Consider the following 110,231-nt stretch of genomic DNA (forward strand, 5'->3'; position numbering starts at 1 on the left):
GGGATGTTCGCCCCGAGCCGGTACACCGCCACGATCGCCAGCGTGAAGAGGATCTTCTTGCGGAGATCCGGCGTGGTCAGGGCCGCCCGGACTGCGCTGAGCACTCGGTGATCCTCCTACGACGTCGGCGGCCCGACACCGCCTGCGCCGGCCCCTGAGGGGTCGGCCGGGTTGGTCGACGCGCGTTCCGCGCCTCGCGGGACACCCGGGCCGGTGTGTACCGGCGGGGGCTGCGCGCCTCCAGGTGCGCCAGGTAATCGGTGGACACTCGGTCCGGACGTGACTGTAACAGCGGCCCGGAAACGCCTCGGCGCCGCCCACGGGCCGGGTCCACCTGGGGTGGACCCGGCGCCACGGACGGCGCCGGGGGACGTGCGGTGGGGCCTACAGCTCGGAGACGGAGCCGCCCGCGGCCGAGATCTTCTCGCGCGCGGACGCGGAGAACTTGTGGGCCTTCACGGTCAGGGCGACGCCCGAGAGCTCGCCCTCGCCGAGGACCTTCACGAGCTGGTTCTTGCGCACCGCGCCCGCCTCGACCAGCTCGGCCGGGCCGACCTCGCCACCCTGCGGGAACAGGACGGCCAGCTCGCCGACGTTCACGACCTGGTACTCGACCTTGAAGCGGTTCTTGAAGCCCTTGAGCTTCGGGAGCCGCATGTGCAGCGGCATCTGCCCGCCCTCGAAGCGCGGGGACACCGTCTTGCGGGCCTTGGTGCCCTTGGTACCGCGACCGGCGGTCTTGCCCTTGGAGCCCTCACCGCGACCCACACGGGTCCGCGCCTTCTTCGAGCCCGGGGCCGGCCGCAGGTCGTGCAGCTTGATCACGGAGTTCTCGTTCTCGCTCACGGCTGCACCTCCTCCACCGTCACGAGGTGGCGCACGGTGTGGACGTAACCGCGGGTCTGCGGGTCCGCCTCACGCACCACCGACTGCCGGATCTTGCGCAGACCGAGCGAACGCAGCGTGTCGCGCTGGTTCTGCTTGGTCCCGATCCGGCTCTTCACCTGGGTGATCTTCCACGTGGCCATGTCGCTCACACCTTCGCCGCGTCGGCCTCGGCGCGCTGGCGCATCATGCTCGCCGGGGCGACGTCCTCCAGCGGCAGACCGCGGCGGGCCGCGACCTCCTCCGGACGCTGCACCGACTGAAGCGCCGCCACCGTGGCGTGCACGATGTTGATGGCGTTGTCGGAGCCGAGGGACTTGGACAGGATGTCCGAGATCCCCGCGCACTCCAGCACCGCGCGGACCGGGCCGCCGGCGATGACACCGGTACCCGGGGAGGCCGGGCGCAGCATGACGACGCCGGCGGCGGCCTCACCCTGCACACGGTGCACGATCGTGCCGCCGATGCGGGGGACGCGGAAGAAGTTCTTCTTCGCCTCCTCCACGCCCTTGGCGATCGCGGCCGGCACCTCCTTGGCCTTGCCGTAACCGACGCCCACCAGGCCGTCACCGTCGCCGACGATCATCAGCGCGGTGAAGCTGAACCGGCGGCCGCCCTTGACGACCTTGGCCACGCGGTTGATCGTGACCAGCCGCTCGATGTACGGGGTCTTGTCCTGGGCCGCCCCGCCACGGCCACCGTCCCGGCGGTCCCGGTTGTTGCGGTTGTCGTTCCCACCGCTGCCACCCGGGGCTCCGCCGTCACGCCGCGTACGTCCCGGCATCAGACAGTCCCTCCTGTATCACAGCTCTTCTTCGACTGGTCGTTCATCAGAACTCCAGGCCTCCCTCGCGGGCGGCGTCGGCCAGGGCCGCGATCCGGCCGTGGTAGGCCAGCCCGCCGCGGTCGAACACGACCGCGGAGATGCCCGCTTCCTTGGCCCGAGCGGCGATGAGCTCGCCGACCTTGGCAGCCTTGGCCTTCTTGTCGCCCTCGACGCCACGCACCTCGGCGTCCAGCGAGGACGCGAAGGCCAGCGTGTGGCCCGCCAGGTCGTCGATCAGCTGGACGGTGATGTGCCGCGAGGAGCGGTTGACCGCCAGCCGCGGACGCACCGGCGTCCCGGAGATCTTCTTCCGGAGCCGGGCGTGCCGGCGGATGCGCGAGTCGCGGCGCTTGCGCGCCACCTGGGACGCCATCCGGCGGCGGGCGGCACCCGACACCGTCTCGTTCGTCTCGGCCATCACTTACCCGTCTTTCCGACCTTGCGGCGGACCTGCTCGCCGGCGTACCGCACACCCTTGCCCTTGTACGGGTCGGGGCGGCGCAGCTTCCGGATGTTGGCAGCGGTCTCGCCGACCAGCTGCTTGTCGATGCCGGAGACCGAGAACCGGGTCGGCGACTCGACCGCGAAGGTGATGCCCTCCGCCGGCTCGATGACGACCGGGTGCGAGTAGCCCAGGGCGAACTCGAGGTTCTTGCCCTTCAGCTGCACGCGGTAACCCACGCCGTGGATCTCCAGCTTCTTCTCGTAGCCGGCGCTGACGCCGACCACGATGTTGTTGACGAGGGAGCGGGTCAGGCCGTGGTAGGCCCGCACCTCACGCTCCTCGTTCGGGCGCTTCACCAGCACCGTGCCGTCGTCGTCACGCTCGATCGTGATCGGCTCGACAGCGGTGTGCGAGAGGGTGCCCTTGGGGCCCTTCGCGGTGACCGTGCGGCCGTCGATGGTGATCTCCACGCCCGACGGGACGGTGATGGGCAGCTTTCCGATGCGCGACATCGTTCGTTACCCCTCTCTCACCAGACGTAGGCGAGGACTTCCCCGCCCACGCCGCTCCGGTAGGCCTGCTGGTCGGTCATCAGACCCCGAGAGGTCGAGATGATCGCGATGCCGAGGCCACCCAGGACCCGCGGCAGATTCGTCGACTTCGCGTACACACGCAGACCGGGCTTGGAGACCCGGCGCAGACCGGCGATGCTGCGCTCACGGTTGCGGCCGTACTTCAGCTCGACGACCAGGGACTTGCCGACCTCGGCGTCCTCGGTGTGGTGTGCCGTGATGTAGCCCTCCTTCTGAAGGATCTCCGCAATGGCGACCTTCAGCTTCGAGTGGGGCATCACGACGCGGTCGTGGTAGGCCGAGTTCGCGTTCCGCAGACGGGTCAACATGTCTGCGATCGGATCGGTCATCGTCATGGTGTATGTCTCTTTCCCGCCGTGGTTCCTCGTACCGGCGCGGTGCCCCTGTGCGGGGCACCGCGCCGATGCGGGCCTGCGGCGATCGGATCCGCTGCCCCGCGGACGCGGGGCGGTCGGATCACCAGCTGGACTTGCTCACACCCGGCAGCTCGCCGGCGTGCGCCATGTCTCGCAGGCACACGCGGCAGAGGCCGAACTTGCGGAACACGGCACGCGGCCGACCGCACTTGTTGCAACGGGTGTAACCCCGCACGGCGAACTTCGGCTTCGCGTTCGCCTTGTTGATGAGCGCCTTCTTCGCCATTCGCTCAGCTCTCCTTGAACGGGAAGCCCAGGTGGCGCAGCAGCGCCCGGCCCTCGGCGTTCGTGGTCGCGGTGGTCACGACCGTGATGTCCATGCCCCGCGGCCGGTCGATGGAGTCCGGGTCGATCTCGTGGAACATCGACTGCTCGTTCAGGCCGAACGTGTAGTTGCCACGCCCGTCGAACTGGTTGCTCTCGAGGCCGCGGAAGTCGCGGATACGGGGCAGCGCGATGGTCAGCAGCCGGTCGAGGAACTCCCACATCCGGTCGTTGCGAAGGGTCACCTTCGCACCGATCGGCATGCCCTCACGCAGCTTGAACTGCGCGATGGACTTGGTGGCGCGACGCAGCTGGGGCTTCTGGCCGGTGATGGTGGCCAGGTCGCGCAGCGCACCGTCGATCAGCTTCGAGTCGCGGGCGGCGTCACCGACACCCATGTTCACCACGACCTTGGTCAGGCCGGGGATCTGCATGACGTTGGTGTAGCCGAACTCCTCGCGGAGCTTGTCGAGGATCTCGTCGCGGTAACGCTGCTTGAGCCTCGGCAGGGTCTTCTCAGCCGTGGTCATCTCAGATCTCCTTCCCGTTGCGCCTGGAGATCCGGACGCGGCGGGTGGTGCCGTCCTCGCCCTCGACGGTCTTCTTGCCGATGCGGGTCGGCTTGCCGTCGGAGTCGCACACCATCACGTTCGAGACGTGGATGGCGGCCTCCTGGGTGACGATCCCGCCGCTCTCGGCCCCGCGCTGGTTCTGGCTGATCCGGGTGTGCTTCTTGATCCGGTTCACGCCCTCGACCAGCACGCGCTGGCGCTCCGGGTAGGCCGCGATGACCTTGCCCCGTGCACCCTTGTCCTTGCCGGCGATCACCAGAACGGTGTCGCCCTTCTTGACCTTCATCTTCGCCTTCATGTCAGAGCACCTCCGGGGCCAGGGAGATGATCCTCATGAACTTGCGGTCGCGCAGCTCGCGCCCGACCGGGCCGAAGATACGGGTCCCCCGAGGTCCGTTGTCCGCCTTGATCAGGACGGCGGCGTTCTCGTCGAAACGGATGTAGCTGCCGTCGGGACGGCGCTTCTCCTTCTTGGTGCGCACGATGACCGCCTTGACGACGTCACCACGCTTCACGCCGGCGCCGGGGATGGCCTCCTTGACCGTGGCGACGATGACGTCGCCGATCCCGGCGTAGCGCCGCGCGGAGCCGCCCAGCACCCGGATGCACAGGATCTCCTTGGCACCGGTGTTGTCGGCGACGCGCAGCCGCGACTCCTGCTGGATCACTTCGACTCCTACTTGGCCTTCTCGAGGATCTCCACCAGCCGCCAGCGCTTGGTCGCCGACAGCGGGCGGGTCTCCATGAGGCGGACACGGTCGCCGATACCGGCGGTGTTCCCCTCGTCGTGCGCCTTGACCTTGCTGGTCCGGCGGATGACCTTGCCGTACAGGGGGTGCTTCACCCGGTCCTCGAGGGAGACGACGATCGTCTTCTCCATCTTGTCGGACACGACCAGGCCCTCGCGGACCTTGCGCTCCCCGCGCTCCTCGTTCTTCGTCTCAGCCGAGTTATCGCTGCTCACGCCGCGCCCTCACTCTCGGTCGGTGCGGCGGAAAGGCCGAGCTCACGCTCGCGCATGACGGTGTAGCACCGCGCGATGTCGTGACGGACGGCCCGCAGCCGCCGGTTGTTGTCCAGCTGCCCGGTGGCCATCTGGAAGCGGAGGTTGAACAGCTCCTCCTTGGCCTCCCGGACACGCACGACCAGCTCCTCGTCGGAGAGCTCGCGCAGCTCGGCGGCCTTGGTGTTGCCACTGCTCGCCATCAGATGTCACCACCCTCACGGGACACGATCCGGCACTTCATGGGCAGCTTGTGGATCGCACGGGTCAGAGCCTCGTGCGCCACCTCGCGGTTCGGGAAGCTCATCTCGAAGAGCACCCGGCCCGGCTTGACGTTCGTGACCCACTTCTCGGGCGAACCCTTACCGGAACCCATGCGGACCTCGGCCGGCTTCTTGGTCATCGGGATGTCCGGGAAGACGTTGATCCAGATCTTCCCGCCACGACGGATGTGCCGGTTGATCGCGATACGCGCCGACTCGATCTGTCGGTTCGACACGTAGGCCGGCTCCAGCGCCTGGATGCCCCAGTCGCCGAAGGTGACCGCGGTACCACCGCTGGCCATGCCCTTGCGCTTGGGACGGTGCTGCTTGCGGTGCTTGACCTTGCGTGGGATCAGCATCGGTCAGCTCTCCCCACCGTTGCTCTGGTTCTCACCGGAGGCCGGGGCCTCGGCGGTCGCCGTCGCGGCGCCGCCGGCCTGGCCCGCGCTCTGCGCGGCACGCCCGGCCTCGGTGCTGGTCGCAGTGGTGCCCGAGGCACCGGAACGGCGCCGGGCCGGACGCTCGCGGCGCGGACCGCGGCCCGGGGCCTCGGCAGCGGCCGGAACGCCCTCGCGGCGGCCGCCGACGACGTCGCCCTTGTAGATCCAGACCTTCACGCCGATGCGGCCGAAGGAGGTCCGGGCCTCGAACAGGCCGTAGTCGATGTCGGCACGCAGCGTGTGCAGCGGGACCCGACCCTCGCGGTAGAACTCCGACCGCGACATCTCGGCACCGCCGAGGCGGCCCGAGCACTGGACCCGGATGCCCTTGACCTGCGGGCTGCGCATGGCCGACTGGATGGCCTTGCGCATCGCACGCCGGAAGGCGACCCGGTTCGACAGCTGCTCGGCGACGCCCTGGGCGACGAGCTGCGCGTCGGACTCGGAGTTCTTGACCTCGAGGATGTTCAGCTGGACCTGCTTCTTGGTCAGCTTCTCGAGGTTGCCCCGGATCCGGTCGGCCTCCGCGCCGCGGCGGCCGATCACGATGCCCGGACGCGCGGTGTGGATGTCCACCCGCACGCGGTCCCGGGTCCGCTCGATCTCGACCTTGGAGATGCCGGCCCGCTCCATGCCCTTGGAGAGCATGCGGCGGATCTCGACGTCCTCCTTGACGTACTCGGAGTACTGCTTGTCGGCGTACCAGCGCGACTTCCAGTCCGTGGTGATGCCCAGGCGGAAGCCGTGCGGGTTGATCTTCTGCCCCATCAGCGGGCCCTCCCCTTCGCACCACGACGGCCGGCCTTCTGCGGAACCGACTCGACCTCGATGGTGATGTGGCTCGTCCGCTTGCGGATGCGGTACGCACGCCCCTGGGCGCGCGGCCGGATCCGCTTCAGCGTCGGGCCCTCGTCGACCATCGCCACGGCGACCACGAGGGTCTCCGGGTCCAGGTCCAGGTTGTTCTCGGCGTTGGCCGCGGCGCTCGCCACGACCTTCGCGACGGGCTCCGCCGCGGCCTGCGGCGAGAACCGCAGGATCGCCAGCGCCTCGTCGACCGGCAGGCCGCGGACCAGGTCCACGACGCGGCGGGTCTTCATCGGCGAGCTACGGACGAACCGTGCCACGGCGCGCGCACGAGTCGGCTCGAGCGCAGCGCCGGTGGTCTCGGCAGTGTCTGCCATCTTCTCCACCTCTCCTTGTCGCTACTCGGGCCGGCTTCTAGCGCCGACGCGCCTTGCGGTCGTCCTTGATGTGCCCCCGGAACGTGCGGGTCGGGGCGAACTCGCCCAGCTTGTGCCCGACCATCGAGTCGGAGACGAAGACCGGGACGTGCTTGCGGCCGTCGTGCACCGCGATGGTGTGACCGATCATGTCCGGGATGATCGTGGACCGACGGGACCACGTGCGGATCACGGTCTTCTTGCCGGACTCGTTGAGGGCGTCCACCTTCTTGAGCAGGTGGTCGTCCACGAAGGGGCCCTTCTTCAGGCTGCGCGGCATGTCTTACCTCCCTGCTCAGCGCTTCTTGCCGGTACGGCGCCGGCGGACGATCAACTTGTCGGACGGCTTGTTCTTGCGGGTACGGCCCTCGGGCGTGCCCGCGGGGTTCACCGGGTGGCGGCCACCGGAGGTCTTGCCCTCACCACCACCGTGCGGGTGGTCCACCGGGTTCATGACGACACCACGGACGGTCGGGCGCTTGCCCTTCCACCGCATACGGCCGGCCTTGCCCCAGTTGATGTTGGCGTGCTCCGAGTTGCCCACCTCGCCGACGGTGGCGCGGCAGCGCACGTCGACGTAGCGGATCTCGCCGGAGGGCATCCGCAGCTGCGCGTAGGGCCCGTCCTTGGCGACCAGCTGGACGCCGACACCGGCCGAGCGCGCGATCTTCGCGCCGCCACCGGGGCGGAGCTCGATCGCGTGCACCACGGTGCCCGTCGGGATGTTGCGCAGCGGCAGGTTGTTACCCACCTTGATGTCGGCCCGGGGACCGTTCTCGATCTTGTCGCCCTGCTTGAGCTTCGCCGGCGCGATGATGTAGCGCTTCTCGCCGTCGGCGTAGTGCAGCAGTGCGATCCGCGAGGTGCGGTTCGGGTCGTACTCGATGTGCGCGACCTTCGCCGGCACGCCGTCCTTGTCGTGACGACGGAAGTCGATCAGACGGTAGGCGCGCTTGTGCCCGCCACCCTGGTGACGGGTGGTGATCCGCCCGTGCGCGTTGCGGCCGCCCTTGTTGTGCAGCGGACGCAGCAGCGACTTCTCGGGGGTGTCGCGGGTGATCTCGGCGAAGTCCGACACGCTCGAGCCACGACGGCCCGGGGTGGTCGGCTTGTACTTACGAATGGCCATGGGTCAGCTCGCTCCCTCAGCTCGCCGGGCCACCGAAGACGTCGATCGCCTTGCTCTCCTCGGAGAGCGTGACGATCGCGCGCTTGGTGTCCTTGCGCTTGCCGTAGCCGGTGCGGGAGCGCTTGCGCTTGCCCGGGCGGTTCAGCGTGTTCACGCTGGTCACCTTGACCCCGAACACCTTCTCCACGGCGATCTTGATCTGGGTCTTGTTCGCGTCCGGTGCCACGACGAAGGTGTACTGGCGCTCGTCGAGCAGCCCGTAGCTCTTCTCCGAGACGACCGGCGCGAGCAGCACGTCCCGCGGGTCCGTGATCACTTGTCGGCCTCCTCAGCGCGGCGGCCGGCAGCCTTCGGCTTCGCGATCGGGCCGGCCAGGAACTCGTCCAGCGCCGCCTGCGTGAACAGCACGACGTCGTTGACGAGCACGTCGTGGGTGTTCAGCTGGTCGGGCGCGATCAGGTGGACCTGCGGCAGGTTGCGCAGGCTCAGCAGGGCGTTCTCGGCGGAACGCTCGACGACCGCGAGCACCCGGCGGGCGTCGGGCACGACGGCCTCGATCACCTTGCGGGCGGACTTGGTCGACGGCGCGTCACCCTCGGCGAAGGCGGACACGACGTGCACGGCTCCGGCGCGGGCCCGGTCGGAGAGGGCGCCACGCAGGGCGGCGGCCTTCATCTTCTTCGGGGTCCGCTGCGAGTAGTCGCGCGGGGTCGGGCCGTGGACGATGCCACCACCGGCGAACTGCGGCGCGCGGATCGAGCCCTGACGGGCGCGACCGGTGCCCTTCTGCCGGTACGGCTTCTTGCCACCGCCGCGGACCTCGCCGCGGCCCTTCACGTCGTGCGTGCCCTGACGCGCGGCGTTGAGCTGCGCGGTCACCACCTGGTGCATGAGGGCGATGTTCGCCGTCACGTCGAAGACGTGGTCCGGGAGCTCGACGCTGCCGGAGGCGGAACCCTCGGGGGTCTTGATCTGCACGGTGCTCACTTGCCATCACCCTTCGCGGGGGTCTTCACCACGACGAGGCCACCGCGCGGACCGGGGACGGCGCCCTTGACGAGCAGCAGCCCGCGCTTGGCGTCCACCCGGTGGACCTTCAGGTTCTGCGTGGTCTGGCGGTCGGAACCCATCCGGCCGGCCATCCGCACACCCTTGAACACGCGGCCCGGGGTGGCGCAGCCGCCGATGGAGCCCGGCGAACGGTGCTTGCGCTGCGTGCCGTGCGAGGCGCCCAGGCCCTTGAACCCGTGGCGCTTCATGACACCGGCGAAGCCCTTGCCCTTGGTCACGCCCACCACGTCGACCTCGGCCACCTCGGCGAACGCCTCGACGGTGACCTCCTGGCCGGTGGTGTACTCGGCGGCGTCGGAGGTGCGGAGCTCCAGGACGTGGCGACGGGGGGTGACGCCGGCCTTGGCGAAGTGGCCGGACTCCGGCTTGTTCACCTTGCGCGGGTCGATGGCCCCGTAGGCCAGCTGGACGGCGGTGTAGCCGTCGGTCTCCTGCGAGCGCACCTGCGTCACGACGTTCGGTCCGAGCTGGACCACGGTGACCGGCACGATGCGGTTGTTCTCGTCGAACAACTGGGTCATCCCGAGCTTGGTGCCCAGGAGGCCGGTGACCTTCTTCGTCTGCTTGGTGGCAGTCGTCTTCTTGAATGCAGCAGTCATCGTCTCCACCCCGCCGTCACTGAATGTTGACGTCGACGCTCGCCGGCAGGTCGATGCGCATGAGCGCGTCGACCGTCTTGGGCGTCGGGTCGAGGATGTCGATGAGTCGCTTGTGCGTGCGCATCTCGAAGTGCTCGCGCGAGTCCTTGTACTTGTGCGGCGAGCGGATGACGCAGTACACGTTCTTCTCGGTAGGCAGCGGCACGGGGCCGACGACCCGGGCACCGGTACGCGTCACGGTCTCCACGATCTTGCGAGCAGACGCGTCGATTGCCTCGTGGTCATAGGCCTTGAGCCTGATGCGGATCTTCTGTCCCGCCATGGTCGTCGGTCGTCCTCTTCTTCCTGCCGCGGGGGTGTCGCGGTTCGGCCCCGTAAGAACTCGCGCCGTGCTGCCACCGGATGTCCGGCGGGCCGGCTGCGGCCCGTGCTCTGTTCAGGTCTCTGTCGGCCCGGAGTCGCGCGTCCAGTTCCCTGGAGCACTCGTCCTGCCGGGGCTCTCCGGTCCACGAGGTCGGGCGTGTCGCGCCCTACCCGCATGGTTCTGCCCGGGTCACCGCGTCCCACCCCCATCTGGGGCGGGCATGTCGCTCGGAATCTCCCCGGCCTCACGGCGGACCGTGGTACCGGGGCTGACAACGAACATGGCGCGTGGTTCGCGACCTCTGAACTACCGGGAACCGGGAACAGGGGCGGCGCTCCCACGCGCCATGCTCATCGTGCAACCCGTCAAGGATGACACACCGCTGTGCGGCACCCTCGACCGGGGGGTGGGTAACGGGGCCGCCCCTGCTGGGACGACCCCGTCACGTCACGCGTTGATCTTGGTGACCTGGCCGGCGCCCACGGTGCGGCCACCCTCACGGATGGCGAACTGCAGGCCCTCCTCCATGGCGATCGGCTGGATCAGCTGAACGCTCATGGTGGTGTTGTCACCCGGCATGACCATCTCGGTGCCCTGCGGGAGGGTCACGACACCGGTCACGTCGGTCGTCCGGAAGTAGAACTGCGGACGGTAGTTGTTGAAGAACGGGGTGTGACGGCCGCCCTCGTCCTTGCCCAGGATGTACACCTGGCCCTCGAACTCGGTGTGCGGGGTGATCGAACCCGGCTTCACGACGACCTGGCCGCGCTCCACGTCCTCACGCTTGATACCGCGCAGGAGCAGACCGACGTTCTCGCCGGCGCGACCCTCGTCGAGGATCTTGCGGAACATCTCGACACCGGTGACGGTGGTCGAGGTCTTGTTCGGCCGGATCCCGACGATGTCGACGGTCTCGTTGACCTTGACGATGCCGCGCTCGATACGGCCGGTGACGACCGTGCCGCGACCGGTGATCGTGAAGACGTCCTCGACGGGCATGAGGAACGGCTTCTCGACGTCGCGCTCGGGCTCCGGGATGGCCTCGTCGACCGCGTCCATGAGCTCGACGATGGCCTCGGCCCACTTGTCGTCGCCCTCGAGCGCCTTCAGCGCCGAGACGCGCACGATCGGGAGGTCGTCGCCCGGGTAGTCCTGAGCCGACAGCAGCTCGCGGACCTCCATCTCGACGAGCTCCATGATCTCCTCGTCGTCGACCATGTCCGCCTTGTTCAGGGCGACGACGATGTACGGCACGCCGACCTGACGCGCGAGCAGCACGTGCTCACGGGTCTGGGGCATCGGGCCGTCGGTCGCGGCGACCACCAGGATCGCGCCGTCCATCTGGGCGGCACCGGTGATCATGTTCTTCACGTAGTCGGCGTGCCCGGGGCAGTCGACGTGCGCGTAGTGCCGCTTCTCGGTCTGGTACTCGACGTGCGCGATCGAGATCGTGATACCGCGCTGGCGCTCTTCGGGCGCCTTGTCGATCATGTCGAACGCCGACGCCTCGTTGAGGGTCGGGAACTTGTCGTGCAGAACCTTGGTGATGGCCGCCGTCAGCGTGGTCTTGCCGTGGTCGATGTGACCGATGGTGCCGATGTTGACGTGCGGCTTGGTCCGCTCGAACTTCGCCTTCGCCACTGCTGGGTCCTCCTGGACTCGTGTCTGTACTCCGCCGTGCTGACGGCAGGTCTGTCGGTGTCGGGTGTGCGGGCCGCGGACCTTACCGATCCGCGGACCGCACCCTCCGAGCAGGTCGGGCACTGGGGCCCGCCCCGGGGAGCTCTTACTCGCCCGTGGCCTTCGCGATGATCTCCTTCGCCACGTTCGCCGGAACCTCGGCGTAGGAGTCGAAGACCATCGTGTAGTTCGCCCGGCCCTGGGTCCGCGACCGCAGGTCGCCGACGTAGCCGAACATCTCGGACAGCGGCACGGTCGCCTTGACGACACGGGCACCGGCCCGCTCCTCCATGGCCTGGATCTGGCCGCGGCGGGAGTTCAGGTCACCGATGACGTCGCCCATGTAGTCCTCGGGCGTCATCACCTCGACGGCCATCATCGGCTCGAGGATGGCGGGGCTCGCCTTGCGGGCCGCCTCCTTGAACGCCATGGAACCGGCGACCTTGAAGGCCATCTCCGAGGAGTCGACCTCGTGGTACTGACCGTCCAGCAGCGTGAGCTTCACACCGACCACGGGGTAGCCGGCCTGGATGCCGTACTGCATGGCGTCCTGGGCACCGGCGTCGACCGACGGGATGTACTCCCGCGGGACACGGCCACCGGTGACCTTGTTCTCGAACTCGTACAGCGCACCGTCGCCGCTGGTGAGCGGCTCGAGCTTGATGATGACGCGGGCGAACTGGCCCGAACCACCGGTCTGCTTCTTGTGCGTGTACTCGAACTTCTCGACGGCCTTCTTGATGGTCTCCCGGTAGGCCACCTGCGGCTTGCCGATGTTGGCCTCGACCTTGTAGTCGGACTTCATCCGGTTGACCAGCACCTCGAGGTGCAGCTCGCCCATGCCGGCGATGATGGTCTGACCGGTCTCGTCGTCCAGGGAGACCTGGAACGTCGGGTCCTCCTCGGCCAGCTTCTGGATCGCCAGGGAGAGCTTCTCCTGGTCCGCCTTCGACTTGGGCTCGACGGCGACCTGGATGACCGGGTCCGGGAAGGTCATCGACTCGAGGACGATCGGGTTCTGCGGGTCGCAGAGCGTGTCGCCGGTGGTCGTGTCCTTCAGACCGATGACCGCGTAGATGTGGCCGGCCACGGCCTCGTCGACCGGGTTCTCCTTGTTGGAGTGCATCTGGAAGAGCTTCCCGATGCGCTCCTTCCGGTCCTTGGTCGAGTTGATGACCTGGGCGCCGGCGGCGACCTGACCCGAGTAGACCCGGATGTAGGTGAGCTTGCCGAAGAACGGGTGCGCGGCGATCTTGAAGGCCAGCGCCGAGAACGGCTCGTCCTTCGACGGCTTGCGGCTCGCCGGCGTCTCACCGTCGGTGAGGAAACCCTCGACCGGCGGCACGTCGTACGGCGACGGCAGGTAGTCGATCACCGCGTCCAGCATCGGCTGGACACCCTTGTTCTTGAACGCCGAGCCGCAGAGGACCGGGTACGCGGCGCGGTCGTTGACCAGCCGGCGCACGCCGTTCTTGATCTGCTCGACGGTCAGGTCCTCACCACCGAGGTAGAGCTCCATGAGCTCGTCGTCGGTCTCGGCGACCGCCTCGATGAGCTGGGTGCGGTACTCCTCGGCCTTGGCCTGGAGCTCCGCCGGGATCTCCTCGACGGTGTAGTCCTCACCCTTGGCGACCTCGCCGCGCCAGGTGAGGGCACGCATCTCGACCAGGTCGACGACACCGATGAAGTCGTTCTCGGAGCCGATCGGGATCTGCAGCGGGAGCGGCGTCGCGTTCAGCCGGTCCTTGATGGTCTGGATGGTGAAGTAGAAGTCCGCGCCCAGCTTGTCCATCTTGTTGACGAAGCAGATGCGGGGGACGTTGTACTTGGTGGCCTGCCGCCAGACCTGCTCGGACTGCGGCTCGACCCCCTCCTTGCCGTCGAAGACCGCGACCGCACCGTCGAGCACCCGCAGCGACCGCTCCACCTCGACGGTGAAGTCGACGTGCCCGGGGGTGTCGATGATGTTGATCTGGTGGTTCTTCCAGAAGCAGGTCGTCGCGGCGGACGTGATCGTGATGCCGCGCTTCTGCTCCTCCTCCATCCAGTCCATCGTGGCGCCGCCGTCGTGGACCTCACCGATCTTGTAGTTGATCCCGGTGTAGAACAGGATCCGCTCGGTGGTGGTCGTCTTACCGGCGTCGATGTGGGCCATGATGCCGATGTTGCGGACCTTGGTCAGGTCCGTCAGCACGTCCTGTGCTGCCACTAGCTCAGCTCTCCCTCGATCGCGAGATGGCGCCCGACGGTCGGCCGGTCACCAGCGGTAGTGGGCGAAGGCGCGGTTCGACTCCGCCATCTTGTGCATGTCCTCGCGCCGCTTGACGCTGGCGCCGAGGCCGTTGCTGGCGTCGAGCAGCTCGTTCATGAGGCGCTCGACCATGGTCTTCTCGCGGCGCTGACCGGAGTAGGTGACCAGCCAACGCAGCCCCAGGGTGGTCTGCCGGACGGCACGGACCTCGACGGGGACCTGGTAGGTCGCGCCACCGACGCGGCGGCTGCGGACCTCGAGGGCCGGCTTCACGTTGTCGAGAGCGCGCTTCAGCGTGACGACCGGGTCGGTGCCGGTCTTGTCACGGGTGCCCTCGAGGGCGGCGTAGACGATGCGCTCGGCGAGCGACCGCTTTCCGTCCTTGAGGACCTTGTTCACCAGCTGGGTGACCAGCGGCGAGCCGTAGACCGGGTCCGAGACCAGCGGACGCTTCGGGGCGGGGCCCTTGCGGGGCATCAGCTCTTCTCCTTCTTCGCGCCGTAGCGGCTGCGGGACTGCTTGCGGTTCTTCACGCCCTGGGTGTCCAGCGACCCCCGGATGACCTTGTAGCGCACGCCGGGGAGGTCCTTCACACGACCACCACGCACGAGCACGATGCTGTGCTCCTGCAGGTTGTGGCCCTCACCGGGGATGTACGCGGTGACCTCGATGCCGCTGGACAGGCGCACACGGGCGACCTTGCGCAGGGCCGAGTTCGGCTTCTTGGGCGTGGTGGTGTACACGCGGGTGCAGACCCCGCGGCGCTGGGGGCTTCCCTTCAGCGCGGCGGTCTTGGTCTTGGAGACCTTGTCCTCGCGGCCCTTGCGGACCAGCTGCTGGATCGTGGGCATGAACCGTCTACTTCTTCCCGTCGACGTGGCTCGACTGTCTTGCTCGCCGTGACACTGGTGATCGTGGTTCGGTGTCCCGGACTCCGGGCGCCGGCGTGGCTGCCGGCTCTCACCGGACTCCGCCACCGTCGCGCCGGACCCCGAGGTCGGGCGTGTCGTCCCGGGCACGCTCGGGGCCGGAAGGGCCCCGCGGAGGCTGTCGGGACGTCCGGCGTGCCCTGCTCCGGGGCGCAACCACAGACCTGAGGGTCGGAACCATCGGATCGGTGCACACCACGGGACACGCGGACCTGCCCGACCGGAGCCGAGCACAGAACACGAGAGTACCCGGCCCTCTTCAAGGCGGTCAAAGCGGGTCCGTTCCGGGCGTTCGCCTCGGACCTGCCTTCGGGTCCATCGGGGGCTTCGATGGTCCTCGGATCCCCCGGGATGACACTCCGGAGGAGACCTGTGGTGACCCGACGATGCCGTACGACGCCGCCTCTGGCAAGCGGACTCACCCGCTCGTCGCAGATCGACGGCCGCTCGTCGCGGTCGGATCGGTGGTGGGCGATGACTGTGTCCCCACGGGATCCCGCCGTGTCGATCACGGTGTGGATCACCCTGTGGACGATGGCGACGGAGGGACGGTTACGGTCCGGTATGCACCTGCCGACGGCCGTCAACCGCCTCGCCACGCGAGCACTCATCGCGCCCTTGCTCGGTCCCACACTACCCGTCGCCCTCCGGCGGCGTGGACTCGACCTGGTCGGCGCGTCCCTCCCGCTCCCCCGCGGCACCCGCCGGAGCCTCGGGACGCTCGGCGGGGTGCCCACCGCGGTCGTCGCACCGCCCGGGCCGCTCTCCCCGCACCGAGTGCTCTACCTGCACGGCGGCGGGTACCTCGTGGGGTCGTCGTCCTCGCACCGGCCGCTGCTCGCGGGGCTCGCGCACGCCACCGGGAGCGCCGTCCTCGCACCGCACTACCGGCTCGCGCCGGAGCACCCGTTCCCGGCCGCCCTCGACGACGCGTACGCCGCCTGGACCGCCCTGCGCGCCGCGGGGATCCCGGCCCGGCACATCGCGGTGGCCGGTGACTCGGCGGGCGGCGGGCTGACGATGTCGCTGCTGCTGCGGCTCCGCGCCGCCGGTGAGGACCTCCCGGGCTCGATCGGGCTGATCTCGCCGTGGCTGGACCTGTCCTGCACCGCCGACGCGCTCACCCGCAATGTCGCCTCCGACTCTATGCTGGACCCGTCGTGGCTGCCCGACGCCGTCGCCGACTACGCGGGCCCGCACACCGGGGCCCCCGAGCTCCTGCCGCTGGAGGCCGACCTGGCGGGGCTGCCGCCGCTGCACGTCGTCGCCGGCGCCGACGAGATCCTCGTCGACGACGCCGACACCCTCATCGAGCGTGCCCGCGCGGCCGGGACCCCGGTCACCTACGAGCGCGCACCCGGCATGTGGCACGCCTTCCCGACCCTGGCCGGGCTGCTCGCCGAGGCCGACTCCTCGCTGCGCACGCTGGGCTCCGCCCTGCGCGCGGACTGCCTGCGCTGAGGCCCGCACCGGGGCACAGCCCCCGGACGCACGAACGGGGCCGGTCACCGCCACGGGAGAGCGGTGTCCGGCCCCGTCCGGGACCTCCTCGGTCACGGTCCGGACCCACCGTCGCGGGTCCGGACCGAGCGGCTACCTCAGCGCTGATGCGCGCTGCGCGCTAGCGGTAGTCGCGACCGAAGTCGTAGTCGTCCAGCGGCACCGCGGCACCGGTGCCCGTGCCGAAGACGTCCGGGCTGTAGTAGCCGTCGTCGTAGCTCGGCAGCGCGTAGGCGGCCGCGCGGGCCTCCTCGGTCGGCTGGACCTGGATGTTGCGGTACCGGTTGATGCCGGTACCGGCCGGGATCAGCTTACCGATGATCACGTTCTCCTTGAGCCCGACGAGCTTGTCGCGCTTTCCGTTGATCGCGGCATCGGTGAGGATGCGGGTGGTCTCCTGGAACGACGCCGCAGACAGCCACGACTCCGTCGCCAGCGAGGCCTTGGTGATCCCCATCAGGACCGGACGGCCCGACGCCGGCTCCAGCCCCTCGGCGACGACCCGGCGGTTCTCGGACTCGAACTCGCCCCGCTCGGCCAGTGCGCCGGGCAGGAACTCGGTCGCACCCGAGTCGATGATCGTGACCCGGCGCAGCATCTGCCGGACGATGACCTCGATGTGCTTGTCGTGGATGTCCACGCTCTGCGTGCGGTACACCTTCTGCACCTCACGCACGAGGTGCAGCTGCACCTCACGCGGGCCCATGACACGCAGCACCTCGTGCGGGTCCGCCATGCCCTCGAGGAGCAGCTGGCCGACCGTCACGTGGTCGCCGTCCGCGAGCGGACGCTCGGTGCCGTCGACGGTGGTCATCCCGAGCCACTGCCGCTTGGACAGCTTCTCGTAAACGATCTCCTCGCCGCCGTCGTCCGGGATCAGCGTGATCTTCCAGAACCGGTCGCCGTCCTCGATGCGGATGCGGCCGTCGACGTCGGCGATCGGCGCCTTGCCGCGCGGGACCCGGGCCTCGAACAGCTCGGTGACACGCGGCAGACCGGTCGTGATGTCGTCGCCCGCGACGCCACCCTGCTTGAACGTACGCATCGTCAGCTGGGTGCCGGGCTCACCGATGGACTGCGCGGCGACGATGCCGACGGCCTCGCCGACGTCCACCAGCTTGCCGGTGGCCATCGAGCGGCCGTAGCACATCGCGCAGATACCGGTGGCCGAGGCGCAGGTCAGTGCGGACCGGACCCGGACCGTCTTGACACCGGCCGCCACGAGCGCGTCGAGCACGGTGTCGCCGAGGTCGTCGCCCTTGCGGACGAGCACCGTGCCGTCCGGTCCGGTGATCTCCTCGCCGGAGGTCCGGGCGTACACCGAGGTGCGCAGGTAACGGTGCGGGATGAACCGACCGTCGCTCGTCTCCTCGGTGACCGCCATCGGGATGGCGCGCTCGGTGCCGCAGTCGACCTCGCGGACGATGACGTCCTGCGACACGTCGACCAGACGACGGGTCAGGTACCCGGAGTCCGCGGTCCGCAGCGCGGTGTCCGCCAGACCCTTACGGGTGCCGTGCGTGGAAATGAAGTACTCCAGCACCGACAGACCCTCGCGGTACGAGGCCTTGATCGGACGCGGGATGAACTCGCCCTTGGGGTTCGCGACCAGACCCTTCATACCCGCCAGCTGGCGGATCTGGGTCATGTTGCCCGCGGCCCCGGACTGCACGATCGTCGGGATCGGGTTGTCCTCGGGGAAGTTCTGCTCCATCGCCTTGGCGACCTCCTCGGTCGCCCGGCTCCAGATCTTGACCATCTCGTCGTTGCGCTCCTGGTGCGACAGGGCACCACGCTGGTAGCGCTTGTTGATCTGGTCGGCCTTCGCCTCGTACTCCTCGAGGATGCCCGCCTTGGCCGGCGGGACCAGCACGTCCGCGATCGAGATCGTGACGCCGGAGCGCGTGGCCCAGTAGAAGCCCGCGTCCTTCAGCCGGTCCAGGACCTGCGCGACCTCGGTCATCGAGTAGCGCTCGGCCAGCTCGTTGACGATCGTGGCCTGACGCTTCTTCGGCAGCGGCTCGTTGACGAACGGGTAGTCCGCCGGCAGGAGCTCGTTGAACAGCACCCGCCCGAGCGTGGTCTCCGCGGTCCAGACGCCGTCCTCGGTCACGGTCTCGGCCGCGGCACCCGGGGTCGGCGTGACGTTCGGGAGCCGGATCTTGATCGGCGCCTGCAGGTGGAGGACCTTGCGGTCGTAGGCCATGATCGCCTCGGCCGCGGAGCCGTAGTGGTTCCCGGCGCCGTGGGCGTCCTCGCGGAGACGGGTCAGGTGGTACAGACCCGTGACCATGTCCAGACGCGGCATCGCCAGCGGGCGACCCGACGCCGGGGACAGGATGTTGTTCGACGAGAGCATCAGGACCCGGGCCTCGGACTGCGCCTCGGCCGACAGCGGCAGGTGCACCGCCATCTGGTCACCGTCGAAGTCCGCGTTGAACGCCTCGCAGACCAGCGGGTGCAGCTGGATGGCCTTGCCCTCCACCAGCTGCGGCTCGAAGGCCTGGATGCCGAGACGGTGCAGCGTGGGCGCACGGTTCAGTAGCACGGGGTGCTCGGAGATGACCTCCTCGAGCACGTCCCACACCTGCGAGCGGCCGCGCTCGACCATCCGCTTGGCCGACTTGATGTTCTGCGCGTGGTTGAGGTCCACCAGGCGCTTCATCACGAACGGCTTGAACAGCTCCAGCGCCATCTGCTTGGGCAGACCGCACTGGTGCAGCTTCAGCTGCGGGCCGACGACGATGACCGAACGGCCCGAGTAGTCGACGCGCTTGCCGAGCAGGTTCTGGCGGAACCGGCCCTGCTTGCCCTTGAGCAGGTCGGACAGCGACTTGAGCGGGCGGTTGCCCGGCCCGGTCACCGGCCGGCCGCGACGGCCGTTGTCGAACAGCGCGTCGACGGACTCCTGGAGCATCCGCTTCTCGTTGTTGACGATGATCTCGGGCGCGCCGAGGTCGATCAGTCGCTTGAGGCGGTTGTTCCGGTTGATGACCCGGCGGTACAGGTCGTTCAGGTCCGAGGTCGCGAAGCGGCCACCGTCGAGCTGCACCATCGGGCGCAGGTCCGGCGGGATGACCGGGACGCAGTCGAGCACCATGCCCATCGGCGAGTTGCCGGTGGTCTGGAACGCCGCGACGACCTTGAGGCGCTTGAGCGCACGCAGCTTCTTCTGGCCCTTGCCGGACCGGATGATCTCGCGCAGCTTCTCGGCCTCGGCCGGGATGTCGAAGTTCTCCAGCAGCTTCTGGATCGCCTCGGCACCCATGGCACCGGTGAAGTAGTCGCCGTAGCGGTCGTAGAGCTCGCGGTAGATGGACTCGTCCGCGATGAGCTGCTGGACGTCGAGCTTGGTGAACGTCGTCCAGATCTCGTCGAGCCGGTCCAGCTCGCGCTGAGCGCGGTCGCGCAGCTGGCGCATCTCGCGCTCGCCGCCGTCCTTGACCTTGCGGCGGACGTCGCCCTTGGCACCCTCGGCCTCGAGCTCGGCGAGGTCCTGCTCGAGCTTCTGGGCGCGGGCCTCGAGGTCGGCGTCGCGGGTCTGCTCGACCCGGCGGCGCTCCACGCTCATCTCGTTCTCGAGCGTGGACATGTCGTTGTGCCGCAGCTCGGTGTTCACCGAGGTGATCACGTACGCCGCGAAGTAGATGATCTTCTCGAGGTCCTTGGGAGCCAGGTCGAGCAGGTAGCCCAGCCGGCTCGGGACGCCCTTGAAGTACCAGATGTGCGTGACCGGGGCGGCCAGCTCGATGTGGCCCATCCGCTCACGACGCACCTTGGCGCGCGTGACCTCCACGCCGCAGCGCTCGCAGATGATGCCCTTGAACCGGACGCGCTTGTACTTGCCGCAGTAGCACTCCCAGTCCCGGGTCGGACCGAAGATCTTCTCGCAGAAGAGCCCGTCCTTCTCCGGCTTCAGGGTGCGGTAGTTGATGGTCTCGGGCTTCTTGACCTCACCGTGCGACCACTGGCGGATGCCCTCGGCGGTGGCCAGGCCGATGCGCAGTTCGTCGAAGAAGTTGACGTCGAGCACGTATGTCCTCTGTTTCTTCGTTTAAAGGGCGGCTGGTCGGACGGGGGTCAGTTGACGACGTCGTCGACGGTCATCGACTCCGAGCCCGGGCGGCTGGACAGGTTGATGCCCAGATTCGCCGCGGCACGCTCGAGGTCTTCGTCGTCGGCGTCCCGCATCTCGATCGCCGCACCGTCGCTGGAGAGCACCTCGACGTTCAGGCAGAGCGACTGCAGCTCCTTGAGGAGCACCTTGAACGACTCGGGGATCCCCGGCTCCGGGATGTTCTCGCCCTTGACGATCGCCTCGTAGACCTTCACGCGGCCCACGACGTCGTCGGACTTGATCGTCAGCAGCTCCTGCAGGGTGTAGGCCGCGCCGTACGCCTGCATCGCCCAGCACTCCATCTCGCCGAAGCGCTGGCCACCGAACTGCGCCTTACCGCCCAGCGGCTGCTGGGTGATCATCGAGTAGGGGCCGGTCGACCGGGCGTGGATCTTGTCGTCCACCAGGTGGGCCAGCTTCAGGATGTACATGTAGCCGACCGCGACCGGGAACGGGTACGGCTCACCGGAGCGGCCGTCGAGCAGCTGCGCCTTGCCGTCCGGACCGACCATCCGCTCGCCGTCCCGGTTGGGGCGGGTCGAGCCGAGCAGACCCGTGATCTCGTGCTCGCGCGCACCGTCGAACACCGGCGTCGCGGTGTTCGTGTCGGCGGGCACCGAGTAGAGCTCCTCGGGCATCTGCGCCGCCCACTCGGGCTTGCCCTCGATCTCCCAGCCGGACTTGGCGATCCACCCGAGGTGGGTCTCCAGGATCTGGCCGATGTTCATACGACGCGGCACACCGTGGGTGTTCAGGATGATGTCGACCGGCGTGCCGTCCGGGAGGAACGGCATGTCCTCCTGCGGGAGGATCTTGCCGATGACGCCCTTGTTGCCGTGCCGGCCGGCGAGCTTGTCGCCGTCGGAGATCTTGCGCTTCTGGGCCACGTAGACGCGGACCAGCTCGTTGACGCCCGGGGCCAGCTCGTCGTCGTCGTCGCGGGAGAAGACCCGGATGCCGATGACCTTGCCGTTCTCGCCGTGCGGGACCTTCAGCGAGGTGTCGCGGACCTCGCGCGCCTTCTCACCGAAGATCGCGCGGAGCAGGCGCTCCTCCGGGGTCAGCTCGGTCTCGCCCTTGGGCGTGACCTTGCCGACCAGGATGTCGCCGGGCTGGACCTCGGCGCCGATCCGGATGATGCCGCGCTCGTCGAGGTCGGCCAGCACGTCCTCGGAGACGTTCGGGATGTCCCGGGTGATCTCCTCGGCGCCCAGCTTCGTGTCGCGCGCGTCGATCTCGTGCTCCTCGATGTGGATCGAGGTGAGCACGTCGTCCTGCACGAGGCGCTGCGACAGGATGATCGCGTCCTCGTAGTTGTGGCCCTCCCACGGCATGATCGCCACGAGCAGGTTCTTGCCCAGCGCCATCTCACCGTTCTCGGTGCAGGGACCGTCGGCGAGCACCTGGCCCACCTCGACCCGCTGCCCCTCGTCGACGATGGGCTTCTGGTTGTTGCAGGTGCCCTGGTTCGAGCGGCGGAACTTGTTCAGACGGTAGGTCTGACGCTGGCCCTCGTCGTCCATGACGGTGATGTAGTCGGCGCACAGCTCCTCGACGACACCGGCGGACTCGGCGGTGACGACGTCACCGGCGTCGACGGCGGCACGCAGCTCCATGCCGGTACCGACCAGCGGCGACTCCGAGCGCAGCAGCGGCACGGACTGGCGCTGCATGTTCGCGCCCATCAGCGCGCGGTTCGCGTCGTCGTGCTCGAGGAACGGGATCATCGCCGTCGCGACCGACACCATCTGGCGCGGCGAGACGTCGATGTACTCCACGCCCGAGGGCGAGATCAGGTCGACCTCGCCGCCCTTGCGGCGGACCAGCACGCGCTCGTCGGCGAAGGAACCGTCCTCGTTGAGCTGGGCGTTCGCCTGGGCGACGACGAAGCGGTCCTCCTCGTCGGCGGTCAGGTAGTCGATCTGCGAGGTGACGACACCGTCGACGACCTTGCGGTACGGCGTCTCGATGAAGCCGAACGGGTTGACCCGCGCGAAAGAGGCCAGCGAGCCGATCAGACCGATGTTCGGACCCTCGGGGGTCTCGATCGGGCACATGCGGCCGTAGTGCGACGGGTGGACGTCGCGGACCTCCATGCCGGCGCGCTCACGGGACAGACCGCCCGGGCCGAGCGCCGACAGACGACGCTTGTGGGTCAGTCCGGCCAGCGGGTTGTGCTGGTCCATGAACTGCGACAGCTGCGAGGTGCCGAAGAACTCCCGGATCGCGGCCGTGATCGGCCGGGTGTTGATCAGGGTCTGCGGCGTGATGGCCTCGACGTCCTGGGTGGTCATCCGCTCGCGGACGACCCGCTCGGTGCGGGACAGACCGACCCGGACCTGGTTCTGGATCAGCTCGCCGACGGTGCGCAGGCGCCGGTTGCCGAAGTGGTCGATGTCGTCGGTCTCGACCGGGATCTCCCGCGCGGAGTCACCGGAACCCACGGTCATCGTGGTCTCGCCGGCGTGCAGCCGGACGAGGTACTCGATGGTGGTGGCGACATCCTCCTCGGTCAGCGTGCCGACCGAGTTGTCGATGTCGAGACCGAGCTTCTTGTTGGCCTTGTAGCGACCGACCTTGGCCATGTCGTAGCGCTTGTCCTTGAAGAACAGGTTCTCCAGGAGCGCCTGGGCCGACTCGCGCGTCGGCGGCTCGCCGGGGCGCAGCTTGCGGTAGATGTCGAGCAGCGCCTCGTCCTGGCCCGCGGTGTTGTCCTTCTCGAGCGTCGTCATGATCGTCTCGGAGAACCCGAAACGCTCACCGATCTGCTCGGCGGTCCAGCCCAGGGCCTTCAGCAGCACGGTGACCGGCTGGCGGCGCTTGCGGTCGATGCGGACACCGACGGTGTCGCGCTTGTCGACGTCGAACTCCAGCCACGCGCCCCGGCTCGGGATGATCTTGACCGAGTAGACGTCCTTCTCGGTCGTCTTGTCGATCGCGTGGTCGAAGTAGACACCCGGCGAACGGACGAGCTGCGACACGACGACGCGCTCGGTGCCGTTGATGATGAACGTGCCCTTGTCGGTCATCACGGGGAACTCGCCCATGAAGACCGTCTGGGACTTGATCTCACCGGTGGTGTTGTTGGTGAACTCCGCCGTCACGAACAGCGGGGCACCGTAGGTCATGTCCTTGTCCCGGCACTCCTCGACGGAGGCCTTGACCTCGTCGAAGCGAGGGTCGGAGAAGGACAGCGACATCGACCCGGAGAAGTCCTCGATCGGCGAGATCTCGGTGAGGATCTCCTCCAGACCGCTCACCGGAAGCTCGTCACCGGCCTCGATCCGGCGCTGGAACCAGGCCTCGCTGCCGACCAGCCACTCGTAGGACTGGATCTGCAGGTCGAGAAGGTCGGGGACCTCCAACGGCTGGGCGATCTTCGCGAAGGTGACCCGGGTGGGTGCGCCGGGGTAGTTCGGGTTCGCCGAAGCGGAGAGGGTCGAGGTGGTCGCGGCGGCGCGGGAGACAGCCAAGATGCGTCCTTCCGAGAACTGCGCTTCTCGTCTGGCGTGCGCCGGTGGCGGGCGCTACCGTCTCCCTCGATCCGATCGGGGTCCCCCCGGATCGCGAGCCGGTAGCCGGCCACGTCGCACGCCGTCTGTTGTCGGGCACTGACGGACGACCGAACCCCCGTACCCATGTCCGCCGAACCCTCTCCGGCGGCCGACGGATCGGTCCGGAAGTCTTCCCCGGTCATGAGCGCGTGAGCCTGGACGCAGACAGCGCAAAGAATGACTATAGACGCTGCGAGCGCAGCTGTCGAGACAGGTCGCCGATTCCAGCATGCAGGCAACCACCGTTGCCCAAGGGTGACCTGCACGCCGCACCGAGTCAAGTCCCACTTCGTCGACGAGCGGTCATCCTGCCGGGACGACCGGTCCACCGACGACCGTTCAGGTCGATCCGCGTGACGGTTGACACGGTGTCGTCGGGACGCCAACGATCGGTCACAGGTCGGTGACGGCCGACGGCGACGAAAGGACGACGATGTCCGACAGCACTCCTCCCATGCGCGAGGTCCTCGGCGACGACGCCCCCAGCAACTGGGGCAAGTGGGGTCCCGACGACGAGCTCGGCTGCCTGAACTACCTGGACGCGGGCGAGGTCCTCCGCGGCGTGCGGCACGTCCGCTCGGGCGAGGTGTTCACCCTGCAGATCCACATGGGACGCACCGAGTCGCCGGGCGACCCGCTGTGGCCGGGCCGCGAGGGCATCAAGCGGCAGAACGTCATGGACGAGGCCACCTGGGACTCGGCCGACGCGCCGCAGTTCCCCGGCGGGCTGCACTACGCCGACGACACCGCGCTCATCTTCCTGCAGGGCTCCACGCAGTACGACGCGCTCGGCCACGTCTGGTACGACGGCAAGCTCTGGAACGGCTACGACGCGCGCTCCACCGTCGAGGCGATGGACCAGGCGTCGGTGCTGCCCATCGCGGAGAAGGGCGTCGTCGGGCGGGGGGTGCTCATCGACATGGCCCGGCACCGCGGCAAGGAGTGGCTGGACAAGGGCGAGACCTTCGACCACACCGACCTCGAGGCCGCGGCACGGGCGCAGGGCGTCACGATCGAGCCGCACGACGTGCTCGTCATCCGCACCGGATGGATGAAGTACTGGTACGAGCTGAACGACCCGGCGACCTTCTACACCGACTTCACCGAGCCGGGGCTCACCTACTCGCGCGAGCTCGTGGAGTGGTTCCAGCGCAAGGAGATCCCGAACCTCGTCACCGACACCATCGCCAACGAGGTGACCAGCGAGCCACACACCGGCGTCGCGCTCCCGCTGCACTGCGCGCTGATGCGCAACCTCGGCGTCGCCCTCACCGAGATCGCCTGGCTCGACGACCTCGCCGACGCCTGCGCCGCCGACGGCCGGTGGAGCTTCCTCTACGCCGCCGCCCCGCTGAAGGTCGTCAACGGCACGGGGGCACCGGTCAACCCGATCGTGATCCGCTGATGTCCTACGCCGACCGCCCCTGGCTGGCCCGCTACGCCGAGGGCATGCCGCACGACATCACCCCGGACCACACCGACGCGCTGTCGATGTTCGGGGCCGCGGTGGCGCGCAACCCCGACGGCGACGCGCTGCGCTACTTCGACGGCGCGCTCACCTACCGCGAGCTCGACGAGCTCAGCGACGCCTTCGCCGCCGGGCTGCTCGCCGGCGGGTTCACCGCGGGCGAGCGGGTGGCGATGTACCTGCAGAACGTGCCGCAGTTCGTCCTGGGCCTGGTCGGCACCTGGAAGGCGGGCGGGATCGCGGTGTCGATCAACCCGATGAACCGCGAGCGCGAGCTGGAGCTGCTGCTGCGCGACTCCGGGTCGTCGGTGCTGGTCTGCCTGGAGTCGCTCCACGACGGCGTCGCGCGGACCGTGCTGGCCGGGCTGTCCGGCGTGCGCACCGTGCTCACCACCTCCGAGCGCGAGTTCCAGACCCGCGACGACCCGCGTGCCCTCCCCGAGACGGCGCGGCCGGACCTGTCCGGCGACGACGTCACCGACCTCGGCACGTTCCTGGACGCGCACCGGGGCACCGCTCCCCCGCCGGTGTCGTTCGGCGCCGGGGACACCGCGTTCCTCACCTACACCTCGGGGACCACCGGGCCTCCCAAGGGCGCGATGAACACCCACGGCAACGTCGTCTTCACCAGCCAGGCCTACGCCACCTGGTGCGGCCTCGGCGACGACGAGGTCGTCCTCGGCATCGCCCCGCTGTTCCACATCACCGGGCTGATCGCGCACGTCACGGTGGCCCAGTACCTCGCGGCACCGCTCGTGCTGTTCCACCGGTTCGAGCCCTCGCTCGGCATCGACGTGATCCGCGAGCAGCGCCCGACCTTCACCGTCGGGGCGATCACGGTGTTCATCGCACTGATGAACGCCCCGAACGCCGACCGGGAGGCGCTCGCGTCGCTGCGCACGATCTGCTCGGGCGGGGCGCCGATCCCGCCGTCGACGGTCACCGCGTTCCACGAGGCGTTCGGGCTGTGGATCCACAACATCTACGGGCTGACCGAGACCACCTCGCCGTCGCACGCCACACCGATCGGCACCCAGGGGCCGGTGGACTCCGCGTCCGGGGCGCTGTCGGTCGGTGTCCCGATCTACGGCACCGTCGTCCGCATCCTCGACGACGACGGCGCGGAGCTCCCGCCCGGCGAGATCGGGGAGATCTGCACGTCCGGGCCGCAGGTCGTCGCGGGCTACTGGAACAAGCCCGAGGAGACGGCGGGGGCGATCCCGGGTGGAGAGCTCCGTACCGGGGACGTCGGCTACATGGACGCCGACGGCTGGTTCTACATCGTCGACCGGAAGAAGGACCAGATCAACGCGGGCGGCTACAAGGTGTGGCCGCGCGAGGTGGAGGACGTCCTCTACGAGCACCCCGCGGTGCGGGAGGCCGCGGTGGTCGGCGTCGCCGACGAGTACCGGGGCGAGACGGTGAAGGCCTTCGTGTCCCTGCGGGCGGGTGCCTCGGTCACCCCGGAGGAGCTGATCTCCTTCACCAGGGAGCGGATGGCGGCCTACAAGTACCCGCGGCAGGTGGAGCTGCTCGACGAGGTGCCCAAGACCGTCACGGGCAAGGTGCTGCGTCGCGAGCTGCGGGCCCGCGAACGGACCTGACCGCCGGAACGACGACGGGGCGCCGACCCGGTGGGTCGGCGCCCCGTCGTGCGAGCGGTGCTCAGGTCACTTGAGCGAGACCTTGGCGCCGGCCTCCTCGAGCTTCGTCTTGGCGGCCTCGGCGGCCTCCTTGGCGACACCCTCGAGCAGCGGCTTCGGCGCGGACTCGACGAGGTCCTTCGCCTCCTTCAGGCCCAGGCCCGAGACGACCTCGCGGACGACCTTGATGACCTGGATCTTCTTGTCACCGGCGGCCTCGAGGACGACGTCGAACTCGTCCTTCTCCTCCTCGGCGGGGGCGGCACCGGCGGCGGGGGCACCCGCGGCGGCGACGGCGACCGGGGCGGCCGCGGTGACCTCGAAGGTGTCCTCGAACTTCTTCACGAAGTCCAAGAGCTCCAGCAGGGTGAGCTCCTTGAAGGCGTCGAGCAGCTCGTCGGTGGACAGCTTCGCCATGGTGGCGGTCCTTTCTACGAAAGACAGATGGGGGTGGTGGTCAGCTCTCGGCGGAGTCGCCGTCGGCCTCGGCCGGAGCGGCGGACTCGCCGGACTCGGCCTTCTTGTCGGCCAGCGCCTGCGCGAGGCGGGCGACCTGCGAGGCCGGGGCGTTGAACAGCCCGGCGGCCTTCGACAGGTTGGCCTTCATCGCGCCGGCCAGCTTGGCCAGCAGGACCTCACGGGTCTCGAGGTCCGCCAGCTGCTCGACCTCGGCGGTGGACAGGGCGCGCCCGTCCATGTACCCGCCCTTGATCGTCAGACCGGGGTTGTCCTTCGCGAACTGCTTGATCGCCTTCGCGGCCTCGACGGGCTCACCCTTGATGAAGGTGATGGCCGTCGGGCCGGCGAGCAGGTCGTCCAGGCCCTGGACCCCGGCCTCCGCCGCCGCGCGCTTGACCAGGGTGTTCTTCGCGACGCGGAAGTTCGCGTCCGAACCCAGGTCCCGGCGCAGCTGGGTCAGCTTGGCGACGCTGAGCCCGCGGTACTCGGTCACGACCGAGGCGTCCGACTCGCGGAAGCGGTTGGTGATCTCCTCGACCGCTGCGACCTTCTCAGGTGCTGCCATCGCTGCCCTCCTCTCGGGGGTCGGTCTCGTGCACGTGGGACGTGCTTGGGGGTGCCACCGACGCAGTTCCCACTCCGACCCCGGAGACGACGAACGCCCCGTGCGCAGCAGCACGGGGCGTCGGAAGTTCGTGGGGCGCTCGCGCGCCCGCTGTCGCCTCGTCCTCCTGCGCGGGCCGTCCGGCTGTTCCCGGAACCTTCGTGCACCCGGAACCCGGGCGCGGACCTGCGGTCTTCGGTGGATCGTGGACCACCATACGCCGGTGCCCCGCACCCCCGTCGACCGGGGGTACGGGGCACCGTCGCGGGCGCGGGGGCCGGGTCAGGCCGGCGTCATCGCGGAGATCTTCCAGCGGCCGTCGACGAACTGGGCGTCGACCCGCAGCCGGGCCGCGGCGGCCCCCTCCTGCGGGGCACCGCCGTCGGCCTGGCGCCGGATGACCTGGTTGACGAAGGCGTAGACGGTCGCGCGGTCCCCGTCGATGCTGGCCACGGCGAGCTTCGGGATCGTCGCGGTGACCACGGCCTTCTGCTGCGGGGCGAGGTCCTTCACGCTGCCGAAGATCTTGTCGAACTCCGGCTGGAAGCCCGGGGTGATGACGGCGCGGGCATCGTCCTCGGCCTGCTGGAGGCGGGCGTAGTCGAACGAGTAGACCTTCGTGATCGCCTCGCCGACCTGCTCGCTGACCTGCGTGGTGGTGCCGACGTCGCTCAGCGCGGTGTTGGCCGCCGAGCCGGTGAAGGTCGTGCGGTACCACTCGGCGCCGAAGAACGCGGCGGCCGCGACGAGCAGCACCGTGACGGCGAGCAACAGCCCGGTCGCGCGCCGGGTCGTCGGGGCGGACAGCAACGACCGGCGGCGCGGGGCGCCGTCGGCGTCGGCCGCACCGGCATCGTCCGCGTCGCCGGCGTCGGCCGGGTCGGAGGCGTCGGTCGTGCCGGGGGTGTCGGATGCGTCGGTGCGCCCGGCGTCGCCGGAGCGGACCGGTGCGGCGGACGGGACCGCGGCACCGGAGCGCTCGTCGAGGGCGACACCGCCGGTGCCGGTCTCCTCCTCGTCGGGCTCGTCGGTGCGGGTGCGCGGGCGGCCCGCGACCTGGGGCCTGCGGATGCCGCCCGCGGGGCGGCGGCGGGGGGTGGACATGCGGTGACCTCCTGGGGTGGTCGACCTGGGTGCGGGGCGGCGCGGGGCACCGCCGGGGGCCGGGGGTCGGGCCGGAGGGTCAGCCCGTGCCCGGGGTGACAAGCGGCTCCAGGGCGTCGACCTTCCAGCCGTCGTCGGTACGGACCATGCCGAGCTCGATGCGCTGGCGGGTCACGGTGGGCTGACCGCCCTCGGGCGTGACGTTCACGTCGACGCCGGCGAGCACCCGGGCGGTCCCGGCGCGCGGGTCGACCTCGGTCACCGCGGCGTCGGTGACGGTCGCGGTGGTGGTGCGCTTCTGGTCGGTGACCAGCTTGGCGTAGGCGTCGCGGTTGGACACGAACTCGTCGCGGACCGACCCGGCCGAGGACTGGATCCACAGGTCCAGTCCCTTCTGGGCGTCCTTGTGGTCCAGGGTGTTCAGGTTGATCACCGCCTGGCGGGCGTCACGGAGTGCAGCGTCGCGGGCCTGCGCGACCTGGGTGGCGTCGCTGTTCAGCGCGAACAGCCACAGGCAGCCCAGCACGACCGCGAGCACCGCCGCGACGACGGCGGCCACGGGCAGCGCCCTGGCGAGCGGCCCAGGCGGGGTCTGGCCGCCGTCCCGGCCGGTGGCAGGCTCCACGGGCGCGGCACCGTCGGGGGTGTCCGCCGTCGTGTCGGCCTTCGGGTCGGCCTTCGTGTCGGCCTTCGTGTCGGCGTCGGAGCCGGCAACGTCGGTGTTCATCGGGGAGCGTTCCTCCTCCCGGCTGCGGGGGCACAGCCGCTCGGCGACCGCACCGGGCGGCCGTGGGCCGGCCGTGGGGGTCCGCGTCGTCCGGCGGACGGCGGTCCCCCGCGGTCGTCGTGCCGGCCGGGCCCGGGTGTGGCCCGGCCGTCGTGCCGGTCGCGCCCCGGACGGGGCACGACCGTCGTGCTCAACCGCCCAGGATCTGGGCGAAGCTCGTCACCAGGCCCGGCGTCGCGACCCGCTCGGCACGGTCGTCGCCGAGCGACCCGGCATTCGGCCGCGGGGCCGGCCCGTCGGCGGGGTCGCCGCCGCCGTGCTGACCGTCACCGTGGCCGCCGAACCCCGAGTTGCCGGAGTAGTCCGGCACCTCGAGCGGCTGGGGCCTGGGCACATTCTGCATTCCGCGCACGTTGGTGGGGCTGCCGGGGGGCTCGGCGCAGCGGGCGTCCTCGTTCACCGGTCGCTCGGAGACGTCGAGGCCACCGCGGTTGGGCGTGCCCTCGTAGCCCCGGGTGCAGACCGGCGGGTCGGCGATGTTGACGACCAGGCCGAGGTGCGCGGTCCCGTCGCCGGGCACGACCTTCGGCGCGACCGACACCAGGCCGGGGTAGGTGACGAGCAGCTGACGCAGGCCCGCCTGACGCGGGGCCAGCAGCTCGGTCACCGTCCGCAGGTTCGCGATCGACTCGCCGAGCCCGGGGCCGCTCTCCCGGAGGAGGCCGCTGACCTGGTCGCCGAGGCGCGGGCCGTCGTCGATGATCCGACGCAGGTCCGGGTCGGACTGCTTGAGCTGCTCGGTGACCTCGCGCAGGCCCCGGCTGAACTCCTGGAACTGCGGCGCCACCTCGTTCTGCGTGGTGAGCACCGGGCGGGAGTCGCGGATCAGCGCGGTCGTCTGCGGCAGCGCGTCCGTGGCGGCCCTGCTGAACTCCCCGGTGGTGTCGAGCAGCTGCTGCAGCGGCTGCGCGGTGCCCTCGAAGCCCTGGCCGAGCTCGCGGACGACGGTCTGCAACGAGTCCTTCGGCACCGTCGAGACGAGCTGGTCCAGCTCGGTCAGGAAGGTGTTGATCTGGATCGGGGTCCGGGTGCGGTCCTGCGGGATCACCGAGCCGGCGGCGAGCGCCTCACCGCCGTCGGCGACCGGCTGGAGGTCGACGTACTGCTCACCGATCGGCGAGAGGTTCCCGACGACGGCCCGGGCGTCGGCCGGGATGGACGGCGCGGAGTTGTCGATGTCCAGCTGGACGTCGACGCCGCGGGCGGTCAGCGACAGCTGACCGACCCGGCCGACGCTCACGCCGCGGTAGGTGACGTCGGCACCGGTGAAGATCCCGCCGGAGTCGGCGAGCTGCACCGTCACCGGGTAGGTCGTCGCACCGAAGATGCGGTCGAGACCCGCGTAGCGGAAGCCCGCGTAGCCGACCGCCACGACGGTGACGAGCACCAGCGCGATCAGCTGCCAGCGGACGGTCTTGGTGATCACGATCCGCCTCCGAAGAGTCCGCCGAGCAGGCCGCCGCCGCCGGAGCCCCGCTCCGGCGTCGGGCTCGGTGTCGGGGTCGGGGTCGCCGAGGGCGCCGGGGTGGCCGGCGCGGAACCCGATGCGGGCGGCGCCGGCTCGGTGGTGGGCTGCTCGGGCCCCAGCAGCGGCAGCGCGGGCGCACCCGGGACCGCCGGGTCCGGCTGCCGCGGCGTCGCCCCGAGCAGCGGTGTCAGCAGCTGCGCGGTGGGCGGCAGCTGGGCCAGCTGCGTCGGGTCGAGTGGGAGCCCGAGCTGGTTGGAGTTGAGGATGTTGCGCAGGATCGACCCGAGGTCCAGGTCGAGCTTGGCGTACAGGTTGGCGTAGTCGCCGGCGACGGCGTCGGTGGCCGCGTCGGTGAACGGGATCGACAGCAGCAGCTGCAGCGAGTCCGGCAGGTTCTGGCCGGAGTCGGCCAGGTTGCGCAGCACCGGGCGCAGCGCCTCCAGGTCGGCGAGCAGGTCGTCGCGGGACCGGTTGACCACGTTCGTCGCGACGCCGGACAGCCGGTCGAGCGCCTGCAGCATGCCGACCAGCTGGGTGCGCTGGGCCTCGAGCTCGCGCAGGCCGGGGCTGATGTTCTGCAGGGCGTTCTCGATCTGCGGGCGACGCTCGGCGAGCGTGGCGGACAGGCGGTTGAGCCCGTCGAGCGCCCGGTTGATGTCGTCCTTGGAGCTGTCGAGCGAGCCGACGAGCCGGTTCAGGTTGTCCAGCAGACCGCGGATCTGCGGCTCGCGCCCGGACAGCGCGTTGTTGAGCTCGGTGGAGATGGTCCGGATCTGGGCCACGCCGCCGCCGTTGAGCAGCAGCGACAGCGCCCCGAGGACCTCCTCGACCTCGGCCGCGCGCCCGCTGGCCTGCAGCCCGATCTTCCCGCTCTGGGCGAGGTCGCCCTCGGCGGGGACGGTCGGCGGGGAGAGCTCGACGAACTTCTCGCCGAGCAGCGAGGTCGTGCGGACCCGCGCGGTCGCGTTGGCCGGGAGCTTGACGTCGCGGTTCACCGACACGGTGACCAGCGCGTTCCACGACCCCGGCTCGACGGCGACCTTCTCGACCGCCCCGACCGGCACGTCACCGACGCGCACGATCGACTGCGGGACGAGGTCGACGACGTCGGCGAACTCGATCTGCACCGAGTACGGGTCGTCGCCCAGGTTCGCGCCACCGGGCAGCGGGATGCCCCGGAGGCCGCCGTCCACCGCGCCGCAGCCGCCCGCGAACAGCGCCACGGCCGTCAGCAGCGCCGACACCCGGCCGACGCGGCCGCTGGAGCCGATCACGATCCACCTCCGAACAGGCCGAACAGTCCGCCGCCCCCGCGCTCCTCGGTCTCGGGGACCGGGGTGGGAGTGGCCTGCGGGGCCGTCGTGGTCGACGGCGCCGGGGTGGCCGGGGTGCTGGTGGCACCCGGTGCGGGCTGCCCGGCGGGGGCGGGAGCCTGCGGGTCGGCCGGGGCGCGCAGCTGGGAGCCCGGGTCGGTCAACGACAGCGGCGAGCCCCGCATCAGCTGCGGCACGGCCGGGTTGACCCCGGAGCCGCCGGCCTGCAGCTGCTCGAGCACCTGCTGCGGGGTCGGCAGCGGCACGGCGCCGTCGAGGATCGGCGCGAGGCCGTCGCACAGGGCGGCCGTGGGCTGGTCGAGGCCACCCGGGAGCTGGCCAGCGCCGCGGCGGAGGATCTCGCAGATCGCGACCGGCAGCGGGTAGGCCAGCTCGTTGATGTTGGCCCGGGTGTCCAGGGTCTCCGAGGCACCGTTGTAGATGTTGGTGAGGTTGCTCAGTGCCGCCGGGGCGACGTCGGCGATCTCGGACAGCGCCCGCTGGTGGTCGACGACCTCCTGCGACACGCTCGCGAGCTTGTCGACGTTCGACCGCAGGGTCGCCCGGTTGTCCTGCACGAAGTGCGCGACCTCGCCGAGCGCGTAGGACAGCTGGTTCAGCGCGCCGCCGAGCTCGCCGCGCTGGCTCGCGAGGAAGCCGGTCACGTCGGCCAGCTTCCCGTTGAGCTCGCGGATGCCGGGGTCGTTCTCTCGCAGCGTCCCGACGAACTTCTGCAGCTCGGTGACGGTGCCGAACAGGTCACCGCTGGAGCCGTTCAGGGTCGCCGAGAGTCCGCCGAGGTTGCGGATGGTGTCGTTGAGCGCCCGGCCGTTGCCGTCGAGGTTCTTCGCGGTGACGTCCAGGACGTCGTTGAGCGCACCGGTCTTGTTCGCCCCCTGCGGGCCGAGGGCCCGGGAGAGCTCGGTGGCGGTCCGGGTGAGGTCGTCGACGCCGAGCGGGAACGCGGTGCGCTCCAGCGGGATCGGCTCGCCGTTCCACTCGGGGCCGCCGGTCCACACCGGGGTCAGCTGCACGTAGCGGCCGGTGACCAGGCTCGGCGAGACGACGGCGGCCTTGACGTCGGCGGGCAGGCGCACCTCGTCGTCGGTGATGGTCATGTCGACCCGCACCCGGTCGCCCTCGGGCGTGATCCGGTCGACCTTGCCGACCGGGACGCCGAGCACGCGCACGTCGTTGTCCTCGAACAGTGCGGCGGAACTGGTGAAGTAGGCGGTGATCTGGCGGCCCCCGCCGGAGGTGATCAGCCAGATCGCGCTCGCCACCAGGACGGCGACGACGGCGATCAGGGCACCGAGCTGGATCTGGCGCCGGTCGTTGGCCCAGGACCCCATCAGCAGTCACCCCCGAGCGGCACGACCGGCGGCAGCAGGCCGCACAGGTAGTTGTCGAACCAACGGCCGTTGCCGAGGGCGTTGCCGAACACGCGGATGAACACCGCTTCCTTGTCGAGGATCTCGCCGAGGTTGTCGCGGTTCTCCTCGAGCACCGCCTGCACGCGGTCGAGGGTCTCCAGCGCCGGACGCAGCTGCGCCTGGTTGTCGGCGACGAGACCGCGCAGCTGGATCGACAGGCGCTGCACGCCGTCGAGCAGGTTCGCGATCGCGTCCTTGCGGCGCTGCAGCTCACCGAGCAGCAGGTTGCCGTCGTTGACCAGCTTCACGACGTCGCCGCGGCGGTCGGCCAGCGTGGTCGACAGCTGCCGGGTGTTGGCGAGCAGCTTCTTCAGCTCGCCGTCGCGGCTGGAGATGGTGTTCGACAGCCGGGACAGTCCGTCCAGGGCCCCACGGATCTCCGGCGGGGTGTCGCGGAAGGTGTCCGAGAGCGTGGTCAGGCTCGACGCGAGCTGCGTGGTGTCGAGCTGGTCGATTGTGCCGGAGAGGCCGTTGAAGGCGTCCACGACGTCGAACGGGGACTTCGTCCGGTCCCGGCCGATCGGCTCGTCGGGGTTCTGCTCGCCGTCGCCGCGCGGGTCGAGGGCGAGGAACTTGGAGCCGAGCAGCGTCGCGATCTCGATCGACGCCGTGGTCCGGTTGCCGACCCAGGCGTCGTCGACGGTGAACTCGACGTTCACGTGGTCGCCGTCGAGGGAGACCTTCTGCACCCGGCCCGCCTCGACGCCGGCCACGGTGACACGGTCGTTGGCCTGCAGGCCCGCCGCCTCGGGGAACTCCGCGGTGTAGCGGGTGGCCCCGGAGAAGATCGCCTCGTAGTTGAACGCAGCCAGTGTCAGCGCCGCGATCAGCACGATTCCGATCACCGCCGTCAGGACGGGGCGCTTCTGCCCTGCCTGTGCCATCAGTTGCCTCCCGGCTGCAGCGCTGCTGTCGGGTCGCTGCTGGAGTCGACCGGGCCGCGGCCTGCCGCCTGGCCCAGCAGGCCGCCGACCGACTCGGTGGTCGGCTCACGCATCAACGGGTTGTTCTGGGCCCGGTTGTCCGGCTGGTCGCCGGGCTGCGAGCCGTCGGTCGGGGCGGTGTTGCCCGCCCCGATCCCGGACGGGTCCGGGCCACAGCGCCGCTCGGGGTTGCGGATCGGGCCGATGCCCAGGTCCTCCAGTGAGGTCGGCGGCAGGATCGGCGAGATGCCGATCTGGCCGTCGAGGCCGCAGAGGTAGAAGTTGAACCAGCTGCCGTAGGAGCCGACGCGGGCGATCCGGTTCAGCTTGAACGGCGTGTACTGCAGGAACCGCTCGATCGTGGGGCGTCCCTGGTCGAGCTGGGTCGCCAGATCGCCGAGGTTGCGGATGTCGTCGCGCAGCGGCGGGCGGGCGTCCTCCAGGAACGACCCGGTGACCTGGGTCAGCTCGCCGATGGACTGGATCGCGTTGCCGATGGGCTCGCGGTCCTGGGCGAGTCCGGACACCAGCGCCTGCAGCGAGCTGATCAGCTCGTTGAGGCCCTCGTCGTTGCGGTTGACGGTGTCGAGGGTCAGGTTCAGGTTGTCGATGACCTGACCGATGACCTGGTCGCGGTCGGCGATCGAGTTGGTCAGCGACGACGTCGAGGCGAGCAGGCTCTGCACCGTGCCGCCCTCGCCCTGCAGGACCTGGACGATCTCCATCGACAGCTTGTTGATCTGATCCGGGTCGAGGCCCTGGAACAGCGGCTGGAAGCCGTTGAACAGCACGGTCAGGTTGACCGCGGGCCGGGTCCGCTCGATCGGGATCTGGCCGCCCGGGGGGAGGTCCTCCCCGGTCGGGCCCGCGCCCTGGTCCAGCGCCATGTACCGCTGGCCGATGAGGTTCTTGTACTTCAGGGTCGCGCTGACCGTCGCCGGCAGCGGGGTGGACGAGTCGACGTCGAACGCCACCTCGGCGACCCGCTGGTCGACGATGCGGACGTCCTTGATCGACCCGACGACGACGCCGGCGATGCGGACGTCGTCGCCGGCCAGCAGGCCGGTCGCGTCGGTGAACCGGGCGGTGTACTCGGTGACCTGGCCACCGCGGGCGTTCGCGATGGTCAGGCCGAGCATCGTGGTGCCCAGTGCCGTGATCAGCGCGAAGACCAGGAACTTGACCAGCGCCGAGATCGGGAGCCTGCTCACGTCAGCGTCACCTCCGTGCCGCGCAGGAGCGGGCCGACCAAGGTCGCGCTCCAGGCCGGGACGGCCTGCGGGGAACCGCCCTGGTGGGCGGCCAGCAGCTGGGCGACGACCTGCTGCTCACCGGTGGAGTTCGCGACGCCCATGTCGACCGAGCCGCTCTGGTGCGCCCCGTCGTAGGACGACGGCTGGATGCCGGCCTGGCCGAGCGCGCTGGTCAGCGGGGGCAGCACGCCCGCACCGTTCTGCGCGCTCTGGTCCTGGATCAGGCCGAAGCTGTTCGTGCCGTCGTAGGTGCCGAAGGTGTCGGTCCCGAAGTCCTCGGGGTTGCCCATCGGCTGCCCGGCCGGGGCCGGGCCGGGGACGGAGCCGTCGCGGAACGGGCCGTCCGGCGGGTACTGGGTGCCGGCCGGCGACGGGATCGGGTAGCAGCGCGGCCCGCGGTCGTCGCCGTAGCGGGGCTCGTCCTGGTTGGGCAGGTACTTGCCCTTGCTCGAGACGATCTCGAGGGTGATGTTGATGCCCACCCGGTCGGTGCCCGGCCGGATCGCGTTGTTGATCTTCGGGATCAGCTCGACGAGCTGGCGGGTCAGGCAGGGGAACTCGGGCGAGTAGCGCTCGAGCGTCTCCAGCGTCGGCCGGCTGGCCGCCGACAGCCCGATGATGTTCTCGCCGTTGGCGTCGAGGAAGGCCCGCAGGTCGTCCGACGCGCCGGTGATGGAGCGGTAGAGGTTCCGCAGCCCCTCGCGCTTCTCGACGATCGTGCGGCTGGTGACCGTCAGGTTGTCGAGCGCGTCGAGCAGGTCCGGCGCCGCCTGGTTCAGGTTGTCGGAGAACGTCGCCAGCTGGCGGATGTCCTCCTGCAGGTCGGGCACGGCCGGGTTGAGGCCCTCGACCAGCGTGTTGAGCTGGGTGAGGGTCTCGCCGAGCTGGTTGCCGCGGCCCTGCAGCGCCTGGGACAGCGCGCCGAGGGTGGTCGCGAGGTCCTGCGGGCGGACGGTCTGGAGCAGCGGCAGGAGATCGTCGAGCACCCGCTCGACCTCCAGAGCGGCCTGGCTGCGGTCCTCGGGGATGACGTCACCCGCGGCGAGGCGGGTGGTCGAGGGCGCGGCCGGCGGGACGAGCGAGACGAACTTCTCGCCGAACAGCGTCTTCGGCAGCAGCTGCGCGGTGACGTTCTCCGGGATCTCGTCGAGGTACTGCGGGTCCATCGACATGTCGATGCTGGTGGTCGTGCCGTCCGAGACGACCTTGTCGACCTGCCCCACGATCAGACCGTTGATCTTGACGTCGGAGCGCTCCTGCATCTGGGTGCCGACCCGCGCGACGTTGAGCGTGACCGGGACGCCGGAGGAGAACACCCCGGCGTACTGGGCGACGGCGAGGCCGAGCAGGACGACGATGACCGTGACGAAGGCCAGGCCCTGCAGCACGCGCTTGGTGGACCTCATCCGGCCACCCGCACCGAGGTGGAGGTGCCGAACATGACCAGGGTGAGGAAGAAGTCGAGCACCGCGGTGCTGACGATCGACAGCCGCACCGCCCGGCCCACCGCGACGCCGACGCCGGCCGGGCCGCCCTTGGCGGAGTAGCCGTAGTGGCAGTGGATCAGGATGATCACCGTCGCGAACACGATCACTTTGAGATACGACAGCAGTACGTCACTGACCGGCAGGAACAGGTCGAAGTAGTGGTCGTACGTGCCACCCGGCAGACCGTTGAGCAGCGTCACGTTGATCCGCGACGCGGCGTAGCTGGCGAGCAGGCCGAGCGTGTAGATCGGGATGATCGCGACGATGCCGGCGACCACCCGGGTGGTGACCAGGTAGGGCACCGAGGGCACGGCCATGACCTCGAGGGCGTCGATCTCCTCGGAGATCCGCATCGCACCGAGCTGGGCGGTGAACCCCGCGCCGAGGGTCGCGGTCAGTGCCGAGGCGGCGACCAGCGGGGCGATCGAGCGGGTGTTGAAGTAGGCGGTGATGAAGCCGGTCAGCGCCTCGACGCCGAGGGCGTCCAGGGCCCGGAAGCCCTGCAGGCCGACCAGCGAGCCGACGAACAGCGACAGCGACGCCATCACACCGACGGTGCCGAGGATGACGATCAGCGCGCCGGACCCGAAGGAGACCTCGGCGAGCAGCCGGGCGACCTCCTTCTTGTAGCGGGTCAGCGTCTTCGGGATCCAGAGGATGGACCGGATGTAGAGCGAGAGCTGGTCGCCCAGCTCCTCCAGCTGGTTGAGCGGCGCCTGGGCGGCCCGGCGGGTCCGCGCTCCGAGTCGGGTAACCATCAGAAGCCCTTCGGCGGGACGAGCTCGAGGTACAGGGCGGTGAGCACGAGGTTGATGAGGAAGACGAGGACGAAGGAGATGACGACGGCCTGGTTCACCGCGTCACCGACCCCCTTCGCACCGGGCGGCGGGTTCAGCCCGCGGAACGCGGCGACGACGCCGGCGACGATGCCGAACAGGAACGCCTTCAGCTCGGACACGACGATGTCGCTGACCTGCGCGATCGCCGAGAAGCTGGAGATGTAGGCGCCGGGCGAGCCGCCCTGGATGATGACGTTGAAGAAGTACCCGCCCGCGACGCCGACGCAGGTCGCGAGGCCGTTCAGGACGACCGCGGTGATGCCCATGGCGAGCACCCGCGGGACGACGAGGCGCTGGATCGGCGAGATGCCGAGCACCTCCATCGCCGCGATCTCCTCGCGGATGGTCCGCGCACCGAGGTCGGCGCACACGGCGGAGCCGCCGGCACCGGAGATCAGCAGTGCGGTGACGATCGGTGCGGCCTGCTGGACGATCGCGAGGACCGCGCCGGCGCCGGTCTGGGACTGGGCGCCGAACTGGCGGGTCAGCTCACCGAGCAGCAGCGCGATCGTCGCACCGAAGGGGATGGTGAACAGCGCGGTCGGCAGCGCGGAGACCTTGGTGACGAACCAGGTCTGCTCGACGAGCTCACGCCACTGGAACGGCCGGCGCAGTCCCTGGCGGCCGATCTCGGCGAACAGGCCGAAGAACTTGCCGACCGGGGTGAGCGCCCGGGTGACGGGACTGGTCATCGGTCACCGCCGGAGAGCTGGTGCCGGCCACGGGGGTCGGGGGTGTCGTCGGTGATCCGCGGGTGGATGTCGGTCGGGTGCTCGTCGCGGGCCTCGGAGATCGTGCTCCCGTCCTGCGCGGGGCGGGCGAACCGGGAGGTCGCGTCGGTCTCGGCGTGCTGCTCGCGGATCGCCTCCTGCGCCGACTGCGGCAGCTCGTGCAGCATCGCCTCGACCCGCTCCCGGCGACGGTGCACCGCCTTCCGGTCCGGCATCCCCGTCGAAGCCACCAACTGCGGCTTCATCGGCGGACGACCCTCCAGCTCACCCGCCTCCTCCATCTCCCGGGCAGCCTGCGCAGCGTCCTTCTCCTCCGACATCCCGATCGGACCCTCACGACGCCCGTTCAGGAACTGCGCCACCACCGGCTCGTCCGAGGTCAACAACACCTCCCGCGGACCGAACATCGCCAGATGCTTGCGATACAGCAGACCGATGTTGTCCGGCACCGTCTGCGCCGAGTTGATGTCATGGGTCACGATCAGGAACGTCGAATCCGTCATCGCGTTCAAATCGATGATCAACTGGTTCAGATACGCCGTACGCACCGGATCCAGACCCGAGTCCGGCTCATCGAACAAAATGATCTTCGGATCCAACACCAACGCCCGCGCCAACCCCGCACGCTTGCGCATACCACCCGAGATCTCCCCCGGCAGCTTCCCCTCCGCACCCACCAGACCGACCATGTCGATCTTCTCCATGACGATGTCCCGGATCGCCGACTCCGAACTTGCGCGTGTGCTCCCGCAACGGGAACGCGATGTTGTCGAACAAGTTCATCGACCCGAACAACGCACCGTCCTGGAACAACACCCCGAACAGCTTCCGGATCTCGTACAGCTCCGACTCCGAGCACTTGCACAGATCCACACCCTCGATGACGATCGATCCCCGCTCGGGCTTCAGCAGCCCGATCAGCGACTTCAGGAACACCGACTTGCCGGTACCCGACGGCCCGAGCAACACCGACACCTCGCCCGCGGGCAGGGTCAGGCTCACGTCCGACCAGATGTTGGCCCGACCGAAGGACTTCGTCAGTCCCTCGACCTTCACCTCGACACCGGTCACGTGTCGCCTCCTCGCGCAATAGACCGACGAACCGCACCGGGGCCCGGGAACGCTGGGGAGCGGGGGCCAGTCGTCGGTGCTGAACGGCACAACGAGTCTGCGCGTCAGGGGTTACTTGCGGGTCGGCGGGGTCGCCGATCAGTCACCGTACCGTAGTCTACGTTACGGTTACCGAGGGTTACAGATCACCGCAGATTGTTGCGGACCGTGGGTAACAGTGCTCCCGGTCGGGTAGCAGGGCTGGTCCGAACGGCCTGAATGGGCGCGGTCGGCCGGTTCGGCCACCACCGCCCCACCCGCACAGAGGATCACCCGATCGGCGGCGTCACGTGCGGGGCGTACGACAGGATGAGGCGCTGGTAGTCGTCGAACAGGGCACGCAGGAGATCGCGGTCGCGGGGGTCGCAGGTCTGCTGGTACCCGGCCATCAGCGAGATGCCGAAGACGGCGAGCCTGCGGGCGTCGTCCGGGTCGGGCACCACCTCGGCCACCACCTGTTCCAGCGCGATCCTGCGCTGCACGTCCACGCGCGCCTGGGCACGACCGACCTCCGGGTCGATCTGGGCCCACGCCCGGATCGCGGCCTCGGCGTCGTGTCGCAGGGCCACCGTGAGCTGCTTGACCACGTCGATCCGCTCGACCGGGTCCGCGGTCGCCCGGGCCAGCTCGACGATCCGGTCGGTCTGCTCGGCCTCCCAGTAGCGCAGCAGCCCGCGAACGAAGCCCGCCCAGCCGCCGAAGTGGTGGTAGAACGATCCGCTGGTCACGCCGAGGGACCGGCACAGCGGGCCGATCTTCAGCCCGGCCGCGCCCTCGCGCGCGAGGATCGACATCGCGGCGTCGTAGTACTGCTCGGCAGCGATCTGCCGACCCGTCCTCCTGGCCACCCCGCCCCCTCTCCACCACCCGTGCCGGCCCACCAGGGTGCCACGCCGGACGCGCGTCCGATCAGGAGATCCTGCGCGGCGGGCGTCCGGTCCGCGCGTCACGCGTCGGGCGGACGGCACCCGGAGCAGAGCCGGACCGGCCGACCCGGCGCTGCCCGCCGGGGCGGGACGGCGTCGGTCCCGAACGACCGTGGCGGGCGGCGGAGCGGCTGCGCCCCACTCCCCCGGAAGGCCCGCGGGACACCGGCACGGGGACCGTCGGGTCGTCGACCACCGTCGTCGACGCGTCCACGGCCACGTCCGCGTCGACCTCCGCGTCCTCCGAGTCGGAGTACTTCCCCAGTAACGTAATCTACGTTACGTTCCGGTGGCAACGACGCACACTCACGACGACGTGGAGGAACCGTGCCCGGATTCACCGACGAGGACGAGCTGTACCGCTACATCGGCGGCATCTTCGAGACCGCGCTGGCGGACCCCGAGCTGTCGCCGAAGCTCCGCAGCACCGGCCTGGTCCTGCGTCAGCAGTGCACCGACCCGGACTCCGCGCTGATCATCGACCTGCCCGGGGCCAAGGTCTGGAAGGGCTCCGACGCCGGCGCCCCCGAGCCGCAGGCCACGATGACCATGTCCACCGAGACCGCGAACGCCTACTGGCAGGGCACGGTCAACCTGACCTTCGCCATGGCCAAGGGCAAGGTGAAGGTCGAGGGCACGGTCACCAAGCTCCTGCAGCTCGCGCCGTTGTCCAAGCGCCTGTTCCCCACCTACGTCGAACGTCTCAAGGCCGACGGCCGCGAGGACCTCCTGGTCACCAAGTGAGCCGCCGGGTACTGGTGACCGGTGCCGCGTCCGGGATCGGCGCCGAGGTCGCGCGCCGGTTCGTCGATGCCGGCGACGAGGTCGTCTCGCTGGACCTGAAGGACACCCCCGTCGGCGTCGCGCGGCACGTGCACTGCGACCTGTCCGACGTCGCGTCGATCGACTCCGCCGTCGCCGCGCTCGACGGGGAGTTCGACGCCCTGTGCAACGTGGCGGGAGTGCCCGGCACCGCGCCGGCCGAGCTCGTGCTGCGGGTGAACCTGCTCGGGCTCCGTCACCTGACCGAGTCGGCCGTCGAACGGATCCGCCCGGGTGGCGCGATCGTGAACGTCGCCTCCATCGCCGGCTACGGCTGGGCCGACCGGCTGGCGGCGCTGCGTGAGCTGCTCGCCACCGACACCCTCGACGAGGGGCTCGCCTGGTTCGCGGCGCATCCGCAGGCGGGCAACGCCTACAACTTCTCCAAGGAGGCCCTGATCGTCTACACGATGCTCATGGCCCCCGTGTTCGGCGAGAACGGGGTGCGGATGAACGCCGTCTGCCCCGGCCCGGTCGAGACCCCCATCCTCGGCGACTTCGAGGAGTCGATGGGCAAGGAGAACCTCGACGCGCTCGCCGCGTTCCTCGGCAGGCACGCCACCCCCGCCGACATCGCCGGCCCGGTCCTGTTCCTGGCCGGTCCGGAGTCCGCCTGGATCAACGGTCACGCGCTCGTCGCCGACGGCGGCATCAGCGGTGCCGTGTTGACGGGCATGATCCCCCCACCCGAGATCTGATCCGGTTCCGACGACGCAACCGCGAGGAGGCAATCCCGTGACCACCACGGAGAAGCGCCCGTACGACCCGCTCGACATCTCCACCCAGGCGTTCTGGGCCCAGACCCCCGATGCCCGCGAGGAGCGGTTCGCCGAGCTGCGCCGCGAGCGCCCGCTGTCCTGGCACCCGCCGGCCGAGACCGACCTGCTGCCCGACCCCGACGCCCCCGGGTTCTGGGCGCTGGTCACCCACGCCGACATCCAGGCCGTCAGCCGCGACGCCGAGACCTTCGCCTCCGGCCAGCAGTACGGCGGCGTGATGCTGGAGGACGTGCCCGAGGACATGCTGGAGGCCGCGCACTCCATCCTCGCGATGGACGCGCCGCGCCACCACCGCCAGCGCAAGGTCATCAGCTCGGTGTTCACCCCGCGCCGGGTCCGTCAGATCGAGGAGCAGATCGCCGAACAGGCCCGGCTCATCGTCGACGACCTGCTCGCCGGTGACGGCTCGGCGGACTTCGTGACCGCGGTCGCGGCGCGGCTGCCGATGTGGACGATCTCGCAGATGATCGGCATCCCGCCGGAGAGGCGGCAGGAGGTCGCCGACGCCGCCAACGCCATGGTCGGCTGGAACGACCCGGACTACATCGGCGACGGCGACCCGATGGCGGTGCTGCTCAACGGGCTGATGACGCTGCACACCGCGTCGTTCGAGCTGTCGGCGCTGCGCCGCGAGGACCCCGCCGACGACCTGATGACCGCCCTGGTGCAGGCCGAGGTCGACGGCGACGCGCTCACCGACGAGGAGATCGCGGCGTTCTTCGTGCTGCTGTGCGTCGCGGGCAACGACACCACCCGGCAGACCTCCAGCCACGCCATCCTCGCGCTGGACCGCAACCCGGACCAGAAGCGGCTGCTGACCGAGGAGTTCGACGACCGGATCAAGCCCGCCGTCGAGGAGTTCGTCCGCTGGGCCAGCCCGGTGCTGACCTTCCGGCGCACCGCGACCCGCGACACCGAGATCCGCGGGCAGCGGATCGCCGAGGGCGAGCGGGTCGTGCTCTTCTACCACTCCGGCAACCGTGACGAGTCCGTGTTCACCGACCCGCACGTCTTCGACATCACCCGCGCCGAGAACCCGCACGTCGGCTTCGGCGGCGGCGGCCCGCACTTCTGCCTGGGCCACCACCTGGCCAAGACCCAGCTGCGCGCGCTGTTCCACCAGCTCCTCACCCGGGTCCCGGACCTGTCGGTGGGCGAGCCGGAGTTCCTGACCGGGAACTTCATCAACGGCATCAAGCGGCTACCGGTGACGTTCGGGACGGCGTCGTGAAGCTCGGCCTGGCGCTGGGCTACTGGGGCGCCGGGCCGCCGCCCGGAACGGTGGAGAAGGTCGACGCCGCCGAGGACCTCGGCTTCGACTCGATGTGGACGGCCGAGGCGTACGGCTCGGACGCGTTCACCCCGCTGTCCTGGCTCGGCTCCCGCACCACGCGGATGCGCCTGGGCACCTCGGTCGTGCAGATGTCCGCGCGCACCCCGACCGCGACGGCGATGGCCGCCATGACGCTGGACCACCTCTCCGGCGGCCGGATGGTGCTGGGCATCGGCGCGTCCGGGCCACAGGTCGTCGAGGGCTGGTACGGGCAGCCGTACCCGAAGCCGCTCGCGCGCACCCGGGAGTACGTCCGGATCCTGCGCGCCGCGATCGCGCGGGAGAAGGTGCTCTCCGACGGCCCGCACCACCCGATCCCGTACCCGGGCGGCACCGGGCTGGGCAAGCCGCTGCGCTCGACGCTGCACCCGTACCGGACCGACCTGCCGATCCTGCTCGCCGCCGAGGGCCCGAAGAACGTCGCGCTGGCCGCCGAGATCGCCGACGGCTGGCAGCCGCTGTTCTACGCACCCCGGAACGACGCGCACTACCGCGAGTCCCTCGACGCCGGGTTCGCCGCCCGCGGCGGGCGCCCGGACGGCTTCGAGGTCGTCTGCATGGTGCAGGTCGTCGTCGACGACGACCTCGAGGCTGCCGCGGACCGGATCCGCCCGTTCCTCGCGCTCTACGTCGGCGGGATGGGCGCCAGGGGTGCGAACTTCCACTACGAGGTCTTCGCCCGCATGGGCTACGAGCAGGAGTGCGCCCGCATCCAGGAGCTCTACCTCGCCGGCGACAAGGACGCGGCCGCGAAGGCCGTCCCGACCTCGATGGTCGAGCAGGTGGCACTCGTCGGTCCGACGGCGAAGATCGCCGAGGAGCTGCCGGTGTTCCGCGACTCGCTGATCACGACGATGGTCGTGGACGGCGCACCCGACCACCTGCGCACGATCCGCGACCTGGTCGGCTGAGGCCCCGGGGCCGTCCCACCCGCACGGATGCGGTGGGACGGCCCCGGATCACCGTGCCGCGAGGTAGGCGGGCCAGCTGCCGTGCTCGGTGACGTCCCGGGCCCCGGGCGTCGCCGTCGTGCACACGATCCCGGCGACCGGATCGCCGTCGTCGAGCAGGACCCGGCCCGGCGCGAGCGGCGCGGGCAGCACCAGGCCCGCGGCGGCCGCGGCGGGCAGGTCGAACACCTCCACCTCGATCGCCGCGCCGCCCGCGCCGACCCGGAGCAGCCCGCCGCGCGGGACGTCGCCGTCGAGGGCGAGCAGCCGGTACTCCGGCGCGGTCACCCGCACCGCCCGGAACCGGGCCCCGAGGGCGAGCAGCTCGTGGTGCAGCGGCTGGCCCCGCCGGTGCGCGGCGACGACCGCGAATCCCCCGGTCAGCACGGCACCTCCGAGACGTGTGCTGCCACGATCCGCCAGGCGCCGCCGAGCCGCGCCCAGGTCTGGGTCTGCCGGCCCTCCCGCGCGCCGTCCGGGTAGCCGAACCGTGTGCTGACGACGGCCGCGTCGCTCCCGAGGGCGAGGACCGTCGTGCCGGACAGCGTCCGCCCGGCCGGGACCCCGGGGTTCACCCGGCGCCACGCGGCGATCTGGGCGCCGCCCTGCTGGCGGTCGGCGACGCCGAAGCGGACGCAGCGGTCGTCGTCCCAGAACAGCTCGGTGAGGACGGCGACGTCGGCGTCGCGCAGCGCCCGCTCGTACCGGTCGAACGCAGCCCGCACCTGCGCGACGACGTCGGGCCGGTCCAGCTCGTCGGCCGTGGTGACCGTGCCGCGGGTCATGCCGTGGCCGGGCGGGGTCCGCCGACGGCGTCGGGCCCCTCGGTCGTGGCCGGAGCCGCGGCCGGCCGAGCCGGCTGCGGCTCCGCCGGGGCGACCGGCGCGGCGGCGGGCTCCGGCGCGACGGCCTGCCGGGCGGTGGCGCCACGTCGGGTGCCCCACCCGAACGCGGCCAGCACGATCGCGGCGAACAGGTAGCCGAGCGCGATCTGCCCGCCCACGTTCCAGCCGACGGCCTCGGCGTGCATCAGCCCGACGAACCCGAGCACCGCCCCGGCGGCGGAGTACGCGGCCGCGGCGAAGAAGTTCTTGTCGATGACGAACGCGGTGATCGAGCCGAGCACCAGACCGGCGAGGATCGCGCCACCGCCGAGCAGCACGGTGCCGTGGTAGACCAGCCCGGCCCCGGCGAGGGCCTCCTCCCCGACCCGGGCCGCGGTCGTCCCCGCGGCCGACAGCGCGTTGTTCATCAGCCCGGTGGCCCAGGCCGCGATGTTCGGGACGATCGCGATGACGACGGCGACGGCGTGGCGGCGCGGGGTCTCCTGGAACGCCTGGGCCCCGATCAGCAGGCCGATGTAGAGCAGGATCGGCACGATCGCCGGGGTCGGCAGCAACGCTCCGAGCAGCGAGAACAGCCCGAGGAAGCACATCAGGGAGATGAACACCCCGGACGCCAGCGAGTACGTCGTCCGGCCGCCGGCCGCCTTCCAACCCGGGTGTCCGATGTAGACCGCGGGCGGGAACGGGCAGCCCATCGCGGCACCGACGACGGCGCCGGCGCCGTCCGCGGCGAGCACCGCGCGCATGTTGTACTCGTCGCCCGCGACGGCCGCGGACTCGATGTTCGTCATGCCCTCGGTGAAGTTGTAGATGCCCAGCGGGATCGCCGTGGCGAGCAGCGGGGCGACGTCGGCGAGCCCGGCACCGAGCCGGGCGAGGTCGACGGTCGGGAGGCTGATCGCGACGTCGCCGGCGGCGGAGACGACGTCGGGCACCGACATGTACCCGCCGACCCAGCCGATCGCGGTGCCGACGAGCAGCGCTGCCAGCCCCACCGGGATGTTCCCGGGCAGCTTCAGGTCGGTGAAGAACCCGATCAGGATGATCACCATGACCGGCAGCGCGATCCACAGGGCCTCGAACATCTGCGCGGCCGGGCGCATCGAGATGAACGCGATCGAGACGCCCGCGAGCGTGCCGAGCATCGCGGCCTGCGGGGTGAACCGCCGGATCCACGGACCGACGAACGCGCCGAGCAGCACGATCAACCCGATGATGAACGACCAGGCGAGACCGGCCGCCCAGGCGGTGAGCGGGTTCCCCGTGGCCAGCGCGATCGGCAGCATGATCACGAAGACGACGATGAACATGTGCGGCACGGACGGGCCGTAGGGCATGGCGCAGACGTCCGTGCGGCCCTCGCGGTGCGCCAGTCGACGGGCGAGGTAGGTGTAGTAGACGTTGCCGATCAGCAGCTGGACGCCGAGCGCCGGGAGGATCACCCCGAACACCTCGGCGCCGGGGATGTTCACCACCCCGATGCACAGCCCGGTCAGGGTCAACACGTTGACCAGCGTGTTGAACCCGAGCCCGAAGAACGCGTTGGTGTCCCCCGCGACCCACCAGGAGAGCCTCATCGGCTGGGGTGCGGTATCCGTCGTGGTCATGCCACGGCCTCCCTGGTCAGTGCGGTGAGCAGTGCGGACGAGGGCGCGACCCAGCCGAAGATGCCGCCCTGGGCGGCCACCATCTCCAGTGCGACGCGGTGGAACTCGGGGAAGTAGGAGCCGGTGCAGTCCGAGAGCACGAGGCACTCGTAGCCGCGGTCGTTGGCCTCCCGGACGGTCGTGTGCACGCAGACCTCGGTGGTCACGCCGGCCACGATCAGGCTGGTGATGCCGCGGGACCGCAGCTCGGCGCCGAAGGTGGTGCCGTGGAACGAGCCCTTGCCGGGTTTGTCGATCACGAGCTCGCCGGACTCGGGCCTCAGCTCGTCGATGATGTCGTGGCCGTACTCGCCGCGGACCAGGATGCGGCCCTTGGGCCCCGGGTCGCCGATGCGCAGGCTCGGCTCGCCGCGGTTGAGCTTGGCGGGCGGGCAGTCGCTGAGGTCCGGGACGTGGCCCTCGCGGGTGTGGATCACGGTCATGCCCAGCGCGCGGACGGTGCGCAGTACCTCCTGCAGCGGCGGGATGACGCTGCGCAGCAACGACACGTCGTTGCCCAGGGTCTCGCCGAAGCCCCCGGGCTCGCAGAAGTCCCGCTGCATGTCGATGATCAGCAGGGCGGTGGTCGCGGGGTCGAAGGCGAAGGTGCCGGGGTCGGCGTCGACCGAGATCACGAGTCACTCCAGGTGGTCGCCCCGACGACGGCGTCGGACGACCCGACGGCGCCGAACACCCCGCCCTGCATGGTCACCATGTGCAGGGCGGCGTCGTGGTTGGCGGGGTCGGTGGCGCCGGTGCAGTCGGCGAGGATCAGGCACTCGTAGCCGCGGTCGTTCGCCTCGCGCATGGTGGTGTGCACGCAGACGTCGGTGGTGATGCCGGTCAGCAGGATGTGGGTGATCCCGTTGGAGCGGAGGACCAGGTCGAGCTGCGTGGCGTAGAACGCGCCCTTGCCGGGCTTGTCGATCAGCACCTCGCCGGGCACCGGGGCGACCTCCGGCACGATCTCCCAGCCGGGTTCGCCGCGGACGAGGATCCGCCCGGCCGGTCCGGGGCTGCCGATCTCCGCCCCGATCCGCCGCGACCGCCAGCGCTTGTTCGCGGGCAGGTCGGACAGGTCCGCGGCGTGTCCCTCCCGGGTGTGGACGACGAGCATCCCGGTCTCGCGGGCGTGCGCCAGCAGCCGGGCGGTCGGGGCGAGGCCCTGTCGGGTGAGCCCGATGTCGTAGCCCATGCGGTCGACGTAGCCGCCGGGCCCGCAGAAGTCGACCTGCCAGTCGATGCAGATCAGCGCGGTGCGGGCGGCGGGGACGGTGCCGTCGTAGGGCCAGGGGTAGGGACGGGCCGCGACCGGCCCGATGGTGGCGGTGCGGGTCGCGGCGTCGAGTGCGGGGTCGGGTGCGGTGTCGAGTGCGTCGGTCGTCATGGCGCCTCCGGTTCCGGTGGTCGGTGCGGGCAGAGAGGACGGGCACGGTGCGGGCGGTCTCATCGCGGCGGCCCGAGCAGCGCGGCCGCGGCGTGCAGCAGCCGGGCCTCGGAGAAGGCGGGGCCGAGCAGGGTGACCCCGAACGGCCGCCCGTCGTCGGTGGTCCCGGCGGGCACCGCGACGGCGGCGAGGTCCAGCAGGTTGGTGGCCTGGGTGTAGCGGCCCAGGACGAGGTTGCGCACGACCGGCTCGGCCGCCAGCTCCGCCCGGGTGAACGTCGTCGGCACGGTCGGGAGCAGCAGGACGTCCGCGGTCGCGAACAGCCGGGCGACCTCGGCGCGCAGCTCCTGCAGCCGGTACCGGGCGCGGAACGCCTCGACGGCGGAGAACCGGGCACCCGCCTCGATCACCGCGCGGGTCACCGGCAGCACGGCGTCGCGGTGGGTGTCGAGGACGTCGGCGAGGACGGCGAGCCGTTCGGCCACCCACGGCCCGCCGTAGAGCAGGTCCCCGGCCTCGCGCAGGGCCGCGGTGGGTGTGCCGACGGTGCTCGCGGCCCGGGCGGCGACGGTCGCCGCGACCCGGGCGAAGGCGTCGGCGAACCCGGTGTCGACCGTCCCGTCACCGCGGTCGAGATCCAGGTCCTCCGGCAGCGCGACGACGACCGGGCCGGCGCCGGGGGCCTCTGGCGGGGCGGCCCGGGACCACGGGTCGTCCGGGTCCGGCCCGGCCAGCACCGCGAGCACCTCGGCGGCCCCGGCGAGGTCGCGGGTGAACACGCTGACGCAGTCCAGCGACCGGCAGGCGGGCAGCATCCCGGCCGTGCCGATCAGGCCGCGGGTGGGCTTGAGCCCGACGACGCCGTTCAGCGCGGCGGGCACCCGCCCGGACCCGGCGGTGTCGGTGCCCAGCGCGACCGGCACCAGCCCGGCCGCGACGGCGACGGCGCTCCCCGAGCTGGACCCGCCGGAGATCAGGTCGCCGCCGAAGACGCTCTCCGGCGCCCCGTAGGGCGAGCGGCCCCCGTTCAGACCGGTGGCGAACTGGTCCAGGTTGGTCTTCCCGACGACGATCGCGCCCGCCGCGCGCAGCCGCCGGACCGCGGTGGCGTCGGCGTCGGGGGTGCGGGTGAACGCCGGGCAGGCGGCGGTGGTGGGGAGCCCGACGGCGTCGATGTTGTCCTTCACCGCCACCGGCACGCCCCACAGCGGGTGGCCGGCCGGGTCGAGTCCCTCCAGCTCACGGGCCCGCCGGTGCAGCTCGTCGACCGGGGTGCGGGAGATCCAGACGTGGTCGTCGCCGCGGGCGTCGATCCTGGCGGTCAGCTCCGCGACGACGTCCGCGGGTCGGAGGGCGCCGGAGGCGTAGCCGGCACGGAGGCCGGACACCGTCGCCGAGGGGCTGGACAGCAGCTGCATTCCGTCGATTGTCGACAGTTTGGTGTCACCTCAAGGTGTCCGAGGTAACAGCTGCGTGACGTCTGCTACTGCTCGTGCAGCTCGGGGCCGAGGTAGGCGCGGCCCCCGTGGTGGGCCAGCGCGTCGAGCACAGCCGCCCGGTCCCCGGCCACGACCGCCTCGTACAGCCGGCGGTGCCGTCGCGCCCCCTCGGCCGGGGAGCGCTGCTCGGCCTCGCGACGCATGTTGGTCGCCATGTACAGCTGGAGCTGCAGGATGACCGGCTCGAAGACCCGGACGAGGTGCCGGTGCCCGGCCAGCCCGACCAGGGCCAGGTGGAACTCGCGGTGTGCCTCGGCACGGTCGACCGCGGCGCCCTCGCCGTCGTCGGCCGCGGCGCGTTCGATCCGTTCGGTGGCCCGCTGGAGACGGGCGAGCCGGGCCGGGTCCCGGCGCCCGCTCCCGGCGAACATCTCGTCCACGGCGAACCGCTCCAGCGCGTCGCGCAGCCCGAACAGCTCGGTCATGTCCCGGGCCGAGAGTTCGCAGACCCGGACCCCGCGCCGCGGGAGGTGCTCGACGAGGCCCTGCTCACCGAGCTGACGCAGCGCCTCGCGCACCGGCGCCCGGCTGATGCCGAACCGGCGGGTCAGCTGCTCCTCGACCAGGCGCTCCCCCGGCGCGAACACACCCCGCAGGATGTCCCGGCGGATCCGGTCGAGCGCCAGCTCCACCAGGCTCGGGGAACCGAGCTCCTCGAGCGGGGCCTCCGAGCTCACCGGGGCGACTCCTGGGGACGACGGGACGGGAGGGTGACCCCACCAGCCTGTCAGATCCGGGTCGGTGCGAGTCGCCCCGGTCGTGCTCAGTACCGGATGAGCCCGCGGATGTTGCGCCCGGAACGCATGTCCTCGTAGCCCTCGTTGACCTGGTCGAGGGTGTACTCCTTGGTGATCAGCTCACGCAGCTTGAGCTGTCCCAGGTTGTGCATCTCCAGCAGCCGCGGGATGTCGAACTGCGCCGCGGAGCTGCCGAACAGCGCGCCGCGGATCTGCTTCTCGTAGAGCGTGAGGTCGAGCAGCGACAGCGACGCCGTCTCCTCCTCGGCCCGGGCCAGCGCGGTGACGACGACCCGGCCGCGCTTGCCGACCAGCTGCAGCGCGGGCTGCAGGTCCTCACCCATCGCGACGCCGGTGCACAGGATCGCCGCCTCGGCCATCTGCCCGCGGGTCACCTCGCTGACGATCTCCCAGGCCTCGTCGATGCTCGCGGCGACGTGCGTGGCGCCCAGCTCGCGGGACCGTTCCCGCTTGTGCTCGACCGGGTCGACGGCCACGACGTACCGGCACCCGGCCGCGCGGGCGCCCTGCACCGCGTTCGCGCCGATGCCGCCGATGCCGACGACGACGGCGGTGTCCCCGGCCCGCAGGTCCGCGGTGCGGACCGAGGAGCCGAAGCCGGTGGTGACGCCGCAGCCGACCAGCGCCGCCAGGTCGAGCGGGAAGCCCTCGTCGATCTTCACGGCGGACTTCACCGGGACGACGGTGTGCCGGGCGAACGTGCCGAGCAGACACATCTGGCCCAGGTCCTCGCCGCGGGCGTGGAACCGGTAGGTGCCGTCGAGCTGCGGCCCGAGGGTGGCTCCGGCGCCGTCGTTGCAGAGGTTCGGCTGGCCCTTGGAGCAGTACGGGCAGCGCCCGCAGGAGGGCAGGAAGGTCATCACGACCGGGTCTCCGACCTCGAGCTCGGTGACACCCGGGCCGACCTCGATGACCCGGCCGGCGCCCTCGTGGCCGCCGACCATCGGCAGGACCGCGGGCAGGTCACCGGTCACGAGGTGTTCGTCGGAGTGGCACAGCCCCGACGCGGTCAGCTCGACCATCACCTCGCCGGCGTTCGGGGAGTCGAGCTCGACCTCCTCGATCTCCCACTTGCCACCGGGTTCCCACAGCACCGCTGCCGTCGTACGCATGGTGGTGGATCCTGGTCGCGCCGAGACCTCCGGCACACCCGTCGTCCGCGCCAGCGCTGGCCCCCGGGTGCCAGGGGAGGTCCTCAGGCGCCGGCGAGCGGGAGGGTGAGCCGGGCGACGAGGCCGCCGCCCTCGCGCGGGAGCAGGCTCAGCTCACCGTCCATCGCGGACGCGAGCGCCTCGGCGATCCACAGGCCCAGCCCGGCCGTGCCGCGGCGCTCCCCCAGCGCGACGCCCTTGGCCGTCACGACGCCCTCCTGGCCCGCGGGCAGGCCGGGACCGCGGTCCCGGACCTCGGCGGTGAGCACGGCGCCGTCGTGCGACAGGTGCAGCTCCACGACCTCGTCGCCGGAGTGCCGGGCGGCGTTCTCGGCCAGGTTGGTGAGCATCCGGCGCAGCCGCTGCGGGTCGCAGTGGACCGCGGCCCCGGCCGGCTCGACGACCGGGTGTCGCCGGTGGGCGGCGATCCCGGCGGCGTCGAGCACGGCGTCGGCGAGCTCGGCGAGCGCGACGCGCCGGGGCCGGTCGCGCCCGAGCGGGCTGCCGTCGGCGACGGCCAGGTCGGCCAGCCCGTCGAGCATGTCCTGGAGGTGGGCGGCGTGGTCGGCGAGCAGCCGCGACGCACGCCGGGCCGCGTCACCGTCGAGCCTGCCCGCCGCGAGGTCCGACGACAGCGCGGTCAGCGAGGCGACCGGGGTCCGGAACTCGTGCAGCACGACACGGGCACCGTCGAGCCGGGCCCGGCTCTGGGACACGATCCGGTCCCGCAGCGCACGCTCGGACAGGTAGCGCTCGTGTTCGTTCTCCGCGCGGGCCCGGGTGGTCGCGATGTCGGCCAGCTGGTGTTCCAGCAGCCGCACCTGCACCCCGGTGAGCACGGCGGTCGCGAACAGGAAGCCGGTCCACCACAGCCCGGCCAGGAGCGCGTCGGCGAGGGCGACGCGCGGCCCGGACCCGAGCAGTACCGCGACGGTGTAGCCGGCACCGAGCCCGAGCGCGGCGAACCGCGCGACGCGCGGCCCCCCGCGCAACGCGATCGCGATGACGACCAGCGGCAGTGCCCCCACCATCGGACTCGCGACGCCGCCGGTGAAGCCGCAGGCGAGCACGCTGAGCACGCCGTCGAGCCCGGTCAACACGGCCGGGGGCACCGGCAGCCGCCCCCGCACCAGCGAGACGACGCCGAGCACCGCCGCGTACACCGTGCTCAGCCCGACCAGCACCGCGGCGACGACCGGCCGCTCGCCGGTCAGGTCCGGGCGGCTCACGACCAGGCCCACGGCGGCGAGCACCACGCAGAGCCGCAGCACGACGGCCTGGCGTTCCTCCCGGGTGCGTTCGGGGAGCTCACCGGGGTGCGCGGTCACGGTCGGGGCCTCTCGGACGGGGACGCGGGTCGGGGCCACATTAGGCTCGGGGCATGCCGCCCGCGCCGACAGCGCCGCACGTCGTCGTCATCGTCGACGACCACGCCCTGTTCGCGCAGGGGCTCGCCCTGCTGCTGGAGTCCCGCGCCGGGGACACCTTCCGGGTCGCGGGCTCCACCACGGCCGGGGAGGAGGCTGTCGCGCTGGTCGGGCGGCACCGGGCCGGGATCGCGATCGTCGACCTCGCGCTGCCGCCGCTGGGCGGGGTGGAGACGATCCGCCGGATCAAGGCCGCCTACCCCGCCACCCGGGTGCTGGCGCTGTCGGGCACCGAGGACCTGGACCTGGCCGCGGCCGCGATGCGCGCGGGCGCCGACGGCTACCTGGGCAAGTCCGCCGACCCGGAGGTGCTGGTCGCCCCGCTGCTGTCGATCGCTGCCGGGGTGCGGGTGCTGCGCGCGGAGCTGCTCGACGCGCTGCTCGTCGCGGCCGACCGCACCGCCGACGGCCTGCTCGACCGGCTCGGTGAGCGCGACATCGAGCTGTGGACGCTGCTGGCCCGGGGCCTGGAGACCGCCGACATCGCGCGCCCGATGCTGGTCAGCGAGCGCACCGCCAAGCGCATGATCGCCTCGCTGCTGCACAAGCTGGGCGCGGCCAACCGGATCGAGGCGGCCGCGCTCGCCGGGCGCTGCGGGCTGCTCGACGAGCACCCGGCCGGGCGCTGAGGGGCGGCACGGCCCGGGCGGGCCAACCCTGGCCCGGTGATCGGCTGCGCGCCCCGGACCACACCGGACACACTCGCCGCGACGCACCGGGCGACCCCACGTCCGGCCCCCATCCCGCGAGGAGGCGCTGATGGCCGTGTTCGCCGACGAGGCCGAGGTCTACGAGTACCTGGGCGGGGTGTTCCGGATCGGCATGGCCGACCCGGACCTGGTCGCGAAGCTGAAGCCGTCGGGCGTCGTCCTGCGGATCACCTACACGAACCCGGACGCGGTGCTCACCGTGGACATGCCGAACTCCGAGATCCACACCGGCGCCGGGCAGGGCCCCGACCCGAACATCGAGCTGTTCATGTCCGCCGACACCGGCAACCGGTTCTGGCTGGGCAAGGTCATCCTCCCGGTCGCGTTGGCCAAGGGCGACGTCCGCGCCAAGGGCCCGGTCTCGAAGGTCCTCAAGCTGCTGCCGATCGCCAAGCAGCTCTTCGGCCCGTACAAGGCCAAGCTCCAGGCCGAGGGCCGGGAGGACCTGCTCAAGGCCTGACCACGATCGGGTGAAGACCCCCCGGCCGTCCGGCCCGCCGCGACGGCGCCCGGCGAGACTGGGGGCCGACCCACCCGACGGAGGCGCCGGCGATGGACGACATCTGGCTGGACGTGCAGGCCTGGCAGCCGCTGCGGGGTGTGCTGCACCGGATGACCGAGATCCAGTGCGACGCACCCGACCCGCTGCCCGACGGCTTCGACGAGTGGCACGACTGGGCCGAGGCCTGCCTGCTGGAGGTCGCGCTGCGCGACGGCTGGCAGCACGGGCGCTACGCGTACACGATCCAGGAGCGGGACACGACCGGCCATCCCGTCCGTGAGATCGGCAAGGACATCTGGGACTACGAGGAGCCGGCTCGCGAGCCGACCGGCTGACCACCGGCGCCGGGCCGCTACCGTCGCCGGGAACCATTCGCGTGACGAGGAGGTCCACGGTGACACGGGGCAGGGGTCCGCTGGCCGGACTGAAGGTGATCGAGCTGGCCGGGATCGGGCCGGGGCCGCACGCGGCGATGATCCTGGGCGACCTCGGGGCGGACGTCGTCCGCATCGACCGGCCGTCGGGCGGGCTGAAGCTCGGGTCCGACTCGGTACCCGACCCGACGGCACGCGGCCGCCGTTCGGTCACCGCGGACCTGAAGGACCCGGCGGGCAGGGAGACCGTGCTCCGGCTGGTCGAGTCCGCCGACGTCCTGCTGGAGGGCTACCGGCCGGGCGTCACCGAGCGCCTCGGCGTCGGCCCGGAGGACTGCCACGCCCGCAACCCGCGCCTGGTCTACGGCCGGATGACCGGCTGGGGCCAGGACGGCCCGATGGCGCCGCGCGCCGGGCACGACCTGAACTACATCTCGCTGACCGGTGCGCTGCACGCCATCGGCCGCGCCGGGGAACGCCCGGTCCCACCGCTGAACCTGGTCGGTGACTTCGGCGGCGGCTCCATGCTGCTCGTCGTCGGCGTGCTGGCCGCGCTCTGGGAGGCGAAGGCCTCCGGGCAGGGGCAGGTCGTCGACGCCGCCATGGTCGACGGCGTCAGCGTCCTCAACCAGATGTTCTGGGGCTTCCTGGCCCAGGACGCCTGGGTCGACGAGCGCGGCTCGAACCTGCTCGACGGGCACGCCCCGTTCTACGACACCTACACCTGCGCCGACGGCGGCCACATGGCCGTCGGGGCCCTGGAGCCGCAGTTCTACGCCCAGCTCATCGCCGGGCTCGGGCTCACCGAGGACGAGCTGGGCCCGCAGTACGACCGCGCCGGCTGGCCCGCCATGCGGGCCCGGTTCACCGAGGTGTTCGCCTCCAAGCCCCGCGACGAGTGGGCCGCGGTCTTCGAGGGCACCGACGCGTGCACCACCCCGGTGCTGTCGTTCGCCGAGGCCCGCGAGAACGCGCACCTGGCCGCGCGCGGAACCATCGTCACCTCCGACGGCGTGCCCCAGGCCGCACCGGCGCCGCGGTTCTCCCGCACGGTCACCGAGACCGCCGGTCGCGGTACCGGCCCGGAGGACGTCGAGGACGTCCTGCGCGACTGGGCCTGACCCCGCAGACGACGACGCCCCCGGTTCCGCAGGGAACCGGGGGCGTCGTCGTGTCAGGCGCTGATCAGGCGATCAGTCGGTCTCCTCGTCCGCGACCAGCAGGTTGCGGGTGCGGTTCGGGTCCACCGGGATGCCCGGCCCGGTGGTGGTGGAGACGGTGATCTTCTTGACGTAGCGGCCCTTGGCGGCCGACGGCTTGAGCCGCAGGATCTCGTCGTAGGCGGCGCCGTAGTTCTCCACCAGCTTCTCGGTGTCGAACGAGGCCTTGCCGATGACGAGGTGCAGGTTGGCCTGCTTGTCGACCCGGAAGTTGACCTTGCCGCCCTTGATCTCGTTGATGGCCTTCGTGACGTCCGGCGTCACGGTGCCCGTCTTCGGGTTCGGCATCAGGCCACGCGGGCCGAGGATGCGGGCGATGCGGCCGACCTTGGCCATCTGGTCCGGGGTCGCGATGGCGGCGTCGAAGTCGAGCCACCCGCCCTGGATCCGCTCGATGAGGTCCTCGGCGCCCACGGCGTCGGCGCCGGCGGCCTCGGCCTCGGCGGCCTTGTCGCCGGTGGCGAACACGATGACCCGGGCGGTCTTGCCGGTACCGTGCGGCAGGTTCACGGTGCCGCGGACCATCTGGTCCGCCTTACGGGGGTCGACGCCCAGCCGCATCGCGACCTCGACGGTCGCGTCGGTGTTCTTGCTGGACGTGTCCTGGGCCAGCTTCGCCGCGGCGAGCGGCGAGTAGAGGCGGTCCGCGTCGATCTTCGCGGCGGCCTCACGATAGGCCTTGCTGCGCTGTGCCATCTGTCCTCGTCTCCTCTGAGGTCAGGTCGTGGTAGGAGCCGCGCCCGGCTCTCCCACGCGTACGGGTGGTGTGGGGGCTCGCTCAGCCGTCGACCGTGATGCCCATCGACCGGGCGGTGCCGGCGATGATCTTGGCGGCCTGGTCGAGGTCGTTCGCGTTCAGGTCGTTCATCTTGACCTGGGCGATCTCCCGGACCTGGGCCATGGTCACGCTGGCGACCTTGGTCTTGTGCGGCTCGCCGGAGCCCTTCTCGACACCGGCCGCCTTGAGCAGGAGCCGCGCCGCGGGCGGGGTCTTCAGCTCGAAGGTGAACGACCGGTCCTCGAAGACCGAGATCTCGACCGGCACGATGTTGCCGCGCTGGGCCTCGGTCGCCGCGTTGTAGGCCTTGCAGAACTCCATGATGTTGACGCCGTGCTGGCCCAGTGCGGGGCCGACCGGCGGGGCCGGCGTCGCTGCGCCTGCCTGGATCTGGAGCTTGATGATCGCGGAGAGCTTCCGCTTCTTGGGGGGCATGTCCGTTCCTCAGTGATCGATGTGCACGCCACGCGGCCCTGCCATGCCGCGGACGTTCCTCACGGGTGCGATCAGATCTTGGAGACCTGGTTGAACCCGAGCTCGACCGGGGTCTCCCGGCCGAAGATCGAGACCAGCACCTTGAGCTTCTGGGCGTCGACGTTGACCTCGGAGATGCTCGCGGGGAGCGTGGCGAACGGGCCGTCCATGACGGTGACCGACTCGCCGACCTCGAAGTCGACCTCGACGGTGGGGGCGCCGCCGGAGGAGGCGGAACCGCCGGACGCGGACCTGCCGGCCTCGGCGTCCTTCTTGGGGGCCTCGACCTTGGGCAGCAGGAACTTCACGACCTCGTTGATCGTCAGCGGCGACGGCTTGGACGTCGCGCCGACGAACCCGGTGACGCCCGGCGTGTTCCGCACCGCGCCCCAGGACTGGTCGTTGAGCTCCATCCGCACCAGGATGTAGCCGGGCAACACCTTGCGCTGGACCTTCTTGCGCTGCCCGTTCTTGATCTCGGTGACCTCTTCGGTGGGCACCTCGACCTGGAAGATGTAGTCCTCGACGTCCAGGGTCTGCGCCCGGGTCTCGAGGTTCGACTTCACCTTGTTCTCGTAGCCCGCGTAGGAGTGGACGACATACCAGTCGCCGGGCGCGCGACGCAGTGCGGCGCGCAGCTCCTCCTCCGGATCCACGTCCTCGTCCGGCTCCTCCGCGACGGCCTCGGCCTCGTCGGCCTCACCGGCCTCGTCGGTGCCGTCGGCGGTCGGGACCGTCTCGCCCTCGCCGTCCAGCGTCTCCGCCTCGGCGCCGGGGGTGCTGTCGTCCTCGGCCTCGGTGTAGTCGCCGGAGACGGCGTCCTCACCGTGCGCCGCCTCGACGTCGGCGTCCTGGACGGACTGCTCGGGCAGCGTCTCGTCGGCCGCGTTCTCGGCGACGGCGTCGATCGCGGCCTCGTCGGCCGCCTCGTCGTACGCCTTGCTGTCGGAGGTCACGTCCTACTCGCTTCCATTGTTCGGTGTCGGTCGGAGCCGGTCGGCGTTCGTACTCGCGTCAGTTGCCGAACAGCAGGGCGACGCCCTCGGCGAACGCCGAGTCCAGCACGAACACCAGCGCCACCATGATCGACACGAAGATCAGGACCGCGATGCTGTACTTCACCATCTGGCTGCGGTCGGGCCAGATGACCTTGCGGAGCTCCGCGACGACCTCGCGCAGGAACCGGGCGAGCCGGGCGAAGAGCGACGGCTTCTTCTCCTTCGTCGCCGCGGCGGCGCGACCTGGGGTGGCGCGACCCTTGCCGGGGGTGCTCGCGGGCCCGGAGGCCCGCCGTCCACGACGGTCGGCGGCGTTGCTCGGGCGCTCCCGCCCGGGCCGCTCCGACTCGTGCTCGTCGCTCACGCGTGTCGCCCTCCGCAGGTGGCGGGCGTCCGCCCGCCCTCGGTCACGTCCTCCGCTTCGGGAGAACCCTCGTCGCTTCGTCCGTGCCGTCTGCCGCGCCGCCGTGATCTCCGGTGGCCTGCGGCGTCGTGGCAGGGGTGACAGGACTTGAACCTGCAACCTGCGGTTTTGGAGACCGCTGCTCTGCCAATTGAGCTACACCCCTTTGCCCCGGTCCACCAGGTGGCCGCGGGGCGGACGCAACGGATCATCCGGTGCGCCCGGCTGGAACGAGTGTACGCACCCGCTCCCGCGGGCCCGCACGCCGGGTCGTCTCACCCGGGGAGGACGACCTCGGCGCGGGCGCGGCCGAGCACCGTCTTCCCCTCGAAGGTCGCCTTGAGATCGACGACGGCGATCCGCTCGCCGTCCTGTTCGCGCACCTCGGCGACGGTGCCGGAGAGCTCGACGGTCGCACCGGTGTCGTCGTCCGGGACGACGACGGGCCGGGTGAAGCGGGTGCCGTAGCTGCGGATCGCGGCCGGGTCCCCGGTCCACGCGGTCAGCACGCGCCCGGCGAGCGCCATCGAGAGCATCCCGTGCGCGATCACACCCGGCAGCCCGGCGACCGCGGCGACGCGGTCGCTCCAGTGGATCGGGTTCAGGTCGCCGGAGGCACCGGCGTAGCGCACCAGGTCGGCGCGGGTGACCTGGACGGTCAGCGACGGCAGTGCGTCGCCCTTGGCGCAGTCCGCGGCGGTCCGCGAGGTCAGCGGTGCACTCACGCGTCCCCCTCGGTGCCCGTGTCCTCGCCGGCGGGGCTGACCAGCATCGAGTGCGTGGTCGCGACCGGCTCGCCCGCCGCGTCGGTGATCTCGCACCGCAGCGTCAGCATGTGGTTGCCGGCCCGGGTGCGCAGCTCGTCGACGTGCAGCACCGTGGTGAGCTCGTCGCCGGCGACGAGCGGCCTGCGGAACGTGACCCGCTGGTCGCCGTGGACCATGCGGGTGTAGTCCCACCCGAAGGCGGGGTCCCGGAGGAAGTCCTCGATGACCGGCATCGTGAAGCAGGTCGAGAACGTCGGCGGGGCCACCAGGTCGGCATGGCCCGCGGCACGCGCCGCGTCCACCTCACGGAAGAGCGGGTCGTCGTCACCGATGGCGACGGCGAACTCGCGGATCTTCTCGCGGCCGACCTGGTACGGCCCGACCGGGTCCGAGCTGTGCCCGACCCAGGACTGGTCGACCACCGTCAGCTCCGGGAGTCGCTACGCACTCAGCGGGTCTCGCGGTGCGCCCGGTGGGTGCCGCAGTTCGGGCAGAACTTCTTGATCTCGAGCCGGTCGGGGTCGTTCCGCCGGTTCTTCTTGGTGATGTAGTTGCGGTGCTTGCACTCCTCGCAGGCCAGAGTGATCTTCGGCCGCACGTCCGTGGCCTTGGCCATCGCGGGTGCCTCCCAGCATGTCTCGTGAATGATGCGCCAACGTGGTGACGATGGCCGGACTTGAACCGGCGACACAGCGATTATGAGCCGCTTGCTCTACCAGCTGAGCTACACCGTCATGCAAGAAGCCTCGCCGCATGCGGCGAGGCCCCTTGTCGAGCCCCCTTACGGAATCGAACCGTAGACCTTCTCCTTACCATGGAGACGCTCTGCCGACTGAGCTAAGGGGGCGGCAGCACCGGTGTCCCGCGGGCCCCGAGGGGCTCGCTCTCACCGACGGGAAGAACTTTACACCGAGGTTCCAGGGCCCCGAACGGGGGGCCCCGGAACCCGGTCACCGCACGTCAACCACGGTTCGTCACCAGCTCGACTTGCGGACACCCGGCAGTGCGCCGTCGTGCGCGAGCTCGCGCAGGCGGACCCGGGACACCCCGAACTTGCGGAGGTGTCCGCGCGGACGGCCGTCGACCGAGTCGCGGTTGCGGACCCGGGTCGCGCTGGCGTCGCGCGGCTGGCGGCGCAGCTCGGCGACCGCGGCGGCCCGCTCGGACTCCGGCGTCGTCGGGCGGGCGATGATCGCCTTCAGCTCGGCGCGGCGCTCGGCGTAGCGGGCGACGATCGCCTTCCGCCGCTCGTTCTTCGCGATCTGTCCGGTCGTGGCCATCAGACCTTCACCCCGTTCGCCCGGACCTTCGCCACCGCGGCGGAGACGCCGATCCGGTCCACCGTCCTGATCCCCTTGACCGAGAGCGTGAGCTTCACCCAGCGGTTCTCCTCGGCCAGCCAGTAGCGGCGGGTCTGCACGTTGGGGTCCCAGCGCCGGCTGGTCCGCCGGTGGGAGTGCGAGACCGACTTGCCGAAGCCCGGCTCACGGCCGGTCAGGTCACAGCGCTTGGCCATCGCTCACCGTCCCGCGTGCGGGTAGGGCAGCAGGGCCATCTCCCGCGCGTTGCGGATCGCGGTGGCCACCTGCCGCTGCTGCTGGCCGGTGAGTCCGGTCACCCGGCGGGCGCGGATCTTGCCGCGGTCGGAGATGAACGTGCGCAGCAGCGCGGCGTCCTTCCAGTCCACGTGCTCGATCCCCCGCTGCTTCAACGGGTTGGCCTTGCGGCGCGGCGCGCGCACCGGCTTGGCGCGTGCGGGCATCAGCGCTCCTCCTTGAACTCGACGTGCCTGCGCACCTTCGGGTCGTACTTGCGCAGGACCAGGCGGTCGGGGTCGTTGCGGCGGTTCTTGCGGGTCACGTACGTCGTGCCCGTCCCCGCCGTCGAGCGCAGCTTCACGATCGGCCGGACGTCGGTCGACTTCGCCATCGCGCCCCTCCTCTCAACATGGGAATCGTTTTCGTTTACGATACACCGGACCGCGACCACGTCCGACTCCGGGAGGAAGACATGACCGAGCTGGTGGTCCTGTGCGGGACCGAGGCCGACGGGGTGGAGCGGACGATCACGCGGATGCGCGAGCTGGACCCGGGTGTCGTCGTGCTCCACCACGACCTGCGCGACCTGGGCCGCGGTGTGGTGCACCGGCGGCTGCGCGACGCGGACCGCGACGAGCGCACCGTCCTGGAGCTCGCCCACGGCTGTGTCAGCTGCACCATCCGCGAGGACGTGCTGCCGACCCTGGCCGCGCTGTCCGGGACGGTGGACCGGGTGGTGCTGCACCTGGACCCGCGTCTGGAGCCCGAGCCGGTGTGCTGGGCCCTGGGGGCGGTGGTGTTCGAGCCGCCGGGGCGCGAGGCCTGTACCGCGACCGACCTCGTCGACCTGCGCGGCGTGGTGGCCGTGCTCGACCCGGACAGCTGGCTGGACGACGCCACCGGGGACGCGACGCTGCCCGAGCGCGGGCTGTCCACGCTGCCCGACGACGAGCGGACCGTCGCCCAGCTCGCCGTCGGCCAGGCCGAGTTCGCCGACGTCCTGGTGCTGACCCGCGCGGTCGGGCCCGGGGGTGCGGACCGGACCGCCGCCGTCCTGGACCGGCTGTGCCCGACCGCACCCCGGCTGCTCGCCGGACGTGCCGACCACCGGGTCTTCTGCGACGGGCTCGGCCCCGAGTCCCGCCGCGGCGTCCCCGGCGGGGTGCACGACCCGCTGCTGCGCGGCGCACCCCCGCTGGACGCCGCCAGTGGCGTCCGCACCCTGCTGTTCTCCGCCCGTCGCCCGTTCCACCCGGACCGGCTGCACGAGGCCATCGACAGCCTGCTCGACGGCGTCGTCCGGGCCCGCGGCCGGATCTGGCTGGCCACCCGGCCGGACGCCGTGCTGTGGCTGGAGAGCGCGGGCGGCGGCATGCGGATCGGGCACGCCGGCGACTGGCTCGCCGGTGCCGACGAGCAGGCCTGGACCGAGGCGGGCGACCAGCGCCGGGCGATGGCCGCGCTGGCCTGGCACCCGCGCTGGGGTGACCGTGCCCAGGACGTCGTCGCGATCTGCCACGACGCCGACCCCGACGAGATCGACGCGGCCCTGCGCGCCGCGCTGCTCACCGACGCCGAGATCGCGGCCGGCGAGGACGCCTGGTCCGCGCTGCCCGACCCGTTCGGCTGGGCCCACGACGAGCCCTGCGCCGAGTCCGAGCCCGTGGGGCCCGCCGCCCTGGACGACCCCACCGTCCGTTCCGACCGAGAAGGAGACCTCTGATGGCCGTTCCCAAGCGACGGACGTCGCGATCGAACACCCGGCACCGCCGGTCGCAGTGGAAGGCGACCACGCCCGACCTCGTGCCGGTCACCCTGGAGGGACGCCGACACCTGGTGCCGCGCGCGCTCGTCCCGGCCTACCGACGGGGTCTGCTGCCGCCGCCCACCGGGCGGGACTGAGGAGACCCCTTACCCGCGGGCCCCGCGCGGCCCGCGGGACGGCGTGATCGCCCGATGCCCGGGCGGTCCCCTCAGCCGCAGTGTCGTCACCATGCTGATGACACACATCCCGATGGACTCCCTCGTCGCCCTCGCCGAACAGCGGCAGGCCCGGCTGCGGGAGGAGGCGGACCGGTACCGCGCGGCGCGGCTGCTGCGCGGCGCGACCGGCCCGTCGGCGGTGGGACGGCTGTGGCTGCGGCTACGTGCTCGACTCACCGCCGCCCGGCGGCCGGGACGGGCCCCCGGGCCGGCCGGGCCAGCGACGCTCCCGCCCGGAGCCACCGCGGCCGCACCGGAACCGGGCCGTGCGCCGCACCCGGTGCGGGCCGGGTCGCGTGGCTGAGCCGCGCGTCCGGGCCGGGCCCGCCGTCGTGGGCCCGGGAGTGTCGGTGTCCCGTGCCACGATGCGCTCCATGACGGCGGCAGCGACCCACGGGGGCGGCCCCACCGGCCCGGACACGGACGAGCTGGTCGGCCGTGCGGAGGAGCTCTCCGGACTGCTCCGCGACCTCGACGCGGCCCGGGCCGGGCGGGCCCGCGCCGTGCTGCTCGCCGGGGAGGCGGGGATCGGAAAGTCCCGGCTCGCCGCCGCGCTCGGCCGGGCCGCCGCGGAGGCGGGCGTGCAGGTCGTCGTCGGGCGGTGCCTGGACGAGGGCGGCGCCGCACTCCCCTACCTGCCCTTCTCCGAGGTACTCGGCGCGCTGGACCGGGCGGGCACCGCGCTGCGGCCGGTGCTGCACGGGTTGCTGCCCGGTGCGGCGGAGGCACCCCGCCCCGCCGCGGGCGACGGGGACTCAGGGCGCCTGCAGGTGTTCGACGCGGTGGCCGGTGCCGTGCGCGACGCGGCCGCGGCGGCCCCGCTGCTCGTCGTACTGGAGGACCTGCACTGGGCGGACCGCTCCACCCGGGAGCTGCTCGCCTTCCTGCTCGCCCGGCTGGGCTCGCAGCGGCTGCTGGTGCTGGGCACCTACCGCTCCGACGACCTGCACCGCAGGCATCCGCTGCGCGCGTCGCTGGCGGAGCTCGTCCGACTGCCCGCCGTCCGTCGGGTCGAGCTCGGGCCGCTCGCGCCCGACGCCGTGCTGGCGCTGGTCCGGGCCCGGGCGGCCACCGGGGGCGTCGACGAGGTCACCCTGCGCCGGATCGCCGCCCGCAGCGAGGGCAACGCCTTCTACGCCGAGGAGCTCGTCGCGGCGGGGTCCGACGGGCTGCCGGGCGGACTGGCCGACGTGCTGCTGACCCGGCTGGACCGGCTCGGCCCACCGGCGCGGGAGGTGCTGCGGGTGGCCTCGCTGGCCGAGCGGAGCATCTCCCACGACCTGCTGCGCGACGCGTCCGGGCTCTCCGCGGCCGATCTGGATGCGGGCCTGCGGGAGGCGGTGTCGCACCACCTGCTCGTCGCGGATCCGGCGCCCGGCGCGGAGTCCTACGCCTTCCGGCACGCACTGCTCCGCGAGGCCGTGCACGACGACCTGCTCCCGGGCGAACGGGTACGGCTGCACTCCCGGCTCGCCGCGCTGCTCGCCCGCCGGGACGACGCCCCCGGGGTGGCCGCCGCGCTCGCCCGGCATTCGCTGGCCGCCCACGACCTGCCGCGGGCGCTCGCGGCGTCGGTACGAGCCGCCGAGGAGGCCCGCCGGCGGCACGGCCCGGCCGAGATGCTGGCCCACGCCGAGCGGGCACTGGAGCTGTGGTCCGCCGTCGAGGACCCCGAGCGGCTCACCGGGGTCACCGAGAGCGCGCTGACCCGGGAGGCGGCCTGGGCGGCGAGCGCCTCGGGCGACCCGGAACGGGGCACCACCCTCGGGGCCCGGGCGGTCCGGGTCGCCGACCTCGGCGGGGATCCGCGGGTCAGGGCCGAGGCGCGCCGGCACTACGCGATGCGGCTGCTCGACAGCGGGTCCCGGGTGGACGCGGCGGTGGCCGCGGCCACGGAGGCCGTCGAGCTGCACTCCGGGGGCCCGCCCGACACGGAGCTGGCCTGGTCGCACGCCGTGCTCGCGCGGGCGCACCTGAACGCCGACCACGCCGAGCCCGCCTGGTCGCACGCCCGCGCGTCGCTGGCGGTGGCCCGGGCGGTGCACGACACCGCGCCCCCCGCGGACGGGTCGGCCGGGTACCGCGACCTCAGCGCGGTCTGCGCGGACGCACTGATCACCCTGGCCTTCTGCGCCCGGCTGGAGGGGGACCCGCAGGCCGCCCGGGACCGGCTCGCCGGGGCTGCCTCGCTGGCCGCCGCCTCCGGGAACCAGGTCGTCGAGCTGCGGACCGTGTGGAACCGCGGGGTGTCGTTCGTCGAGGACGGCCTGCTCGACGCCGCCGCCGAGGAGTTCGCCGAGGGGGCCCGCCGGGCGGCCGCGTACGGGCTGCTCTGGGGCGGGTACGGCCTGGAGTTCCGGATCGCGCAGGTCCGCGTCGACGTGCAGCGCGGGGAGTGGGACGCCGCCGTCCGCACCGCGGCGGACGTCGACCCCACGCTGCCGCTGCGCGTCACCGGGATGCTGGCGGTGGCGGGCGCGGTGGTCGGTGTGGCCCGCGGAGACCTCGACGACGCCGAAGAGCTGCTCGCCGCGCTGGCCGCCGAGCCGCCGGCGCACGACCAGGCCGCGTTGTTGCAGGGCGTCGTCGGGGCCGAGTCGGCGCGCTGGCGCGGGGATCCCGCCCTGGCCGTGGACCGGGTCGCCGGCGCGCTCGGGGTGCTGCGGGCGGAGTACCCGCACCACCTCGGCGAGCTGGCGCTGTGTGCGCTGGGCGCGGCGGCCCGGGCCGACCTCGCGGAGGCGGCCCGTACAGCGGGCGACACGGCGGGGGCCGACGCGCACGCCGGGGCGGCGACCGGGCTCGTCGACGAGGCGGCACGCACCGCCGAACGCGGCCTGCCCCGCGGCACCTCGGTCGGGCCGGAGGGCCGGGCGTGGCTGGCCCGGGCCAGCGCCGAGGCCGCCCGGGCCCGCGGCGACACGGCGCCGCAGGTCTGGGACCCCGTCGTGGAGACCTTCGCCGGGTACGGCGACCTCTACCGCGCCGCGGAGGCCCGGTGGCGGCGGGCCGAGGCCCTGCTCGGACGGGCGCACCGCGGTGGCCCCGGCACCGACGGCGAGGCCGACCGCCGCGCCGCCGCCGAGGACCTGGCGGTCGCCGCGTCCGAGGCCGACCGGCTCGGCGCCCGCCCGCTCGCCGAGGCCGTCGCCGCGCTGCGGGTGCGGGCCGGCGACGGTGGTCCCCGGCCCGGTCCGGCGGCCGGCGCCGGTGGTTCCCCGCTCACCCCGCGCGAGCACGCGGTGCTGGAGCTGGTCGCGCACGGGCTGACCAACCGGGCCGTCGGCGAGCGGCTGTTCATCTCCGAGAAGACCGTGAGCGTGCACCTGTCCCGGGCGATGGCGAAGCTCGGCGCCTCCGGCCGCGCCGAGGCGGTCGCGCTCGCACACTCCCGGGGTCTGCTCTCCCCACGGGAGTGAACCCGTGCCCACCGGCTGTCCCCTCCGGACCGGACCGGGCCCGTGCGGGCCGTGACGTGCGCCACCGGTCGTACCTAGGGTCGGTCGCACCGCACGTCACCGGCAGACCGATGGAGGTCGCATGGTCGCCCACGGGGTCGTCCCGCCGTCCCGGACCGGCAACGGAGCGGGGGTGACCGCATGATCGCCCGCTCGCCCGCCCCGGACCTGGACGTGCCCGCGCTGCCGGCCTCGGCGACGATCCGCGGCGCCGCCGAGCGGTTCGGCGACACCACGGTGCTGCACCAGGCCGGGCACGAGCTCTCGTTCCGCGGGCTGCTGGAGCGTGCCTCGGCGTTCGCGCACGCGCTGCACGCCGACGGGGTCGGCCGCGGCGACGTCGTCGCGCTGCACCTGCCGAACTGCCCGCAGTACGCGATCGCCTACTGGGGGACGCTGCTGGCCGGGGCCACCGTGACCCCGGCGAACCCGCTGCTCGCCCCGGACGACCTGGGGGCACAGCTCGCCGACGCGGGAGCCGTCGTCGTCCTCAGCTGGGAGGCGGCGCTGCCCGCGGCGCTCGCCGCACGGCCGGCGACCTCGCTGAAGCGCGTGCTCGTCACCGGCGCCCACGGGGACCCGGAGCAGCCGGGGCCGGAGGTGACCGGGCTCGGTGCGTACCTCGACGGCAGGCCGTCGACACCGCCGGGCACCGACCTGGAGGTGGACCCGGACCGCGACCTCGCCCACCTGGCCTACACCGGTGGCACCACCGGCCGGTCCAAGGGCGTGCGGGTCACCCACCGGCACGTGCTCACCAACGCCCTGCAGGCCGCCTGCTGGGGCACCGGCGCCCGGCCGGACGTGACCGCCACCGGGTACGGGCCCGGCGTCGTCCTGGCCCACCCCGGCCCCGTCTCGGAGTTCCCGACCCCGATCGGCACCGGACGGGCGATCGGCATCGCCCCCTGGTTCCACGCGATGGGGACGATCGGCGGGCTCAACGTCCCGCTGCTCACCGGGACGACGACCATCGTGCACGCCCGCTTCGACCCGCGCGCCTACCTGGCCGACGCCACCCGGTTCGCCGTCACCACGCTGTCCGGGGCGCCACCGGTGTACGCCGCGCTCCTCGCCCACCGCGAGACGGCCGGGGACCTGTCGTCGGTGCGGTCGCTGACCTCGGGCGCGGCGCCGTTGCCGGCCGAGATCATCCGGGCGCTGCGCGACTGGCTCGGCGAGGACCTCGTCATCTCCGAGGGCTACGGCCTGACCGAGGTGACGATGGCCGCCACCCTCGGCCCCGCCGCCCGTTCGGCGGACCGGCGACCGGGCACCGTCGGGCTGCCGGTCGCGGGCACCGAGATCCGCATCTCCGGACCGGACGGTGAGGAGCTCGACGCCGGGGCCGAGGGCGAGGTGTGGATCCGCGGGCCGCAGGTCACCGGCGGCTACCACCGGCGCCCGGCCGAGACCGCGGCCGCCTTCGACGGCGACGGGTGGCTGCACACCGGCGACGTCGGCGTCCTCGACGAGGACGGCTACCTGCGCATCGTGGACCGGCTCAAGGACATGCTGCTCCACAAGGGCTACAACGTGTACCCGCGCGACCTGGAGGAGCGGCTGCTGGCGCTGCCCGGCGTGACCGGTGCGGCCGTCGTCGGGCGCCCGGTCGGGGTCGACGGCGAGCACCCGGTCGCGTTCCTGACCACCGCGCCCGATGTCGACGAGGACACGGTCCGCGCCGGCGTCGACGGGCTGAACGAGCGTCTGCTGCCCTACCAACGTCTGCGGGAGGTGCACCTGGTCGGGGCGATCCCGGTCTCGGCGGCGGGCAAGGTGCTCAAGCGGGACCTCCGCGAGCAGCTGCCGACGCCGCCCCCGCGCGCAGCAAAGGAGTGATGCACAGCCACGCTACGTGAGTGAAAGACCGCTACACGGGTGGGCGTGTACCCCCAACGAGTGGAGTAGTCACTCCGACGGTTGGCGCAGGGGGTGACCGGATAACAGGGTGGTCGTACGACACGACAGACGGGTGGAAGCAGGAGCCGGCGGCGCGCACCGGGTCCCGAAGAACCCCGTATCGACTCCCCCGAGATCGTGGTGATCGTCATGTCCGCGCCAGCCGTCCGCATCCCCAGCCCGCGCCGCCCCCTGGGCGCTGTCCCCGCCACCCCGTCGGTCCCCGCACCGCGGGTCGGTGGGGCCGTGCCGACGGACCGGGTCGAGGGGCGGCACCGTCGTCGCGAGGACCACGTCGACCTGCCCGCGCCCCGCCGGGAGCGTCCGCGGTCGACCTCCCCGCAGGCACCGGGCGTCCCCGCACCGCGGCCGGCGTCGCCGGGTTCGTCGGCGGGGCGTGCGGGTGCGGCGCAGCAGCACCGAACCACGCAGCAGCAGCGTGCCACGCAGCAGTACCGCACCACTTCGGCTCCGGCTCAGCGTCCGGCCCCGGCTCCGGCCCCGCGTCCGGCCGGCACGCCCACGCTGCCCACGGGCAGTCCCGTCCCGGCACCCCGTACCGGCACTCCCGACCGGCCGCACGGCGTCGTCGCGGCTCAGGCCGCCGCCGGGGACGGACGCGCCGACGGGCCGTCACCCGTCGCCCGCACCCTGGACGTCCTGGGCCGGGTCGGCAGCATCACCACGATCGCGGCCATGCTGGTCCTGTCCGCCGCGCTGGCCGGGCTCGCCGACGACACCCCGCCGACCGGAGCCGCAGCCGAGGTCGCCGTGACGACCCTGCGCTGAGCAGGGGTCAGGCCGCGTCGGAGCGCGTCGCCCGCTCCGGCGGTACCGCCTTCATGACATGGTCCACCAGGTTCAGGACCATCCGGTTGCCGCCGAGACGGTATCCGAAGTCCTCCCAGCCGAGCAGCTCGCGCGAGATCAGCTCGCCGACCGGTCCGGGGTAGATCCGGGTCGCACGGAACGCGGCCGCGCGGATCCGCATCTTCTCGTGGTGATCCATGGGCTGCGGGTCGGTCATACCCTCACCTCCACGTCAGGGGGACTGGACGTGGCGCGTCCTCCACACTGAGTGGCTCGCCTGCCCTCCATGGTGACACCCCCACGCCCGAGCAGCAGACGACGTGCGCAGGATCTCAGGCCCCGCGTCACCGCGGTGTTCCTCCCCGGTCACGCCGACGTTGCACGGGCGATCACCCGACCGGCCGGGCCCCGGTGGCTACCGTGACCGCATGGCCGACCGCACCCGGGACCTGCTCTGGTCCGACGTCGACACCCTGTACCAGGCGATCCTCGCCCACCCGTTCGTCACCGGGCTGACCGACGGCTCGCTGCCGCACGAGACGTTCCGGCACTACATCGTCCAGGACGCGCACTACCTGCGCGGCTACGCCACGGCGCTCACCGTGTGCGCGGCGAAGGCCCCGAGCGACGACGACACCCTGATGTTCGCCGAGCACGCCGCCGGCGCCATCGCCGCCGAGCGCGAGCTGCACGCCGACCTGCTCGGCGCGCTCGGACTCACCGCGGAGCAGGCCCGCGAGATCCCGGTCGCCCCGGCCACCCGCGCCTACGTCAGCTACCTGCTCGCGACCGCGTACGGCGGGTCCTACGCCGAGGGCGTCGCCGCGGTGCTGCCCTGCTACTGGATCTACGGCCGGGTCGGCGAGCACCTGGTCGGCGCCGGCTCCCCGGACCCGGTCTACCAGCGCTGGATCGACATGTACGCGGGCGAGGAGTACCACGCAGTCGTCGAGGCCGTGCTGGACGCGACCGACCGGGTCGGCGCCGCCGCGTCGCCGACCGAGCTCGGTCGCATGCGTGAGCACTTCACGACGACCTCGCGCTACGAGTGGATGTTCTGGGACGGCGCGTACCGCCGCGAGACCTGGCCGGTCTGACCGCCTCAGCGGTCGTCGAACCGGTCCGGGATCACCAGGTGCAGGAAGAACGACACGATCCCGACGACGATCGCGCCCCAGAACGCCGTCCAGAAGCCGTCGACGGCGAACGGCAGGTTCAGCACGGACGACAGCCATCCCGTCAGCAGGAACATGAGCGCGTTCACCACGAGCGCGAACAGTCCCAGCGTGAGGAGGTAGAGCGGGCAGCCCAACGTCGCCACGATCGGCTTCACCACGGCGTTGACCAGGCCGAACACCAGGGCGACGCCGATCAGCGTGAGGATCGAGGTGGTGGTGCCCGCACTCTCCAGCCGGATGCCGCCGACCAGCACCGTCGCCACCCACAGCGAGGCGGCGACGACGAGCGTGCGGATGGTGAAGGTGAGAACGGGGCTCGGTGGGGTCATCGGTCGGTCACCGCCTGCTGGACCAGCGTCTGGAGCTGGGATCGGATCGGGTAGGTGCTGGAGGGGACGAGCTGGGTCATGAAGACGACCGCGATGTCGTCGACCGGGTCCACCCAGAACGCGGTGGAGGCAAGCCCGCCCCAGGCGAAGGTGCCCTCGTTGGCGAAGCCCTTCGTCGCCGGGCCGTCGATCACGGTGGAGAAGCCGAGGCCGAAGCCGACACCGGAGAACGCGGACTCGGAGAAGATGGGGCGCCCGACGGTGTCGAGGTCCCCGCCGCCGGGCAGGTGGTTGCGGGTGGCCCTGGCCAGCGTGCGCGGGCCGAGGATCCGGGCGCCGTCGAGCTCACCGCCGCGGGCGAGCATCCGGGCGAACCGCAGGTAGTCGCCGGTGGTGGACAGCAGTCCGCCGCCGCCGGAGAGGAAGGTGGGCTCGCGGGTCGCGGCCCGGGCGAGCACCTTGTTCTCGACCAGGCCGCCGCCGGGCCGGGCGTTGTAGAGCGTGGCGAGCCTGCCGGCCTGCGGGGAGTCCTCCGGCACCCAGAACGCGGTGTCGGTCATGCCGAGCGGCTCGGTGATCTCCTCGCGGAGGAACTCGTCGAGACGGCGCCCGGAGGCGACCTCGACGACCCGGCCGAGCACGTCGGTGGCCACCGAGTAGTTCCATTCGGTGCCCGGCTGGAACAGCAGCGGGAACGACGCGAACTGCTCGCTCGCGGTCGCGAGGTCCATCCCGGACGGTGCGCCGAACTCGAAGCCCTTGGCCCGGTACATCTCGTCGACGGGGTGGGCGTGGTGGAAGCCGTAGGTCAGGCCCGCGGTGTGGGTCAGCAGGTGGTGCACCCGCACCGGTCCGAGCGCGGCCACGGTGCCCGGGTTCTGCGCGGAGCCGCCGCTGTAGACGCGCTGCTCGGCGAACGCCGGGATGTAGCGCGACACCGGGTCGGTGAGCTCCAGCGCGCCACGCTCGGCCAGCATCAGCGTGGCGACCGAGGTGATCGGCTTGGTCATCGAGTAGATGCGCCACAGCGTGTCGTCGGTCACCGGGGCCGCGGAGTCGAGGTCGCGGACGCCGAGGTGGGTCAGGTGTGCGAGCCGGTCGTGGCGGGCGACGGCAATCGTCGCGCCGGCGAGGCGGCCGTCGTCGATGTAGCGGCGGAAGTGGCCGTCGATCCGGGCCAGCCGGGCGGGGTCGAGGCCGACCTCCGCCGGGTCGGCCTCGAGCGTGCCGAAGGTCGGGGAGGTCACGGTCACGACCCTACCCGCGAGCCGCGTCCACGGTTCTGACGATCCTGCTGCCCCGGCTCAGACCGGCACGATCTCGTAGCGGGCCAGGCGTTCGCCGCGCAGCGCGGTCGCCCGCAGCGCCGCCGCCAGTGCCCGCGACGCCCGCGGCAGCCGGGCCGCGACCTCGGCGGGTGGGGACGCCGCGTCGCAGGAGGCGGCCAGGCGCAGCCCCCACGGCTCCAGCTCGCGCGGGTCCTCGCAGGTCCAGTCGACCTCCAGCTCGCGCAGCGGGCCCGCGGCGAGCCGCCCGGCCGCGCCGCGGGACAGCAGGTCGGTGACGAGCTCGGCGCCCGGGAGCATCCGGGCGGCGGTGAACACGATCCGCTGCACGCCCTGCTCGGGCAGCAGCGTCAGCACCCGGTCGGAGACGACCAGGTGCGGGCCGGGCAGGTCGCGGGCCAGCTCCAGCCAGTCCTCGTCGAGCGCGGACCCGGCCACCAGGTGCGCCGGGCCCGCCAGCAGCTCGCGGCGCAGCTCGGCCACCCCGGGCAGCTCGACATCGACCCAGTGCGCCGGGCCCTCGTCGCCGAGTCGTCCCGCGCGGTCGCCCAGCCCCGGCCCCAGTTCGACCACGGTGCCGCCCGGGTGCCGGCGCGCGAACTCGCGCACCCACTCGTCGAACACGGCGACCCGCAGCAACGTGGACAGCGTGTCGGCCCGTCCGGGCGCCGAGCCCAGGTCCAGGTCCTCGGCGACGACGGCGGCGGCGTGGCCCCCGACCACCGGATGGCGGCGACGGGCATCGCGGGCCCTGGCGTGTGCCGCGGGCAGCGACGTCGCCTCGAGCGCGTGCAACCGCGGACGGCGTCGTTGCGTCACGGTGTCCTTCCCCCCTCCAGCGGGCCTCCGCGTGGCGTCGGCGCTGGTCGCGCGAACGTACTAGTTGCCCGGCGGGGTGCCCGAGCCGGGAGGCGTCGGGCGGTGGGTGGCTCGCGGTCGGAGGCCCGTGGACGGTCCTGCCACCGGGGCGCGGCCGCGGGGTCGCGGACCTCCATGATGGGGCCGTGTCCCCCGCCCTCCTCACCTCCGCCGCGCACGGCGACGCCGAGGTCCTGCGCCTGCTCGAGCGTCGGCGCGACGCCGGGCTTCGCCCCGGTGGGCACGCCGACGGGGCGCGGGTCGCGCTGGTCGTCGGCGGGGGCGGGATGCGCGGCTCCTACGCGGCCGGGATGGTGCACGCACTGTCCGACCTCGGGCTCGCCGCCGGCGTCGACGAGGTGTGGGGCAGCTCGGCCGGGGCGTTCGTCGGGACGGCGCTGGTCATGGGGCACGGCGCCGAGGTGTCCCGGGTGTTCGTCCGGGACATGGCGTGCCGCGAGTTCATCGACCCGCGCCGGTTCGGCAGCCGCCGCCCGATGGTGTCGCTGGACCACCTGTTCGACCGGATCCTCGTCGACTCCCTGCCCACCGACTGGTCACGGCTGGTCGACCCGCCGGTCCCGCTGAACGTGGTGGTCACCGGGGCCGTGGACCTGCGCCCGCGGGTGCTGACCGCGCTGCCCGACGGCGCCACGTGGAAGGCCGCCATGCGGGCGACGGCGGCGATCCCGCTGTTGGCGGGCCCCCCGGTACGGGTCGGCTCGGGCGAGGACGCCGAGGACTTCGTCGACGGCTCGGTCGGTGACCCGCTCCCGGTGGCCCGAGCCCTGCGCGACGGCGCCACGCACGTCCTGGCCCTGCTCACGCGCACCGCCGACGACCTCACCGGCACTCCACCGGATGCCCGTACCCCACTGTGGGCCCGCTCGCTGGACCGGCTCGCACCGGGCCTGGGGCGGATGGCGCAGGACGCTGCCCGGCACGGCGAGTGCCTGCCGCTGCTCGCCGACGCCGCCCACCCGGACCGGTCCGGGGCGCACCTGTTGACGCTGAGCCCGCACTCCTCCGCCGGCGTCCACGGCCTGTCCACCGACCCCGGGCGGGTCGCCGCCGCGGCCCGGATCGGCTACGAGACGGTGCTGTCCGCGACGGCACCCGCCGCCGCGGCCTGAGCCCCGTCCCGACGTGCGTCGATGACTTCGGCGCTCCCGGGCGGTCGGAGCCGGTGTGGGCACCGTGCCCCGCACCGGAACGGGGGTGGCCCGTGCACGACGACACGCCGTCGCGGACATGGACCCGCACCGTCGTGCTCGCCCCCGGTGAGGTCCGCCCGCACGTCGAGGACGAGTGGCGGGGCGCCGTCGTCGTGGTCGACGCCGGGCGGATCGAGCTGTGCTGCGCCGCGGGCGGGAGCCGGACCTTCGGCGCCGGTTCGGTGCTGTGGTTCACCGGGCTGAGCCTGGTCCGGATCCGCAACCCCGGCCCGGACGAGGCGGTGTTCCGCGGCATCACCCGCGGGCCGCCCTGACCCGCCGGTTCCCTCCGCTCAGCCGGCCGCGTCGAGCGCCCGCTGCCAGATCCCGTTGCGGGTGGCGACGAGCCCGAGCTCGCGCGGGTCGGTCACGCACACGCCGCGGGGGCGGTGGGTGTCCCACAGCGCCGCGTCGTCGAAGACGGCTCCGCAGCCACCGAACCTGCGGCAGCAGTGCGCCCGGTCCGGCCCCACCCACTCGGTCCCGCAACAGGACATCCGCATGATCCGCACGGCGGGCAGGCTACGGGGCACCCCCGACAGTTCCGGTGGGCGGCGGGACCGGGTCGGTGGCGAGCAGGTCGTACCAGACCCCGTCGTCGACGATCTCGTTCTCCGTGCCGTGCACCCCGTCGGCCCGCGGGCGGCCCCACAGCCGGAACCCGGCGCGCTCGGCGACGCGGCGGCTGGCCGTGTTGTCCGCCGCGGCGCCGAGCTGCAGCCGGTGCCGGCCCATCCCGCCGTCGGCGACCGGGGTGAACGCGTGCCGCACGACGCGCCGGACCGCCGCGGACACCGCGCCGCGGCCGCGGGCGTCGGGGTGGCCGCGGTAGCCGACCTCGCCACCGGTCGGGGAGTAGGGCCGGTCGGTGCCGAACACCGAGAGAGTGCCGAGGTAGCGGTCGTCGTCCGGGTCGGCGATCACCCAGCCGACGCCGGCGCCCAGGGAGCGCTCCAGCGGGTGGTCGCGCAGCCAGCGGCGGGCGTCGTCGTCGGTGTAGGGCACCGGCAGTGTGGCGCTCCACCAGCGGGCGACGGGGTCGTTGCACGCCTCGACGTGCCGGGCGAGGTCGGCCTCGGTGGGCGGTCGGAGCCGGACGCCGTCGCCGTCGAGCACCGGGTGCGGCCACCACGTCGTCGCGGGGGGACGGTCGGCGACGGGTGTGCCGGGCAGCAGGACGGCGGTCCAGGCGTCGACCAGGCCGCCCTCGGCGGGCAGGGCCAGGGTCCGGACACCTTCGAAGCGGAACCCGCAGGCGTGCGCCACCCGCCAGGACGCGACGTGCCCGGCACGGCAGTCCCAGTGCAGCGCGGCGAACCCGGCGACGTCGAAGCCCCAGTCGGCGGCCAGCCGCAGCGCGCGGCTCGCGAACCCCCGTCCGCGCGCCCAGGGTGCGAGCAGGTAGCCGACCGACGGCACCGGGTCGCGACGCAGGTCGATCGAGCCCGCGTAGCGAGGGCGGCCGTCGCACCCGGACTCTACCGCCCACACGTACTGCCGGCCGGCGGCCCACTCCCGCCGGGTGAGGTCGATCCACTCCCGGGCCCGGCGTTCCGTGGTGGTCGGGGCGAGCGAGGTCCAGTGCTGCACGACGGGATCGCGGTACACCTCGAGCATCCCGGGGAGGTCGGCGTCGGTGTGCGCGCGCAGGGTCACGACCCCGTCGGTCAGTACGGGAGGGACGGTCACCGCGTCACCGTCACCGGCCACGCCCGGTCGGTGCAACCGGGTTCTCCTACGATCGACGGTGTCCGCAGGGGGCGGGCGAGGGGGAGGTGTCATGACCGCGCTCACGGAGCGACTGGTCGACCGCAGGCTCGGCTTCGGTGCCGACGAGCCGTACGTGCGCGAGCGTGACCTGCGGGTCCCGCTCTCCGACGGTGTCGTCCTGCTCGCCGACCTGTACCGGGCGCCCGGCCCGCTGCGGCCGCGTCCGACGGTCCTGATGCGCACCCCGTACGGCCGCGACGGCCTCGGGTCGATCATCGGTTCGCTGCTGGCCCGCCGCGGGTTCCAGGTGCTGGTCCAGTCCACCCGGGGCACCTTCGGCTCGGGCGGGCAGTTCCGCCCGTTCCTGCACGAGAGCTCCGACGGTCTCGACACGCTCGCCTGGGTGCGCGGACAGGACTGGTGCGACGGCCGCGTCTCGATGGTGGGCCCCAGCTACGTCGGACACACCCAGTGGGCGGTCGCCCCCTACGCCGACCCGGGTCTGTGCTCGATGAACGCCGACATCACTGCGTCGGAGTTCACCAGCACCTTCTACCCCGGCGGCGCGCCCGGCCTGCTGAACCTCGCGACCTGGGTGAACCAGATCGGCCGCCAGGAGCGCATCGGCGCGGTCACCGGCTTCCTCGCGACGCCGGTGTTCAGCCGTCGCAAGCGGCGTGCGGTGACCTCCCAGCCGCTGCAGGCCGCGGACGTCGCGCTGACCGGGGCGCCGGTGGTGTTCTGGCGGGACTTCGTCGAGCACGCCGAGCAGCCGCGCGAGTTCTGGGCGCCCGCCGAGCACGACGGTTTCGACGCCGCCGCGATGCCGCCGGTCTGCATGGTGACCGGCTGGTGGGACCTGTTCCTGGACCGTCAGCTGGTGGACTTCACCGCGCTGCAGCGGGGCGGGGCGACGGCGCGGATCACGATCGGCCCCTGGTCCCACGGCGACCGCGGATCGCTGTCGACCATCGCCCACGAGATGGTCCACTGGCTGGGCGTGCACCTGCACGGCGGCGAGCACGACGGCCGCGCCCCGGTCCGGGTGTACGTGCAGCACGCCGACCGCTGGACCGACCTGCCGTGCTGGCCACCACCGGAGGCCCGCCCGACCGAGTGGTACCTCGACGCCGGTGGCGGGCTGGGCCCGGACCGACCGGCCGGGACCACTCCGCCGTCACGGTTCGTCTACGACCCGGCCGACCCGACGCCGACGGTCGGGGGCCCGATGCTCCAGCCGCCGTCCAAGCAGCTGGACAACCGCACCGTCGAGGCCCGCGACGACGTGCGCGTCTGGACCGGCCCGCCGCTGGAGTCCGACCTGGACCTGCTCGGTCCGGTGTCGGCCGTGGTCTACGTGCGGACCGGGACGGGGATCGGCGACGTGTTCGTACGGCTGTGCGACGTCGGCCCCGACGGGGCCTCGATGAACATCACCGACGCGATGCACCGGCTGGTGCCCGACCGCGAGGCAACCGCACCGGACGGCACGACGGTCGTCCGGATGACGTTGAGCCCGACCGGGTACCGCGTGCGGGCCGGGCACCGGCTCCGGGTACAGGTCGCCGGCGCGGCGTTCCCGCGCTTCGCCCGCAACCCGGGAACCGGTGAGCGGACGGCCACCGCGGTCGACGGGGAACGGATCTCCTACGAGATCCTGCACGATTCCGAGCACCCGTCGCACGTGGTGTTGCCGCACCACCCCTGACGTCCCCCGTCCGCATTTCCGGCTCCCCCGGAAATGCGGACATCCCCCGCTCCGGTCGGAAGAGCAGGGGATGTCCGAGAAGTGCAGGGTCACAGGTGACGGGACGACGGTCCCGTCACCTGTACCCGGTGGTGCAGGAGCACTCAGTCCTGGACGTTGGTCTGGGACTCGCCCTGCGAGCAGTCGCTGAAGCCCGGGGCGTCCTCGCCGTTGGTGGCCTGGCCACCGAGGATGCCCAGGACGCTGGCGGCGACGTCGGCGCTGTTCAGCGTGCAGGAGAGCACGTTGGCGTTGTTCAGGGCGTTGACGTCACCGACGTTGATCAGGCCGGACTGGACGCTGTTGCGGTCCTTCTCCAGGTTGTTGATCTGGTCGGCGTTGATGCGGTCGCCGCCGTGGCCGTGCCCGTGGCCCTTGTCCCAGCCGCCGTCACCCGCGAAGGCGAGCGGGGAGATGGCGAGCAGACCAGCGGTGACGCCGGCGGTCAGGATCCCAGCCTTCTTCAGCACAGTTATTTCTCCGTTGTGTACGGGGTCCGATGTCGGACCGGCGTGTTCGGCGTGGGTTCGGGAGCCCCGCCGATGCACAGAACGCTATCCGGTCCATCCCCGATCCAACGAACTTTCTACCACTATCGGATGAGAGGCATTACCGATCGCGAGGTTATTGCTCTCTTCCGGCAGCCGAGGGTCCGCGGGGATGTCGCTTCCGGACGCCCGTTGCGACGCTTCGTCACCACAGTGGACCCGAATGGACGTGCATCCTTTTGCTGCAACACGCTCCGTGACACGTCGTCCGCTCGACCGTGTCGATGCGTCACCCCGTCGATATCGAAAGAGTCGCTCCGGACACGCCATCGCAGCCGTCCCCGGATGGGTTGTTCACCCGTCACCCCATCGATGACGAGGCCACGAGCAGCGTGGGGGCTGTTCTGCCTGCAATCCGGGGGGGGCGGGCGCCTCCGTCGCGCTCGCGCTGAGCCGTGGCCACCGGTTCTTCCGGCTGGTCTCGGAGCGCCGGCGCGGTCGCCGGGCTCCGGCGACTGCACACCGCCCTGGTGGGGACGCGCGTCGCCGACCTGCGCGGTCATCGTGGCGCCCGATGGTGTGGGGCACCTCGTGTCGCAGAAGGACCCCGCCGCAGTGTCCGCGGCGCTGCATGCCCGGCTCACGCGTCCGACCGCACGCCCTGTCGCTGACGCTGTCACCGCAGCAGCGACCGTGGGCCCCAGATCGAGCGTCACTTGTTAGTATCGTTTAGTGGTGATGGAAGCACGTGGGCCGAGCTGGGACCCATCGCACTCGGCTCCCATCGAGCTCGAGCCGGTTCGACGACTGGCGAACACGCTGGATCTGTACCGGCACAGGGAGCATCTCGCGACGGCGAGCACCGCGACGGCAGCGCTCGGCCAGGACTGGCCGGGGCGAGGCGGGGTCGCGGACGAGGACCTGCCGCTCCTTCGCGACCTTCGCTCTGCCTGCCGGAACGTCCTCACCCACCAGCCGACGGACTCCTACGTCTTCCCGATGGCCGTCTCCGTTTCCGGCACGTCCATCGACGCATCTTCTGACCGTGCGCCGATCGAGCAGTACTCGACTCGGATTCTGCTGAGTTTGTCCTCAGCTCTGGCGGACAGTCGCATTCGCAGGTTGAAGTTGTGCGCGAACGACGCCTGCGGATGGGCGTTCTGGGATCGGTCCCGACCCGGGACAGGCAAGTGGTGCTCCATGCAGGTGTGCGGCGGCCAGAACAAGGCCCGCGAGTATCGGAAGCGGAAGCGCACAGCCTCATGAGGCCCACCCGGTGTCATCCTGCGCTGGGCGCAGCGTTGGTGGTGGCATCGTGTTCGGCGGTACAGCTTTCTGCCGCGCTCACCGCTCCGCTCGTGGGCCAGCTGGGGTCCGCGGCGGTCGCCGGTTGGCGGCAGGCAATGGGCGCTTTCGTGCTGCTCCTCGTCGTTCGACCGGCGCTACGTGGACGGACGGTGCGGGAATGGACCTGGATCGCGGTCTTCGGCGTCTCCATGGCCACCATGAACGTCGCGTTCTACTCCGCTGTGGCGGTGCTGCCGCTCGGAGTTGCGGCCACGCTGCTCTACCTCGGACCGTTCGCGGTCGCCTGCGCCGGGTTCCGCCGCGGACCGGCCTTGGTCCTTCCGGTGATCGCCTTGACCGGCGTCGTACTCATCAGCCGGTCAGGAACCGTCGACAGCGCCGGCGGCGTAGTCGTGGGGCTCACTGCCGGCGCCGCGCTCGCCGTCTACACCCTCGCGAGCCGCGCTGTGGGGCAACGGGGCGGAGTGGACCTCTTGGCTCTCAGCGTCGCGGCATCGGCGGTGGTGTTGACACCGTTCTCGGTTGCTTCCGCACCGTCCCTGAACGGCCCGGGCCTCGCGATCCTCGTGACAACGGGAGCGGTGGGTGTCGCAGGGGCGTTCTGGCTGGACTTCCGAGCTCTACAACTCATCGGAAGCCGTGCGGTCAGCGTTCTGTTCTCCCTCGACCCGGCCATCGGAGCGGTCACCGGGGCGATCCTGCTGAGCCAGCATCTGGACTCGTTGACCGTGGCAGGCCTGGCCGCCGTCGTCGCATCGGGCGCAGTTGCCGCGGCGACAAGTAGCGCCGGCAGCGGCGAACACTCCGAGAGGGGCGCAACTACGGGACAGGGACGTCAGCCCCCAGGGCAATGACCCTGCTGTTCGCCCCACCACGGATCCTGTGCTGGGGCGATGTAGCCGACCGCAGTTCGCGTCGTGGGCCGGGCACAGCGTGGATGTCCCGCTGCAGGTCTACGGCCGAGTGCATCGCCGGTCAGGACGACGCTCTTCGCCGCCGGGTCGAGCAGGCTCTCCGAGACGGCCGTTCATGATCGCGTCCGTGATGCGTCCGTGAACACCCATAGAAGCCCGGCGACAGCCGGACGGACCCAGACACGAAAGAGACCCCCGGTTCCGGCGTCTCCGCTGTTCGGGGGGTCTCTTTCACCTGCTGTGGCTGGTCCAGGATTCGAACCTGGGAAGGCTACGCCGACGGATTTACAGCCAGCCGTCGATCAAAGTTCCGTATCGCGTCTGACCTGCTGAAACAGGAGGGGGCGAACGTCGGAAGTGGCGGTGTGGCCCACGGACGGCCCACAGGCCCATGGGTCAGCCCCCGTCTAACCGCTCGGCGACCCGCCGCCGCGCCTCGATCTCGCCGCCGTCGAGACACTTCGCGTAGACCCGCAGGAGGACACTCACGGTGTGGCCTGCCCACTCCGCGACCCGGGTGGGATCGCCGGTCGCGTTCAGCCACGTCGAGACCGCCGCGTGCCGCAGGTCGTACGGCCGCAGCGCCAGAGGCGAGGTGAGGACTTGCTCGGTGAACGTCGCAGTCCGAGCACGCTCCCAGGCTCGGCCGTAGACACTGCTGGACAGCGGGGCCTCACTCCGCATCGCGCGGAACAGTCGGCCGTCCGCGGTAGTGCCGTAGCGGGCGATGTGGGCCCGCAGCAGCTCGACGAGGGCCGGGGAACACGGGACGATGCGCCCCTCACCCACCCCCCGGTGTTTCAGCTCGCGCTCCTCGCCGACGGTGCCGTGATCGGTCCACTCCGCCGCGACTTCCGGCGCCGCACGCGTCAGTGCAATCTCGCCCCATCCGTCAGATGGCAGTGTCAGGTTTTGCGCTCGGAGATTGATGACCTCTTCTGGACGAAGGGCGGCGTAATACATGGCTGCAAAAAACGCGTGCAGTCGCGGCGAGTCTTCCTTGACTGCACGAAGAAGGGTTCGCGCCTGGACAGGATTCACCACGCTCCGTTGGTCGACCTCGCGCAGCGATACCTTGTTGCGCTTGATCTTCATGTCCCCGATCGGATTCGTCGCGAGCAACCCCCGCTCGACAGCGTAGTCCATGGCATTTCGCAAGGTGGTTCGCCGGAGGCGGATCGTATTTTTGGCGCACCGATCACCAGCAGCAGTGCGCTCGATATCGGAGAGGATCTGCCGGAGCTTCGCTGGCTTCATGATTTCCGCGACGGAAGGAGAGGACCGCTCCATCCATCGAATCACCCCCTCGATCCCCTCGGGGATGACCTGCTGCCGCATCGTCGAGTTGAAGGAGACGCGAAGAGCAGCTCCCATGAGGGACCTCTCAGGCTCACCGCGGCGGCCCTTAAAAACTACTCGCGATATGGCGATGAGGTTATCCGCGGTGCTCTTCCGACTCTTCGGCGCGCTATCGCCCCACTTCATGTCCGCGTAGCACCGCGCGAACTCGATCCAACTCATGGTCATCGACTCTCGCAATGCTGCCGACGGCAAGCCCTGCTCAACGTCGAAGGCCTGCCCTTGACGAGCAGCCGTGAGGAGTTCCGATCGAAAGCTATCGGCCTGGGCTCGAAGCTTGAAGGATCGCTGAAACCGGCCACCCGGTTCAAGCATCCAGCGCACCACGTATCGGGTCGGCCGTCGCCTTCCTGCCTCTTGCTTGTATCGGACTTGAATCTCCCAGATGCGGACGTCGTAGGTGGTGGTCATCAGGCGGTCGCCTCTTCCAGGGTGTCGAGCCAGTTCTCGAAGTCGGTGCGGCGGATGCGGATTTCGCCGTTGGGGAGTTTGATGCAGCGGGGTGCGCGGCCTTTTGCGCGCCAGTCGTAGAAGGTGGAGCGGGAGATGGCGAGTTCGGTGCAGAGGTCGGTGACGGTGAGGCGGGCGGCGGACCGGGTCATGGGGGTTCCCTCCGGGGTGAGTGACAGCACGGCGCGGGTGTCACTCGAACTGTCACTCATGTTTCCGCAGGTCAACGCGGGTCGAGTGACAGAGTGACAGAGGTGAGGCCCCGCCGCGGTCACGCGGCTGTCACCCGGACCGGGTGGGCTCGTCACTGGTGTTCTCCCTGGTCGTCGGGGGTTGAGTGACGAAGTGACAGCAGTGACAGTGGTTCGACGGCGGGTGCGTCACCGCTGTCACTGCTGTCACTCGTTGCTGCGGTGGCGGTGTCGCCGGGCCAGTACTGCCCGGCGGGGTTGCGTCGGAGTTGTCCGTCGGTCTCCATGCGTCGGCAGTTCTGGCGCACGGTCCCGGCGTCGAGGTTGAGCGCGGCGGCGATGTCCTTGGGCTTGGTGCCGGGGTAGTCGCGTAGGTAGCGGATGATCAGCGAGCGGGTGTCGCGCATCTGGTAGTCGGCGGCGTTGCCGTCGAGCAGCGACCACGCCCCCGCGGACGGGTCGAACGCCAGTGGGTAGTCGGTTTCGTCGACGTCGCGGCCGGTGACGTGCAGGACGCCGTCCGCGCGGGCACGGGCGCGTTCGAGGACCAGGACCGCGTCGGCGGCACCGGCGAGCCCGTTGGTGCCCGAGACGGTGGCGAGGAAGTCCTCGGCGGCGGCCTTGCGGACGTGGTGGACCAGCACGACGGCGACGCCGTAGTGGTCGGCGACCCGTTTGATCCGGGTCATCGCCGTGTAGTCGGCATCGTAGGCGGCGACCCCGGGGGCGGGGGTGCCGCGAACTTTGACGAAGACGTCGATGACAACCATGCGGGCATCGGGGTGGGCGTCGAGCCATTGCGAGATCTGCTCAGTGCCCCCGGCGGGCATCGGTTCGCAAGCGATCGACAGGGTCAGCCCGGCCGGGGCGGGCCGCCCGCCCAACGCGATTTCCATGCGGGACTTCAACCGGCGTGGGGTGTCTTCCAGCGCGAGGTAGAGCACGGAGCCCTGCTCGGCCGGGATCCGCCCGAACGCAGGCCGTCCGGCGGCGATGTCGAGCGCCAGCCCGAGACTCATCCAGGACTTCCCGACCTTCGGGGGCCCGGCGAGCAGGGTCACGCCCTCACAGATCACCCCGGGCACCGCCCACCGCGGCGTGGGGAAGTCCATGGCCATCAGTTCCTCCGCTGTCCAGGCCGTGCGCCGCGGCGCCGGGGCCTCCGTCAAGTTCGGTCCGCCCCGCCTGCCCCCGCCCTGCGGGCCGCTCAACGGGCCCTGTGTGGGCGTGTGCGGGGCGTTCCCGATCGGGGTGGGGTGAGGGGCTGGGGTGGGTGGGGGGTTCATGCGGCGTCCTCGATCCGTCGGGGTCGCTTCGCCCCGGCCCGCAGACCGGACGCGATCGTCTTGTCCGCCTGCGCCGCGCTGTAGGCGCCGAGGGCGACGTGCCCGGCACACGCGCTGCGCAGCACCTGCCAGGCCTCGCCCTCGGGTAGAGCTCCACCGGCGACGAGCTGTCCGAGGGCGACCGCGGCGACGTAGAGGCAGGCGTTGCGCTGGGACTTGGGTGCCCCGGTCACCCGTGCTGTTTCAGCCCGTAGTGCAACGTCGAGGTAGCGGTCCCGGCGCCCGGCACCGGTCCGGATCGGACCCGCTGAAACAGCCGGGGGCGGGGGCGGGGCGAGCCGGTCGGCCAGCCAACCGGGCAGCGCGGCAGCCTGCGCATGGTCGTCGGCGGCGCGGTAGACCCCGCTCGGGGTGGCGGACCCGGCGGCGACGACGTAGCCGCCACCGGCCCGGGTGTCGACCTTCCACCCGAGCCCCCGCCCGGTCTCGCCAGCGGTGTTGCGCAGCCCGAGCCCGGCCGGGGCCCGGAAGTACAGGTGCCGCCCGCCCGACGGTGTCGCCACCTCATAGGTCGCCGGGAGCACGCACCCGGCGTCGGCGAGCAGAACGGCCAGGACCCCTGCGCCGTCGATCACCCCGCGGGCGGCCCACCGCGACGGCGGCACCTCGCCCGGCTCGGGGGTGTCGAGGTCGAGCACCAGCAGCCCGGCCGGGCCGGTCGCGACACCGACGTTGAACACCCCCGCCGACCACGCCGCGCGGATCCGGTCCGGGTCGGTGGTCGCCCGCTGCTCCCACCCACGGTGCCCGCCCGCGCACGGCCCGGTGCCCCGGCACGTGCTGTGCCCGTGCAGCGCCGGGCGCTTGGTACCCGCCCGCAACGGGAACACCGGCCAACCCCGCCCGGCCAACCCGAGCGCGACCCGGCACAGCTCCTCCCCCGCCGCGCTCACCGCAAGCCCCCCTCGACAACGGCCCGCTCGTCGGCGGCTCGTTCGGTGGCGGCTCGTTCGGCGGCGTGGGCGTCCCAGTGGCACTGCGGGCACCACATGCCCTGCGGTCCCAGCGTCCAGAACTCGGTGGCGTCGGCGTGCAGGATCGCCGCGGCCCGGCTGGGGAGGTGCAGCGTGTTGTCGTCCTCGTCGACGTGAGGCTGACCGCAGCCCACACAGGCCACGGTGAGGCAGGTGTACTCGGTGAACCCCGACAACGCCTCCAGCCAGCCGGAGGCCAACGTGGTGACGGCGACCCGGTCCACTCGGCCGACGTCGCTCGGGTTTCGGTGACTGTGTGTAGACATGAGGGCTCCTGTTTTCGGCATGACGGGGTCGCGGCACCGGCCTGGTGGGCGTGGTGTCGGGTGATGGAGCTGGGGTGAGGTCGGTGGGTGAGGTGGCGGTGGGCGGGTTAGGTTCTTCACTCCCGCCCGGTTGTGGCTCTCTGACGTGCTGACCTGCGTCGAGTGATCGAGTGAGCCGGGTTAACCGGGCCCGCCCGGCGGGCTGGAAGCGCCGTGTAGCGGGGCGGCCGGCCGAGCCGGACCCGGTTCACTCCTGTTCGGTGTCGCCGTCGTGGTCGTCGTCGAGGTCCGCGGTCGCCCGCCGCACCTGTGCGTCACGGACGGTGACGGGATCGAGGGGCCAGCGGTTCCCGGTGGAGGGCACCTTGATCCCGAACTCGGCCGCGAGCTGAGCGCGTAGTGCCTTACCGGTCAGCGACCGGTAGGGCTGGTGGCGCGGTGCGTGACGCACGAGCAGGGCCGGGACGTCGGCGATGCGGACCGGGTCGGCACCCAGGACGGCGTCGAGGTCGTCGAGCAGGTCCCGCGACTGCTCCGGCTCGGCCTGCGGAGCGGGGCGCCCGGCACCGGGCAGGCCCTTCCCACGGCGCTCGATGGCGTCGAGGGCGCGTTCGATGAGCGGGGTGACCTGGTCCCCGGCGGGGGTGTCCTTGTCGACGGACAGGAAGTAGACCTGCACGATCTCCGAGCGCTGCCCGGAGAACCCCTTGACCACCGCGGTTCCGCGGTCCACCCCGGGGATCAGTTCGGTGGCGCGGTGCCCGGCGGTGTAGGCGCCCTGGCCGAGCAGGGCGTCGTTGGCGACGTGGTCCCCGACGGCGAACGCGACGCCGTTGGAGCAGTTGCGGGTCACATCACGGGGCATGGAGTCCTTGGTGGGGGCCTGGGTGGAGACGATCAGGTGGATCCCGCGCTTACGACCGAGCCGGACGATGTCGACCAGCAGCTTCGCGACCTCGGCGCCGTGGGTGGGGTGCTGGATCGCGACGTGAGCCTCCTCCAGCAGGCAGAACAGCGGGTGCAGCCCGACGCCCTTGGAGGCGTACTCGCGGGTGACCGCGGGGATCTCGTAGCGGACCAGCAGCTCACCGCGGGCCTGGACCTCGGCGTGCAGCTCCCGCAGGTGCTCGGTGATCTCGGCGATCCGCACGTCCTCGGCACCCATGACGTAGCGCGAGCAGCGAGGCCGGAAAACCTCGAAGTCGAAGTTCGCATCCGGCACCCAGATCCGCAGCTCAGCCGTCGGGTCCAGCGCGGCCCCGACCATGAGGACCCGGGCGGCGGAGGACTTGCCCTGTCCAGGCATCCCACCGGCGAGAGTGTTGCGCTCCAGCAGCGGCGCCACCATCGGGGTGCCGCGCAGGTTCCGCCCGAACGGCACCCCCTTGAACACATCCACCGTGGTCGCGCTGTCGTCGAGCAGGGGATACGGGCCAGCGCCCTCGGCAAGAGCGCCCTTGTCCGCAACCCACAGATCCAGGATCCCAGCCTCGGTACCGGTGGTCGGCCACACCTCCTTGGCCAACCGATGCAGCCCCGTCGCGAGGTCCGCGCGGCGCCGCGCGATGCGGTCGGCGGTGACCCCGGCCGGGAGCCGGACCACCGCATGGGTACCGCGCCCATCAACCCGAGCGGGGGTGAGGAACTGCAACGGCGTGCCCGCCTTCAAGTAGGCGCTGATCTGGGCGATACGCAGCGCGTCCAGGGCACGGGCGATCGTGGTCTCATCCACCAGCGCGTCAAGATCGGCGTCGGTACTGGTCGCGAGCCACGCCGGGCCGGCAGTGTGGCGGCGCCCCTCCCACCACCCGGCCAGCAACAGCGCCGGCCCGGCCACCCACAGCGCCACCGTGGCCGCGACGGTCACCGCAGCGGTCACGAACCGGACCACCAAGCCGACCATCTCCCACCACGAGCCCCAGCCGAACCCGCCCGGCGCCAGCCACGCGGTGACCCCACCGGCGAGCAACAGCACACCAAGCACCGCCACGGCGATACCGGTCACCATCAGCGCAGCCAGTACCTGACGAGGCAGTTCCTTGATCCGCTGGGCACGGTGGCCCTTCAACGTGTCCAGACGCTCGGTCCACTCCGCCACCGCCGTGGAGTCCCCGGCCGCGCGGGCGGCGCGGATCTGCTCGCGCACCCCACCGTGGGTCGCTGCCGCGACCGCGCGCCGAACCAGCGAGCCGTACCCGGCCACCGTGGTCACCGCAGCCCGAGCGGTCACCTTCGGGGTCGCCTTCACCCCGGCCACCGCCGCCGCCCCCGCTCGCCGCGCCGGACCACCCGCAGCGGTCGTGACCACATGCACCCCGGACCGAACGAGCCCACCCGCCCGTCGAGCGACCTTACGCGGCCCCCGATCAGCAGACACCACCTCACCAGTGGCCGGCTCCTCAGTGACGGACTCGGCGTCGATCACCAGCGACTCACCCGCCCGGCCCCCACGGGGCGGCGGGCGCCGCCCGTGCTCACCCCGCCCGGCCGCCGCACGCGGCGCCGGACCCTCGATCACGGCTTGGTCCGTGATGCTGGTCCCGATCTCGTCGTGCCGGTCGTGCGAGTTGCTGTCCACAGGTCGATTCCCCTCGATCATCGCAGGTCAGGACTGGTCGGTTCGGTGCTCATCACGCAGCGCCCGCGCCCGGGCCGGGGCGCAGCGCAGACCGGTACGGATCGACTCCGCCGAGGACGGATCGACCTCCCCCGCCGCCACCGCCGCCGCAAACTCGGCGCGCAGCGCATCCATCGAGCGAGCCCGCGGCCGGGCCACCTTCCGCGGACGACGGCGACCGTGCTCACCACCGGTCGGTCCCGTCGGCCGGTCGAGGGTGGCGACGCCGTGCCCGTCGGGGCGGTCGTCCTCGGTCCCGATCTCGCCCGGGTCCTCGGTGTGGTTCCCGGTCCCGTCCACGCGGTCGTCAGCGGACGGGACCGGGACGCTCAACAGGCCCGGGTTCTGCTCGGCCAGCCACGCCGACACCTCCGCCGCCAGGTCCCCGCCGTCGTCGTCGACAGGCAGACCGGGCGTGGTGTGCGGGGCCAGCACAGGGCGGCCGAGCCCGTCCCGCTCGACCCGGTAGACCCCAGGGGCATGGACCAGACGGGCGTCGCCGTCGGTGTCGATCTGCGCGACCGCGGCCCGCAACGCAGCCCGCCGGGCCGCGCGCAGCTTGCGCTCCGCCGCCCGCTCGGTGCGCGCCCTGCGGGCCGGGCGGGCCCCGGCGGTCACCAGCTGGTGAGCGATCACCCCGGCCACCGACACCACACCCATCACCAGCCCGGTGCTCACCCCGGCGTCGAGGCCGTGGGCGACGTTCAGCCCCGCGGCCACGGCCGCGAACGCCCACACCCCCGCCTGCAACGCCCACAGCGGGGCACCCGGGTGCGTGCGGCGCCGCGACTGCACCGCCAGCGCGAACGCCCACATCCCCAACTCCGACAGCACCGGCAGCACCGCACCGGTCCACGACCCGTAGACGGCGACGCCGTAGGCGGCCATCGCCGGGACCGCCATCACCGCCGACGCCACCGCAAGCGGATAGATCAGCAGATCCACCCGATGCGCGGCCGCCCACACCCCGACCGCCGACCGTCGGGCCGCCGCACGCTTCCGCCGCTCCGCCCGGGCCCTACGGGTCTGCTCGACCCGCGCCGCCCGCGCGGCCTCATCCCGGGTGCCCTTCTCGGTACGGCGGCGCTCGGCGATCTCCGCCCGCACCGCCTCCACATGCAAAGCCCGCTCGGTCGCGGCATCGGCGTCACGACGCGCCAGCTCCGCCGCCGCCGCCCGGTCCTCACGACGACGCTCCGCCCACGTACCCGTACTCATCGCACGGCCGCCTTCATGCACCGCGGCCGCGAGCACACATCACCCATGCCCGACCGCACCCGGACCCCGCAGGACCGGCAATGCACCGGCCCCGACGCCTCCTCCGTGTGACGACCCCGCCGGTGATGCCGACGGTGCTCCGCCGCCGCCAACTCGTTCGCGACCACCGACCGGCCCGCCCGAGCCCCACCCTTCGCCGCACTCGACAACCAACCCATCGCCCTTGCTCCTCTCGCTCGTCTGTCCTATGTGGATCATGTAGTTACGGTGGTCCCGGCTCGTCCCGCGCCGGACCCGGGGGTCAGCGCGCCCGGCGCACGACCCGCTTCTGCGACATCACCGGCAGAGCCCGACCCGGCGGGCCGTGGCCTCGGTCAGGTACGACATCGGCGCCGACCGCGAGGTCTCCACCACCCCGGCACTACCGTCGAGATGGCGCAGCTTCACTCGCACCTGCCCCTGCGGACGCCACTCGATCGCGACGACCTCCGCCCAGGTGCCGCCCACGGGCCCGTAGGCGTAGACCCACCACCCGGGCCGGACCAGGCGCACCGGACGCTCCTGCGCCGCCTTCGCCGCCGCCCGCTCCACCGCGGAACTCAGCCGGGCACTCACGCCGCCACCTCATCGGCAACCGGCACCGCGAGGGCGAACGTGCCGATCTCAACAACCACCGACGACCGGGAAATCGAGCCGTCGACCGGCTTGCCCGAGGGACTGCCGTTGGCGGCGGGGATCGGCCCGAGCTCGTCGGCGATCATGCGATCCCAGAACTCGTGCAGGGCCTCACGCTGGTCGTCGTCCAGCGGGACGACGCAGTCGGCCAGGTAACTCATCGAACCCATCGCAACTCTCCTCACTGAACCGCTTATGTTAGCGCTTATAGTAGCGCTCGCTTTGGCCTGGTCAAGCGAACTCTTGCGCTCGACAGCTCGTAGAAGTTCGTCGCTCAGACCTCAGAGCGCTAGAGTTGACGCAGCTAGGAGCGCTAACACGGAGGTCACAGCGGTGATGGATTGGCAAGCCGTGGCATCAGCCATGAACACCCGAATGGCAGAGCTGGACGTGACACAGGTCGACTTGTCGCGGCGTTCCGGAGTCAGCGTTTCCACTCTCCGCGCCCTGCAGAGCGGTGAGTCCCGCCGCAGATCCCCCCGGACACTGAGCGCCGTGTCGGAGGCACTTGGTTGGCCCAGCGGCCACCTCACTGCGGTAGCCGAAGGGCGACCCCCGCAGGAGGTGGGGTCGAGCGCAGTCCCGGCCGTCGAAACCCTCCACCTCGCCATGCAGGCCCTCGAAGCGCGGCTCGAAGCTGTCGAGCGTCGACTGCCTGCCGGAGAGCGCTGATCCCGCAGAAGTTGGCCAGTCTGGCCGTGGAGCCTTGCGCTTGTTGGCATGCTCAAAGCTTCAGCCGGACAGCCGGAACCGAGAAGTGGACAACCGTATCCAGAGCCCACCAAGCCGAGGTGGATACACCTGCGAGACGAGAGGCTTAGCAGCCGCATGACCTCCGGGGGCAAAGACCAGCACCAACGGCACTTCGTCACGCTGTTTCGAGAGCTGCGTGACGACCGCGGCCTCTCTTACCGGGAGCTGGAACGGCCGACACTGGCCACACGGGGCTGGATCAGCAATGTGGCGGCAGGGGCCCGATGGCCTGGGCGTGACTGGGCTGAACGAGCTGATCAAGTGTTACATGCGTCCGGCTCACTAGTTTCGGCATGGGACCGCGCAAATAGCGAGCGAGAGGAGAGTGCACGGCAACGGAAACTTCTCATCGCCACCGAACAAGAATCGGCCGCAATCATTGCTGCAGCAGCAAATCCCGACGCAGTAGACGTCGACGCTCTAAGCGAGAGCGTTGCATCACTCAGTATCGCCTATCTACATCAACCCGCAGAGCCGATGCTGCGCAAGGCTACAGACATTCGGAAAGAGTCTCTAAGGCGGCTAACCGAAGGCGCTGTGCGACCACACGAATTGCGCGACTTGACCCTGGCGGCAGGCAGAGCCTCCGGGGTGCTTATCTACGCTGCCCTCGACCTCGGCCACCCCGAGATTGCCGCGACCCACGCTCGTGCCGCATGGCACCTAGCGGAATCCGCGAACGACAATGAACTGCGCGCCTGGGTCCGCGGAACTGAATCTCTCCTGGCGCGGTTCGAGAAGAACTACACTCTTGCGGACAATCTTGCCCAGGACGGCTTGAAGTACGCAGGAGCAGGCACGTCAACGATTCGCCTCCTATGTGGAGCAGCTCAGTGTGCCGCCAACCTCAACAACTCCAGGAAGGCGCAGGACCTCCTAGATCAAGCTCTATCCTTGCGCGATAAAGCCGCGTCCGACTCTGTGAACGGCCTCTACTCCTTCAGCTACGCCAAACAGCTCTACTATGGTGGCTCAAGTCTAATGTGGCTGGACGATCCACAAGCCCTGAAGCGAGCAGACAGAGACGCCGGGCGCGCCATCTCCCTGTGGGAACGCGAGGGGGATGAGTTCCGATCACTGGACGATGAGGCTCTAGCTCACGTATATCAAGCAACTGCCCGCGTCAAAGTAGGCGAAATTGATGGAGCAATGCAGGTATTACGCCCTGTAATCAATCTACCCGAGGAACGGAAAATTTCCTGGATTCGCAGGCGAATCTCAGAGATGGGAGACCTACTCGACGGGAAGCAGTTTAAAGGATCAGTTATCGCAGCGGACGCCAGAGACGAGCTTCGCAGCCTTACCTAGCTGGGGGCAGCGGGAACTCGCCGGGCCAGGCTCAGCTGTCGGATGAGGCCCCGATGAGCGCAGCCCCGTAATTGGTGTAGGGCTCTTCGAATGCAGCAATGGAAAAGCGGGAGCGCGCCTCACCTAAAAGGCGCCTGGCAATGAGCCTTTGCCAACCTGGCTGGGACGGGGTGGGTGGATGTCCTCCGAGGCCACCCGCTGGCCCGCCTGTTCCCTGTCGATGCAGGTCACCCCGGTGACTCCGCCAGCCTCCGATGTCGCGTCTCAAGCTTCTGACCAGGGCCAACGTCAGGTTGGCAAAGGCTCAATGCCCCGGCGTCGTCGGGAGGCCGCTGTCCAGATGTGGGCGACGGTCTCGTATTCACCGTCGTCGTCACGGTCGTGCGCGATGACGAACCCGGCGAGACGACCGATGAAGACCGATAGATTCTCCTCCCGAACGAGGACGGTCTCCAGAACGAGACCGTCCAGGGCCCTGAGACCACCGCAGACGCCTCCTGCCACTCAGGTGGCGCCGCGGAGCTGTCGCAGCACCAGAACGGCGCTGAGACCGCATGCCCCGACGCGGGGCCAGGCACGGACCGTCAGGTGCCGTTCCCCCACTCTTCTTCTGTCACTCTGTCACTACACCGCCCCTGACCAGCACAAACGAGAGTGACAGTTCGAGTGACAGGCCAGTGACACTGTCACTCTGTCACCCGGCGGGCCCCGGAATCGTTCGACGGTAGCGCTCTACGGCCAGGCGTCGTCGACGCTCCTCTCGCCCGCGAGCGAGAGGAGCGAGCGCCCCCGCGTGGGCTTGGCCCACGGAGGGCCCACAGATGCCCGTATCTGGCCGTAGGCGACCGGACACACCCGGACAACGAAAGAGACCCCCGGCTCCGGCGTTTCCGCTGGTCGGGGGTCTCTTTCACGTGCTGTGGCTGGTCCAGGATTCGAACCTGGGAAGGCTACGCCGACGGATTTACAGTCCGCTCCCTTTGGCCGCTCGGGCAACCAGCCGGGGTGCATCTCGGTCTCGCTGAGTGCGTGAACGAGGATACGACACGACCTGAACGACCCCGCCGAGGGGTCCCCGACCGACCCGGAGGAGAGACGATGGCCGACCCGTCGTTCGACGTCGTGAGCAAGGTGGACCGCCAGGAGGTCGACAACGCCCTGAACCAGGCCGCGAAGGAGCTGTCGCAGCGCTTCGACTTCCGCGGCACCAACACCACGATCGCCTGGGCCGGCGAGGAGGCGCTGACCTTCGAGTCCGAGACCGAGGAGCGACTGCTCGCCGGGATCGAGGTCTTCAAGGAGAAGCTGATCAAGCGGCAGATCTCCCTGAAGGCGTTCGAGGCCGATGAGCCGCAGATCTCCGGCAAGACCTACAAGGCGAGCGGCAAGATCCTCCAGGGCATCGCGCAGGACAAGGCCAAGGAGATCAGCAAGGCCATCCGCGACGAGAAGCTCAAGGGCGTCCAGGCGCAGATCCAGGGCGACCAGCTGCGCGTCTCGGGCAAGAAGAAGGACGACCTGCAGGCCGTCATCGCGCTGCTCAAGTCCAAGGACTTCGGCATCGCGCTGCAGTTCACCAACTACCGGTGACCAACCGGCCCTGAGCTGCTGAAGCCCTGGCTCAGGGGTGCCGGGTACGGACCAGGTGGCGGGGCCGGCTGGAGTTCGCGCGGACGCTGGTGCCCGCCGTCGACGGGCTGCTGGACCACTCCCCGGCGGACGCAGCCGTGCAGCGACCCGTGTCCGTGACCTGACCCGGCTCCCCTAGGCCGGCGGCGCCGGCCGCAGGTGCGCCCACGGCCGCGCCCGCTCCAGCTGCGCCGCCAGCGCCAGCAGCAGCGGCTCCGAGCCCGGCCGCCCGACGAACTGCACGCCCAGCGGCAGCCCGGACGCCGTCCGGTACAGCGGCACCGAGGACGCGGGCCGGCCGGTCAGGTTCGCCAGCTGGGTGAAGGGGACCGGGGCGAAGTTGGCGTCGACCAGGCTCTCCACCAGCCCGAGCCGTCCGAACAGGCCGGACGCGCCGGCCCGCAGCAGCGCCTGCGCCCCGATCCGGGCCACGGCCGGCAGCCCCAGCTCCCCGATCGGCCACGGCGGCCGGGCCAGGGTCGGGGTGAGGAGCAGGTCGTAGCGCTCGTGGAACGTGGCCAGTGCGCGGGTGTGGTCCTGGCGGCGGGCGAGCGCGGCGAGGTAGTCCGGCGCGGGGGTGGCACGCCCGATGGCGGCCATCACCCGCGTCTCCGTCTCGAAGGCGTCGTCGCCGCAGCCGGTCAGCGCCCGCGCCGAGGCCACCTGGGCCGAGATCGTGGAGAACCAGGTGGTGAGGAAGTCGGTGGCCAGCGCCCGGCCGTCGAGGGCTGGGGCGGACTCCTCCACGACGTGCCCGAGCGAGGTCAACAGCTCGGCGGCGTCGGTGGCCGCGGCGACCGCCTCCGGGTCGACCTCGGTACCCAGCGGCGACGCGGTGGCCAGCCCGATCCGCAGCGGCGCCGGGTCGTCCCGGACGGCGTCGGCGTAGGGGCGCTCCGGCGGGCGCACGACGTAGGGACCCTCCGGTTCCGGCCCGGCCGTCACGTCGAGCAGCGCGGCCGAGTCCCGCACGGTCCGCGACAGCACGCCCTGTACCGCCGCGCCGTGGAAGCCCTCCGCGACGTCCGGCCCGGACGGCGTCACGCCGCGGCCGGGCTTGAGCCCGAACAGCCCGCAGGCGGCGGCCGGGATGCGGATGGAGCCGCCGCCGTCGCTCGCGCCGGCCGCGGGGACGATCCCGGCGGCGACGGCCGCGGCGGACCCCCCGGAGCTGCCGCCGGGGGTGCGGGCGGGGTCCCACGGGTTGCGGGTCGGCCCGCCGAGCGCGGGCTCGGTGACGGCACGGGCGCCGAACTCGGGAGTCGCCGTCCGTCCGAACACCACGAGACCGGCCTCGGTCCAGCGTCGGACCACCGTCGACGTCTCGGGTCGCGGGTGGTCGGCGAGCGGGCGGGAACCGGACGCCGTCGGGACCCCGGCGATGTGCTGGGCGAGGTCCTTCACCAGGAACGGGACACCCGCGAACGGCCCGCTCAGCGGGCCGCGTGCGCGGGAGCGGGCGGCGTCGTCGAGCCGCAGCCGGATGGCGTTGATGCCCGGCTCGACGGCGTCGGCACGGGCGACGGCGGCCTCCAGAAGGTCGGCTGCGCTCACCTCACCCGCCGCGACGAGCGCGGCCAGCCCGACGGCGTCGTGGTTGCGGTAGTCGTCCCAGGAGATCCCCACGGCGGGGATACAAACAGATCGGTCAGGGGGTGGACACCGGGGCGGGCACCGGCGCCGGGGACGCGTCCGAGGTACCGGTGACCCCGGCGACGATGCCGAGAGCCATGACGACCGCGGCCGCGGCACCCAGGACGGCCGGCAGCACCGGCCGGGTGCGAGCCGGAAAGTCGGGCAGCCGGAATCCGCCGGAGGTCCGGGTCGCGCCACCCTCGGGGAGCGGGGCCTGACGGACCGGCTCGGGAAGCGGGGCCCGGCGGACCGGCTCGGGGTGCCGCCGGACGGTCGGGGCCTGGGCCGGGGGGCCCGACGGGAACCGCACGGGCGGGCGCTGGCCCGCCGGGGGCCAGCCCGTGAGGGGATGCCGGGCCGCGGGCGGGCGGGCCGGGTGTCGCGGGCCCGCCGGGGCGTACTGCCCGGGGACGTGACCGCCCGGGGCCTGCCGGGGCGGAACGTGGCCGGGAACGTAGCCGCCCGGGACCTGCCGTGGCGGGACCTGGCCGGGACGCCGGCCGCCGGGCCCGACTGCGTCGCGGGGGCGCGGGACGACGGGCAGCGCGGTGGTCGGTGCGTCGTCGGAGGACCCGCCGCCCGGCGCCGTGTGCGGCGCCGCGGGGCGGGAGGAGCGGGGCTCCGGCGGCGTCGTTCCCGCGGCGGGGGTGGGTGCGGCAGGAGCGTCCGTGACCGGGTCCGGGTCGGAGGCGGTCGTGGTGTCCGCCTCGGCGACCGTCGGCGCGACCGGGGTGTCGGCGTCCGAGGACGGTCGGGCCGACGGCAGCACGACCGGCTCGTCCGGGCCGGCCTCGGTGACCACGTCGTCCCCCGGGCGGGCCGGTGACGGGACCTCGACCGGGCCACCCTGGAGCGGCACCGACGGGGTCTCACCGGTGTCGGTGAGCGCGTGGCGGGGCTTCTGGGACGGGGTCTCGCTCATGGGTCCTCTTCCGCAGGGGGAGCTCTGCTCTGAGAGCTTCATCGCTCCCGGCACCCCGAACCGTTACGGAACAGCGACCCGGGGTCGCGCAACCACCCCCGGAACGGTCCGGTCAGCGGCGGACCATCTGCTGGAGCCGCGCGATCCGGTCCTCGATCGGCGGGTGGGTGGAGAACCACCTCGCCATCTTCTCGCCGGGCCGGAACGGGTTCGCGATCATCAGGTGCGACTGCGCCGTGAGCCGCGGGTCCGGGGGCAGCGGGGCGGCCGCGGTGCCGTACTTGAGCTTGTGCAGCGCCGAGGCCAGGCCCAACGGGTCCCCGGTGAGCTCGGCCCCCGAGGCGTCGGCCTGGTACTCCCGCGACCGGCTGACGGCCATCTGCACCACGCCGGCCGCGATCGGGCCGAGGAGCGCGACCAGGATGATCGCGATCGGGTTCGGGCGGTCCTCGTCGTTGCCGCCGAAGATCGAGGCGAACATCGCGAAGTTCGCGAGGAACGACACCGCCGAGGCGAGCGCTCCGGCGATCGACGAGATCAGGATGTCGCGGTTGTAGACGTGGCTGAGCTCGTGGCCGATGACCGCGCGCAGCTCGCGCTCGTCGAGGAGGTGCAGCAGACCGGTGGTCACGCACACCGCGGCGTGCCGCGGGTTGCGGCCGGTGGCGAACGCGTTGGGTGCGTCGGTCGGGCTGATGTGCAGCGACGGCATGGGCTGGCGGGCCCGCTGGCTCAGCTCGCGGACGATCCGGAACAGCTGGGGGTACTCGGCCTCGGTGATCGGCTGGGCGTGCATCGACCGCAGCGCCATCTTCGCCGAGTTGAAGTAGGCCCACCCGTTCACGGCGAACGCGACGACCAGGGCGATGACCAGTCCGCCGCGGCCACCCAGGACCCCGCCGATCGCGAGGATCAGGGCGCTCATCGCGCCGAGGAGGACGGCCGTCTTCAGACCGTTCATGTGGCTGTGCACGCCGGGGTCACCTTTCCGTGCGGTCCTGCTGGGGTCACCCTTCTCAACGGACGAACCGGGCAGCGCGTTCCCGGGTGTGACCGGGGCCCGGCCCGGGGCACCCGCCACGTGCGGGAGGCCGGCCCGGCGTGGAAGAGTCGGGCCCATGAGCGACGGCGATGTCACGACAGAGGTCCGGACCGAGGTCACCGACGGTGTCGCGGTGCTCACCGTGTCGAACCCGGCACGACGCAACGCGCTGAACCTGGACCTGTCGCAGAAGCTCGTCGCCGCCGTCGAGGCCGCGAACGCCGACGACTCGGTCGGCGCGATCGTCGTCACCGGTCAGGAGCCCGCGTTCTGCGCCGGCGGCGACCTCGCGGAGCTGCAGCAGGCCGACCCGGCGACGCTCAAGCGCGTCTACTCCGGGTTCCTCGCCATCGCCTCCTCCCCGCTGCCGACCCTGGCCGCGGTCAACGGCGCCGCCGTCGGCGCGGGGATCAACCTCGCCCTGGCCTGCGACGTCCGGCTGGCCGGCCCGACCGCACGGTTCGACGTCCGCTTCATGCAGCTGGGCCTGCACCCCGGCGGCGGCTACACGTGGATGGCCCAGCGCGCTCTCGGCGCCCAGGGCAGCGCCGCGATGACCCTGTTCGGCGACGTCCTCGACGCCCGCGAGGCCGAGCGCGTCGGTCTGGTCTGGCGCGCCTACGACAGCGACGAGGACCTGATGGCCGGCGCCCGTGAGCTCGCGGGCCGGGCCGCCGCCGCGCCGCGGGACCTGATCGTCACGACCAAGGCGACGATGCGGATCACCGCCCGGCTCGACGCGCACGCCGACGCCACCGACATCGAGGTCCGCGCCCAGGCCGAGACCGTGCACTCCGAGGCGTTCGCGGAACGCGTCGCGGCGCTGCAGAAGAAGATCAGCAGGAAGTGACCCGCGGCACGAACGTGACGCGGGCCATGTGACGTGATCCCGGGTCTCCGGACAGGGGGACGAACCGGGAGTTAACCTCGATGTATCGAGGGACAATTCGACGCCGAACTGGGGACCATCAGCCCATGACGACCAGCGACACTCCCGTCGAGGCACGCGACTCCGAGGTCGTGCAGCGCGACCGGGTGGTCATCCGGTTCGCCGGCGACTCCGGTGACGGCATGCAGCTGACGGGTGACCGCTTCACCTCCGAGACCGCGAACTTCGGCAACGACCTGTCGACGCTGCCGAACTTCCCCGCGGAGATCCGGGCTCCTGCCGGGACGCTGCCCGGGGTGTCGTCGTTCCAGCTGCACTTCGCGAACTACGACATCCTCACTCCGGGGGACCGCCCGGACGTGCTGGTCGCGATGAACCCGGCGGCGTTGAAGGCCAACATCGGCGACCTGCCCCACGGCGGCGTGCTGATCGTGAACACCGACGAGTTCACCAAGCGGAACCTGACCAAGGTCGGGTACGCGGCGAACCCGCTCGAGGACGGCTCCCTGGAGCCCTACGCGGTGCACGGGGTCGCGATGGCGACCCTGACCCGAGGCGCCCTGGAGGAGACCGGGCTGTCCAAGAAGGACGCCGAGCGGGCGAAGAACATGTTCGCCCTGGGTCTGCTGTCGTGGATGTACCACCGGCCCTCGGAGTCGACCGAGCGGTTCCTGCGGGAGAAGTTCGCGAAGAAGCCCGACATCGCCGAGGCCAACATCCTGGCCTTCCGCGCCGGGCACGCCTACGGCGAGACGACCGAGGCGTTCGCGGTCACCTACGAGGTCGCCCCGGCCCGGCTGGCGCCGGGGACCTACCGGCAGATCACCGGGAACGTCGCGCTGGCGTACGGGATCATCGCCGCCGGACGCACGACGAGCCTGCCGGTGTTCCTGGGCACCTACCCGATCACCCCGGCCTCGGACATCCTCCACGAGCTGTCCAAGCACAAGGCCTTCGGCGTGACCACCTTCCAGGCCGAGGACGAGATCTCCGGCGTCGGCGCGGCGCTGGGCGCGTCGTTCGGCGGCGCGCTCGGCGTCACCACCACCTCGGGTCCGGGGATCGCGCTCAAGGCCGAGACCGTCGGCCTGGCCGTGGCCCTGGAGCTTCCGCTGCTGGTGATCGACGTGCAGCGCGGCGGCCCCTCGACGGGGCTGCCCACCAAGACCGAGCAGGCCGACCTGCTCCAGGCCCTGCACGGGCGCAACGGCGAGGCCCCGCTCCCGGTGATCGCCCCCTGCACCCCCGGCGACTGCTTCATCGCCGCGGTCGAGGCCGCCGCGATGGCCGTGCGCTACCGCACCCCGGTGATGCTGCTGTCCGACGGCGCGCTGGCCAACGGCTCCGAGCCGTGGAAGATCCCCGACGTCGAGACCCTGCCGACGGTGGACCCGGGGTTCGCGACCGAGCCCAACGCCCCCGACGGGTCCGGCGAGTTCTGGCCGTACCTGCGTGACCCCGAGACCCTGGCCCGGCCGTGGGCGATCCCCGGCACCGCGGGTCTGGAGCACCGCGTGGGCGGGCTGGAGAAGGCCGACGGGCGCGGCTCGATCTCCTACGACCCCGACAACCACGACCGCATGGTCCGGCTGCGCCAGGCCAAGATCGACGGCATCGAGGTGCCGGACCTCGTGGTCGACGACCCCGACGGCGACGCGGACTTCCTCGTCGTCGGCTGGGGGTCGACCTTCGGCCCGATCAACGCCGCGGCGCGGCGGGTGCGCAAGCTCGGCCACTCGGTCGCCACGGTGCACCTGCGCAACCTCAACCCGATGCCGGCCAACCTCGGCGAGATCCTGGGCCGCTACCGCACGGTGCTCTGCCCCGAGATGAACCTCGGCCAGCTCGCCATGCTGCTGCGCGCCCGCCACCTGGTCGACGTCAAGAGCTACACCAAGGTCGCCGGGCTCCCCTTCGGCGCCGAGGAGCTGCAGGACGTGTTCCTGGACTACCTCACCGGCAAGCACCCGGAGTCCGCGGCCGACACCACCCCACGGCCCGCCAACGAGACCACTGGAGCGCAGGCATGACCGCCACCGATCTCGGTCTGCCGTCCATCGGCGGCCTCGACGGGGTCCCGACGACGGACGCGAAGCAGACCGCGAAGGACTACACCTCCGACCAGGAGGTCCGCTGGTGTCCCGGCTGCGGCGACTACGCCGTCCTCGCCGCGGTCCGCCAGTTCCTGCCCACCCTGGGCATCAAGCGCGAGAACACCGTGTTCGTCTCCGGGATCGGCTGCTCGAGCCGTTTCCCGTACTACCTCAACACCTACGGGATGCACTCCATCCACGGGCGTGCCCCGACGATCGCGACCGGGCTGGCGACCTCGCGGGAGGACCTGTCGGTGTGGGTCGTCACCGGTGACGGCGACGCCCTGTCCATCGGCGGCAACCACCTCATCCACGCGCTGCGCCGCAACGTCAACATCAAGATCCTGCTGTTCAACAACCGGATCTATGGCCTGACCAAGGGCCAGTACTCGCCCACCTCCGAGGTCGGGAAGGTCACCAAGTCCACCCCCATGGGCTCGCTCGACCACCCGTTCAACCCGATCTCGCTGGCGCTGGGCGCCGAGGCGTCGTTCGTCGGGCGCGCCCTGGACTCCGACCGCAAGAGCCTCACCGCCGTGCTGCAGGCCGCCGCCGAGCACCGCGGTTCCGCCCTGGTCGAGATCTTCCAGGACTGCCCCATCTTCAACGACGGCAGCTTCGACGTCCTGCGCCGCGGCGACAACGAGAACCGGCTCATCCCCCTCACCCACGGCGAGCCGATCACCTTCGGCGCCCCGGGTGAGGACGGACGCGGCTCGCACGCGGTCGTCCAGGACGGGTTCGGCCTCGCCGTCGTCGAGACCGCGTCGGTCGACCCCGCGACGATCGTGGTCCACGACCAGACCGACCACGAGCTCGCCTTCGCCCTGTCCCGGCTCTCGGACCAGGACCTCACCCACACCGTCACCGGGGTCTTCCGCAGCACCGACCGCCCCACCTACGACGACGCCGCACGCGCCCAGGTCCAGGCCGCGAAGGACGCCAAGCCCGACGCCGACCTGCAGGCCCTGCTCAACGGCCGCGACACCTGGACCATCGTCTAGGACCGGCCCGCGACCGACGACGGCCCCGGCACTCCTTCCAGGGAGTACCGGGGCCGTCGTGCGTCCACCGGTGTCCGGGCTCAGCGGGCCCCGGGACGTTCGTTCCACGCGATGAACCCGGCCGCCCGGGCGGCGCCCTCCGCGGTGAAGTACAGGTCCGCCCGCGTACGGACGTAGTACGGCGACTCGGGCGGGTGGAACCGCCGCGACCCGCTGTGCACCTTCACCCGGTGCGTCTCGGGAGGGTCGCCGCCGTCGGCGGGTGCGAGCACCGAGTCCGGGTACGGGCCGGGCCGCACGCCCGGGGGCAGCGGCTCGGACGCCGCCGACGGGCCGATGATCAGGGAGTCGAGCGCCGCCAGCGCCGAACCACCGGCGGGCTGCCGCGTCCGCGACGGGATCGGCAACGGTGCGGGCGGGCCGTCGTCGTCCGACGCGGGGGCCGGCTCGGGCAGCGGCGCCGGTTCGACGTCGTCGCGCAGGGCGTGCCGGCCGGACGGCTCGTCGTCGTCCTCGGCCACCCCGTCCTGCGGCGCGGGGTTGCTCTCGGGGCGAGGAAGGGGCACCGCGGGGGCCGTGGCACCGTCCGGTGCTCCGGCGCTGCCGCCCGGTTCCCCCACGACCGGTGCGGCGGGGGCTGCCGCGTCGTCCTGGGCCGCGTCGCCGTCGGCCGGGGCTTTCTCGGCCGACGCGTCCTCGGTCAGACCGCCCTCGGCCAGATCATCGCGAGCCGCGGCGACCTGGGCCGGGGCGTCGTGAGCCGCGCTGCCGTCGGCCGGGCCGTCCTCGGCCGGGGCCTCCTCGGTCGGACCGCTCTCGGCCAGATCGCCCTCGGCCGGCTCATCCTGGGCAGCGCTGTCGTGCCCGTGGGCCAGGTCGCCGTGGGCCGGGGCGTCCTGGGCTACGGCAACGGGTTCGTCGGTCGCGGGTCCGTCGGTCGCGGGTCCGTCCGCCCCGGTGAGGCCGACGGGTCCGTCAGCCCCGGTGGGGCCGGTCCCGCCCACGGCGGCGGTCCCACCCGTGGCCGCGGTCCCGCTCGCGGCGGCCGGCGAGGGACCGGGCGCCTCGGAGCCGGCCGGCACGTCCGCGGCCACCCCGGGGCGGGCTGCCGGGGGGACGACCTGCTCCCCCGCACCGTCGGCCACGGCGGACGGTGGCGGTGCGCCGTCCGGCGGCGGTGTGGTCGCCCCGGTCACCCGGTCCGGGTCGGCCTCCCCGACGGGCTCGAACAGCCCCACGGTCCCGGGTCCGCTCCCCGGGCCGGGCCCGTCGGACGCCTCCACCGTGTCGGGCGCACCCGTGGCCTCCGGACCGTCCTCGACGGCCCCTGCGCGGCGGCGGGACACCAGCACCCCTGCCGCCACGAGTACCACGAGCACCGCCAGCAGTACCCACATCCAGCCCATGCCGGACCTCCGTCCGCCCGGGACCCTCCCGGACCGCTGTCGCCGTGCTTGGTATCACGGATCGTGCCCGCCTCGCCGTCACCGCGCGCGGTGGCACACCCGTACCGGATCATCGTGCCCGTGACCCACCACCCGAAGCGACCATGACCGCCGCCCGTTCCCCCGAACGAACCACACCCGAACGGAGTGAGCGGAACCCCGCCGGGCTCGCCGCGGGCGTCGGCGCGTACGTGCTGTGGGGTCTGTTCCCGGCGTTCTGGCCGCTGCTGGACCCCGCGGCGCCGCTGGAGGTCCTCGCCCACCGCGTGCTGTGGACCGCCGTACTGATGGCGGTGGTGCTGACCGTGCTGCGCGGCTGGGGCGACGTGCGCGGGCTCGGTCTCCGCGGGTGGCTCGCGACGGCCGCCGCCGCGGTGTTCATCGCGGTGAACTGGGGCCTGTTCATCTGGGGCGTCTCGGTTGGGCTGGTCGTCGAGTCCGCGCTCGGCTACTACATGACCCCGCTGGTCGGGGTGCTGTTCGGCGTCCTCGTCCTGCGGGAGCGGCTGCGGCCCGCGCAGTGGGTGGCGCTGGGGCTGGCGGCGACGGCCGTCGTGGTCATCGCCGTCGGCAACGACACGGTGCCGTGGCTGTCGATGGCCCTGGCCTGCTCGTTCGGGATCTACGGGCTGTTCAAGGCGACCGCGCCGCTGCCCGCCGCGGCCGGGCTGACCGCGGAGGGCCTCGTGCTCGTCGTACCGGCCGCGGTGTTCCTCGTCGTCCTGGCGCTCACCGGCGGCGGCACGTTCACCGGGCACGGGCCGTGGCACCTGCTGCTCATGCTGTCCGCGGGTCCGGCGACCGCGCTGCAGCTGCTGCTCTACGGCGCCGCGGCGCGACGGCTGCCGCTCACGACCCTCGGGGTGCTGCTCTACGTCAACCCCACGCTGCAGTTCCTGTGGGGCGTGCTGGTCGTCGGACAGCCGATGGCCCCGGCCCGCTGGGCGGGGTTCGCCCTCGTCTGGCTGGCTCTGGTGGTGTTCACCGTCGACCTGCTGCGACGGCGACGCCCACCGGCGGCTCAGCCCACCCGCTCCACCGTGTAGTCGGTCAGCGTCCGCAGCGCCTCGATCGCCGGGCACGGCGGCAGCACCGCCAGCTCGGCACGCGCGCGGTCGGCGTACCCGGCGACGGTCTCGCGGGCCTTGACCAGCGCGTCACCGGAGCGGAGCAGCTCCAGCGCCTCGGCCACCTCGTCGTCGTCGCTGATCGGGGCGGCCAGCAGCTGCCGCAGCCTGCGCGCGTCGGCGGAGTCGTCGCCGTCGCGCAGGGCGTAGAGCATCGGCAGGGTGTGCACGCCCTCGCGCAGGTCGGTGCCGGGCGTCTTGCCCGAGTCGTCCGACGGCGACGCGATGTCGATGATGTCGTCGGAGATCTGGAACGCGGCCCCGATGACCTCGCCGAAGGTCCGCAGCGCCTCGACGTGCTCGGTCGGCGCACCGGAGAACATGCCGCCGTAACGACCCGAGGTCGCGATGAGCGACCCGGTCTTCTCCGCGACCACCCGCAGGTAGTGCTGCACCGGGTCGTCCGACGCCTTGGGGCCGCGGGTCTCGCGTATCTGGCCGGTCACCAGCAGGGCGAACGTCTCGGCGATGATCCGCACCGCGTCCGGGCCGAGGTCGGCCACCAGCCGCGACGCGTGTGCGAACAGGAAGTCCCCGGTCAGGATCGCGACCGAGTTGTCCCAGCGGGAGTTCGCGGACTCCGCGCCCCGCCGCATGGACGCCTCGTCCATCACGTCGTCGTGGTACAGCGTCGCCAGGTGGATCAGCTCCACCACGGCGGCCGCCGTGATCACCTCGTCGCGTTCGGGATGCGGTCCCACCTGGGCCGCGAGCAGCGTGAACAGCGGCCGGAACCGCTTCCCGCCGGCCTCGATGAGGTGCAACGAGGTCTCGGTGACGAACTCGTAGTCGCTGTGCACCTCGCGGTGCAGCAGGTCCTCGACCCGCTTCAGCCCGTCCGCCGTGGCCTCGGCCAGGACCGGATCGGCCATCCGGATCCCGGCCACGCTCTGTGTCTCCACCCCCACAGCGTACGAATCTCAGCCCGCGAACGCGCCGCTGGCGGCCCATTCGAGGACAGGTGTGGGAAGAATCCCGAGAACGAGGGTCGCCAGCGTGCCCAATGTGATGGCCACGGTGGTGAACGCCCCGGGCACGACGACGGCCGGACCGTCCTGGGCGGGCTCGGAGAAGTACATGAGCACCACGATGCGCAGGTAGAAGAACGCGGCCACCGCGGACGCGACCAGCGCGATCACCACGAGCGGCACCATGCCGTCCGCCGACGCCGCCGAGAACACCGCGAACTTGGCGGTGAACCCGCTGGTCAGCGGGATCCCGGCGAGCGCGAGCAGCAGGAACGTCATGATCCCGGCGACGAGCGGGGACCGCTTCGCCAGGCCCGCCCAGGCCGCCAGGTCCGAGGCCTCGCCGTCACCGGTGCGGACCAGCGAGATGATCCCGAAGACCGCGACCGTCGTGAAGCCGTAGGCCAGCAGGTAGAACATCAGGCCCGCGGTGCCCTGCGGGGTCAGCGCCATCGCGCCGAGCAGGATGAACCCGGCGTGCGCGATCGAGGAGTAGGCGATCATGCGCTTCACGTCGGTCTGGGTGAGCCCCAGCACCGCGCCGACGACCATCGACACGACCGCGACCACCCACAGCACGCCGCGCCACTCCCACACGGTGCTGCCGAAGCCGACGTAGAGCACCCGGGCGATCGCGCCGAACGCGGCGACCTTCGTGCAGGCCGCCATGAACGCCGTGACCGGCGTCGGGGCGCCCTGGTAGACGTCCGGGGTCCAGGTGTGGAACGGGGCCACCGAGCCCTTGAACAGCAGCCCCACCAGCAGCAGCGCCAGACCCGCGAACAGCAGCGTGTCCGAGGCCAGGGTGCCCGCGGCGGCCTGCGAGATCGCCGAGAGGCGCACCGAGCCCGCGTAGCCGTAGAGCAGCGCGATGCCGTAGAGGAAGAACGCCGAGCCGAACGCACCCAGCAGGAAGTACTTGACCGCGGACTCCTGCGACAGCAGCCGGCGGCGGCGCGCCAGCCCGCACATCAGGTACAGCGGCAGCGACAGGACCTCGAGCGCGATGAACATCGTCAGCAGGTCGTTCGCCGCGACGAAGGCCATCATGCCGCCGAGCGCGAACAGCACGAACGGGAACGGCTCGGTCTGCATCGTCGGTGCCTCGTCGGGCGCCCCGTAGGAGCGGTCGACGTGCTCACCGCCGACCGGGGTGGCCGGGCCGCCGCCGGCGCGGACCGCGGCCCGCTCGGCGGCCGAGGCGACGAACACCCCGCCCGGCTCCACCGACCGGTCCGCGATCAGCAGCAGGCTGGGGATCGCGAGGACGATCAACGTGCCCCACAGGAAGAGCGAGGGCGCGTCCACCGACAACGCGGTGCCGAAGGTCAGCACGGCGGCCGGGGACCCGAGCGCGTACCCGGCCAGCGCGACGAGCGCCGCGACCAGCGTCAGGCCGGTCAGCAGCACCTGCACGGGCCAGCGCTGGTGCCGCGGGAGGAACGCCTCCAGCAGCACCGACACGCAGGCACCCGCGAACACGATCCACAGCGGCGCGGTGGCCGCCCAGTCGACCGCGGGCATCTCGATCGGGGCCACCTGGGCGGGGAGAACCAACGAGCTCATCGAGCGATCCCTCCAGCGACGACCGGGTCGGGCAGGCCGAGCTCGGTCATCGTCGCCGTCACCGACGGGTTGATCAGGTCGAGCACGGGGCCCGGGTAGAAGCCGAGCACCACGATCGCGACGACCAGCGGCGCGAGCACGCCGATCTCACGGGCCGTGAGGTCGGGGAAGCCGGAGCCCGTGCGCTGCGCGGCGACCGCCGGGTCGATCATCGACCCCGGGCCGCCCGCGCCACCGCACTCCAGCGCCGCCATGACCGCGGTGCCGCGCACCGGGCCCTGCATCGTGCGCTGGTAGAACCAGAGCACGTAGAGAGCGGCGAAGATGATGCCGATCGTCGCGATCACGGTGAACACCGGCCGGTTCGGGAACGACCCGACCAGCACCAGGAACTCCGAGACGAACGAGTTCGTGCCGGGCAGCGCCAGCGAACTCATCCCGGCCAGCAGCAGGCAGCCCGCCATCACCGGCGCGATCCTCGCGACGCCGCCGTAGTCGGCGATCAGGCGCGAGCCGCCGCGGCTGATCAGCACGCCGACCATCACGAACAGCATGCCGGTCGAGAGACCGTGGTTGACCATGTACAGCGTCGCGCCGGCGAAGGCCTGGCTGGAGAACGCGAACACCCCGAGCGCGATGAAGCCGAAGTGTGCCACCGAGGTGTAGGCGACGAACCGACCCATGTCGGTCTGGGCGACCGCCAGCAGCGCGGCGTAGACGATCCCGGCGACGGCGAGCACCAGCACCAGCGGCGCGAGGACCTGGCTGGCCTGCGGGAACAGCGGCAGCAGGTAGCGCAGGAAGCCGTAGGTGCCGACCTTGTCGAGCACGCCGACCAGCAGCACCGCACCCACGATCGGGGCCTCGGCACCCGCGTCGGGCAGCCAGGTGTGGAACGGCACCAGCGGCGCCTTGATCGCGAACGCGACGAAGAAGCCGAGGGACAGCCAGACCTGGGTCGACTCCGGCACGCTCGACGCCATCGCCTGCAGCTCGGCCCAGGTGAACGTGCCCTGGCCCAGCTGCTGCTCGCTGACGACGAACAGCCCGATCAGCGACGCCAGCATGATCAGGCCGCCGAGCAGCGAGTACAGGAAGAACTTGACCGCCGCGTACTGCCGTCGCGGCCCGCCGAAACGGCCGATCAGGAAGTACATCGGGACCAGCATGGCCTCGAAGAACACGTAGAAGAGGAAGACGTCGGTGGCGGCGAAGACGCCGACCAGCGTCGCCTGGGTCGCCAACAGCAGTGCGAAGTACCCGGCGGCCGAGCGGCCCTCGGGCAGCTTCTCCGCCCACGCGAACAGCATCAGCCCGGGCACCAGGAACGCGGTGAGCCCGATCAGCGCCAGCGCGATCCCGTCGACGCCGAACGCGATGTGCGTGCCGAACGCGGGGATCCAGGACATCGAGAACTCGAGCTGGAACCGGGCGCCGGCCTGCGCCGCGGGGATGGAGTAGAGCGCCCACGCGACGACGACGAGCACCAGCTCGAGCAGCGCCGTCGCCATCGCGACCGCCTTGGCGGCCCCGGTGTTGGCACGCAGCGGGTACATGACCAGTGCGCCGAGCACCGGCACCAGCAGCAGGGCGATCAGGAACGGGTTGCCCCCGGAGCCGGGGACGATGGGAGCCGTGTCCAGGGGAGTCATGAGACGAACCTCACCGCCAGCATCGCGGCGACGACGATGACCGCCCCGCCGAGCATCGAGAGTGCGTACGACCGGACGAAGCCGGTCTGGAGCCGGCGCAGGCGGCCGGACCCGCCGCCGAACGCCGACGCGGTGCCGTTGACGGCCCCGTCGATGCCGCGGTCGTCGAACCAGGCCAGCAGCCGGGTCAGCGCGATGCCGGGCCGCTCGATGAACGCCTCGTTGAAGGCGTTCGCGCCGAGGTCCGCGCGGGCCGCGGCGACGACCGGCGACACCCGCTGCGGGCGCTGCACCGGCACCGGGGAGCGCCCGACGAACAGGTAACCCGCCAGCACGCCGAGCAGCGAGACGCCGACCACCAGCCACGGGATCACCGCGTGCGGCAGGGCGCCGCCCTCGAGCTCGACGCGCTCCCCCACCACCGGGGCGAGCCACTCCGGGATCAGCCCGTAGAGCACGCCACCGCCGAAGACGGAGCCGACGGCCAGCACGATCATCGGGACGGTCATCGTCGCCGGGGACTCGTGCGGGTGGTAGTCGCGGCCGTCGGTGGACCGCACCGTGCGCCAGCGCTCCGCACCGAAGAACGTCATGATCATGAGGCGGGTCATGTAGAACGCGGTGAGACCGGCCGCGAGCGTCGCGAGCCCGCCGAACACCCAGCCCTGCCAGCCCTCCTGGGCGAACGCGGCCTCGATGATCGCGTCCTTGGAGAAGTAGCCGGACAGGAACGGGAAGCCGATCAGCGCGAGGTAGCCGAGGCCGAAGGTCACGAAGGTGACCGGCATCTTCCGCCACAGGCCGCCGAAGCGGCGCATGTCGACGTCGTCGTTCATGGCGTGCATGACCGAACCGGCGCCGAGGAAGAGCCCGGCCTTGAAGAAGCCGTGCGTCAGCAGGTGCAGGATGCCCAGCGCGTAGCCGGCCGGCCCGAGCCCGACGGCGAGGATCATGTAGCCGATCTGGCTGACCGTGGAGTAGGCCAGGACCTTCTTGATGTCGTCGTAGGCGCAGCCGATGATCGCGCCGATCATCAGCGTGACGACACCGATGAGCGCGACGACCAGCCGTCCGGTCTCGGACAGGTTGTAGATCGGCGACGCCCGGGCGATGAGGTAGACGCCCGCGGTGACCATCGTGGCCGCGTGGATCAGGGCCGAGACCGGGGTCGGGCCCTCCATCGCGTCCGGGAGCCAGGACTGCAGCGGGAACTGGCCGGACTTGCCGCAGGCGCCGAGCAGGAGCAGCAGCGTGATCGCGAGGACCGTGCCGCCGCCGACCTCGCCGATGCGCGCGAACACCTCCGTGTACTGCAGGGTCCCGAGCTCCAGCCAGAGCAGGAAGATCGCGATCGCCAGGCCGACGTCGCCGACCCGGTTCATCAGGAACGCCTTCTTCGCCGCCGTCGCCGCCGACGGCCGGTCCTGGTAGAAGCCGATCAGCAGGTACGACGCCAGACCGACGCCCTCCCAGCCGAGGTAGAGCATCACGAAGTTGTTGCCGAGGACCAGCACCAGCATCGCGGCGACGAACAGGTTCAGCTGCGCGAAGAACCGCCGCCGGTTCGGGTCGTGGCTCATGTAGCCCACCGAGTAGAGGTGGATGAGCGCCCCGACCCCGGTGATCAGCAGTACGAACGTCAGCGACAGCGTGTCGATCCGGAGCCCGAAGTCGACCTCCAGCGCGCCGGAGGACATCCAGGACCACAGCGACTGCTCGCGCAGGCGCTCGTCGGCGGGGAGACCGAGGGTCTGCAGGAATATCGTCACACCGACGACGAACGCGCCGACGACGGTCGCGACGCCGAGCCAGTGGCCCCAGGCGTCGGCCCGCCGTCCGGCGAGGAAGAGCACGAGTGCACCGGCCGCGGGGAGCGCGATCAGC

The 110,231-nt window shown here is 71.7% G+C and carries 114 protein-coding genes, 4 tRNA genes and 2 pseudogenes (2 of these 120 running past the window's edge); 30 read left to right on the top strand and 90 right to left on the bottom strand.

The genetic code is table 11. From position 1 onward, the window contains the following. From secY to rpsL, 26 genes are all read right to left on the bottom strand, one after another. Positions 1 to 104 carry the 5' end (the start) of a preprotein translocase subunit SecY gene (secY, locus tag Ae717Ps2_RS23070; RefSeq protein ID WP_075310158.1) on the bottom strand. It extends 1,207 nt beyond the left edge of the window, so the window shows 104 of its 1,311 coding nt (coding positions 1–104); it begins with the start codon at positions 102 to 104; its stop codon lies off the left edge, out of view. A gap of 280 nt (positions 105 to 384) precedes the next feature. Then, positions 385 to 825 (bottom strand): 50S ribosomal protein L15, encoded by a 441-nt coding sequence (gene rplO / locus Ae717Ps2_RS23075; RefSeq protein ID WP_043277202.1) that lies wholly within the window; start codon positions 823 to 825, stop codon positions 385 to 387. 17 nt (positions 826 to 842) lie between these two features. Continuing rightward, a complete protein-coding gene (gene rpmD / locus Ae717Ps2_RS23080) occupies positions 843 to 1,028 on the bottom strand; it encodes a 50S ribosomal protein L30 (protein ID WP_020622922.1) in 186 nt (61 codons plus the stop codon). 5 nt (positions 1,029 to 1,033) lie between these two features. Continuing rightward, positions 1,034 to 1,669: a 30S ribosomal protein S5 gene (rpsE, locus tag Ae717Ps2_RS23085; RefSeq protein ID WP_020622923.1), complete on the bottom strand. Its 636-nt coding sequence runs from the start codon at positions 1,667 to 1,669 to the stop codon at positions 1,034 to 1,036. Between the two features lie 46 nt (positions 1,670 to 1,715). Further along, positions 1,716 to 2,084, bottom strand: a complete 369-nt coding sequence (gene rplR / locus Ae717Ps2_RS23090; protein ID WP_164514875.1) for a 50S ribosomal protein L18 — start codon at positions 2,082 to 2,084, stop codon at positions 1,716 to 1,718. A gap of 44 nt (positions 2,085 to 2,128) precedes the next feature. After that, complete coding sequence (gene rplF / locus Ae717Ps2_RS23095; RefSeq protein ID WP_020622925.1) at positions 2,129 to 2,668, bottom strand: 50S ribosomal protein L6; 540 nt, start codon at positions 2,666 to 2,668, stop codon at positions 2,129 to 2,131. Positions 2,669 to 2,685: 17 nt separating this feature from the next. After that, a complete protein-coding gene (gene rpsH, locus Ae717Ps2_RS23100; protein WP_075310156.1) occupies positions 2,686 to 3,084 on the bottom strand; it encodes a 30S ribosomal protein S8 in 399 nt (132 codons plus the stop codon). 121 nt (positions 3,085 to 3,205) lie between these two features. Then, the gene (locus tag Ae717Ps2_RS23105; protein WP_020622927.1) at positions 3,206 to 3,391 is read right to left on the bottom strand and encodes a type Z 30S ribosomal protein S14; all 186 of its coding nucleotides are present in this window, start codon (positions 3,389 to 3,391) and stop codon (positions 3,206 to 3,208) included. Between the two features lie 4 nt (positions 3,392 to 3,395). Next, entirely contained in the window at positions 3,396 to 3,959 is a 564-nt protein-coding gene (gene rplE / locus Ae717Ps2_RS23110) for a 50S ribosomal protein L5 (protein ID WP_020622928.1), read from the bottom strand. Between the two features lies 1 nt (position 3,960). Beyond that, the gene (gene rplX / locus Ae717Ps2_RS23115; RefSeq protein WP_043277204.1) at positions 3,961 to 4,287 is read right to left on the bottom strand and encodes a 50S ribosomal protein L24; all 327 of its coding nucleotides are present in this window, start codon (positions 4,285 to 4,287) and stop codon (positions 3,961 to 3,963) included. A gap of 13 nt (positions 4,288 to 4,300) precedes the next feature. After that, positions 4,301 to 4,669, bottom strand: coding sequence for a 50S ribosomal protein L14 (gene rplN, locus Ae717Ps2_RS23120; RefSeq protein ID WP_010228481.1), 369 nt, complete (start codon positions 4,667 to 4,669; stop codon positions 4,301 to 4,303). Between the two features lie 8 nt (positions 4,670 to 4,677). Beyond that, positions 4,678 to 4,965: a 30S ribosomal protein S17 gene (gene rpsQ, locus Ae717Ps2_RS23125; protein ID WP_020622930.1), complete on the bottom strand. Its 288-nt coding sequence runs from the start codon at positions 4,963 to 4,965 to the stop codon at positions 4,678 to 4,680. Beyond that, positions 4,962 to 5,207, bottom strand: coding sequence for a 50S ribosomal protein L29 (gene rpmC / locus Ae717Ps2_RS23130; RefSeq protein WP_020622931.1), 246 nt, complete (start codon positions 5,205 to 5,207; stop codon positions 4,962 to 4,964). Before rpmC ends, rpsQ begins: the two co-directional genes overlap by 4 nt. Continuing rightward, entirely contained in the window at positions 5,207 to 5,626 is a 420-nt protein-coding gene (gene rplP / locus Ae717Ps2_RS23135; RefSeq protein ID WP_020622932.1) for a 50S ribosomal protein L16, read from the bottom strand. Before rplP ends, rpmC begins: the two co-directional genes overlap by 1 nt. A 3-nt stretch (positions 5,627 to 5,629) precedes the next feature. After that, on the bottom strand, positions 5,630 to 6,475 hold the full coding sequence (rpsC, locus tag Ae717Ps2_RS23140) for a 30S ribosomal protein S3 (RefSeq protein WP_020622933.1): 846 nt from the start codon (positions 6,473 to 6,475) through the stop codon (positions 5,630 to 5,632). Continuing rightward, positions 6,475 to 6,891 carry a 50S ribosomal protein L22 gene (gene rplV / locus Ae717Ps2_RS23145; RefSeq protein WP_043277206.1) on the bottom strand — a complete coding sequence of 139 codons (417 nt, stop codon included), beginning with the start codon at positions 6,889 to 6,891 and terminating at the stop codon, positions 6,475 to 6,477. The genes rpsC and rplV overlap by 1 nt, the downstream gene beginning before the upstream one ends. 37 nt (positions 6,892 to 6,928) lie before the next feature. After that, positions 6,929 to 7,210, bottom strand: coding sequence for a 30S ribosomal protein S19 (gene rpsS / locus Ae717Ps2_RS23150; protein ID WP_020622935.1), 282 nt, complete (start codon positions 7,208 to 7,210; stop codon positions 6,929 to 6,931). Between the two features lie 15 nt (positions 7,211 to 7,225). Then, the gene (rplB, locus tag Ae717Ps2_RS23155; protein ID WP_043277193.1) at positions 7,226 to 8,059 is read right to left on the bottom strand and encodes a 50S ribosomal protein L2; all 834 of its coding nucleotides are present in this window, start codon (positions 8,057 to 8,059) and stop codon (positions 7,226 to 7,228) included. A gap of 16 nt (positions 8,060 to 8,075) precedes the next feature. Beyond that, on the bottom strand, positions 8,076 to 8,375 hold the full coding sequence (gene rplW / locus Ae717Ps2_RS23160; RefSeq protein WP_020622937.1) for a 50S ribosomal protein L23: 300 nt from the start codon (positions 8,373 to 8,375) through the stop codon (positions 8,076 to 8,078). Continuing rightward, positions 8,372 to 9,046, bottom strand: coding sequence for a 50S ribosomal protein L4 (gene rplD, locus Ae717Ps2_RS23165; RefSeq protein WP_020622938.1), 675 nt, complete (start codon positions 9,044 to 9,046; stop codon positions 8,372 to 8,374). Before rplD ends, rplW begins: the two co-directional genes overlap by 4 nt. Beyond that, positions 9,043 to 9,729 carry a 50S ribosomal protein L3 gene (gene rplC / locus Ae717Ps2_RS23170; protein ID WP_075334355.1) on the bottom strand — a complete coding sequence of 229 codons (687 nt, stop codon included), beginning with the start codon at positions 9,727 to 9,729 and terminating at the stop codon, positions 9,043 to 9,045. The genes rplD and rplC overlap by 4 nt, the downstream gene beginning before the upstream one ends. 16 nt (positions 9,730 to 9,745) lie before the next feature. Beyond that, positions 9,746 to 10,051 (bottom strand): 30S ribosomal protein S10, encoded by a 306-nt coding sequence (rpsJ, locus tag Ae717Ps2_RS23175; protein WP_003938093.1) that lies wholly within the window; start codon positions 10,049 to 10,051, stop codon positions 9,746 to 9,748. 489 nt (positions 10,052 to 10,540) lie between these two features. Then, positions 10,541 to 11,734 (bottom strand): elongation factor Tu, encoded by a 1,194-nt coding sequence (gene tuf, locus Ae717Ps2_RS23180; protein ID WP_020622940.1) that lies wholly within the window; start codon positions 11,732 to 11,734, stop codon positions 10,541 to 10,543. A gap of 145 nt (positions 11,735 to 11,879) precedes the next feature. Continuing rightward, positions 11,880 to 13,982, bottom strand: a complete 2,103-nt coding sequence (fusA, locus tag Ae717Ps2_RS23185) for an elongation factor G (RefSeq protein WP_075333891.1) — start codon at positions 13,980 to 13,982, stop codon at positions 11,880 to 11,882. Positions 13,983 to 14,030: 48 nt separating this feature from the next. Then, the gene (rpsG, locus tag Ae717Ps2_RS23190; RefSeq protein ID WP_020622942.1) at positions 14,031 to 14,501 is read right to left on the bottom strand and encodes a 30S ribosomal protein S7; all 471 of its coding nucleotides are present in this window, start codon (positions 14,499 to 14,501) and stop codon (positions 14,031 to 14,033) included. Continuing rightward, the gene (rpsL, locus tag Ae717Ps2_RS23195) at positions 14,501 to 14,875 is read right to left on the bottom strand and encodes a 30S ribosomal protein S12 (protein WP_020622943.1); all 375 of its coding nucleotides are present in this window, start codon (positions 14,873 to 14,875) and stop codon (positions 14,501 to 14,503) included. Before rpsL ends, rpsG begins: the two co-directional genes overlap by 1 nt. Positions 14,876 to 15,682: 807 nt before the next feature. Here rpsL and Ae717Ps2_RS37440 point away from each other — a divergent pair. Next, positions 15,683 to 16,414: an alpha/beta hydrolase gene (locus Ae717Ps2_RS37440; RefSeq protein WP_158071537.1), complete on the top strand. Its 732-nt coding sequence runs from the start codon at positions 15,683 to 15,685 to the stop codon at positions 16,412 to 16,414. A 160-nt stretch (positions 16,415 to 16,574) separates the two neighbouring features. Here the strand turns inward: Ae717Ps2_RS37440 and Ae717Ps2_RS23205 are convergent, their stop codons facing one another. Together Ae717Ps2_RS23205 and Ae717Ps2_RS23210 are read right to left on the bottom strand one after the other, a co-directional pair. Continuing rightward, the gene (locus Ae717Ps2_RS23205) at positions 16,575 to 20,486 is read right to left on the bottom strand and encodes a DNA-directed RNA polymerase subunit beta' (RefSeq protein WP_075333892.1); all 3,912 of its coding nucleotides are present in this window, start codon (positions 20,484 to 20,486) and stop codon (positions 16,575 to 16,577) included. A 47-nt stretch (positions 20,487 to 20,533) separates the two neighbouring features. Then, on the bottom strand, positions 20,534 to 24,043 hold the full coding sequence (locus Ae717Ps2_RS23210) for a DNA-directed RNA polymerase subunit beta (protein ID WP_075310144.1): 3,510 nt from the start codon (positions 24,041 to 24,043) through the stop codon (positions 20,534 to 20,536). Between the two features lie 514 nt (positions 24,044 to 24,557). Between Ae717Ps2_RS23210 and Ae717Ps2_RS23215 the strand changes: the two genes are divergently transcribed. Together Ae717Ps2_RS23215 and Ae717Ps2_RS23220 are read left to right on the top strand one after the other, a co-directional pair. Beyond that, a complete protein-coding gene (locus Ae717Ps2_RS23215) occupies positions 24,558 to 25,529 on the top strand; it encodes a cyclase family protein (RefSeq protein WP_075310142.1) in 972 nt (323 codons plus the stop codon). After that, positions 25,529 to 27,196: an AMP-binding protein gene (locus Ae717Ps2_RS23220; protein ID WP_075333893.1), complete on the top strand. Its 1,668-nt coding sequence runs from the start codon at positions 25,529 to 25,531 to the stop codon at positions 27,194 to 27,196. Before Ae717Ps2_RS23215 ends, Ae717Ps2_RS23220 begins: the two co-directional genes overlap by 1 nt. A 66-nt stretch (positions 27,197 to 27,262) precedes the next feature. Here Ae717Ps2_RS23220 and rplL read toward each other — a convergent pair whose 3' ends face one another. From rplL to Ae717Ps2_RS23290, 14 genes and pseudogenes are all read right to left on the bottom strand, one after another. Further along, positions 27,263 to 27,652, bottom strand: a complete 390-nt coding sequence (gene rplL, locus Ae717Ps2_RS23225; protein ID WP_075333894.1) for a 50S ribosomal protein L7/L12 — start codon at positions 27,650 to 27,652, stop codon at positions 27,263 to 27,265. 40 nt (positions 27,653 to 27,692) lie between these two features. Next, a complete protein-coding gene (gene rplJ / locus Ae717Ps2_RS23230; protein ID WP_020622230.1) occupies positions 27,693 to 28,259 on the bottom strand; it encodes a 50S ribosomal protein L10 in 567 nt (188 codons plus the stop codon). Between the two features lie 321 nt (positions 28,260 to 28,580). Continuing rightward, complete coding sequence (locus tag Ae717Ps2_RS23235; protein WP_075333895.1) at positions 28,581 to 29,402, bottom strand: nuclear transport factor 2 family protein; 822 nt, start codon at positions 29,400 to 29,402, stop codon at positions 28,581 to 28,583. A gap of 79 nt (positions 29,403 to 29,481) precedes the next feature. After that, positions 29,482 to 30,129 (bottom strand): hypothetical protein, encoded by a 648-nt coding sequence (locus Ae717Ps2_RS23240; protein WP_083695288.1) that lies wholly within the window; start codon positions 30,127 to 30,129, stop codon positions 29,482 to 29,484. A gap of 190 nt (positions 30,130 to 30,319) precedes the next feature. Continuing rightward, positions 30,320 to 31,615 (bottom strand): MCE family protein, encoded by a 1,296-nt coding sequence (locus tag Ae717Ps2_RS23245; protein WP_020622227.1) that lies wholly within the window; start codon positions 31,613 to 31,615, stop codon positions 30,320 to 30,322. Continuing rightward, a complete protein-coding gene (locus tag Ae717Ps2_RS23250; RefSeq protein ID WP_075333896.1) occupies positions 31,612 to 32,931 on the bottom strand; it encodes an MCE family protein in 1,320 nt (439 codons plus the stop codon). Before Ae717Ps2_RS23250 ends, Ae717Ps2_RS23245 begins: the two co-directional genes overlap by 4 nt. Continuing rightward, the gene (locus tag Ae717Ps2_RS23255) at positions 32,928 to 34,322 is read right to left on the bottom strand and encodes an MCE family protein (protein WP_020622225.1); all 1,395 of its coding nucleotides are present in this window, start codon (positions 34,320 to 34,322) and stop codon (positions 32,928 to 32,930) included. Before Ae717Ps2_RS23255 ends, Ae717Ps2_RS23250 begins: the two co-directional genes overlap by 4 nt. Continuing rightward, entirely contained in the window at positions 34,322 to 35,287 is a 966-nt protein-coding gene (locus tag Ae717Ps2_RS23260) for an MCE family protein (RefSeq protein ID WP_075310132.1), read from the bottom strand. Before Ae717Ps2_RS23260 ends, Ae717Ps2_RS23255 begins: the two co-directional genes overlap by 1 nt. Positions 35,288 to 35,532: 245 nt before the next feature. Continuing rightward, positions 35,533 to 36,522: pseudogene (locus Ae717Ps2_RS23265) on the bottom strand (MCE family protein); the annotation flags it as partial. A gap of 11 nt (positions 36,523 to 36,533) precedes the next feature. After that, on the bottom strand, positions 36,534 to 37,985 hold the full coding sequence (locus tag Ae717Ps2_RS23270; protein ID WP_075333897.1) for an MCE family protein: 1,452 nt from the start codon (positions 37,983 to 37,985) through the stop codon (positions 36,534 to 36,536). Then, positions 37,982 to 38,824: an ABC transporter permease gene (locus tag Ae717Ps2_RS23275; RefSeq protein WP_020622221.1), complete on the bottom strand. Its 843-nt coding sequence runs from the start codon at positions 38,822 to 38,824 to the stop codon at positions 37,982 to 37,984. The genes Ae717Ps2_RS23270 and Ae717Ps2_RS23275 overlap by 4 nt, the downstream gene beginning before the upstream one ends. Then, entirely contained in the window at positions 38,824 to 39,597 is a 774-nt protein-coding gene (locus Ae717Ps2_RS23280) for an ABC transporter permease (RefSeq protein ID WP_020622220.1), read from the bottom strand. The genes Ae717Ps2_RS23275 and Ae717Ps2_RS23280 overlap by 1 nt, the downstream gene beginning before the upstream one ends. Next, a pseudogene (locus Ae717Ps2_RS23285) lies at positions 39,594 to 40,707 on the bottom strand (ABC transporter ATP-binding protein). Before Ae717Ps2_RS23285 ends, Ae717Ps2_RS23280 begins: the two are co-directional and overlap by 4 nt. A 308-nt stretch (positions 40,708 to 41,015) precedes the next feature. Beyond that, complete coding sequence (locus Ae717Ps2_RS23290; protein WP_020625179.1) at positions 41,016 to 41,594, bottom strand: TetR/AcrR family transcriptional regulator; 579 nt, start codon at positions 41,592 to 41,594, stop codon at positions 41,016 to 41,018. A 405-nt stretch (positions 41,595 to 41,999) separates the two neighbouring features. On the opposite strand from Ae717Ps2_RS23290, the gene Ae717Ps2_RS23295 reads away from it, so the two are divergent. Genes Ae717Ps2_RS23295 through Ae717Ps2_RS23310 form a run of 4 tightly spaced genes read left to right on the top strand, consistent with a single transcriptional unit; the run spans position 42,000 to position 45,517 of the window. After that, a complete protein-coding gene (locus tag Ae717Ps2_RS23295; protein ID WP_020625180.1) occupies positions 42,000 to 42,416 on the top strand; it encodes an SCP2 sterol-binding domain-containing protein in 417 nt (138 codons plus the stop codon). Beyond that, complete coding sequence (locus tag Ae717Ps2_RS23300) at positions 42,413 to 43,192, top strand: coniferyl-alcohol dehydrogenase (RefSeq protein WP_075310126.1); 780 nt, start codon at positions 42,413 to 42,415, stop codon at positions 43,190 to 43,192. Before Ae717Ps2_RS23295 ends, Ae717Ps2_RS23300 begins: the two co-directional genes overlap by 4 nt. 37 nt (positions 43,193 to 43,229) lie before the next feature. Next, positions 43,230 to 44,504 carry a cytochrome P450 gene (locus tag Ae717Ps2_RS23305; RefSeq protein ID WP_075310124.1) on the top strand — a complete coding sequence of 425 codons (1,275 nt, stop codon included), beginning with the start codon at positions 43,230 to 43,232 and terminating at the stop codon, positions 44,502 to 44,504. Next, complete coding sequence (locus Ae717Ps2_RS23310) at positions 44,501 to 45,517, top strand: LLM class F420-dependent oxidoreductase (RefSeq protein WP_075333898.1); 1,017 nt, start codon at positions 44,501 to 44,503, stop codon at positions 45,515 to 45,517. The genes Ae717Ps2_RS23305 and Ae717Ps2_RS23310 overlap by 4 nt, the downstream gene beginning before the upstream one ends. A 48-nt stretch (positions 45,518 to 45,565) precedes the next feature. Here Ae717Ps2_RS23310 and Ae717Ps2_RS23315 read toward each other — a convergent pair whose 3' ends face one another. From Ae717Ps2_RS23315 to Ae717Ps2_RS23355, 9 genes are all read right to left on the bottom strand, one after another. Beyond that, complete coding sequence (locus tag Ae717Ps2_RS23315) at positions 45,566 to 45,943, bottom strand: hypothetical protein (protein WP_075310120.1); 378 nt, start codon at positions 45,941 to 45,943, stop codon at positions 45,566 to 45,568. Next, a complete protein-coding gene (locus Ae717Ps2_RS23320; protein WP_075310118.1) occupies positions 45,937 to 46,341 on the bottom strand; it encodes an AtzH-like domain-containing protein in 405 nt (134 codons plus the stop codon). The genes Ae717Ps2_RS23315 and Ae717Ps2_RS23320 overlap by 7 nt, the downstream gene beginning before the upstream one ends. Next, complete coding sequence (locus Ae717Ps2_RS23325; RefSeq protein WP_075333899.1) at positions 46,338 to 48,008, bottom strand: regulator; 1,671 nt, start codon at positions 48,006 to 48,008, stop codon at positions 46,338 to 46,340. Before Ae717Ps2_RS23325 ends, Ae717Ps2_RS23320 begins: the two co-directional genes overlap by 4 nt. Beyond that, positions 48,005 to 48,682 (bottom strand): cysteine hydrolase family protein, encoded by a 678-nt coding sequence (locus Ae717Ps2_RS23330; protein ID WP_075310114.1) that lies wholly within the window; start codon positions 48,680 to 48,682, stop codon positions 48,005 to 48,007. The genes Ae717Ps2_RS23325 and Ae717Ps2_RS23330 overlap by 4 nt, the downstream gene beginning before the upstream one ends. Next, positions 48,679 to 49,434, bottom strand: a complete 756-nt coding sequence (locus Ae717Ps2_RS23335; protein WP_170917007.1) for a cysteine hydrolase family protein — start codon at positions 49,432 to 49,434, stop codon at positions 48,679 to 48,681. The genes Ae717Ps2_RS23330 and Ae717Ps2_RS23335 overlap by 4 nt, the downstream gene beginning before the upstream one ends. A 59-nt stretch (positions 49,435 to 49,493) precedes the next feature. Then, positions 49,494 to 50,852, bottom strand: coding sequence for an allophanate hydrolase (locus Ae717Ps2_RS23340; protein WP_075310112.1), 1,359 nt, complete (start codon positions 50,850 to 50,852; stop codon positions 49,494 to 49,496). A 65-nt stretch (positions 50,853 to 50,917) separates the two neighbouring features. Further along, a complete protein-coding gene (locus Ae717Ps2_RS23345; RefSeq protein WP_020623280.1) occupies positions 50,918 to 51,610 on the bottom strand; it encodes a GntR family transcriptional regulator in 693 nt (230 codons plus the stop codon). Between the two features lie 86 nt (positions 51,611 to 51,696). Continuing rightward, complete coding sequence (locus tag Ae717Ps2_RS23350) at positions 51,697 to 52,803, bottom strand: NDMA-dependent alcohol dehydrogenase (RefSeq protein WP_043277598.1); 1,107 nt, start codon at positions 52,801 to 52,803, stop codon at positions 51,697 to 51,699. Positions 52,804 to 52,886: 83 nt separating this feature from the next. Continuing rightward, entirely contained in the window at positions 52,887 to 54,170 is a 1,284-nt protein-coding gene (locus Ae717Ps2_RS23355; RefSeq protein WP_043277602.1) for a sensor histidine kinase KdpD, read from the bottom strand. 53 nt (positions 54,171 to 54,223) lie between these two features. Between Ae717Ps2_RS23355 and Ae717Ps2_RS23360 the strand changes: the two genes are divergently transcribed. The 4 genes from Ae717Ps2_RS23360 (at position 54,224) to Ae717Ps2_RS23375 (ending at position 56,976) form a co-directional block, all read left to right on the top strand. Next, positions 54,224 to 54,898: a response regulator transcription factor gene (locus Ae717Ps2_RS23360; protein ID WP_020623283.1), complete on the top strand. Its 675-nt coding sequence runs from the start codon at positions 54,224 to 54,226 to the stop codon at positions 54,896 to 54,898. Between the two features lie 130 nt (positions 54,899 to 55,028). Then, positions 55,029 to 55,439 carry a sterol carrier protein gene (locus tag Ae717Ps2_RS23365; RefSeq protein WP_020623284.1) on the top strand — a complete coding sequence of 137 codons (411 nt, stop codon included), beginning with the start codon at positions 55,029 to 55,031 and terminating at the stop codon, positions 55,437 to 55,439. 92 nt (positions 55,440 to 55,531) lie between these two features. Next, a complete protein-coding gene (locus tag Ae717Ps2_RS23370) occupies positions 55,532 to 55,816 on the top strand; it encodes a hypothetical protein (protein ID WP_020623285.1) in 285 nt (94 codons plus the stop codon). Positions 55,817 to 55,875: 59 nt separating this feature from the next. Continuing rightward, positions 55,876 to 56,976 (top strand): CaiB/BaiF CoA-transferase family protein, encoded by a 1,101-nt coding sequence (locus Ae717Ps2_RS23375; protein WP_020623286.1) that lies wholly within the window; start codon positions 55,876 to 55,878, stop codon positions 56,974 to 56,976. A gap of 72 nt (positions 56,977 to 57,048) precedes the next feature. On the opposite strand, the gene rplA is transcribed toward Ae717Ps2_RS23375, so the two are convergent. From rplA to rpmG (Ae717Ps2_RS23445), 14 genes are all read right to left on the bottom strand, one after another. Continuing rightward, complete coding sequence (gene rplA, locus Ae717Ps2_RS23380) at positions 57,049 to 57,771, bottom strand: 50S ribosomal protein L1 (protein ID WP_020623287.1); 723 nt, start codon at positions 57,769 to 57,771, stop codon at positions 57,049 to 57,051. A gap of 82 nt (positions 57,772 to 57,853) precedes the next feature. Next, complete coding sequence (gene rplK, locus Ae717Ps2_RS23385; RefSeq protein ID WP_020623288.1) at positions 57,854 to 58,288, bottom strand: 50S ribosomal protein L11; 435 nt, start codon at positions 58,286 to 58,288, stop codon at positions 57,854 to 57,856. 71 nt (positions 58,289 to 58,359) lie between these two features. Continuing rightward, a complete protein-coding gene (gene nusG, locus Ae717Ps2_RS23390; RefSeq protein WP_075310110.1) occupies positions 58,360 to 59,283 on the bottom strand; it encodes a transcription termination/antitermination protein NusG in 924 nt (307 codons plus the stop codon). A gap of 58 nt (positions 59,284 to 59,341) precedes the next feature. Continuing rightward, positions 59,342 to 59,689, bottom strand: coding sequence for a preprotein translocase subunit SecE (gene secE, locus Ae717Ps2_RS23395; protein WP_075310108.1), 348 nt, complete (start codon positions 59,687 to 59,689; stop codon positions 59,342 to 59,344). A gap of 129 nt (positions 59,690 to 59,818) precedes the next feature. Continuing rightward, positions 59,819 to 59,894, bottom strand: a tRNA-Trp gene (locus tag Ae717Ps2_RS23400). A gap of 109 nt (positions 59,895 to 60,003) precedes the next feature. Beyond that, positions 60,004 to 60,453 (bottom strand): MaoC family dehydratase, encoded by a 450-nt coding sequence (locus tag Ae717Ps2_RS23405; RefSeq protein WP_020623291.1) that lies wholly within the window; start codon positions 60,451 to 60,453, stop codon positions 60,004 to 60,006. Beyond that, positions 60,450 to 60,917, bottom strand: a complete 468-nt coding sequence (locus tag Ae717Ps2_RS23410; protein WP_020623292.1) for a MaoC family dehydratase N-terminal domain-containing protein — start codon at positions 60,915 to 60,917, stop codon at positions 60,450 to 60,452. Before Ae717Ps2_RS23410 ends, Ae717Ps2_RS23405 begins: the two co-directional genes overlap by 4 nt. A gap of 26 nt (positions 60,918 to 60,943) precedes the next feature. Next, on the bottom strand, positions 60,944 to 61,111 hold the full coding sequence (rpmG, locus tag Ae717Ps2_RS23415) for a 50S ribosomal protein L33 (protein ID WP_020623293.1): 168 nt from the start codon (positions 61,109 to 61,111) through the stop codon (positions 60,944 to 60,946). A gap of 42 nt (positions 61,112 to 61,153) precedes the next feature. Then, positions 61,154 to 61,229: transfer RNA gene (locus tag Ae717Ps2_RS23420), tRNA-Met, on the bottom strand. A 40-nt stretch (positions 61,230 to 61,269) separates the two neighbouring features. Further along, a tRNA-Thr gene (locus tag Ae717Ps2_RS23425) sits at positions 61,270 to 61,342 on the bottom strand. A 127-nt stretch (positions 61,343 to 61,469) separates the two neighbouring features. After that, entirely contained in the window at positions 61,470 to 61,775 is a 306-nt protein-coding gene (rpsN, locus tag Ae717Ps2_RS23430; protein WP_020623294.1) for a 30S ribosomal protein S14, read from the bottom strand. After that, complete coding sequence (rpmB, locus tag Ae717Ps2_RS23435) at positions 61,775 to 62,011, bottom strand: 50S ribosomal protein L28 (RefSeq protein ID WP_020623295.1); 237 nt, start codon at positions 62,009 to 62,011, stop codon at positions 61,775 to 61,777. The genes rpsN and rpmB overlap by 1 nt, the downstream gene beginning before the upstream one ends. 3 nt (positions 62,012 to 62,014) lie before the next feature. After that, entirely contained in the window at positions 62,015 to 62,257 is a 243-nt protein-coding gene (rpsR, locus tag Ae717Ps2_RS23440; protein WP_020623296.1) for a 30S ribosomal protein S18, read from the bottom strand. Then, positions 62,257 to 62,424 (bottom strand): 50S ribosomal protein L33, encoded by a 168-nt coding sequence (rpmG, locus tag Ae717Ps2_RS23445; protein ID WP_020623297.1) that lies wholly within the window; start codon positions 62,422 to 62,424, stop codon positions 62,257 to 62,259. Before rpmG (Ae717Ps2_RS23445) ends, rpsR begins: the two co-directional genes overlap by 1 nt. 81 nt (positions 62,425 to 62,505) lie before the next feature. Between rpmG (Ae717Ps2_RS23445) and mrf the strand changes: the two genes are divergently transcribed. From mrf to Ae717Ps2_RS23475, 6 genes are all read left to right on the top strand, one after another. Next, the gene (gene mrf, locus Ae717Ps2_RS23450) at positions 62,506 to 63,756 is read left to right on the top strand and encodes a ribosome hibernation factor-recruiting GTPase MRF (RefSeq protein WP_075310104.1); all 1,251 of its coding nucleotides are present in this window, start codon (positions 62,506 to 62,508) and stop codon (positions 63,754 to 63,756) included. Next, positions 63,756 to 63,935, top strand: coding sequence for a 50S ribosomal protein L32 (gene rpmF, locus Ae717Ps2_RS23455; RefSeq protein ID WP_060710513.1), 180 nt, complete (start codon positions 63,756 to 63,758; stop codon positions 63,933 to 63,935). Before mrf ends, rpmF begins: the two co-directional genes overlap by 1 nt. Positions 63,936 to 64,026: 91 nt before the next feature. Next, positions 64,027 to 64,320 carry a hypothetical protein gene (locus Ae717Ps2_RS23460; RefSeq protein WP_075310102.1) on the top strand — a complete coding sequence of 98 codons (294 nt, stop codon included), beginning with the start codon at positions 64,027 to 64,029 and terminating at the stop codon, positions 64,318 to 64,320. 70 nt (positions 64,321 to 64,390) lie between these two features. Next, positions 64,391 to 67,435 carry a LuxR family transcriptional regulator gene (locus Ae717Ps2_RS37445; RefSeq protein WP_075334356.1) on the top strand — a complete coding sequence of 1,015 codons (3,045 nt, stop codon included), beginning with the start codon at positions 64,391 to 64,393 and terminating at the stop codon, positions 67,433 to 67,435. 180 nt (positions 67,436 to 67,615) lie between these two features. Continuing rightward, positions 67,616 to 69,316 carry a class I adenylate-forming enzyme family protein gene (locus Ae717Ps2_RS23470; protein ID WP_075310098.1) on the top strand — a complete coding sequence of 567 codons (1,701 nt, stop codon included), beginning with the start codon at positions 67,616 to 67,618 and terminating at the stop codon, positions 69,314 to 69,316. A gap of 210 nt (positions 69,317 to 69,526) precedes the next feature. Then, positions 69,527 to 70,165 carry a hypothetical protein gene (locus Ae717Ps2_RS23475; protein ID WP_143510448.1) on the top strand — a complete coding sequence of 213 codons (639 nt, stop codon included), beginning with the start codon at positions 69,527 to 69,529 and terminating at the stop codon, positions 70,163 to 70,165. 7 nt (positions 70,166 to 70,172) lie between these two features. Here Ae717Ps2_RS23475 and Ae717Ps2_RS23480 read toward each other — a convergent pair whose 3' ends face one another. Further along, positions 70,173 to 70,403 carry a hypothetical protein gene (locus Ae717Ps2_RS23480; RefSeq protein ID WP_020623463.1) on the bottom strand — a complete coding sequence of 77 codons (231 nt, stop codon included), beginning with the start codon at positions 70,401 to 70,403 and terminating at the stop codon, positions 70,173 to 70,175. A gap of 211 nt (positions 70,404 to 70,614) precedes the next feature. Here Ae717Ps2_RS23480 and tenA point away from each other — a divergent pair, with 211 nt between their 5' ends. Then, positions 70,615 to 71,283 carry a thiaminase II gene (gene tenA / locus Ae717Ps2_RS23485; protein WP_075310094.1) on the top strand — a complete coding sequence of 223 codons (669 nt, stop codon included), beginning with the start codon at positions 70,615 to 70,617 and terminating at the stop codon, positions 71,281 to 71,283. Positions 71,284 to 71,288: 5 nt separating this feature from the next. Here the strand turns inward: tenA and Ae717Ps2_RS23490 are convergent, their stop codons facing one another. From Ae717Ps2_RS23490 to Ae717Ps2_RS23500, 3 genes are read right to left on the bottom strand one after another with little or no spacing between them, the layout of a single operon-like run. Then, on the bottom strand, positions 71,289 to 71,693 hold the full coding sequence (locus Ae717Ps2_RS23490; RefSeq protein ID WP_075333901.1) for a phage holin family protein: 405 nt from the start codon (positions 71,691 to 71,693) through the stop codon (positions 71,289 to 71,291). Beyond that, a complete protein-coding gene (locus Ae717Ps2_RS23495; RefSeq protein WP_075310090.1) occupies positions 71,690 to 72,946 on the bottom strand; it encodes a serine hydrolase in 1,257 nt (418 codons plus the stop codon). The genes Ae717Ps2_RS23490 and Ae717Ps2_RS23495 overlap by 4 nt, the downstream gene beginning before the upstream one ends. Positions 72,947 to 72,997: 51 nt before the next feature. Further along, positions 72,998 to 73,798, bottom strand: coding sequence for a class I SAM-dependent methyltransferase (locus Ae717Ps2_RS23500; RefSeq protein WP_139318920.1), 801 nt, complete (start codon positions 73,796 to 73,798; stop codon positions 72,998 to 73,000). 185 nt (positions 73,799 to 73,983) lie between these two features. On the opposite strand from Ae717Ps2_RS23500, the gene Ae717Ps2_RS23505 reads away from it, so the two are divergent. Continuing rightward, entirely contained in the window at positions 73,984 to 74,970 is a 987-nt protein-coding gene (locus tag Ae717Ps2_RS23505; RefSeq protein WP_075310086.1) for a patatin-like phospholipase family protein, read from the top strand. Between the two features lie 92 nt (positions 74,971 to 75,062). Beyond that, positions 75,063 to 75,326 (top strand): hypothetical protein, encoded by a 264-nt coding sequence (locus Ae717Ps2_RS23510; RefSeq protein WP_075310084.1) that lies wholly within the window; start codon positions 75,063 to 75,065, stop codon positions 75,324 to 75,326. An 18-nt stretch (positions 75,327 to 75,344) separates the two neighbouring features. Here the strand turns inward: Ae717Ps2_RS23510 and Ae717Ps2_RS23515 are convergent, their stop codons facing one another. Together Ae717Ps2_RS23515 and Ae717Ps2_RS23520 are read right to left on the bottom strand one after the other, a co-directional pair. Beyond that, entirely contained in the window at positions 75,345 to 75,554 is a 210-nt protein-coding gene (locus Ae717Ps2_RS23515; protein WP_226358927.1) for a hypothetical protein, read from the bottom strand. 19 nt (positions 75,555 to 75,573) lie between these two features. After that, positions 75,574 to 76,740, bottom strand: coding sequence for a GNAT family N-acetyltransferase (locus Ae717Ps2_RS23520; protein ID WP_158071538.1), 1,167 nt, complete (start codon positions 76,738 to 76,740; stop codon positions 75,574 to 75,576). Positions 76,741 to 76,831: 91 nt separating this feature from the next. On the opposite strand from Ae717Ps2_RS23520, the gene Ae717Ps2_RS23525 reads away from it, so the two are divergent. Then, the gene (locus tag Ae717Ps2_RS23525) at positions 76,832 to 78,469 is read left to right on the top strand and encodes a CocE/NonD family hydrolase (RefSeq protein ID WP_075310080.1); all 1,638 of its coding nucleotides are present in this window, start codon (positions 76,832 to 76,834) and stop codon (positions 78,467 to 78,469) included. 143 nt (positions 78,470 to 78,612) lie between these two features. Here Ae717Ps2_RS23525 and Ae717Ps2_RS23530 read toward each other — a convergent pair whose 3' ends face one another. After that, a complete protein-coding gene (locus tag Ae717Ps2_RS23530) occupies positions 78,613 to 78,978 on the bottom strand; it encodes a hypothetical protein (protein ID WP_020624854.1) in 366 nt (121 codons plus the stop codon). A gap of 1,017 nt (positions 78,979 to 79,995) precedes the next feature. Between Ae717Ps2_RS23530 and Ae717Ps2_RS40505 the strand changes: the two genes are divergently transcribed. Beyond that, positions 79,996 to 80,262: a CGNR zinc finger domain-containing protein gene (locus Ae717Ps2_RS40505; protein ID WP_226358928.1), complete on the top strand. Its 267-nt coding sequence runs from the start codon at positions 79,996 to 79,998 to the stop codon at positions 80,260 to 80,262. A gap of 149 nt (positions 80,263 to 80,411) precedes the next feature. After that, positions 80,412 to 81,158: a DMT family transporter gene (locus Ae717Ps2_RS23540; protein ID WP_158071539.1), complete on the top strand. Its 747-nt coding sequence runs from the start codon at positions 80,412 to 80,414 to the stop codon at positions 81,156 to 81,158. 456 nt (positions 81,159 to 81,614) lie between these two features. Here the strand turns inward: Ae717Ps2_RS23540 and Ae717Ps2_RS23545 are convergent, their stop codons facing one another. The 9 genes from Ae717Ps2_RS23545 to Ae717Ps2_RS23585 all read right to left on the bottom strand — a co-directional run bounded on the left by Ae717Ps2_RS23545 (position 81,615) and on the right by Ae717Ps2_RS23585 (position 90,484). Next, a complete protein-coding gene (locus tag Ae717Ps2_RS23545; RefSeq protein WP_075310068.1) occupies positions 81,615 to 82,988 on the bottom strand; it encodes a tyrosine-type recombinase/integrase in 1,374 nt (457 codons plus the stop codon). After that, positions 82,988 to 83,179, bottom strand: a complete 192-nt coding sequence (locus tag Ae717Ps2_RS23550; protein ID WP_075333906.1) for an AlpA family transcriptional regulator — start codon at positions 83,177 to 83,179, stop codon at positions 82,988 to 82,990. The genes Ae717Ps2_RS23545 and Ae717Ps2_RS23550 overlap by 1 nt, the downstream gene beginning before the upstream one ends. Positions 83,180 to 83,331: 152 nt before the next feature. Next, positions 83,332 to 84,504 (bottom strand): AAA family ATPase, encoded by a 1,173-nt coding sequence (locus tag Ae717Ps2_RS23555; RefSeq protein WP_075333907.1) that lies wholly within the window; start codon positions 84,502 to 84,504, stop codon positions 83,332 to 83,334. Next, positions 84,501 to 85,457, bottom strand: a complete 957-nt coding sequence (locus tag Ae717Ps2_RS23560) for a bifunctional DNA primase/polymerase (protein ID WP_233147667.1) — start codon at positions 85,455 to 85,457, stop codon at positions 84,501 to 84,503. The genes Ae717Ps2_RS23555 and Ae717Ps2_RS23560 overlap by 4 nt, the downstream gene beginning before the upstream one ends. Then, positions 85,454 to 85,804, bottom strand: a complete 351-nt coding sequence (locus Ae717Ps2_RS23565) for a hypothetical protein (RefSeq protein ID WP_143510450.1) — start codon at positions 85,802 to 85,804, stop codon at positions 85,454 to 85,456. Before Ae717Ps2_RS23565 ends, Ae717Ps2_RS23560 begins: the two co-directional genes overlap by 4 nt. A 247-nt stretch (positions 85,805 to 86,051) precedes the next feature. Beyond that, positions 86,052 to 88,052 (bottom strand): cell division protein FtsK, encoded by a 2,001-nt coding sequence (locus tag Ae717Ps2_RS23570; RefSeq protein WP_198932222.1) that lies wholly within the window; start codon positions 88,050 to 88,052, stop codon positions 86,052 to 86,054. Positions 88,053 to 88,409: 357 nt separating this feature from the next. Then, positions 88,410 to 89,639: a hypothetical protein gene (locus Ae717Ps2_RS23575; RefSeq protein WP_075334358.1), complete on the bottom strand. Its 1,230-nt coding sequence runs from the start codon at positions 89,637 to 89,639 to the stop codon at positions 88,410 to 88,412. A gap of 336 nt (positions 89,640 to 89,975) precedes the next feature. After that, on the bottom strand, positions 89,976 to 90,254 hold the full coding sequence (locus Ae717Ps2_RS23580; protein WP_139318919.1) for a hypothetical protein: 279 nt from the start codon (positions 90,252 to 90,254) through the stop codon (positions 89,976 to 89,978). After that, complete coding sequence (locus Ae717Ps2_RS23585; RefSeq protein WP_075310062.1) at positions 90,251 to 90,484, bottom strand: hypothetical protein; 234 nt, start codon at positions 90,482 to 90,484, stop codon at positions 90,251 to 90,253. The genes Ae717Ps2_RS23580 and Ae717Ps2_RS23585 overlap by 4 nt, the downstream gene beginning before the upstream one ends. 205 nt (positions 90,485 to 90,689) lie before the next feature. On the opposite strand from Ae717Ps2_RS23585, the gene Ae717Ps2_RS36335 reads away from it, so the two are divergent. Continuing rightward, positions 90,690 to 90,986 (top strand): helix-turn-helix transcriptional regulator, encoded by a 297-nt coding sequence (locus Ae717Ps2_RS36335; protein ID WP_233147668.1) that lies wholly within the window; start codon positions 90,690 to 90,692, stop codon positions 90,984 to 90,986. A 156-nt stretch (positions 90,987 to 91,142) separates the two neighbouring features. After that, complete coding sequence (locus Ae717Ps2_RS36340; protein ID WP_369804853.1) at positions 91,143 to 92,375, top strand: helix-turn-helix domain-containing protein; 1,233 nt, start codon at positions 91,143 to 91,145, stop codon at positions 92,373 to 92,375. 920 nt (positions 92,376 to 93,295) lie between these two features. On the opposite strand, the gene Ae717Ps2_RS23595 is transcribed toward Ae717Ps2_RS36340, so the two are convergent. Next, a tRNA-Tyr gene (locus Ae717Ps2_RS23595) sits at positions 93,296 to 93,377 on the bottom strand. Positions 93,378 to 93,473: 96 nt separating this feature from the next. Here Ae717Ps2_RS23595 and Ae717Ps2_RS23600 point away from each other — a divergent pair. Further along, the gene (locus Ae717Ps2_RS23600) at positions 93,474 to 93,965 is read left to right on the top strand and encodes a YajQ family cyclic di-GMP-binding protein (RefSeq protein WP_020624857.1); all 492 of its coding nucleotides are present in this window, start codon (positions 93,474 to 93,476) and stop codon (positions 93,963 to 93,965) included. 174 nt (positions 93,966 to 94,139) lie between these two features. On the opposite strand, the gene Ae717Ps2_RS23605 is transcribed toward Ae717Ps2_RS23600, so the two are convergent. The 3 genes from Ae717Ps2_RS23605 to htpX form a co-directional block, all read right to left on the bottom strand. Then, complete coding sequence (locus Ae717Ps2_RS23605) at positions 94,140 to 95,624, bottom strand: amidase (RefSeq protein ID WP_075312768.1); 1,485 nt, start codon at positions 95,622 to 95,624, stop codon at positions 94,140 to 94,142. 28 nt (positions 95,625 to 95,652) lie between these two features. After that, positions 95,653 to 96,561, bottom strand: coding sequence for a hypothetical protein (locus tag Ae717Ps2_RS23610; protein WP_075333909.1), 909 nt, complete (start codon positions 96,559 to 96,561; stop codon positions 95,653 to 95,655). 112 nt (positions 96,562 to 96,673) lie between these two features. Continuing rightward, positions 96,674 to 97,534, bottom strand: coding sequence for a zinc metalloprotease HtpX (htpX, locus tag Ae717Ps2_RS23615; RefSeq protein WP_075310056.1), 861 nt, complete (start codon positions 97,532 to 97,534; stop codon positions 96,674 to 96,676). Between the two features lie 145 nt (positions 97,535 to 97,679). Here htpX and Ae717Ps2_RS23620 point away from each other — a divergent pair, with 145 nt between their 5' ends. The 3 genes from Ae717Ps2_RS23620 to Ae717Ps2_RS23630 all read left to right on the top strand — a co-directional run bounded on the left by Ae717Ps2_RS23620 (position 97,680) and on the right by Ae717Ps2_RS23630 (position 101,589). Then, a complete protein-coding gene (locus tag Ae717Ps2_RS23620; protein ID WP_075310054.1) occupies positions 97,680 to 98,453 on the top strand; it encodes an enoyl-CoA hydratase in 774 nt (257 codons plus the stop codon). 125 nt (positions 98,454 to 98,578) lie between these two features. Then, the gene (locus Ae717Ps2_RS23625) at positions 98,579 to 100,522 is read left to right on the top strand and encodes a 2-oxoacid:acceptor oxidoreductase subunit alpha (protein WP_075310052.1); all 1,944 of its coding nucleotides are present in this window, start codon (positions 98,579 to 98,581) and stop codon (positions 100,520 to 100,522) included. Continuing rightward, positions 100,519 to 101,589, top strand: coding sequence for a 2-oxoacid:ferredoxin oxidoreductase subunit beta (locus Ae717Ps2_RS23630; RefSeq protein ID WP_020627672.1), 1,071 nt, complete (start codon positions 100,519 to 100,521; stop codon positions 101,587 to 101,589). Before Ae717Ps2_RS23625 ends, Ae717Ps2_RS23630 begins: the two co-directional genes overlap by 4 nt. Positions 101,590 to 101,669: 80 nt before the next feature. Here the strand turns inward: Ae717Ps2_RS23630 and Ae717Ps2_RS23635 are convergent, their stop codons facing one another. Beyond that, positions 101,670 to 102,995: a hypothetical protein gene (locus Ae717Ps2_RS23635; protein ID WP_075310050.1), complete on the bottom strand. Its 1,326-nt coding sequence runs from the start codon at positions 102,993 to 102,995 to the stop codon at positions 101,670 to 101,672. A 143-nt stretch (positions 102,996 to 103,138) separates the two neighbouring features. On the opposite strand from Ae717Ps2_RS23635, the gene rarD reads away from it, so the two are divergent. Beyond that, on the top strand, positions 103,139 to 104,080 hold the full coding sequence (gene rarD, locus Ae717Ps2_RS23640; RefSeq protein ID WP_075333910.1) for an EamA family transporter RarD: 942 nt from the start codon (positions 103,139 to 103,141) through the stop codon (positions 104,078 to 104,080). Here rarD and Ae717Ps2_RS23645 read toward each other — a convergent pair. The 4 genes in view from Ae717Ps2_RS23645 to nuoL are tightly spaced (at most 48 nt apart) and all read right to left on the bottom strand, a layout consistent with a single transcriptional unit that may run on beyond the window. Continuing rightward, a complete protein-coding gene (locus tag Ae717Ps2_RS23645; protein WP_075334360.1) occupies positions 104,056 to 105,033 on the bottom strand; it encodes a polyprenyl synthetase family protein in 978 nt (325 codons plus the stop codon). The two genes, rarD and Ae717Ps2_RS23645, sit on opposite strands and share 25 nt — an antisense overlap. Before the next feature lie 48 nt (positions 105,034 to 105,081). Further along, positions 105,082 to 106,695 carry an NADH-quinone oxidoreductase subunit NuoN gene (gene nuoN, locus Ae717Ps2_RS23650; protein ID WP_075333911.1) on the bottom strand — a complete coding sequence of 538 codons (1,614 nt, stop codon included), beginning with the start codon at positions 106,693 to 106,695 and terminating at the stop codon, positions 105,082 to 105,084. After that, positions 106,692 to 108,347, bottom strand: coding sequence for an NADH-quinone oxidoreductase subunit M (locus Ae717Ps2_RS23655; RefSeq protein ID WP_075333912.1), 1,656 nt, complete (start codon positions 108,345 to 108,347; stop codon positions 106,692 to 106,694). The genes nuoN and Ae717Ps2_RS23655 overlap by 4 nt, the downstream gene beginning before the upstream one ends. Next, on the bottom strand, positions 108,344 to 110,231 hold the 3' portion of the coding sequence (nuoL, locus tag Ae717Ps2_RS23660; RefSeq protein WP_369804881.1) for an NADH-quinone oxidoreductase subunit L. 65 nt of this gene lie beyond the right edge of the window; only the last 1,888 of its 1,953 coding nucleotides appear in the window; the start codon falls outside the window, past its right edge; its stop codon occupies positions 108,344 to 108,346. Before nuoL ends, Ae717Ps2_RS23655 begins: the two co-directional genes overlap by 4 nt.

The organism is Pseudonocardia sp. Ae717_Ps2, from assembly GCF_001932475.1.
Lineage (GTDB): Bacteria > Actinomycetota > Actinomycetes > Mycobacteriales > Pseudonocardiaceae > Pseudonocardia.

What these genes read in the sequence shown, in the direction of transcription:
- rplL (WP_075333894.1), bottom strand. Translation starts at nt 27,652, where the DNA reads ATGGCGAAGCTGTCCACCGACGAGCTGCTCGACGCCTTCAAGGAGCTC.
- rpsJ (WP_003938093.1), bottom strand. Translation starts at nt 10,051, where the DNA reads ATGGCGGGACAGAAGATCCGCATCAGGCTCAAGGCCTATGACCACGAG.
- Ae717Ps2_RS23645 (WP_075334360.1), bottom strand. Translation starts at nt 105,033, where the DNA reads ATGGCCGATCCGGTCCTGGCCGAGGCCACGGCGGACGGGCTGAAGCGG.
- rpsC (WP_020622933.1), bottom strand. Translation starts at nt 6,475, where the DNA reads ATGGGGCAGAAGATCAACCCGCACGGCTTCCGCCTGGGCATCACCACG.
- Ae717Ps2_RS23350 (WP_043277598.1), bottom strand. Translation starts at nt 52,803, where the DNA reads ATGCGTACGACGGCAGCGGTGCTGTGGGAACCCGGTGGCAAGTGGGAG.
- rplB (WP_043277193.1), bottom strand. Translation starts at nt 8,059, where the DNA reads ATGGCCATTCGTAAGTACAAGCCGACCACCCCGGGCCGTCGTGGCTCG.
- Ae717Ps2_RS23630 (WP_020627672.1), top strand. Translation starts at nt 100,519, where the DNA reads ATGACCGCCACCGATCTCGGTCTGCCGTCCATCGGCGGCCTCGACGGG.
- rpsH (WP_075310156.1), bottom strand. Translation starts at nt 3,084, where the DNA reads ATGACGATGACCGATCCGATCGCAGACATGTTGACCCGTCTGCGGAAC.
- Ae717Ps2_RS23460 (WP_075310102.1), top strand. Translation starts at nt 64,027, where the DNA reads ATGCTGATGACACACATCCCGATGGACTCCCTCGTCGCCCTCGCCGAA.
- Ae717Ps2_RS23555 (WP_075333907.1), bottom strand. Translation starts at nt 84,504, where the DNA reads ATGAACCCCCCACCCACCCCAGCCCCTCACCCCACCCCGATCGGGAAC.
- Ae717Ps2_RS23325 (WP_075333899.1), bottom strand. Translation starts at nt 48,008, where the DNA reads ATGACCACGACGGATACCGCACCCCAGCCGATGAGGCTCTCCTGGTGG.
- Ae717Ps2_RS23340 (WP_075310112.1), bottom strand. Translation starts at nt 50,852, where the DNA reads ATGCAGCTGCTGTCCAGCCCCTCGGCGACGGTGTCCGGCCTCCGTGCC.
- Ae717Ps2_RS23480 (WP_020623463.1), bottom strand. Translation starts at nt 70,403, where the DNA reads ATGACCGACCCGCAGCCCATGGATCACCACGAGAAGATGCGGATCCGC.
- Ae717Ps2_RS40505 (WP_226358928.1), top strand. Translation starts at nt 79,996, where the DNA reads ATGGCCGTCTCCGTTTCCGGCACGTCCATCGACGCATCTTCTGACCGT.
- rpsG (WP_020622942.1), bottom strand. Translation starts at nt 14,501, where the DNA reads ATGCCCCGCAAGGGCCCCGCCCCGAAGCGTCCGCTGGTCTCGGACCCG.
- rpmG (WP_020623297.1), bottom strand. Translation starts at nt 62,424, where the DNA reads ATGGCGAAGTCGACCGACGTCCGGCCGATCGTGAAGCTGCGCTCGACG.
- Ae717Ps2_RS23370 (WP_020623285.1), top strand. Translation starts at nt 55,532, where the DNA reads ATGGACGACATCTGGCTGGACGTGCAGGCCTGGCAGCCGCTGCGGGGT.
- rpsN (WP_020623294.1), bottom strand. Translation starts at nt 61,775, where the DNA reads ATGGCCACGACCGGACAGATCGCGAAGAACGAGCGGCGGAAGGCGATC.
- rplP (WP_020622932.1), bottom strand. Translation starts at nt 5,626, where the DNA reads ATGCTGATCCCACGCAAGGTCAAGCACCGCAAGCAGCACCGTCCCAAG.
- Ae717Ps2_RS23475 (WP_143510448.1), top strand. Translation starts at nt 69,527, where the DNA reads ATGTCCGCGCCAGCCGTCCGCATCCCCAGCCCGCGCCGCCCCCTGGGC.
- rpmD (WP_020622922.1), bottom strand. Translation starts at nt 1,028, where the DNA reads ATGGCCACGTGGAAGATCACCCAGGTGAAGAGCCGGATCGGGACCAAG.
- Ae717Ps2_RS23655 (WP_075333912.1), bottom strand. Translation starts at nt 108,347, where the DNA reads ATGACTCCCCTGGACACGGCTCCCATCGTCCCCGGCTCCGGGGGCAAC.
- Ae717Ps2_RS23255 (WP_020622225.1), bottom strand. Translation starts at nt 34,322, where the DNA reads ATGGGGTCCTGGGCCAACGACCGGCGCCAGATCCAGCTCGGTGCCCTG.
- Ae717Ps2_RS36340 (WP_369804853.1), top strand. Translation starts at nt 91,143, where the DNA reads ATGACCTCCGGGGGCAAAGACCAGCACCAACGGCACTTCGTCACGCTG.
- rplR (WP_164514875.1), bottom strand. Translation starts at nt 2,084, where the DNA reads ATGGCGTCCCAGGTGGCGCGCAAGCGCCGCGACTCGCGCATCCGCCGG.
- rpsL (WP_020622943.1), bottom strand. Translation starts at nt 14,875, where the DNA reads ATGCCCACGATCCAGCAGCTGGTCCGCAAGGGCCGCGAGGACAAGGTC.
- Ae717Ps2_RS23235 (WP_075333895.1), bottom strand. Translation starts at nt 29,402, where the DNA reads ATGTCCACCCCCCGCCGCCGCCCCGCGGGCGGCATCCGCAGGCCCCAG.
- rplE (WP_020622928.1), bottom strand. Translation starts at nt 3,959, where the DNA reads ATGACCACGGCTGAGAAGACCCTGCCGAGGCTCAAGCAGCGTTACCGC.
- rplJ (WP_020622230.1), bottom strand. Translation starts at nt 28,259, where the DNA reads ATGGCAGCACCTGAGAAGGTCGCAGCGGTCGAGGAGATCACCAACCGC.
- Ae717Ps2_RS23625 (WP_075310052.1), top strand. Translation starts at nt 98,579, where the DNA reads ATGACGACCAGCGACACTCCCGTCGAGGCACGCGACTCCGAGGTCGTG.
- rpsE (WP_020622923.1), bottom strand. Translation starts at nt 1,669, where the DNA reads ATGCCGGGACGTACGCGGCGTGACGGCGGAGCCCCGGGTGGCAGCGGT.
- rplC (WP_075334355.1), bottom strand. Translation starts at nt 9,729, where the DNA reads ATGACTGCTGCATTCAAGAAGACGACTGCCACCAAGCAGACGAAGAAG.
- tenA (WP_075310094.1), top strand. Translation starts at nt 70,615, where the DNA reads ATGGCCGACCGCACCCGGGACCTGCTCTGGTCCGACGTCGACACCCTG.
- Ae717Ps2_RS23360 (WP_020623283.1), top strand. Translation starts at nt 54,224, where the DNA reads ATGCCGCCCGCGCCGACAGCGCCGCACGTCGTCGTCATCGTCGACGAC.
- rpmG (WP_020623293.1), bottom strand. Translation starts at nt 61,111, where the DNA reads ATGGCCAAGGCCACGGACGTGCGGCCGAAGATCACTCTGGCCTGCGAG.
- rplX (WP_043277204.1), bottom strand. Translation starts at nt 4,287, where the DNA reads ATGAAGGTCAAGAAGGGCGACACCGTTCTGGTGATCGCCGGCAAGGAC.
- rpsR (WP_020623296.1), bottom strand. Translation starts at nt 62,257, where the DNA reads ATGCCCGCACGCGCCAAGCCGGTGCGCGCGCCGCGCCGCAAGGCCAAC.
- nuoN (WP_075333911.1), bottom strand. Translation starts at nt 106,695, where the DNA reads ATGAGCTCGTTGGTTCTCCCCGCCCAGGTGGCCCCGATCGAGATGCCC.
- rpmB (WP_020623295.1), bottom strand. Translation starts at nt 62,011, where the DNA reads ATGGCCAAGCGCTGTGACCTGACCGGCCGTGAGCCGGGCTTCGGCAAG.
- Ae717Ps2_RS23335 (WP_170917007.1), bottom strand. Translation starts at nt 49,434, where the DNA reads ATGACGACCGACGCACTCGACACCGCACCCGACCCCGCACTCGACGCC.
- rplF (WP_020622925.1), bottom strand. Translation starts at nt 2,668, where the DNA reads ATGTCGCGCATCGGAAAGCTGCCCATCACCGTCCCGTCGGGCGTGGAG.
- Ae717Ps2_RS23240 (WP_083695288.1), bottom strand. Translation starts at nt 30,129, where the DNA reads ATGAACACCGACGTTGCCGGCTCCGACGCCGACACGAAGGCCGACACG.
- Ae717Ps2_RS23525 (WP_075310080.1), top strand. Translation starts at nt 76,832, where the DNA reads ATGACCGCGCTCACGGAGCGACTGGTCGACCGCAGGCTCGGCTTCGGT.
- Ae717Ps2_RS23620 (WP_075310054.1), top strand. Translation starts at nt 97,680, where the DNA reads ATGAGCGACGGCGATGTCACGACAGAGGTCCGGACCGAGGTCACCGAC.
- Ae717Ps2_RS23260 (WP_075310132.1), bottom strand. Translation starts at nt 35,287, where the DNA reads ATGGCACAGGCAGGGCAGAAGCGCCCCGTCCTGACGGCGGTGATCGGA.
- Ae717Ps2_RS23585 (WP_075310062.1), bottom strand. Translation starts at nt 90,484, where the DNA reads ATGGGTTCGATGAGTTACCTGGCCGACTGCGTCGTCCCGCTGGACGAC.
- rplA (WP_020623287.1), bottom strand. Translation starts at nt 57,771, where the DNA reads ATGGCACAGCGCAGCAAGGCCTATCGTGAGGCCGCCGCGAAGATCGAC.
- Ae717Ps2_RS23105 (WP_020622927.1), bottom strand. Translation starts at nt 3,391, where the DNA reads ATGGCGAAGAAGGCGCTCATCAACAAGGCGAACGCGAAGCCGAAGTTC.
- rpmC (WP_020622931.1), bottom strand. Translation starts at nt 5,207, where the DNA reads ATGGCGAGCAGTGGCAACACCAAGGCCGCCGAGCTGCGCGAGCTCTCC.
- Ae717Ps2_RS23490 (WP_075333901.1), bottom strand. Translation starts at nt 71,693, where the DNA reads ATGACCCCACCGAGCCCCGTTCTCACCTTCACCATCCGCACGCTCGTC.
- Ae717Ps2_RS37445 (WP_075334356.1), top strand. Translation starts at nt 64,391, where the DNA reads ATGACGGCGGCAGCGACCCACGGGGGCGGCCCCACCGGCCCGGACACG.
- rarD (WP_075333910.1), top strand. Translation starts at nt 103,139, where the DNA reads ATGACCGCCGCCCGTTCCCCCGAACGAACCACACCCGAACGGAGTGAG.
- Ae717Ps2_RS23470 (WP_075310098.1), top strand. Translation starts at nt 67,616, where the DNA reads ATGATCGCCCGCTCGCCCGCCCCGGACCTGGACGTGCCCGCGCTGCCG.
- Ae717Ps2_RS23220 (WP_075333893.1), top strand. Translation starts at nt 25,529, where the DNA reads ATGTCCTACGCCGACCGCCCCTGGCTGGCCCGCTACGCCGAGGGCATG.
- Ae717Ps2_RS23610 (WP_075333909.1), bottom strand. Translation starts at nt 96,561, where the DNA reads ATGAGCGAGACCCCGTCCCAGAAGCCCCGCCACGCGCTCACCGACACC.
- Ae717Ps2_RS23565 (WP_143510450.1), bottom strand. Translation starts at nt 85,804, where the DNA reads ATGTCTACACACAGTCACCGAAACCCGAGCGACGTCGGCCGAGTGGAC.
- rplV (WP_043277206.1), bottom strand. Translation starts at nt 6,891, where the DNA reads ATGGCAGACACTGCCGAGACCACCGGCGCTGCGCTCGAGCCGACTCGT.
- Ae717Ps2_RS23275 (WP_020622221.1), bottom strand. Translation starts at nt 38,824, where the DNA reads ATGGTTACCCGACTCGGAGCGCGGACCCGCCGGGCCGCCCAGGCGCCG.
- Ae717Ps2_RS23575 (WP_075334358.1), bottom strand. Translation starts at nt 89,639, where the DNA reads ATGAGTACGGGTACGTGGGCGGAGCGTCGTCGTGAGGACCGGGCGGCG.
- rpmF (WP_060710513.1), top strand. Translation starts at nt 63,756, where the DNA reads ATGGCCGTTCCCAAGCGACGGACGTCGCGATCGAACACCCGGCACCGC.
- rplK (WP_020623288.1), bottom strand. Translation starts at nt 58,288, where the DNA reads ATGCCCCCCAAGAAGCGGAAGCTCTCCGCGATCATCAAGCTCCAGATC.
- Ae717Ps2_RS23365 (WP_020623284.1), top strand. Translation starts at nt 55,029, where the DNA reads ATGGCCGTGTTCGCCGACGAGGCCGAGGTCTACGAGTACCTGGGCGGG.
- Ae717Ps2_RS23515 (WP_226358927.1), bottom strand. Translation starts at nt 75,554, where the DNA reads ATGCGGATGTCCTGTTGCGGGACCGAGTGGGTGGGGCCGGACCGGGCG.
- Ae717Ps2_RS23545 (WP_075310068.1), bottom strand. Translation starts at nt 82,988, where the DNA reads ATGACCACCACCTACGACGTCCGCATCTGGGAGATTCAAGTCCGATAC.
- Ae717Ps2_RS23550 (WP_075333906.1), bottom strand. Translation starts at nt 83,179, where the DNA reads ATGACCCGGTCCGCCGCCCGCCTCACCGTCACCGACCTCTGCACCGAA.
- rpsS (WP_020622935.1), bottom strand. Translation starts at nt 7,210, where the DNA reads ATGCCGCGCAGCCTGAAGAAGGGCCCCTTCGTGGACGACCACCTGCTC.
- Ae717Ps2_RS23215 (WP_075310142.1), top strand. Translation starts at nt 24,558, where the DNA reads ATGTCCGACAGCACTCCTCCCATGCGCGAGGTCCTCGGCGACGACGCC.
- Ae717Ps2_RS23320 (WP_075310118.1), bottom strand. Translation starts at nt 46,341, where the DNA reads ATGACCCGCGGCACGGTCACCACGGCCGACGAGCTGGACCGGCCCGAC.
- mrf (WP_075310104.1), top strand. Translation starts at nt 62,506, where the DNA reads ATGACCGAGCTGGTGGTCCTGTGCGGGACCGAGGCCGACGGGGTGGAG.
- Ae717Ps2_RS23280 (WP_020622220.1), bottom strand. Translation starts at nt 39,597, where the DNA reads ATGACCAGTCCCGTCACCCGGGCGCTCACCCCGGTCGGCAAGTTCTTC.
- Ae717Ps2_RS36335 (WP_233147668.1), top strand. Translation starts at nt 90,690, where the DNA reads ATGGCAGAGCTGGACGTGACACAGGTCGACTTGTCGCGGCGTTCCGGA.
- Ae717Ps2_RS23635 (WP_075310050.1), bottom strand. Translation starts at nt 102,995, where the DNA reads ATGGGCTGGATGTGGGTACTGCTGGCGGTGCTCGTGGTACTCGTGGCG.
- Ae717Ps2_RS23600 (WP_020624857.1), top strand. Translation starts at nt 93,474, where the DNA reads ATGGCCGACCCGTCGTTCGACGTCGTGAGCAAGGTGGACCGCCAGGAG.
- Ae717Ps2_RS23270 (WP_075333897.1), bottom strand. Translation starts at nt 37,985, where the DNA reads ATGAGGTCCACCAAGCGCGTGCTGCAGGGCCTGGCCTTCGTCACGGTC.